The sequence below is a fragment of the Kitasatospora sp. cg17-2 genome (assembly GCF_054031055.1).
This window is the reverse complement of the sequence record NZ_JBSSXW010000002.1, coordinates 57,672-170,644: the sequence shown is the minus strand read 5'-3', so window position 1 is coordinate 170,644 and position 112,973 is coordinate 57,672. Positions and strand designations below refer to the sequence as shown.

Genomic DNA, 112,973 nt, shown 5'->3' with positions numbered 1-112,973 from the left:
CTCCGTCAACTCACGAAGTGCAGCATCGAGCAGAGTCGTGTCGGTCGGTTCAAGATGGCCCCCCGGCTGCAGCGTGATCCCATAAGCGAGGTGGTCGATCAGCAGCACCTCGCCATCGCGGACCAGGAGCGCGCCGACCGTCACGTGCATCGGGAAGCTGCGTCGGGAGGCGAACCCGGAGCCGGCACCGAGGAGCCGCAACGGCTCGGCCAGCACTTCGCCCTCGTTCGGGAACCGTGCGAGGTACGTCGACAGCGTCTGCGCGATGGTCGCGTCACTGATCGCCACGATTCACCCCCGATCCGACCCGGGAACTGAACTCCCATCGACCAACTGCTCGGACACGGGCAGCGAGCGTGCGCACAATCAGCTCCAGCAGGGCGTAGCGGACAGGGCTCGCACTCTACCGGGAGCGTGCGACCGACTCGTCCCGTGTTGCTCCACGCTCATCATTCCCATTGAGAAGCCGCGGTCACGCTTTACGACAGCGCCGAGGCCCGCCACCACCAGTGGGTCGCGTCCGTCGGGTTCCTGCGGCGAGTGCGGACCGCATCGGAGCCGTCCGGTTGCACTTTCGTGTCCCGGATGGGCTGTGGTGGCGGGTCTTGATGACGATAGTTGGCGGACCGGATCAGTTGTAGGTCCGGCCCCCCACTGAGTGTGACCAGGCGGGGGCGGGCGACCCGCTCTACGACCAGTGGCTGGACGGCGCGCTCGCGCCGCCGACGCTCTACCCCGACAAGGACGCCTTCTACCGGGAGCACCCCGCTCTGGCCGAGCCGTGGCGCGCCCGGCTGGAACGGGACGAGGGCGGCCCAGCGCCGTTCGGCAGCGACGAACGCCGTGCCCACGACGACCTGGGCCAGGACTGGATGATCACCATCGCCGCCCCCGCCACGGGAGATCCGCGGGCCTGGCCGAAGCCGGAGGCGGTGGTCGTCGCCACCCGTCTGCCGTCCGGCGAGCCCAGAACCCCGGTCTACGTCCTCGCCCGGGGCCTCCACGCGGATCACGCAGTTGCGGTCCTCGAAACAGTGCCAGCCCCGGCATCCCTGGCTGACCTGGCGGCCGCACTCATCTCTCGCCGCGCCCCCGCACAGGCCACCGACCGATGAGCTACCTTCGCCAGGGCCGCCATCAGCCTCCCAGGTAGTACAGGCGGTAGGGGTGTATCCGCCAGCAGACCGAGGCTGGCGGAGCGGCTCCGGGTATGTGGTGGACCGGGGCCGACCGGGGGAACACGCCTGTTCGACAGGCGGGGATCGGATCGTACGGCCGTCGTGCCTTCCTCAGCGGCCGGGTGGCAGCGGGTGCGGGTCCGGTCGGTGAGGATTCGATCAGAGGCGGGGTGCGGGGCCCGGTGGCGGTGCCTTCGGACCTGTTCACGGGGGATCCGTGGACGTGCCCCCGGCGCGGCGCGGGGCGAGCGTGTCCGGGTCTGGGTCTGGGGCACGGTCCGTCCCGGCGTGAGGAGGGGTGGCGGTGGGCGGGTCGATCAGGCCCAGGCGCACGAGGGTCTCGACCTGGTGGGATGGCAGCGTTCCGGCACGCAGGCGCTTCAGCTGCAGCTGCCGCCATTGCGCCAGGTGCGTGCCGTCGGGCGTGACATAGGCCTTGGCGACCAGGTTGGTACCGGACTCCTCGGCGTGGGCGGCCCAGGCTGCTGCGTGGCGCGACCACCTCGCGTCCAGCAGCGAGCGTGTGAACCCGAGGGTGCTCAGCTGCGCCTGTCGCTTCGCGGGCAGGATGTTCCACCTGTTCCCGCGGTGCCGGGAGGCCTTCCTGCCGAGAGGGCGTCCGGCGGCGTTGACGTAGTCGGTGGGGACGTCGAGGTGGCCGTACTCGTCGCGGTAGGCGGTGAGGTCGGCGACGAACGTGTCCCAGACCGCGTCGAACACGTTCGGAGTGAACCCGAGCGCGGTCAACTGAGCCTGCCGTTCGGGAGGCAGAGCGTCGAAGGTCTCCCGATGGGACCCGACCTGTATACCGAGCTTGCGTCCTTCCGCGGTGGTGTGGTCACGCTTGACGTCGACGTGGCCGTACTCTTCCCGGTAGGCGGTGAGGTCGGCGACGAACGTGTCCCAGACCGCGTCGAGCACGTTCGGAGTGAACCCGAGCGCGGTCAACTGCGAGCGCTGCGCGTCGGTGTAGCGGTCGAGCCGGTCCCGGGCCCTGCGGACCTGTGCGCCGAGCCGGCGCCCAGCCCCGTTCACATGGCTGACGGGGACGTCGACGTGGCCGTGCTCGTCGCGGTAGGCGGTGAGGTCGGCGACGAACGTGTCCCAGACCGCTGTGGCCAGGCGCTTGGTCATCCCGACCTCCTCCAGGGCCTCCCGGAGGTCCGCCGGTACCCGGTCCTCGGTGAACGCCCGGTGGGTGGCGTGCCACCACGCCCCGAAGGCAAGTCCTTCGGGGCTGCGCCAGCTCCGGGGGACGTCGGCCAGGGAGCCGCCCTCGACGAGGAAGCGGTCGGCTGCGCCCAGGTACTCGTGCCAGGAGGCCGAGGTCTCGCGGACGACCCGGACCAGGATCGCGCGGGCGAAGCCCTCCGGGACGGATGTGCCGGTGACAGTCAGCCAGTCGGGCTGCTCGGGGCGGGTCGGGATGCTTTCCGCCGCGCCGAGTGCGCGGCGGGAGGCCGCGGTGTGGGCGGCGAGGGTGTCGTCGGTGGCGGCCATCGCGCGGGCGGTGCTGAAGACGGTCGCGAACCCCGGACTGTCCGCTCCGTCGGCGAGATCCAGTCCCTCCTCGGGGTTCGCGGGGACAAAGACCGTCGCGACCTTGAACCGGCCCGGTTGCTGCCGGACGGCCCGTCCGATGATCTGCCCGGTGGCGATCGCGCTGCGCGGGGAGAGGATGGCGACGGCGTCGGTCTCCGGGACGTCGACCCCCTCGCTGAGGAGTCTGGCGTTGGCAACGACAACGAGTCCGTGGTGCGGCTCGGACAGCCGCCCGAGGACGGCGTCCCGGACGGCCGGGCTGTGGCCGCCGTGGACGTGCCCGGCCCAGAGGCTGGAGGGTCGCTCGTGCGGCTCGAAGTGCTGCAGGGCCAGTGACAGGGTCCGGGAGAAGAGCTCCGCGTCCGCCACTGTGGCGTGGTAGGTGATCATGCGCCGGACGCTGTACTGGTGTGCCGCCCTCAGCAGGGCGATCTGGGTGGCGAGCATCCGCGCCGTCACGGGCGTGCCGCCGGTCGCGTAGTAGGCGGGGTTCTCGACCGCGGTCACCACCGAGGCGACGTCCGCGTCGGTCACCAGCGGCACGACCATCCGGAAGTGCGCGACCAGGCCCCGATCTCGGGCCAGACCGTAGGGCAGGCTGTACACGGCACGTCCGACGCGCTTCTCGTCGTCCAGGCTGATGACGTCGTCGCCGCCCAGGAACACCTTGGGGGTCGCGGTCATGCTGAGCCGGTGCCGGGCGGGCAGGCGGATCTCGTCGTGAACCGCCGACCAGGGCCTGCCGACGGATCCGGCGGTGCGGTGGGCCTCGTCGATCAGGGCGAGCGCCACCGCCGGAAGGCTGTGGCGGCGGTAGGCGGAGAGCAGCACGTCCAGGCTCTGGTAGGTGGAGAGCACCGTGGTCCGCCCGCCGCGCAGGAGGTCGGCGAGGACGTCCGGTTCGCTGGTGACCGCGGCTTCCCAGCCCCGCAGCCGGTTGTGGTACCTCGCCACGATGCCGGGCTTCGAGCAGACCGCCACGATCCGTCCCAGGGCCGGGCGCCCGAGGGCGCGGGCCCAGGCCGCGACGGTCTGGTCGAGCAGGCGCAGTGTGGGGACCGTGATCAGGAAGGGGCCGGGAACGCGCTGCGCGAGCCGATGGGCGACCTCGGCGCCCACGCGGGTCTTGCCTGTTCCGCAGGCCATGGGCAGCAGGGCCCGGTCCGTGCTCTCGAACTCGGCGAGGACCGCGTCGACGGCCTCGCGCTGATGGGGCCACAGCTCCGGGGCCGTACCGTCGGCTGTGCCGGCGATCGGGTCGGTCTGTTCGCCGGGTTGTCCGGCCGGCCGGGTGTCGGTGCGGGCTGTCACGGGCGGGCCAGGGCGTCGCGGGCGGCCTGCCGGAGGAGATCGAGGCTGGCCCGGGGGTCGAGCGATATTTCCTCGAGGTCGTGCAGCCGCGGGTCCGGGGCGTCCTCGTAGACGGCGTCCCAGGACGAGAGGCAGACGGTGAGGACCTCCCCGCCGGTCTCGAGCAGGGCACGCTCGGTCGGGACCGTTCTGCCGCTGTCGAACGCGACGACGCGGACCTCCAGGGCGGTGGTCTCGACCAGATGCACGAGGTGACCCATCTGCCGGGCGTGTGCCTGCGTCCCGCCGGTGTGCCGGCGGAGCACGGCCTCGTCGAGCAGCACGATCGTGGGCGGCGCGCCGGGGTTCTCGATCCGCTGCGCGAAGGCCTCCCGCCGGGTGCGGTGGACCTCGCGCCGCCAGGCGGCGAGCGCCGCACTGTCCGTCAGCAGATCGGCCCGGTGGACCTGGCACGGCCCGCACCCGGTGCCCGGCAGTGCCCCCAGCGCGGACCCGGGGCGCCGTCGCGGGCGGGAGCCGGGCGTCGCCCGCCACACCGCCTCCTCGATCTCCTCGGTCTGCAGCGGGACCGGCAGCACCTGCCCTCCGGCGGTGAGCAGGACCCGCGAGGCCTCCCGTTCGGCGATCTGGTAGCGGTGCGGCCAGGCGGGGCCGTCGTCGAAGTAGGCCTCGGGCGCGAACCCGGCGGCGACGTGGCGCTCGTGCCCGTCGACGCTCTCGAACCACTCCTGCGCCGCAACGCGTCCGGCGCCGTAGGCCCGAGCCCACGACAGGGCCTCGCCCGTCCGTACGGCGCGCCGCAGCATCGGGCTGCGGCCGGCTTCGACGGCGGCCAGGCTCTCAGGAGATATCCCGAGCCGGTCGGCGACGGTGGCGGGTTGCTCCTGCTGGCATTCGCGCAGGTGGCGCAGGTGCGCGCCGAGGATCCGGTCGGCCGGGTGCCGCTGGGCGGCCGGGAGGTGGGTGGTCAACGGGTGACTCCGGGAGCGGTGTGGTGGCTGCGGCCGGCGGGTTCGGTCCGGGCGATCGCGCCGAGGACCGCCGTCCGGGCCGGGCCGGTGGGGCGGGGCGGGCAGTGGACGTGACGTGGTGAGGAGACGACACGGGGCGGTTCGACGAGCACGGTGTCGCGGAGCAGGGCCGTGAACTCGGCGGGGGTGCGCAGGCGCCCCCACCGGCCTTCCAGCACTCCGGTCATCAGCTCGTCCACCTGGCGGGCCAGATGCGCTGCTTCGGTGGTCGGCTGGCACACCGCCAGGTGGCCGCCGGCCGGCCAGAGGGCGGCGAGCGCGCCCGCCAGGCCGGTGGCCACCGAGTCCGGGACGGTCTCGAGCGCGGCGCACACCACGGCCAGCGGTTCGGCCGGGTCCAGGAGCGCAGTGGCGGCGGGGTGGCGCAGGAGGCGGCGCAGGCCCTCGGCGAGGCCCGTGTCGGCGACGGCCACGGTGTCGGTGTGCTCCAGCAGGCAACGGGCGTGGGCGACGGCCACCGGATCGGCGTCGGTGTAGAGGACGCGGCAGCCGGCGGCGATCGCGCGGGCGATGTCGTGGGTGTTGTGTCCGGGGACCCGCGGGAGACCGCAGTCGGCGTGGACGATCTGGCGCACGCCGTGGTCGCGGACCAGGACGGCGACGGCGTGCGCCGCGAACCAGTCACCGTCCTGGGCCGTGCGCGGGGCCGCAGGGAGCAGGGAGATCAGGTCCCACGCGACCCGGACGCTCGCGTCGTTGGCATCACTCCCACCGCGCAGGAAGTCCCGCACACGCGCGTACGACGCCTGTTCCAGGAGCCGGTCGAGGTGCTCGGGATCGGCTTTCCAGTGCTGCGGCCAGGGGCTGTGCTCCCGGTGGGCGGCCGACGCGGCGGTGGCGGTCACGGCCCGGCCACCGGAGCGTCGGTGCGGCGGCGCTGGCCGGGCAGGCGGACCGAGTCCGCGCCCGGGTCGGCGGCCGGGCCGTCCGGCTGGGCCGACAGGTAGGCGCCGCCGCAGGCGGTCAGCCGCAGCGCGGTGTCGATCAGCGGGACGTGGCTGAAGGCCTGCGGGAAGTTGCCGACCTGGCGCTTGAGCCGCGGGTCCCACTCCTCGGCGAGCAGCCCGAGGTCGTTGCGCAGCGACAGCAGCCGGTCGAACAGCTCCCGCGCCTCCTGCACCCGGCCGATCATGGCGAGGTCGTCGGCCAGCCAGAACGAGCAGGCCAGGAAGGCGCCCTCGTGGCCGGAGAGGCCGTCGACGTTGTTCCCCGACTCGTCGTGGGTCGGGTAGCGGAGCACGAAGCCGTCCTCGGTGGACAGCTCGCGCTGGATCGCCTCGATGGTGCCGATCACCCGCTTGTCGTCCGGCGGCAGGAAGCCGACCTGCGGGATGAGCAGCAGCGAGGCGTCCAGCTCCTTGCCGCCGTAGTACTGGGTGAAGGTGTTGCGGCCGGGGTCGTAGCCCCGCTCGCAGACGTCCCGGTGGATGGTGTCGCGCAGCTCCCGCCAGCGCTCCAGCTGGCCGCCGGCCGGGGCGTCCTCGGGGGTCTGCTCCAGCAGCTTGATGGTGCGGTCCACCGCCACCCAGGCCATCACCTTGGAGTGGACGAAGTGCCGGCGCGGTCCGCGGACCTCCCAGATGCCCTCGTCCGGCTCGGTCCAGTGGTCCTCCAGGTACTCGATCAGCCGCAGCTGGAGGTGGTGGGCGTGGTCGTTGCGGACCAGGCCGGTCATGTGGGCCAGGTGCAGCGCCTCGACCACCTCGCCGTAGACGTCCAGCTGGAGCTGGCCGGCCGCGCCGTTGCCGACCCGTACCGGCTGCGAGCCCTCGTAGCCGGGCAGCCAGTCCAGCGCGGACTCGGTGAGCTCGCGCTCGCCGGCGATGCCGTACATGATCTGGAGGTTCTCCGGGTCGCCCGCGACCGCGCGCAGCAGCCACTCGCGCCAGGCCTTGGCCTCGTCGCGGTAGCCGGTGCGGAGCAGCGAGGAGAGGGTGATCGCGGCGTCCCTGAGCCAGGTGTAGCGGTAGTCCCAGTTGCGCTCGCCGCCGATGTCCTCGGGCAGCGAGGTGGTGGGGGCGGCCACGATCCCGCCGGTGGGGGCGTAGGTGAGGCCCTTGAGGGTGATCAGCGAGCGGACCACGGCCTCCCGGTAGGGGCCCTGGTAGGTGCACTGGCCGACCCAGTCGAGCCAGAACCGGACGGTGCGTTGCAGTTCGCGGTCGGGGTCGACGCGGGGCGGGGCTCCGCGGTGGGACTCGCGGTGGGTGAGGACGAGGGCGAGGCGCCGACCGGCCGTGACGCTGGCCTCGGCGGTGAGGACGCCGTCGGGGCCGGTGTCGTGGTCGAGGCCCTCGAGCCAGACCGCGTCGGGTCCCGCCACGGCCACGGCGGTGCTGTCGGTGGCCGAAGGCCGGTGGACGGCCGGGACGGTGCGTCCGTAGCCGAAGCGCGGCCGCACGACGGAGCGCACGGTAACGGTGCCGGTCACGGCCTCGACGATGCGCACGATCCGGGGGGCGGCGGGTGCTCCGTCGCGGACGGCGACGGGCATGAAGTCGGTGACGCGAACGGTGCCGTCGGGGGTGTCCCATTCCTGTTCCAGGACCAGCGAGTCGCCCCGGTAGCGGCGGCGGTCGGCCGGACGCGGGGCGGCCCCGCCGGGGGCAAGGTGCCAGGAGCCGTTGGTGTCGGTGCCGAGGAGGGCGGCGAAGAGCGCCGGGGAGTCGAATCGGGGTGCGCACATCCAGGTCACGGCTCCGATCCGGTCGACGAGGGCGGCGGTCTGCATGTTGCCGATCAGCGCGAGGTCCTCGATCGGGAGCGAGTGGGTCACGGGAACGTCCCTTGCTGGGGTGGGTGGAAGATGCTGGGGCACCTGGTGGTTCAGGTGGCGGCGTTGGTGCGGGCCGGCGGTCCGGCGGTCCGGCGGCTGGGCGGGGGTCGGGGGGTGTCGGCGGCGAGCAGTACGTCGGCAACGATGCGGGCCAGTGCGGGTGACAGCCCTTCGGGCAGGTGGACCCGTTCCAGGGGGCCGCCCGGCGACCAGACTCCGGCAGGTCGTGGCGGGCCGGGGTGGGCGAGGGCTCGGCGCTGCCGCGGGTCGAGGGCGGCCAGGATGCCGAGGACGGCGGTGGCGTCGGCGAGGTCGGTGGCGGGGGTACGGCGATGGGTGGCGGCGAGTTCGAGGGGCCCGGTCCCAACGATCAGCTCGGGTCCGCCGTGGGCGAGGGCGCGCTCGAGTGCGGAGAGCGCGGTCCACGGGAAGCGGCCGGGTGCCAGCAGCACCACCGCGTCCACCGGCATCGGCAGGGGCTCGCAGGTGGTGACGACGACGCGTCGGCCGCGGGTCAGACGGTCGAGCACCTGGTGGCGTTCACGCTGGGGCTGGGCGGCGGTGAGGCTCGTCACCGGGCGCGGGCCGCGCCGCCTGAGGGGGTCGGGCAGGGCGTGCGCGCGGGTGGCCAGGCGTCGGGCGGTGGTCTCGTCCGGGCAGTACACGGCCACGCTGTCGATGCCGGGCCGGGCGGTGAGGCCGACGGCGAGGCGGGCCACGGCCTCCAGGCGTTCGGCGCCGCCGGTGGGCCGCGCCGGGGTGCTGAGTGCGACCTCCAGTCGCCAGGAGCGGGCGACCGCCGGGCCGAGTTCGCGTATCCGGCCGTACCGGGGGCCGGGCCGGACCTCCCGCAGCCGGCCGCCCGGGTCGACGAGGGCGGTCACGGTGCTCTGCAGCAGGCGCCGCACCGCAGGGACGACAGCGTCCGACAGCAGCTCCCCCGCCGACGCACCGCTCGCCTCGAGCGCGAGGACGTCCTCGACGACCAGCAGGTGCCAGGGGGCGAGGCGGCTCGCGCGGTGGGCGTCGGCGACGACTGCGGCGCCCGCGAGGGTGGCCACGACCAGGACGGGGCCCGGGTCCTGGAGGCGGCGGGCCAGGTCCACGTGGTCGGCGGTCCCTTCGCCGCCGGTGGGCGTGCGGGCGACGGCGACGCGCTCGTGCGGCCCGTGGACGCCGATCAGCCGGGCGCCGGGCACGCGGTGGTGCTGCCAGCGGGACAGGGCGTGGGCGAGGTCGCCGCCCTGCTGGACCACCAGGGCCCGGGCGGCGGTGCCCGCGGCGAGTTCGGCCTCGGCGGCCAGGACCGTGCGCGGCCCGGTCATCAGGACCCGCGCCGCCGTACGGTCCGGGTGCGGCGCCCGGGCGGCGGGACCCGGGCGGCGGGCGGGGACGGTGTGCAGGGTCATCGGCTGCCTCGCTGCGGTCGGCGCCGGGTCGGGCCGGCGGCGGTGCGCACGCGCATCCACCGGGCGGCCGCGCGCAGCCGCTCGGCGGTCGCGCGGGCGGGGGCGGCGCGGTGGGCGAGGGTGTCCAGCACGCGCCCGGCCTCGAGCGCGGCGGCACCGCAGTGGTAGCGCACTGCGTCGGGCCGGGCCTCGACGACCAGTGTGTCCCCGCCGGGCAGGACAACCTCGACGACCGCGCCGCCGGGATCGGGCGCCTCGACGATCCGCAGATCCACGCGCTCGGTGAGTGCGGCGAGGTGGTCGAGTTGTTCGGCTGCCGTGGGGGTGTCCCCCGCCGGCCGGTGCAGGAGCACCTCGTCCAGGTAGGCGGTGGGACGCGCCACCGGCGGCGGCGCGGCCCCGGCCAGTGCGGCGAGCACCTCGCTCTCCTCCCCGGGTACGGCGGCGGGTTCCGTCCGTGCCCATTGGTCGTGGTAGCGGGCGGTGCGCAGGCCCAGGGGGACCACCGCGCCGCCTCCGGCCCGCCAGGCCGTCGCGCGGGCCAGGACGCCGGAGAGCCGCTCGGCCCAGCCGGGCAGCCGGTCGGTGACCGAGTCCCCCGCCGTGCCGGCCAGCGCCCAGAGTGCGGGCAGGTGCGTCCCGGCGCCCAGCGCGTCCAGGTACGAGGCGAGCTGCGGGCGGGAGGGGGCGTCGGGGCCGCGCTGGAGGGCCGTCAGCCGGTCCGGCGGCATGCCGCTTCGCTCGACCAGGTCGGGCCAGGCGAGACCGGACTCGGTACGCAGGTGGGCCAGGCACGCGCGGACCACGGCCGGGCCCGCGGTGCGGGCGCTATCGGTGGCGGGCGGGCCGGCGGGGGCGTTCAGCGTACGGCTCACGTCCGGCTCCCGCGCATCAACGGGGCGACGTCCCGGAGCAGTCGGAGGTGGCCGGGGGTCGGGTGCCCGGCCGTGTCGATCCACGGGGACAGCCCGCCGGGCGCATCCTGCTCGGTGGCTGTCGTCGGGGACGGGTCGAGGAGGGCGCAGGCGCGCGCCACCACGGCGGCCCGCTCGGCCGCGCCCGGGCCGGCGCTGTCGGCGGGCAGCGGGAAGAGGACGGTGAGCGGGCGGGCGGCGTCACCGCGGCCGCGTGCCTCGAGCGCCCATTCGAGGGTCTCGGCCACCGCGTGCACGTCGTCGGGCTCCAGGACCAGCAGTGCGTCGGCGCCCGGCGCGCGCACCGGCTCGCACGTGGCGAGGACGAGCAGGGCCTCGTCGCCGTCGGCGAGGCGTGTCGTGGTCTGTCGCCGCTGCTCGGCGGTGAGGCCGGGCTTGAGGGTTCCCGTCCACAGCGACGCGGGGCGCTGCGGGGCGGGCAGGTCGGCGGCCGCCTGGTCGAGGGCACGTTCCAGGTGGCGGGCCTGCACCGCGGTCGCGCAGGACACCAGGACGCGCCGCAGGCCGTGACCGCGGGCGGTCGCCATGAGGAGGTCCGCCAGGCCCTGGAGACCTCCCCGGCCGGTGGCCGGAGGGACGAGGGCGAGCAGGCGGTGGGTCCGGCCCCGTCCGCCGGTGACGGCCCCGGCGGCGGTGCGCGCGACGGTCACGGACCCGGCGGCCGGGGGAAGGAGGGGCGGGGCGGTGGAGGTCAGCGCCAGGCGTGCCGTGGCGGGCAGCACGCGGTCGTCGTACAGCCCCTGTCCGGGCCCGCCGGGGCGGCCGATCCGGTGGGCGTCGCAGACCACCAGCAGGTCCCACGGCCGCAGGCCGCCGCGACGCCGGTGCAGCGCGGTGATCAGGGGAAGGGCCTCGGATGTGACGACGACGGTGGCGCCCTGGCGAGTGCCGGCGAGGTTGAGCAGGGCGCGTGCCGTCCAGACCACGGACCGGTGCGCGGCCTGCGTGCGCGTGAGGGTCAGCTGGCCTGGCAGCAGCAGTCCGGCGACCGTCCCGGTGTCGCGCAGGGCCGCGCCCCACGTCTCCAGTGCCAGTGTCCAGGCGGGGCCGTGCGGCGCGAGCACGAGGACCCGTTCCCGTGCGCCGGCACGGGCGACGGCCGCCGCCAGGGCGCTCTGCTCGGTGCGCGGGATCTGCGCGGACACCCGGTGGGGCGCACCGTCCAGCGCGGCGGCGATCATCCGGACGGCCGGGGCCAGTTCCTCGCACACGGCGGGCGCCGCCACCCGGAGGCCCGGTCGGAGGTCCCACGGGCGCACCACTCCCGTGAACCCTCCGACGGCGGTCGCGAGATGGTCGGTCGTCACACCGAGGAACCGGTGGACGCGGTCCAGCCGCCTACGGACCGTGGCCGGGGTCACCGCGAGTTCGGCGGCGATCTCGTCGTACGTGAGCCGGGCGCGCAGGCGCAGCAGCGTCCGGTCGGCGGGGTGGAGGTCGCGCGGATCGCTCCGGCACCCGTGCAGCGCGTCGCCGAGGAGGTCCCCGCAGGCCGCGTAGAGGGCAGTGAGGTGGGGGCGGCCGGTGGCCCGGGCGCGTTCCTGAAGTCCGGCCACGGCGGCGTTCAGGTCCTCGACCGCCATACCCTGGACGGCGGCGAGTTCGGCGATGCTGGCGGGCGCGCACAGCATCGCGGCGAGGGCGATGTCGTGGTCGTCGGCGGGGACGGTGGGAGCAGGCAAGGCCGCGCGCTGCTCGCGCGTCGGTCCGGCGGTGTCGGGGAGAGTGGTCATGGGCGGTGTCCTGGGGTCGGAAGGTGGCGGTCGGCCGGGCGCGGGGCGAGGGGTCGTGCGGCGGCGTGCGGGCCGGTCCGGGTGGCGGGCCATGTGCTCGGGCGCCGGTGGGAGGGCGGGACGACGTCGTGCGGTCTGCGGCCGGCGGCCCGGTCGTGGACCTGGTCGTCGGGATGCCCGGCGGCCAGGCGCGGGCCCGCGCCGACCGACCCGGTCGGCACGTGCACGGCGGACTCCGGCACGGGGCCGCCGCGGTCCTGGGCGACGGTCACGGCCGTCGTCCCGTGGTCAGGGCGCGCGCGGCCGCGTCGAGGTGCGCGCGCTGCGAGGCGTCCAGGTACGGGGTGCCCTCGATCCACGGCCACCGTGAATCGGCCGGATGCCGCTCGGCCCGGTCGGCGAGGCCGGGGTCCAGTACCGCGCACGCCCGCAGCAGCATCGCGGCGTCCCCGCCGCCGGGACCCGCCGCGTCCGCCGACGCCGTCGGCACCACGACGGTGAGCGTGCGCGCCCGGTCGTGCCGGCCGCGGGCCTCGAGGGCCCATTCGACGGCTTCGCCTGCCATGTGCTCGTCGTAGGGGGCGAGAACCAGCAGGGCGTCCGCGCCCGCGGCCCGAACCGGGCCGCTCGCGGTCAGGACCAGCAGCTCCTCCCGGCCCTCGGCGAACCGCCGCACCACTGCGGCCCGCGCCTCGACCCCCGTGTCCGCGGCGATCGCTTCGCTCCACAGGGACGCCGGTCGCCGCCACCCGGGCAGGGCCTCGGCGGCCCGGGCGAGCGCACCGGCCAGCAGGCAGGACGACCGCTCCGAGGCGCACACCACCTGCACGCGACCGAGCCCGTGACGGCGCGCCGCCCGAAGGACCAGGGCCGCCGCGTCGTCCGGCGTGCCGGCCCCGGCCGCGAGGGGGACGGCCAGCAGCCGGTGTCCGCGCACCCGGCCCTGCTCGGCGGCGAGCGCCGCGCTGCGCCGCACCACCACCGGTCCGGCATCGCGGGGAAGGCGCTCCGGGCGGGTGGAGGTGAGGGCCAGACGGGACGCGGCGGGCAGCGCCCGCTCGTCGGGAGTCCCGGGCACGGGGTGTCCGCGGAGCTGGGCGTCGGTGGTGACGACGAGGTCCCAGGGGGCGAGGGGCCTTGCCGCGGGGGTACGGTGCAGGTCGGCCAGCAGGCCCAGGACCGTCGGTGTGGCCACGACGGTGGCCGGCTGTCGGGTGCCGGCCAGGTCGAGCAGGCCACGCCGTGTCCAGGCCAGGGGCCACTGCTCGTCACCGGGCGCGGCGACGGTGCGCCCGCCGGGCCGGGGCCGCAGGCCCACCACCGTGCCGACGTGCTCCCGGGCACGGGTCCAGGTGTCCATCGCGCTGTCCCACGCCGGACCGTCCGCGGCGATCACCAGGACCCGGGCGCCGTGGCCGGCCCGGCCGAGGGCTACTGCGGCGGCCACCGCCTGCTGTTCGGCGCGCGGGACCTGCGCCGCCGCGCGCGATGTGCCAGCCAGGGCTGCGAGGATCGCCTCGACGACCGGGGCGAGGGATTCGGGAAACGTCGGGGCGGGCAGCGGCAGCCCGGGGTGGGCGTCGGCCGGCCGCACCACACCCATCGCCGCGCCGACCGCGGTCGCCTCGTGATCGGTGCCCACCTCGAGGAAGCGCCGGACCCGGGCGGCCCGGGTGCGCACGGTGCCCTGGGCGACGTCGAGTTCGACGGCGACGTCGGCACGGGAGTGGCGGGCAAGCAGCCGCAGCAGGGCCCGGTCGGCGTGGTCGAGGTCCCTCGGATCCTCCCCCGTGAGGCTCAGGCGGTGGGCGGGGACCAGGTCGGCCGCCGCGTACTGGGCGGCGACCTGGGGACGCAGGAGGGTGCTGCAGCGCTCCATCGCGGCCGTGATCTCGCGCTGGACGGTGGCGCGCGGGAGGTTCTCGGTCCTGGTGATGCTCTTCACGGTGCCGGGGCCGCACAGCAGGGCGGCCCAGGTGAGGGCGTGGCGGCTGCGCGGGAGGATTGCGGCGAGCAGCGCCGCCGGGGTGGTGGCGGTGGGCACGGTGTCTGCCGGAGCGTGGTTCATGTGCGGGGTCCTGTGGGTCGGGTGGTGTGCCGGTCGATCAGGGACGGCGGCGCGGCCGCGCGGGGTGTGTGCGGTGGTGGGGACCGTCGCCGTGTCCCCGGCGGGGCCGGGAGGTGCTCGGCACGGACGGCCGGGGTACTCACCGCGCACCGGCCCGGTCCCGCGAGACAGGGAGCGGGCGGACAGGTAGCGGTCGAGCCGGCTCCCCGAACGCGGACACCCCGGGCCGGACTACGACTGCGGACCGCGAGCCGGGCACCGGGCGGAACCGGTGGCCGGGTGCTGGCCGGACGGGTGGCGGGCATCGGGTCCTCGGTGAGGTGGTCGGGAGGGCGGTGGGGTGGTGCGGGTCAGGTGGCACCGGTGGTGCACAGGTGGCCCGGGCCCGGACGCTGACCGGCGCCCACCACGCGCACCGCGGCACCGTCGGCCACGGCCGTGCCGCGCACGCCGACGTTCCATCCGCCGACGTCGGCGAGGCGCCATTCGACCGGCTCGTCCGGTTCCTGGCGGCAGCCGGTGGCCTCCACCCGTGCGCCGTCGACGGTGAGGTGGCTGTGGGTGAACAGCCCGCAGTCCTCCACGGCCGAGGCGGTGCCGGCGGTCTGCGGGGGCGGGCCCAGCGGGCAGGGCAGGCGCAGCTCGGCGCTCCGGCCGTCCGCGTAGCGGGCCACGATCCCGGTGTAGCGCGGCAGGCCGTCGACGGAGCCGGTGAGGGCGCTGATCCGTTTCGGAGGCGTGTCGGTGTCCAGCAGGGCGACCGGCAGGCCGGTGGCGCGGCGCAGCGCGTCGACCCGGTCGTCGAGGGCGACCTCGGGGGCGTCCTGGCCGAAGCCGGGGTCCAGCACCCGGCGGACACCGTCGGGCCGGACGGGGTGCAGCCACTCGCTCGCCCGCCGGCACAGGTTCGCGTCGAGGGCCGCGAGGTAGTCGGGGTCGTGGGCCAGGCGGCCGTTGCCCGGGCCGGGGAGGGAGCGGGACACAGCTGATCCGTTCGGTGCAGGGGGACGGGGCGGGGAGTGCGGGTGCGGGCACGGGAGGAGCGTGGTGCCGGCAGGTGGAGGATGTTCGGGTGCCGGGTGCGGCGGTCCGTTGATCGAGCGCAGGGCGGCGCGTGCGGCCGTCAGGCGGCCCAGTACCCGGGCCGGGTCCTCTCCCTCGCGCGCCCACCGGTCCAGGACGGCCTGCGCCCGCCGGGTGGAACTGGCACGCGTCAGCAGGTAGACGACGCGGCCGGGCTGCTCGACGACTGTCAGTTCCGGGCCGCCGTCGGCGAAGGCGAGGTTCGCGATGCAGTGCGACGCGTCCGGGTTGGTGGTGGGCACGAGGACCACGCCGATGGCGCCCGCCCGGGCCCGGCGGGCCAGGCGGTCGAGCTGGTCGGCGACCACGTCCGGCCGCCCGTAGGACTGGTGGAGTGCCGATTCGTCGAGGGCGACCACCGAGCCCTGCCAGGAGGGGCGGTGCTCGGCGGCCGCGAACCGGCTGCCGGAGTCGCAGGCGCCGAGCAGACGGGCGTAGCCGTCGGTGCGCAGCCCGCACGGCACGATCGTTCCTGTCGAGCGGACCCGCACCGCCCAGTCGGCCAGTGCCTTCAGGCGGTCCTGCCGGCCCTCGGTCAGGTCGACGAAACGGTCGGCGGCGCCGGTCAGGGTGCTGTGGTGCCGATCGGCCAGTGCGAGCAGCGCCTGCCGGTCCGGGTGGCCGGGGTCCAGGCCGAGGCGTTCCGCCTCCTCCAGCACGCGCGGGCGTGTGAGGTTCTCGCCGGTCAGGCCGGGGATCCACAGGGCGGCGACCCGTGCCGCGGCGCTCGCGCCCGGCGTTGCCGTGCCCGGGCGGTTGCGGTGCCGCTCGAGGCGGTGGGGGGTCACCACGGCTGCCTGCCCGGGCGGCGCAGCGTGCCGTCCGCGGCCTTCTCCAGCAGGCGGAGGCTGGTGTCAGGGTCGTGGGCGCGATCGCGGGCGAGGTGGAGCGCGTGGTGCTCGCCGTCCAGGTAGCGGGTGTGGGCGCCCGCCGGGTTCGCGGTGACGGTGCGTCCGTCGAGGCCGAGTTCGGCGGTGTCGAAGCGCAGTGCGGCGCCGCTGTCCAACGGTACGACCCGGGCCTGCAATTGGGTGGTGCGGGCAAGGTCGGCGAGGTGGAGCATTTGTTCGGCGTGCGTGCGTGAGCTGCCCGCGCCGCGGTGCAGCAGCGCCTCGTCGATCAGCAGGGTCGTGACGGGTCCGGCACGTCGGATCCGCTGGTCGAGGGCTTCCTTGCGGGCGGCGGCGACGGCCCGCTGCCACGCGGCGGCCGTGGTGTCGTCCGCCAGCGGGTCCGTCCGGTAGATCCGGCACATCCGGCAGCCGTCGGAGGGCAGGATCCGCAGGGCCGGGTACGGGGGCGCCGTCGGCAGTGGTGCCTCGCTGCCCTCCATCCACATCCCCCGCGCCGTCGCGTCGGTGCGCAGCGGGCCGGGGATCGACGTGACCGCGGCCAGCAGCAGGTACTGGGCGGCCTGTTCGAGGAGCTGGTAGCGGTGGGCCGCGCCCGCGCCGTCGTCGGACCAGGCACGGCCGGCAGCGTCGCGTCCGGCTTCGGTCGCGGCCTGGTGGAAGTCGGCGAGGGCGACCGTGCCGGCGCCGTAGGCGTGCAGGAGGGGACGGAGGCGGTCGGCGGCGGCCGCCTCGTGCAGTACCGGGCCGTGTCCGGTCTCCAGGTCGGTGATGTCCCGGGAGGTGAGGGGCGGGAAGGCGGGGAGGCGGTCGGCGATGTCGCCGGGAGTGCGGTTCTGGCATACCCGCAGGTGGGCCAGGTGGCGGCCGAGGACGACGTAGCCCAGGCGGGGCCTGTCGAGGGTGTGGGTCACGGAAGAGGAACCGTCCGGTCGGGGCGGGAGGAATGAGGGTGGAGGGAGGCGGGTACCGGTCGGAGGACCGGCACCGGCCCGGTGGGCGCGACGACGGCGCGGACTTCGCCCGTGTGCCGCGACACCGGCGTGCGGGATCGGCAGGCGGGCGCCGCGGCGGCCGAGGGTCCACGGGGCCGCGACCTCGCAGACGGCGCTCACGCGGTCCTCCGGGCGTCGGGCCACGGACGGGCGGGCCGGCCGGGGGCCGGTGGTGTCCAGGCGGTGAGCGGGCGCCCTGACGGTGAGTAGGCGTGACAGCGGGCGCGGCCGTCGGCGGCCGCGCGGGCGGCGGTGACGCGCATCTCCTCGGCCCAGGTGGTGTCCGCCCACGCGCACACCGCCCGGGCGCGCTGTTCGTCGGCTCCGGGCGGGAGGGGCAGGAGGAACTCCAGACCGTTGTGGCCGGTGTGCTGCTCGCGTGCGCGGGCAAGGTCCCGGGCCAGGTGCGGGTCGAGGGCGGCGAGTGCGCCGGTGAGGTCGGCCAGCGCGGTCCAGCCCTCCTCCGTACGGTCCGCAGAGACCAGCAGCAGCGGGCCCCCGCCCGGGCCGGCGGGGGTGAGGGCGGCTTCGACGACGGCGGCGGTGTGCTCGGTCGCGGCGCCGGTGAGGGCGTGGACCAGGGCGTCGGCGCCCAGTCCCGGCGGCATCGGTCCGTCGACGACCAGCACCCGCGGGACCGTGGCGTCGGTGAACCGGTCGAGGGCCTGTGCGCGGGCGTGGACGGGCAGGACCTCGGCGGCCAGGCCCGTTCTGCCCAGGGCCTCGGCAAGGCGCCGGGAGTCGCGTCGGCTGCTGTGCACGACGATCCGCCGAAGGCCGTGGGCGCGGGTGAGGTCGGCGACGAGTGCGGCCGGGCCCATGTGCCGGGCGGAGCGGGCAGTGGCCGCCGCCGCGAGGCGGTAGCCGCGCATCAGGCCCAGGTCGGCGGCCGCCCGCAATGCCAGCGCCGCTGTCAGCGGGCCGGTGACGGCCGGGTCGCAGCCGTCGCGCCCCGACCGGTCGCAGGTGATGAATCGCGCCGTGGCGGTCAGACGCAGGACGCCGGCACCGGGCGGGATCCCGTCGTGACGCTCGAGCAGGTCACGCAGAGCGGGCTGGTGGGCGTCGAGGACGACCGTGAGGTCCAGGGGTGCGAGCAGGCCGTCCCGGTGGAGGCGGGTGAGGGACTCCAGGCCGTCGGGGGTGGCGACGAGGACGGCGGGCAACGTCGTTCCGACGGCCGCGCGGACCGCGCGCGCACTGGAAGCGGCCGCGACGCCGGGCGGCAGCGGCAGCCGGGCGGCCTCGGCACGGTCGACGACGGCCAGGAACTGGCCCGCGTCACGGTGTGCGGCCGCGAGGACCGCCAGGTCGTGCTCCCAGTACGCCCCGGGAGCGGTGATCACCAGCACGCGGTGCAGGCCGCCGGCGCGCGCGCCGACCGCCCCCGCCAGCGCCGCCTGCTCCCGGCGCGGGACCACCACCAGAGCCCGTCCCTCGGCGGCCAGTTGCCGGTGCGCGAGGGCCGTGGGGGCGTGAAGGTGCCCGGGCACCGGCGCCCGCACGGCTTCGAACCGGGCGGGCATGTCCGCGCGGCGCACCACCCCCGCCAGGCAGCCCAGCCCGACCGCCTGGTACCCGCTCGTCACGCCGAGGGTCTGGAACAGCGCCTCACGGCGCCGGTGCACCACCTCGGTACCCGATCCGATCTCGCGTCCGGCCGCCCGGTCGCTCACGCCGGCGGCGGTCAGACGCAGCAGGAGCCGCTCCTCCACGCCCAGGCCGTGCACGGAGCTGAGGTCCTGGGCGCCGAGGTGGCGGGCGGTCAGGTGCCCGGCCCACGCGTAGTCGGCGACCAGGTCTGTACGGGTCCGCGCGCCCGTGGCCTGCTGCAGGTGGAGCGTGCCGTCCTGCACCCGGGCGGGGGGCCACCCCAACGCCCGGGCGATCTCCTCGGTCCCGCCGGGTCCGGCGAGCAGCCGGGCCAGCGCCAGGGACCCCACGTCGGCGGGCACCGCCGTGCGCCCGCCGCGGGCGGCCGCGCTCACCGCAGCGCCCCGGTACCGCACGCCACCGGGTGGGCGCCCTCGCGCGACGCCAGCAGGATCCGCGGCGCCGGCCCCTGCGGCCGGCCGGGCGTGACCAGCACCAGCGTGCGCGACCGCGCACCCCACAGATCGACCACCCGCGCGCTCGCCCCGGCGGTGCGCCGCTGCTGCGCCGTCCGCGTGCAGCCGTCGACCCGCACGAACACCTCGGGGCCCGGCGTGGTCGGCTCCCCGGGGACAACGGTCCGGGCGGCCGCGTCCGGTCCCACCCGGCCCTCCAGCAGCCACAGCACGGTGCCGTCCGCGTAGGTACTGCGGACCGCGACCACCGTCCCGTCGGCGGTGACGGTCTCGACGCGGGGTTCGCTCCCGCCCTCGAGCAGCGGCACCCGCACGGCCGGCACCGGGGACGGCAGGTGGGCGCGGACGCAGACGGTGACCCCGTCGGCGTCGTGGGCGGTGGGGGCGGTGCACCGGGTCTCGCCGTCGACCGGGTCCGCCGTGGCGTCGATCCGCAGCGGCGCCCCGGCATCGGCGTCGTGGAGTACGGCGACCGCCGGCCCGGTGGCGCCGGCCGGAACACCGGCCCGCTCGCCGAGCGCACCGGACGGGCCGGGGCCGGGCGGCAGACCGTCGGGGCCGGTCGCCGCGGGGGCGAGGGCCTGTTCCGGGGCGGGGCCGGGACCGTGGGTCGGAGGCCTCTGGGGTGAGCGGGGGCGGGACACGAGCTGCTCCAGGATCAGGGGCGAGTGCGGGGCGGTCTGGTTCATACGGGGTCGGGGCCGTGGGGTGGTGGTGCATCCGGGGCGGCCAGGCGCTCCAGATGCCCGGTCAGGCGCCTTGTGTCGGAGCCTGAGGCGGCCGCCGTGTAGGCCTCGAGGGAGGCGGCGTACAGCGGGCGCGCGGCAGCCGGCCGGCCTGCGGCTTCGACGGCGAGGGCGCGCCACTCCCGCAGCCGCGCACTCCACAGCACGTGCCCCAGCGCCTCGGCGGCGTCCTGGGCGTGGCCCAGGACCCGGCCGGCCAGGACGGGATGTCCGGCGCCGGCGAGGACCCGGCCCGTCCACGCGAGCGCCCGCATCGCCTCCAGCGGCTCACCGGCCAGCGCCTTCCGGGCCCGGCGCAGCATCGCCAGGGCGGGCCGTGCCCGGCCGAGATCGGCGAGGGCGCCCGCCAGCGCGACCTCGGTGAGTGCGACCCCGCGTGCGTAGCCGAGGTCGTGGCGCAGCCGCAGCGCTTCCTCCAGCGGGGGGAGCGCGGCCGCGGGGCGCCCGGCGTCGAGGTGGGTGGCGCCGATGTCGTGCAGGTGCTGGGCGAGGGCCAGGGCCGCGTCGGGGTGCGGGTCGCCGGCCGCGTCGGCGAGTGCCTCGTGGAGCAGGTCGAGGGCCCGGTCGTGGTGGCCGGTGGCCCGCAGGCCGATCGCCAGCGAGTTGAGGACTTCACGATGTGCGGCAGGCGGTGCGCCCGGGTCCTGACGGACCGCGTCGAGCGCCAGCCGGTAGAGCCAGAGCCACAGGGGGTAGTCGCGGCGGACGAGGACCAGCGGCCACAGGGCGAGGGCGGCGCGCCACACCAGCGTGTGGTGCCCTGCGCGGGCGGCGGCGTCGACGAGCGGGCGCACCAGCGGTTCCTGGGCGTCGAGCCAGCTGCGGGCGTCGGCCGCGCCGGCGAACGGCGGGTGCCCGGTGGTGGTGGCGGGGTCGGGAACCAGGAGCGGGCGGCGGGCGCTGGCGAGGGTCCCGGCCCGTTCGGCGGCGTCCACCCACCACGAGATCGCCCGCAGCACGGTGGCGGCCGTGGACGCGGGTCCGTCGGTGGCGGTGGCGAGGGCGGCGGCGTGGTCGTGGCCGGGGCCGGGGAGCCGGTAGCGGGGCCCGGTGGGGCCCTCGCCCGCGGTGGTGGCGAGGTGGCGGCGTTCGAGCGCCGCGAGGTGCGTGGCGGCGGTGGCCGGGTCGGTGCCGGTGGCGGTGGCGGCGGCGAGCAGGAAGGCGTCCACCGGGACGGGGGGCAGTGCCCCGAGGGCGCGGTAGGCGGCGGCGCGGGTGTCGTCGAGGCGGGCGTGGGCCTGGTCGAGGGCGCGGTGCACGGCGTTCTCCACGGGATGGGGCCGGCGCGCGCCGGGGGGCCGGGTCAGGGCGAGGGCGAGGTGGGCGGGGGTGAGGTCGGGGTCGAGCTGGAGCTGGGCGGCCGCCAGGGCGATCGCGATCGGCAGGCCCGCGCACGCCTCGACCAGCCGCTCCATGCCCTCTCCCTCGCCGTGGTGCGGTTCGCGGCAGGAGAGCGCGGCGAGGAGGTGGCCCGCCTCGGCCGGCGGGAGCGGGCCGAGGTCGTGGTGAACGGCGCCGTGGGGCACCAGGTCGGCGAGGGGGGCCGGGGCGGTCACCACGGTGCGGCATTCGGCGGCGGGCAGGAGGTCGGCGACCAGGGTGTCGTCGAGGGCGCCGGCGAGCAGGACCGCCGGGCGGCGGGCGGCGCTCAGGGTGCGCCACAGGCCCTGGGCCTCGTCGAGCCGCTCGGGCACCTGGGGCGCGCCGAGCGCGCGCAGCCAGCCCGCGAGGACTTCCAGGGCCGCGGGCGTGCGGCCGGCGGCGGGCCGCAGGTCGGCGGCCAGGTAGCCGCCCGGCTCGTCCTGTGCGCGCAGTACCCGTGCAGCCAGGGCGGTGCGGCCGATGCCGTCCGGGCCGACCAGGACCGCGATGCGGCCGGCGGCCAGGGTCGCGGCCACCGTCGCCTGTTCGGTGGCCCGGTCGACGAACACGGGTGCGGGGCGGGGCAGTTGGGAGGGGCGTTGCCACTGCTGGGTGGGGCCGGGGTGGATGTGGACGCCGCCGTGGATGCTGCGGGCCTGCACCACCGGCCCGCCCACGCTTCCGCCGGTGATCGTGTTCGTGGTCGTGTTCACCGCGCCGCCTCCGTCGGGGCCGCGAGGCGGCGCGTGCCGGCGGCCTTGCGGGCTTCGGTGTCCAGGTCGACGTGCGTGCAGTCCCACAGCGTGCGCAGCCACCGGGTCGCCGTGATCCACCCCAGCCGCGGATCGTCGTAGCTCAGCACGTCCTGCCCGGTCTCCACCGGGCGGCCGTCGCGTTCGGCGAATACCGGGCCTGCGACGTGCGTCAGTTCGCTGTCGCCCGCGCGGACCGACACCCAGCCGCGCCGGCGCCCCTCCGGGCACGCGCCGCGCGAGTGCCGTGCGCACGGCAGGCAGATCGGCGGGTGCTCGACCCGCGCGCCCTCCGGCCACCCGGCGGGTGCCGCGTCGGGGCGGGGCATCAGCCACAGCGTTCCCGCCGCGGTGCGGTCCGGCTCGCCCGTGCAGCCCTGGCAGCGCTCGTCGGCCATGAACCGGTGCTGGCGGGCCGGGTGGACCAGCTTGAGGCGGGCGGTGCCCGAGCCGGGGTCCTGGAGGCGGCGCTGGATCAGCACGCCCATCGCGTCGCGGTCCGCCACTCTCTCGTCCGCGTAGCCGACACCGAGGACCCGGGCGGGCCGGAACGCGGTCGCTTGCGAGGACCGGAGCACGATCTCGCCGGTGCGGGACTCTCCGGACCACAGGGTCACCGCCGGTACCCCGCGCGGCATCGTGGTCACCGGCGGACCCCGCTCTCCAGGACCAGCACGGCGAAGCCCTCGGCCGCCGCCGCGCCGTCCGGCGGGCCCGTCGTACGCCAGGTGGAGGCCAGGGCGTCGACCTCGGCGCCGGTGCGCGGATGCCAGTCGAGCCCGGCCCCGGCATGGGCCGCGGCAACCGCCGCCCGCCGCTGCCCCTCGCGGGCGGGCATCCGGTGGGTGACGACCAGGACGCTGCCGGCGGGCAGTTCCTCGCCCAGCGCTCGGAGCAGCCCGTGGGCCTGCCGATCGGTCAGCTCGTGCAGGACGTCCGACAGGACGACGGCCACCGGCCGCCGCCAGTCCAGGCCCGCGAGCGGGGAGCGCAGGCCCGCCAGGAGCGGGCCCGGTGCGGTGAGGTCGGCCAGCAGGTGCCGGGCGCGGCCGGGCACCGGCGTGTGGAGCAGGGCGCGGGCGTGGACCATCACCATCGGGTCCCGGTCCGCGTAGAGGAACCGCGCGCCCGGGGCGGCCGGCAGGACGGCGGCGTGCAGCGGACGCAGCGCGGGCGGTGCTCCGCGGTGATCGCCGGTGGTCAGGCCGCATCCGAGGTCGGCGAACTGGGCCGTCCCGCCGGCGGCGAGGCGGGCAACGTGCTCCAAGGCAGTGCGGCGGGCCGTGACGGCACGCGTGCCCCACGCGGGGTCCGCCCGGCGCAGGGCGTGGGCGGCGAGCCGGTCGGGCGCGAAGTGGTCCTTGCCGCCGAGGAGTTCACCGGCCACGCGCGCGGACGTGGCGGTATCGGTCCGCACGTCGGGGCGGGCGTGGTCCTCGGACCACCGTGCGCGCCACCAGGGCGCGAGCACGTACGGTTCGGCCCGGTCGGTCTGCTGCGCGGGGCGGACGCCCGTGCGCGGGCGCGAGGCGGCCTGTCGGCCGGCCGGGCGGTCGGTGAGGCTCCCGCGCGGGGAGGCGGGCCGGGTCACGCGGCACACTCGCCGGTGTCCGTGCGGCGGCGCGGCGGTGCGACGACGTCCCCGTCGGGCAGCAGCAGTCCGGTGTCGTCGAACTGCACGGCGCCGTTGCACAGCAGAGCCCAGCCCTGTTCCGGGTGGCTGGCCACCGGGACGGCCGCCCGGGCGTCTTTCGCGTCGGCGTCCGGGCAGGGCGGACGGTGGCCGCAGCTCATGACCCCTCCCCCGTCGGCGCGGTCGAGGACTCGTGGGTGGGGTGGGTCAGGTGCACCTGCGGGATGCCGGGCGTTGCGGCGGGAGTGGGGGGGGGGGGGGGGGGGGGGGGGGGGGGGGGGGGGGGGGGGGGGGGGGGGGGGGGGGGGGGGGGGGGGGGGGGGGGGGGGGGGGGGGGGGGGGGGGGGGGGGGGGGGGGGGGGGGGGGGGGGGGGGGGGGGGGGGGGGGGGGGGGGGGGGGGGGGGGGGGGGGGGGGGGGGGGGGGGGGGGGGGGGGGGGGGGGGGGGGGGGGGGGGGGGGGGGGGGGGGGGGGGGGGGGGGGGGGGGGGGGGGGGGGGGGGGGGGGGGGGGGGGGGGGGGGGGGGGGGGGGGGGGGGGGGGGGGGGGGGGGGGGGGGGGGGGGGGGGGGGGGGGGGGGGGGGGGGGGGGGGGGGGGGGGGGGGGGGGGGGGGGGGGGGGGGGGGGGGGGGCGCGCAGGGCGGCGACCAGCAGGCTCTGCCGGCGCACGGCCCGCACCGTCCAGCCGTCGGTGCGGCGCTCCTGGGCGAACAGCAGGCACCCCTCGACGCGGAGATACCCGGACATCTCGGTGCCCCCGGGCAGCAGCTGCGCGGCCAGGTCCGCCGGGTCCCATCCGGCGGTGTCGGGCCGCACGCAGACGATGGATCCGTCCGGGTAGGTGGTGGTGCTCTGCGTGCCGTCCTCCTGCCGGACCTGTCCGGCGGTGTCGGGCCGGTCGGCCAGGACCGCGACCGGCAGCGCCGGACCGGGCTCGCCGGCGTGCCGCGCGGAGGCGTGCGGGGTGTCGGCGGGGCGGGCCGTGGTGTCGGTGGGGGGCACCGGACCTCCGTGAGGGGTGAGGTGGGACTGGAACGGGGCGGGTGGCGCGCCGGGCCCGGGGCGGGCGGCGGCCCCGGTGTGCGGGCGCCGGGAGCGGTGCCCACGGGGTGCGGGGAGCGGTGGTCGCACGTGGGCCGCCGCTCCCGCGCCGATGCCCGCGACGAGGACGAACGCGGTGAGGAGCAGGGCAGGCCAGACCTCGGTGCGGACCGCCGCCGTGAGGAGCGCCGCCACCCCGGCGGCCACGAGGGCCAGCAGGACCACGCCGAGCAGGGCGTACAGGGTCGTGGGAGGCCGCTGGGCGGGTGAGGTGCGCGGTGTCGTCATGCCGCCCCCCTCGACACCCCGGCCCCGGTGGCGGCGGGGCGTACGAGTTTCAGGTGCGGGGCGGTGCCCTCGCCGGGCCGGTCCGGGACCACGGCCAGCAGCAGCCAGCCCTGCGCCTGGAGGGCGAAGGCCCGCCACCCGCCGGCCGCGGCCACGAGTGCGGGGTGCAGCCTGCTCTCCAGGAAGACCCGCGCCTCGCCGGTCCGCGCCCCGGGAGCCACGCTCGTGAGCAGGTCCTGCTCCTGCCCGGCGCGCCCCGGCACGGCCGGGCAGGTGCGGGTGAAGCTGCCACCGGTGTAGGAGCAGGTGACGGCGAGGGCGCCGCTGTTGGCGGTGGCGCGGACGCCGGCCAGCGGGGCGGTGGCCGAGAGCAGGAGCGCCGCTGCGACGCCGGTACGGTCGGCCACTGCGCCCGGCTTCTGCGGCATCGCGGGTCGCGGTTCGCCGTACGCCCGGGCCGGGTCGAGACCGACCGGCGTCAGGGGCCAGCAGGCCGCCACGGCACGCGGGTCGTACGGGCCGTCGGTGCGCGGTCGGCCCCGCCGGGAAGGAGCGGTCGCGGTTCGGGGGAGGGACATCGCAGTCCTCGCGGGTCGCAGGGAAAGGTGATGGGTGGCGGCCGGTCAGCGGGAGGATCTGCGGCGGACCTCGGAGGCGAGGTCGGACAACGCGAGGTCCATGGCGGCGAGGTCGGCCGCGCCGTCGCCCGCGAGGGCGACCAGTGAGCCGTCGGCCAGCGGCTGTGCCAGCAGCGTCAGGGCGGCGAACTCGCCGCAGAAGCGGTTGAGGCCCGGGTCCCGGGAGTGCGAGGCGCCGATCGCGGCGCCGCAGCCCCTGATCGCCGCGGTGGCGGCGGTGAGCGCGGCGGCCGCCGCCTCCGCGGTGTCCCGGTGCAGGTCGCCGGCCGAGCTCAGTAGCAGGCCGTCCGCGCTCACGTGCAGGGCCGCGAACACGCCGGCGGCGGCGAGGGCGGCGGTCAGCGCCTCCGGGCCGACCGGTGCGAGAGGGCCGGCGCCGTGGGGGCGGGTGGACACGGGGGCGGGCGAGGCGGGTGTCGACAGGGGCATCGGGTCGGCCTTTCGGGTCGGTGGGGTCACTGGAAGGGGGGCGGGACGGGGGCGGCAGCCGGTGGCGGGACGAGGAGGGCCGGTGGCAGCAGGAGGGCGGCGGCGGTCCGTCCGGGCATGCTGGTGAGGGACACCCGCAGGTCCAGGTGCCGGACGGCCGCCGCCACCAGGCGCATACCGAGGCCGGGCCACGGCGCCCGGGCCGGTGCGCACCCGCCCTGTGCCAGCACCCGCCGTGCGGCCGCGAGGGTCTCCTGCGGCAGGCCGGGGCCGTGGTCGGTGACAGCCAGCCACACGGCGCCGCTCCCGGCATCGGTCGAGCACTCCAGGACGGCCCCCGCCTGCTGCCCGCCGTGCCGCACCGCGTTGTCCAGGAGTTCCGCCGCCGCAGCGGCCAGGGGCTCGACGGCTGCGGGCACCACGGTGAGGTCCGGGGTGTCCGCGACCCGCACGCGCTCGTAGTGCGCGACCCGGCTCTGCGCGGCCCGGGCCACGTCGTGCAGGGCGGCGGGCCGAGACCGTGCGGGCCAGGGCCCGCCGGACAGGACGGACAGTCGCACGCCCAGGTGGGCTGCCAGCACATTGGCGTGGTCGGCACGGTAGAGGTGGTCGAGCGGCACCTCGGCTCCGATCGACTGCTGGGCCGCGAGCAGGTCCTGGCCCTGGCGGGCGAGCAGGTCGAGGATGGGGTGCACGGCCGCCGCCGTCTCCTCGGCGGCCAGCCGCCGGATTCGGCCGGTGGAGCCGAGGACCAGATCGGCGGCCCGCACCACGGCCGGAGGTGCTCCGTCCAGGCGCGCCGGGAGACCCGTCTCGGCGCAGCGAAGCAGGTACGGGAGCCAGGCGTCGACGAAGTCGGCCACCGCGACGTCCTGAGTCCGGGTCCGGTCGGCGGCCTGAGCGGCCGCGGCCCGGCCCCGGTGACGGCCGGCCCGCGCGAAGACCGCCATCACGACCCCCCGCCCAGGCCCGCGCGGACGCCGGCACACCGTCGAACGCCGGGTGCACCGGCGCGGGGGCGCCGGCGCCCTCCATCGGTATCCGCGTGCCGACGTGACGATCGAACGCACGCCTCCGCGGCCAGGAGCGCCCCGGACGGGCTCGAACAGGTCACCGTCGGCACTCCGGGACAACCGTCCACAAGTCGGACCGGACCGGACCGGTCGTCAAGTCGGTTCCGCACGCTGCTCGGTGTGAGGACCGGACGGGGTGCGGACTTGCGGAACAGGGGCTCCGCAAGGCCAGGACAGGCCATATCGTCATGACAGTGAGCGAACCGCCTGTCACGCCCGGTGTGAATGCCGGGGGCGGGGTGGATGCCGTTAACGCCGTTAAAGATCGTTTCGAGCACAGGGAGCACACGGTGGCGCCGGTCCGCAATCAACACCTTGAGGCCGTGGTCCGGGAACTGGGCTGGTCCCAGGACCGACTCGCGGCCCAGGTGCGCCGGACGGCGGCCGAAGCCGGGGCCGACGAACTGCTGTCGGTGACGCGGTCCCACATCGCGCAGTGGCTCCGCGGATCGCGGCCGAGCGGCCGCACGCCCGCTATCTTGTGCGAGGCGCTGTCCCGCGGACTGGGACGTCCGGTCACCCCGGCCGAGATCGGCCTCGCCGCTCAGGGCCAGGAGGCGGCCGGCTGGGACAGCGACCCCGTGTCCGCACTCGCGAACCTCAGGGATGACATGCTCGGTCGCCGACCGCTCCTCTTCTCCGCCCTCGCCGCCACCGTTCCGGGCCCCGCCTGGTGGGGCGAGCACCGCGACCGCGCCCGCAACCGGGCTCCCGTCGCGCTGCTCACGGTCTCCGAGGCGCACGTGGAGGCCCTGCGGGATGCCGCGGGCTTCTACTCCCGCCAGGACCAGAGACTGGGCGGACGGGCCGGCCGCCCCTCCCTGCGGGCCTACCTGGGCACCGACGTGGCCGCCTACCTCGCCGCGCGCCCGACGAGCGAGCGGGTGCGCACCGACCTGCTCGCCGCCGCCGGCCAACTCGCCTATCTCGACGGCTGGATGGCCTTCGACGGCGGCGACCAGGGCGGCGCCCAGCAGGGCTTCGCGCTGGCGCTGGCGCTGGCCGCCGAAGCGGACGACCCCGCGCTCGCCGGGCACATCCTGCGCGCCCAGGCCCACCAGGCGCTCGACCTCGGCCACCGGTCGATCGCCCTGCGCTTCGCCGACGCCTCCGTCGACAGCCCCCGCTACACGGCCGCGAGCCCCCGTGAGCGGGCGCTGCTCGGAGTCGTCCACGCCCGCGCGCTGGCCGCAGCCGGGCGCAAGCCGGACGCGATGGCGGCACTGAACCGCGCCGAGCGCGACCTCGCCGCCGCCGACCGCGGCCAGGACCGGGAACCGGAGCGCGTCGCCTTCTTCGCCGAAGCCAGCCTCGCGCACGAGACCGCCCTGACCCTGCGGGCCCTGGGCGACCTGCAGGCAGCGGAGGAGGAGATGAGGCGCAGCGTGCGGACCCGCCAGCGGGCCTCGGCCCGTACGCACGCCGTGACCCTCGGGTACCTGGGGGCCGTCCAGGCCCAGCGCGGCCACATCGAGGAGGCGTGCGCGACCTGGCACACCGCGCTCGACGCGATGGCCGGCATCCAGTCCGGTCGGACCCGTGACGTCGTGCGGCAGATGCGCAGCGCGCTGTCCCCGGTCCGTGGCCGGGGCGGCAACACGGCCGCCGAGCTGGACAGCCGTGCCCGCGAGGCTCTTCGCGGCATAGGCTGAGCGCGCCGCGACGAGCGCCCGACCGGCCGGACGCCGGGCGGCTCCGGGGAGGAGAAGCGCATGATCGTGATCGAGCCTGTCGCCGTGGTGGTCGGAGGTCATTCCGAGCCGGCCGACGACTACCAGGGCGGCGTCCGGTCGGTGATCCGGCTCAACCCCGGCTTCCCGCTGGACGCCGTGCAGGGCCTCGAGGAGTTCAGCCACCTGACCGTCACCTGGCACTTCCACCTCGGGTCGCCCGACGACGTGGAACTCCACGCCCGAAGCCCACGCGGCAACCCCCGCTGGCCGGCGACCGGGACGTTCGTGCACCGGAACCACCGCAGGCCGAACCGGCTCGCCGTCTCCTACCCCCGCCTGCTGAAGGTCGACGGCCTCGACCTTCACGTCACCGACCTCGACGCCGTCGACGGCACACCGGTCATCGACATCGCGCCGTTCTTCCGGGAGATGGGCCCCCGCGGCGAGGTCACCGAACCCGCCTGGCCCGGCGAGATGCTGACCGACTACTGGACGGACGCCGCCAGCAGGCCCCGGTAGAGCGGGCGACCCCGGCCCGCAGGCGCCGCCGCCGTCCGGCCAGCCTCCGGTGCCGCAGCTGCCGGGAGAGCCGGGCGGCCGCGCCTGCGGTAGCTGGAACGCCGCAGCAGCGGCTCGCGCCCGTGGAACCCGCCTGATCACCGAACACCGGCCTTACAGGTCGAACGCGGTGTCGCGCTCCGGTCGTCGACCGGTACGCCGGACGCCGGCGGGAGTGAAGTGCGGTCGCCGGTGCCACAGGCCGGACGGCCCCGTCCGGGGACGCCCCCGATGGTGCGCCCGTGGTGCGGCACCACCCGCCAACTCGAATCGGTCATCGTCGTCGCTCCAGGACGGTCGTCTACGGGAAGGGACGGCCCGACGGATGGTCAGAGCCGGTCACAGGCGTAGGGGTGATGAATCAACCGTGGCCCGGACGCGGCGGCATCACCAGGCCGCGGGGTGGCCATCTGGTGGCCACCTTCCGACCGCACGGGCGCAAACGCTCGCGCCATGGGGGTGGTTTGTTCGCATTTGCGGTCCCTGCCAGGGTGTGCCTTGAGGTGGAGGTGGCCATCAGATGGCCACCCCGCGGCCTGGTGATGCCGGACCGGCAGCGGCACGGTAGAGATCCGGAGACGGCGCACCCGCGTCGGCCGTGCGAGGAGGCGAAGATGTCGCTCCCGGTCCCTTCCCCGATTGGACGATGTGGCCTCGGGCTGGCGTGTGCCGACATACTCCTGCGGCTGGTCGATGAGGAGAGACCTGCAGCGGTGGCAAGGCGCCTTGCCGTTGTTCTCCTCGCCCAACACATGCCGGATCTCGCAGACGACGTCGCGTTGGTGGTCTCCGAGCTGGTCACGAACGCGCAGGGGCACGGCGGCGGGCTGGCCGAGGTCGGCATCGCCCGCTACGAGCGCGGAGTCGCTGTCACGGTCACCGACCACAGCGGTGACTACAAGCAGATCACGGATTTCATGAGGGGAATGTCGGTGGACGGTGAGTGGCGGGCCGAGAGCGGCCGCGGCCTGATCCTCGTGGGGGCCTGCGCCACGGCTTGGAGCGTCGAACCGGCGTGTCCTGCGGGCGCCATCGTGACGGCGGTCTTCCGTACAGGGGCCCTGACCTGATGGGCCGTCTGGATCCGGTGCCGCGAAACCTGGCGCCCGGACTTGCCGTCCACCCGCTCGGAGTGGGGTGCCGTTCCATCAGTGCTCCGCCGTCGCCGCGTCCGGCGGCGGACAACGAGTGGCTGAACGGCATGCGCAAGGCTGTCGAACGCGGCGCCGATCTCTTCGACGTCGCCGACACCTACGGGGAGGGGCACGCGGAGCGGCTGCTCGGCCAGGTGGTCCGGGAGTGCCGCCGACAGGGTGTCACGCTCAAGATCAGCAGTAAGGTCGGGCACAGGGGCTCCGCGCCCCACCCCTATGCGGGACCTCACCTCAGGCATCAGCTCGAGCAGAGTCTCGACAACCTGAACGTCGAGCAGATCGACCTCTTCGGACTGCCGTCGCACGACTTCGGTCCGAACGACCGCTACCTGGGGCCGGCGGTCGAGGTCCTGCGGACGATGAAGGATCTGGGCATGATCGGGGCGATCGGTCTCGTCGGCCCGCCGTGGGACCCGGCTGCGGCACCGGACGGGGTCGCTCATACGCGGTTCCACGATCTGTTCGCCGTGATCCAGCCCGATGTCGTCCTGCTCCCCTTCAACGCCCTGACCCCACTCGCGGTCCTACCGGCCACCGGGCAGGGCGATCCGTTGTTGCGCGCGGCAGAGCAGGGTGCCGGGGTTCTCCTGACCTCGCCATTGGCCGGCGGGCTTCTCACCGGCACAGCACGTCCGGCAGACCAGGCTCCGACGCACGAGAAGGCGATGAGGTCCGTCATCGCTCGCGTCCTCGAACCGCTGCGCCAGCACCTCGGCGGCCACCCGGCAGTCCTCGGACAGGCGGCGCTGCGGTATTGCCTGTCCCGCGGACCGCACACAGCCGTCGTGGCCGGGTTCGGGCAGGCCGAACACGTCGCCCTGAACTACCGCAGCCTCGACCTGGATCTCACCCCGCAGGACGAGTCCGCCATCGAATCCGCCTACGCCGCGCTGCGCGAGGAACTCAGGTCGAAGACACACCAGGCCGTGCGTCAGGACAGGGCAACGCGCTGAAGCGTCCGCCACCGGTACTGCCGGGTACCGCGACGCAGCTCGACCAGGTCGAGCGACTCAACGACCAGGGACACCGGCGCGAGCAAACGCAGCGGCTCGACGGCCTTGATGAAAGGAGGTGCCGGCCGGTCGGAGGGGCTGTATCCGATACCGAGGTGCGGCCGCCACCGGCCGGTTCCCGTTCCTCCGGGGACGCCGAGGGCACGCCCAACGGCGGTGAGCTGCTGGTGCAGGTGCACAAGGCCGGTCCACGGAGTGACGGAGAAGCGGACCGCGCCGCGTGACCCGGCGAGGGGATGCGCCACCAGGACGAGCCGGGGCAGCCCCAGTCCGCGGACGCGGTCGGCCAGGGCGTCCACGGTCCGGGCCGGCACGTCGGTGGCGTCGCCGATACGCAGGACCGTGACGTGCAGGCCCTCGGGCGGTGTCAGGTCGAGACCCAGGTGCTGGAGAGCACGCTGGCACTGTGCTGCCCGCTCGGCGAGCTGGTGGTGCCCGTTGAACGTGAGCATCCAGTACAGGCGCCGGGTGCGGGTGTCCCAGCCGGGACGGTCCCAGTGGTTCACCAGGTGCTCGAGCCCGGCGTAGGCCTCCCAGTCGGCGCGCACGATGGTGTCCGCGTCGTCGAGGTCGGACGGCGGATCGGCCGGAAAGGCCGTGTGGTCGGATACCAGGGCCACGATCGGTTCCTCCGGCAGTTCAGGCGGCGCCGGGGATCCCGGTGCTCCCCGCGACGGTACCGGCGGTGGGGTGCGCGCGGAAGGCGCGCAACTGCTCGGCGAAGCCGCCGACAGCCGGTTCGTCCTTCCAGCGAGCGGCGCGCGCGTAGAGTTCGACGCCGCGCAGCCACACGGACCGGATCGGCGCGGTGGCGCCCGACCCCAGCGCCCGCTGCCCGAGGTCCATGGCCGTCTCGACGTCCGGCTGCGCTTGGTGGAGCAGGGCGGTGGCCACGTCGAGGCCCACCAAGGCACGACTCCAGACAGAATCGGAGCCGGCCAGCAGCGGCTCGAGGTCCCGGGCCCGGTCCAGGACCTGCCCGGTGTCCCCAAGGGACAGATGGGCGGTGACCACATTGGCCAGCGTACGGGCCTCGGAGTACGGCACGAACGCGATGCAGGGCGTCAGCCCGGGAGGGAGAACGTGACTCTCTGAGAGCTGCAGGGCCCGGTCGATGGCGTCCTTGGCCTGCCGGCGGTGGCCGGCCCGGGCAAGTGCCCGGGCGCGGCCGTTGGCCAGCAGCCGGATCGCCTGGGGGTGCTCGGGTGCGAGCGCGATCCCAGCGGCTGCCGCCTCGTCCGCCAGGTCATAGCGGCCCTGGTAGTAGTAGCCGAGAGATCGCGTGCCCAGTGCCCACATCTGCAGAGCGCGATCGTCGATCTCACCGGCGAGTTGCAGCGCCTCGGTGCTGTATGCCTGGGCCGCGGCCGGCCGGTCGACGTTGGTGGCCATGTAGCCGAGGAGACCCGAGACCTGGCCAGCGAGGCGGAACAGTTCGGCCCGGACCCGGGGTGGCTGGCGGCCGGCCAGCAGGGTGTGGAGCATGCCGCGCAGCAGCTTGGCCTCGCCGACCAGCTGGTGGGGCCCCAGTCGCTCGTAGCGGTCCACGATGCCCGTGATCGTGGCGCGGGCCATCGCGAGGACGGCAGGGTCCGTATTGGAAGCGGTGAGCTGCCGGGTCTGGTCCCCCACCTGCCAGGGGTCGTCGAACTCGAGAACATCGCCCCCGGGCGGCACGGTCCGTTCAGCAGGGGCGGCCTCCAGCGGGAGGCCGAGGGTGTCCGGGTCGACGAACTCGAAGATCCTTCCGACTGGCAGGGCGAAAAGATGCTTGAGAACCAGGCCGACCTCGATGGTCGGGGCGGTCCGCACACCCTCCAGCATCCAGCGTCGGAAGGTCCTCCGGCTGACGGTGGCCGTCCGCAGCGACGGCCGGCGCTCCTTCTCGGCGGCGATGTGCGCGGCCCGGGCGAAGCGGACGTCGAACACCTCGAACTTCTGCCACTTCTTGTCCTCGACGAGCAGCCGGAACCTGGGGACCAGCTCGCCCATCAGATGCTCCTGTCAGTCATCGGGCTCTCCTTCGGATTCGGTCGCGCTCCCGCCTGTCAGCACCCGCAGCGTCTCCGCGAAGCCCGTCGTCAGGGCGCGCAGGACAGCCTCGCCCTTCTGCGGGGTGCCCAGCGAGGGACGGCCGACGACGCCGCTGGCGGTGGACGCCTGTAGTCCGAGGACAAGCAGGTGCGGTCGTTCGGCCACGTGGTCGGCCGTGGCGTGGCCGGCGCCGACGAGCTCCGGCCACTGGTACATGAGCAGGGAGGTCTCGATCTCCCCGGCGTGCATGTCCTCGTGGGCGGTGCTCTCCAAACCGGCCGCGGAGCGGGCCGCGGCCCAGTCCTCGCGGCGCGGGAACAGCGCCATCCGCGGACCGGCCGTGTTGGACTCCTGCACGACGTTCGCCAGCACGTAGTTGCCGCCATGGCCGTTCACCACGACCAGGTGTTCGACACCCGAGGCCCGCAGCGACGCGGCGATGTCGCTGACCACCGCGATGAGGGTCTGCGCGCGGATACTGACGGTCCCCGGCCACGCGGCGTGCTCCTGGGAGCAGGCGATCGTGATCGGCGGCAGCAGGAACAGGCCGTAGGCGCGGGCGATCGCTTCGGCGATCGTGCACGCGACGAGCGTGTCGGTGGACAACGGCAGGTGGGTACCGTGCTGCTCGAAACTGCCGACGGGCAGAACCGCGACACGGCTCGCCCGCGCGGCTTCGTCGGCGCTGGTGGCGGTGGGTAGAGGAAAGGTCATGGTCACATTCTCCGGGGGATCAGGGCCACGGTGGCGCGGAAGGCCTCCATCTCCGGGGGAGAGCCGGCGAGCGGTTCGGCGAGCTTCGCCAGTCCCACCAGAGCGCCGTGAACGCGCCCGGACCCGACCGCAAGGTTCGCGGTGAGGATCTGCTGTCCCGCGGCGCCCGCCTCGTCACTCCGGCCGGTCCGCACAAGGCACTTGGCCAGCCACACCCGCGCGAGGAGACCGTCCTGCCGCAGACCTTCGGGCCAGACGGCCAGGACCTCCTCCAGCACCGTCAGAGCACCCTGGTGGTCGTCCAGCAGCATCAGGCAGTGGGCCTCGTGCGCCCGGACGTACGCGGGCACGCAGTGCAGACCGATCGCCCCCGGGTCACCGGCCGCGCCGATCCGCTCGGCCTCATCCACCAGCCGCAGGGCCTCCCCCGCGGCCCGTCGGGCACCCGTACCGTCGCCGGCGAGCGCATGTGCCTCGGCCTGGCGGACCGCGCACAGCGCCCGGTCGCGGGCCCCGTCCCCCGCCGACGACCACGCCCGGCCGGCCAGCGCCACGGCCAGCGCTGCGTGCCCACGCTCCACAGCCCCCTGCGCTTGCCGCATCATTACATAGGACACGAGAGCCGGATCGTCGGCATGCTGGGCCAGGACCAGGGCCCGGTCTAGCCAGAAGGTTGCCCGCTGCGGATCCCCCATCGTGTCGGCCGTCCAGCTCGCGAACTCCGCCCACCTCGCCTCGATCGACATGAGGCCCGCCGCCAGCCCGCCGCCCGCCCGCTCCCGGAACTGCCGGATCACCGCCATCTCCTGCACCGCAGAATGATGGATCTGTGAGGGACCGAACGCGTTGTGCGCAGCGGAGAGGATCTGCAGCATGCCCGTCCAGTGAGGCACCAGCGCCGGGTCCACCGACAACGCTCCGTCGGGGGGCGCATCCGGCACGGCCGGGCGCTCGAGGTCTCCGCTCATCGGATCGTCCGCAGGCGCCCGGAACAGTTCCTCGGCTGACGTCACCTTCTCGGTGAAGAGGTGCTCCAGAACCAGGCAGGCCTCGTGCGACGGCAGCCCCTTCAGATCGCCTGCCAGCCATCTGGTGTAGCTCCGCTGCGAGACCGACACCTGGGCGATCCGCGGATTGCCCTTCTCCACCGCCGTCTCCCGGGCGGCCCGGCTGAAGTGGAGGCAGAACGCCTCGTAGGACCACCTCTCCGACTCGACGAGCCAGCGCAGCAGAGTCATGCGAGCTCGCCGCCCTTCCGCAGTGCATGGTGAACAGGCAGGACACGGAACACCGAGCCGGAAGCGCTGGCCGCACTGTGGGGCGTGTGCTGCTGCCGCATCGCCGAGCAGCCACGGACCATGGAAGGCACCCCCTGAGAGCCGAACCCGGAGCACGCCGATCGAACCCACAGCAACCACACCGGTACGCTTCGTCGAGAACCAGGATGTCCGTCAAATCTCCAATGAGCAATGCGATTCACCAAAGTGATGGCGCAAATTGCTCCACGCCCCTTGTCCGTGTAGGGCGGATCCGGGAAGACTGCCGCCATGCCCACCAGACAGGCCACCACATCGGCCGCCCGCAAGGAGCTCGGTGACCTGCTGCGCCGTCTGCGCGTCCGGCAGGGGCTGACCGGTCCGCAGGTCGCCGAGGCCACAGGCATTGACCCGGGTACCCTCAGCCGGTACGAGACGGGCCGTCGCAGGCTCGAACCCCCGACCGTTCGGGCGCTGCTCGACCTCTTCGGTGCCGACTCTTCCGCGCGCGAGGCCGCGGCCTCGCTGTGGGAGGCGGACTCGGCCGTGAAGGCGCGTCCCGCCTGGTGGCGCCGTGGTTTCACCTTGCCCGAGGACTTCGGCCAGTACCTCGCCGACGAGCAGGAGGCCCTCCGGATCCGCTCCGTGGAACTCCACGTGCCGCCCGGCCGTCTGCAGACTGAGGACGTCGCCACCGCTGTGATCGCGGGCATGCGGCCGGACCTGACCCGCCGCGAGGTCACCGAGCTGGTGGACCTGCGCATGCGCCGACAGGTCGAGTCGCTCAGCGCGGAACAGGAGATTCTGCTCGGACCATCCGTGCTGACCCTCCCGGGCATCGCCCCAGCTGCCGCGCGCCGGCAGATCCAGCGGCTTCTCGACGCCGCGCAGCAGCCCGGGATTACGGTGCGAGTGCTGCCTCCCGATCTCCCCTACCATCCCGGTCTCGCCGCACCGTTCGTCCTGATGGACCCGCCGGTCGGTGGCACCTCCGTGTGGGTGGAGCTCATGGACCGGAGCATTAGGCTTCCCGACAGCGCGGCCGATCGCTACCAGGCTGCCTTCACCACGGTGGCCGCCGAGGCTCTCACGATCTCCCAGACGTCCGACCACCTCGCCCGACTGATAACGGAGTACGTATGATCCACGAACCGCCGACGCCTAGTCCTGCCGCAGGACTGACCTGGGTGAAGTCCAGTCACAGCGGCGGTGGAGGGAACTGTGTGGAGGTCGCCGCATCCGGCCGCCTGTACTACATCCGGGACTCGAAGGATCCGCACGGCCCGACACTGGCCGTCACACCTCAGGCATACGCAGATCTTCTGCGCGGCGTTGCAGCCGGTGAATTCGACAGCCCCGAGTAGGCCAGTCGGCCACGGCCTCGCCTTTCCTCGGTCCCGGGCCTTCTCGGCAGCGAAACCGGCGCCGTTGACCAGGCCCCGTGGAGACCCGCGCGAGGACGTCGCTCCGGACCGACCATTGCCCTCTACGGCGTGCTGACATCGCGCCGGACCGCCGAAGACCTCCTGGAGCTGGGGCGTTTCGCCATGAACCACCGCAGGCTCCCTGACGCGGTCGATCTCAACGACCGCGTCACCGCTACCGTGCAGGCATGACCGGTATCTCACCCACGCCCGGAGCGGCTCTCGTGCAGGCGTGCGCCGCGATCGACGCCAGCGTGCGTGGCGCGCTCCCACTTCGCCTCGCGGAGAACGAGCACTGGCGGCTGCCGGACGGTGTGATCGTCCGGATCAGCCAGCCGGGCCAGTGGGAAGCGGCCGTCCGGGAAGTGCATGTTGCCCGCTGGCTGGCGGCCAACGGTGTGAGAGCAGTCGAGCCGCTCGACCTGGAGCAGCCGGTCGAGGCCGGCGGCCGGCCGGCCACGTTCTGGAGCGAGGCGCCTCGCCACGAGCACGGGAGCATCGCCGACCTAGCCGCGGTCCTGCGCACACTTCACGCCCTGCCCGAACCCGACTTCGAGCTCGGCGCACTCGATCCCTTCGTCCGGATCACGGAGCGGCTCAGGGTCGCAACATCGCTCCCGGGGAACGACCGGCAATGGCTCCTTGACCTTCACCGAGACCTCACCGATGCGTGGGAGAACGGCGTCGCCGGCAGCTCACCGTGGACCCCGATCCACGGTGACGCCTGGCCCGGCAACATCGTCCGGACGGCTGCCGGTCCCATGGTCATGGACCTCGAACACTTCTCGAAGGGCCTACGCGAGTGGGACCTCGTCTCCACAGCGGTTCGGGCTCGGACCACCGGAGCCGTCAGTGAGGCCGAGTACACGGAATTCTGCGAGCTGTACGGCTACGACGTCACTGCCTGGCACGGCTTCAGCGTCCTGGCCGGTGCCCGAGAACTGCGCATGGTCAGCTACGCAGCACAGCACGCAGCCCGCAACCCCGAATGGCGCCGCGAGGCGCAGTACCGGGTCGACTGCCTTCGTGGTCGACACGGAAGTCGACCGTGGAGGTGGACCGGCATCATGTGAGTCTCGCCGAGAGGACCCACAGCACATCGTGGCCCTCGACAACGAGATTTTCGCCCTCCGGGGAGGCTCCGCCGGCCACCTCGGCCCCTGCTGTAGCTGCCCGCGACAACCCGGGCGCCGGTCGCGTCTCTCCCACCGCGCTCACCGGCAGGCACGGGGCGGACCTGCAGCCCGGGTTGGATCCACCGCCCCCTGATGTCGCCCTAACGCTTCCGCGGTGCAGCGCAGTTGGTGGCCAGTTGGGCGGCGTAGGCGTCCGGGACGGGCCGGCTGCCGAAAACCGGCGGCAGCCAGGACCCGAGCACGCCGACCGCATCGACGCACGGGCCGTACCGCACGCGCCATTGGGCCCGCGCGGCCTGGTCCGGGAAGCCCCGGACGACGGCGACCTCCGGGTCCCGTTCGCCCCAGCAGCCCCAACGGCCGGAGGGGCCGGTCAGGGCGACGACCTGTGCCGCGATGGTGATCGACTCCAGGTCCTCCGGGTCCGGCCCGAACCCGACCCGGGCCCAGTAGTCGTCCGGCGTGGCCCGGACGGGCAGCGACAGCGCCGCTCCGGTCGCGCCATAATGGGCAGTGCCCCCGCAGTTCGCGGGGATGCCCCTGGAGTCTGCGACTTCGGACATCGGCCCGCCTCCGCGGGAATCGGCGCCCGGCACCGGCCCGCCCGCCCGGCAACACCCCGCGGCGGACGCACGGTGACCCGGCGCCACCGCCCGGCCCCGCCCCGCACAGGGCGGGGCCGACGCCATCACCAAGACCCCTCAGGCCACCGCCGACCAGAACGTCCCCGACCCGGGAGGAACCCCTCATGACCGACTCGCCCACGACCCCCGCCGAGGCGATCACCGCCATCGACACCGCCTGCCGGCACTTCGCCCGCCTGCTGGAGCACCTGCGCACCGCCGAGGCGGTCGACGCCCGGGTACTGCCCGCCGATCGCTTCGCCCGCCTTCCCGGCGACTTTCCCGGCCAGGCTGGCGACTGGGCGTTCCCCTTCGGCGACACCGTCTGCTCCCTGACTCCCGTCGAGGTAGACCTCGCCGTCGACCTCGCCCAGCAGCAGCTGCTCACCGTCGCGACGCTGCTGGCATCCTGGCGGACCGACACCGGCGCTGACCCGCACACGGGCAGCGCCCGCGAGGGCGACACCCCCCTGGAGGCTCTCGCCCGCGCTGACGCCCGCATGGACCAGATCCGCGGCGGCGTCAGCGTCCTGCGCTCCCCGTACGTAGGGCTGTATCTGCCTGTCGGCGACGACTACTTGGACGCGGACTGGGCCGACGAGTGCGAGGACCTCGGCCGGGCCGCCCCGCACCTGGGCACCGCACTGCTGGACCTGGCCATGGGCAACCCGCGCCGGGCCGCCTTCCAGGCGGACAGGACCCGCAGCCTCCTGGACGCCTGCCCGGCCTGACCGGCCCCCGGCGCGCCGGCGAAGCGCCTACCGGGCAGCCGCGCACCCGAACCGCGTGCCCTGCACGACCGCGTACCCGGAACGCTGTACTGCTCGGCAGGGTGTCGTTGCAGGCAGTGGCTGGCGGGCCGGCGGCTTCGGAAAGCAGTTCGGGGGCGTACTCGGCGGGGCCGGCCGGGTCGAATGCGCGGACTGCGACGCGTGGCCGGTCGCCTGGGTGGATCGGCCTTCGAACGCGCGGTACTGCTGGCGGCGGTGTGCGATGAGGGCTTGGCGGGTCCGGAGGGAAGACGCTCAGCGCTCAGCCCCGGACGCGGCGTGTCCGCCCGCTCGTCCCGGGTGCGGCGTCCGGCTCAAGAGAACTGGACCGAGCGGAGCATTTGGCGGTCGCCGAGTTGCTTGCCGGCGTCCATCACGTAGTCGCCGTCGCAGTCTTCCTCGAGGAACACGGTGGCCCTGCATCTGGTGAAGTAGTTCTTCGGCGCGATGGCCGGGACGGCCTCGGAGGCGCCGCAGAGGCTGATGCACTCGTCGCTCACGGGGTTGAACATACCGGCCGGGATGCCGGGGCCGACTTGACCGGGCTCGGGTCCCCAGCAGAGAGCGGCGGGCCTGACACGTGCCCCCGGACACCTCGGCATCGTTGACGCAGCGGACCACTGCCCAGAAGGGGTCCCACAGCGGCGGGAGGCCATGACGGTGGAGATTCTGAACCGGGACACGATGCTGCGACTGGGGCTGGACGTCGGTGCTGTGATGCAGGCCAGTGCAGTACTTGCCCGCGGCAACGCCCGGCAGAAGTGGCACGTGCCGGGCAGCACATGTGACTGAGCACGGTACCTGGCGTGAATGGACAACTCCGATGCACAGACGTGGCCCACAGGTGACGCCGCAGGGAGCGCAGCAGAAAGGCGTCGGGCGCTTGCGCGTCGAAGACTGTCTGGACCCTTACGGGCACGCGCTGCGGCAACTCCTCTCCGGGGGCTCAGCTGCTGAGATCAACCACGTCCCACGCGGTGAACGGCTCGGCCTGGACGTAGATCCTGCTTCCTCGGCCGACGGCTCGGCGGCGGCCGGGCAGGCGGCCGTCGGGCAGGGTGAGCAGGCCGACGTCCGTCGGCTCGACGGATGCTTCGGTGAGCTCTCCGTGGATGAGCCGGTCCACCTCTTCGCCGTAGCCGCCGTAGAAGGCGACCCGCTCGCCGTGGACGGCCACTGCCCTGGCGCCTCGTACCCGGTTCGGCCACACCCTCACGGGCCGGTCGGGGCGTATCTCGACGAGCGGGAAGTCGGTGTACGTGCACGCCCAGGCGGTGGTGCCCGACACGTTCAGGGCGTAGCAGTCGAAGAGGCCAGGGATGCCTGCGCCGTCGGACGTCCAGTAGATGTGGCCTGTCGGGCTCCAGCGGCGGATTCCGGCCGGGTTCTCGTCGAAGTGCCCGACCCAGATGTGGCCGGCCTCGTCCACGAGCAGGTGCTCGACGGCGTCCCCGACGGAGAAGGAGGATGCCTCGCGGCCGAGCGCGTCGAAGACCTGGACCTGGTCCGCATCCTCGTACCGGCGGGCGCGGGATGCTGCGACGACGAACCCGCCGTCGGGCAGGCGGTCCAGGTGCGGCCGGCGGGCACGCACGGCGCTCAGCTCGGTGAGTTCGACGTCGCCGCCCGGACGTACCGAGACGACCAGCGCATCGAAGGGCAGGACATCGCCGCCGGGCTGCGGAGCGCGGTCGGCAAGCAGCCAGTGGGCGGTGCCGAAGACGTCGACAGTGCCGGTCAGGACGTGGTGGGCGTGGTACGCCCGGGGGAGATGGGCGTAGGGAACGAGGGCAGTCTTCTGCACGGGCGGGCTCTCCTGGGTGGGCGGTCACGGCGTTCGGGCGCTGCGATGAGCGACGGCGGTGCGCGAGCGGCGGAGAGCGAAGCGGGGGGCTAGAAGGCATGGCCCTTTCTGGTGGTCATGAGGTGATCATCGTCGATGTGCGGCCCCCGCGCCAAGCCCTTTCTGTCCGGCGCACATGCCGTCTGTGACCCCACCCGCTCGGCCTCGGCGAGGGCCGACCCGCCGGAAGAACAGCGTCCGTTCGGAGCGACGCTCGCCGCCGGTCGGAGCGGCGGATTGGACGGTCTCCGAGCGCCAGGCCTGCTGTCCATGTGAGGTCCCAGGTGATCTTGGACAGTTCGGCACTGGGACATCGTTGACGGTCGACGACGCCCGCCGAGGCGCTGGAATGCCTGTCCTGGCACTCGGCACCCACCGACTCATACCCGAAGGACAGCCGTGAACCAGCCGCTGCAGGTGGACCTGCCCCCGTGCCCCATCCCGCCCGCGATCGACCCGCTCGCCGACGCGATCCAGGACGCCTCCGAACAGTGGATGGCCCGCCACGGGTTCTGCCCCACCCCCGAAGCCCGCGCACAGGTCAGAGGCTGGGACTGCGGCCAGTTCGCCTGCCGTATGAGTCCCACCGGGCGCCCCGCCCCCCTGCGGTCCCGCGAGCAGTTGACCAGCCATGACAACCGCCATCGCCGGTCCGCCGCAGGTCAGGCGCGACCCGGATCTCGCCCGCGCCCAGGCGGCCACCGCCGAGGCAGCCACCTGGATCGAGGAACTCGCCGAGCGTCTGCCGCTGCGTCACGCCCAGCCCTACCGGACCATGACCGAGGCGATCCGGGGCGCCGGCGAGCGGCTCAACCCCTTCGATGACCTCATGGCCGGCATCGACGGCGACATCCGGTGCGCGCTCGGCGCCGACTCCGCCCTCGGCCTCATCTCCTGCGGTCCGCCGCCTGTCCCTACCGCCGGGGAGCTGACGGCGGTCGCTGCGGTCTCCGGTCTCGTCGTCACCATGGCGGAGCGCATCACCGCGCTGGATCTCCACGACTGGCGCAAGACGGTGCGGGCGCGTGCGGCCTCCTCGACCAGGCCGTCTCGGCTGGCCGGACAACCGCCCCTGCACCACCCGCGCGGTAGCCCGGACGCTGCGATCCGCCCTGCTGTCCCGCTGCGGGCTGGCAGGGCAAGCGTCACGGACAGGCGGGCACGCTTCGCGGAAGCGGAGCACCCGGCGGCCTGGCGGCCGACAGCCGCGGCACCGGTAGGCTCGGCGGGTCGCATCCTGGCGAAGGGCTGGAGTGAGCGTGGTGGAGACGCCGCATGAGATCACGGTCGACCGCATCGTTCGGCGGATGTGGGCGGTCAACCACGCCACCAGGACCGACCCGAACTGGTGGTGGAGGCGCAAGGAGCGGCGCGCGCGGCGTCGCCTGCGCCGCGCGTCGGTGCTGGCGATGAACTTCGACGGCGCGATGGACGAGGCCCTGATGCGGTACGCCAAGGAGCTGGCCGGCTTCGACCTCATGGTCGAATTCGCCTGCGGTCCGATGGAAGCAGGCGACATGCAGCGAACCCAGCAGAGGCTCGCGGACCTGGCAGCCGCCTCGACTCCCGCCGAACTGCGCGCGATCCTCGGGCCCCCGGAGCGGGAAGCAGCCTGACCCCGGCCGGGATACATGTCGCTGCCCAGTGGTCGTCTCTACACGAGGGCCTGGACCTTCGACTGCCGCCCTGGATCGCCGCCGTCGTCCACCAACGTCCCGTCGACTCCGACGACGAGGACCACAGCGAGATCCCCCAACCCTCGCCCACCCTCGTCGACGACCTCACCGACGCCGCCCGCTCCCCCTCCATCTGAACCGCAGGACCGGACGGCGGACAGGCACCGGCCCGCCGCAGCGGGCCGGTCCGGCGCTCCCACGAGTCGATCGGGGCCACGCGGCCACAGGCAGAGTCGTGATCGCCTCGTGCACCTGCTCGGCCTCCGGACCCGCCGCCGCCCCGCCGCTACGCGCCAGTCGGTACGCCACGATCGCGGCCGACGCAGGGGTACGGTACCGGCCGGCCGCCAGGCTCTCCTGCAAGCTGGGCGGACACCTACCGGGCAGCGCAGCGACAGGTGGACCGCGACCGGTGACGGCAGGCAGTTCGTCCGTATCGACATACTGACACGCCGGCCGAACCCGGGGGGCCGGGTTCGTGGCTGTGCGCGGGTGCCCGTGCCATCGGCAATGCGGTGAAGGACCACTGGCGGGGAATCGCCCAGACGGCGACCATCGCGGTCGGGGCCTGCACAGCGGCGACGGCCGACATCTGCGCGGGCGCGGGAGGGGTTCTGATCTCGGCCGCCATCGGCGCCGCAGCAAATGTCGGGGTCCACGAGGTCGGGAGCGGCGGCCATACAGCCGCCGGAGCCGCACAACAGGCTGCGATCGGTGCGGGTAGCTACGGCGGTGCCGCGATCGTAGGAAAGGCCGCAATGCTGGTGCCGCCCACGGCCAAGTACCTGACCGCCACCGACATGGTCTACAACGCTGCGACCAATTGGGGGAAGTTCTGGAAGCCGGGGAGCAATGTCCGAGAGGTTCTGAACCACTGCGGGCTCGGGACCAAGTGGCCGTAAGCCGGACCGTTCGTTGAGAAAGCTCATTCCATGGCCTGGTCGGTGGCACCGAAGCCCCCCGGCGCCACCGACCAGGCCATCGCCCCGAGATCGGCCCAATCAGGGCCAGCAGACATCCAGCGTGCGGGAGCTAGTCGCCGGGGAGGCACCATGGCGCCACGACGTTCAGGCGCCGGAGCTACCCGGCGACCAGCGATCGCGGCGGACCGCCTGGTCGACGCCGCCCCTTCGCGGGCCGACTCGGACACTGAACTCCCTTGTCACCAGCAAGAATTCGTGGCCGACCGGCCTCGGGCAAAACCCGATCAACGTTTGATCGTCGCAGCGACGGCACTGTTGCTAAGCTCGCCGTGCCGATGCGGTTCGCCAAAGTAGGGCAGGTCTGCGCAGTGGAGAAAAGAGGCGTGAGAAGCGCCCTTCGTGCCGGTCCCCTCCATCACTCTGATCGTGCTGACCGACATTGCCGTCGTCGTGTTCGCGATGGCCGTCGTCCCAGCCGTCTACGTTCTCCCCATCACGTCCCCACTGGTGGTGGCCAATGCCATTCTCTTTCGCCGGCTTGCCCTCCAGAAAAAGGGATGACCGGCCGGTCGCCGCAACGGCAGCGCGCACGCAGGGCTCAGCGTTCGCAGTCGACCGCCGGGTCGGACGCCTAAGGAGCAGGTGCCGCTCCCGGAGCCACCGCCCGGGGCCCGTCGTTGTCGTCCACCACACTCGGACTGTCGTTGCCGCCCCGGCCGCAGACGCCTCCCGCCCCCAAGGTTCAATCCGGGCCTCCCCTGTCGTCCCCGCACCCGACATCCCGGACCGCCCGAACCGCGGACCGGGCCCCCAACTCCCCTCCGCACCACGGAATCCGGCGCCGGGGACGAGACGGTCGAGGAACTCCCCCGTCCGGGTGACAAGCAGCCTGTCCGCTGGCGCGCCTGTGGTGGGTCGTGGGCTACTGCTCGGGTGCCCTCGATGACGACGATCCTGATCGGTGCCGCACTGCTGCTCCTCCTGCCGACGGCTCGTGCCGATGCCAGCGGCTCGGTGCGTGCAGTTCATGAAGCCGACGGTCCGGTGACGGGCGTCCTGGCGCGTCAGGAGGTCCTCGACCGTCTGGCCGACGAGATCACGCGGGTGCCGGAGCACGAGCGCGCCCTGGTGCCCGGCTACGCCGGCCACACCGTGGACCCGCGGCACGGTCACCTCGACCTGTACTGGCACGGCAGAGTTCCCGACCGCGTCACGAAGGTTCTCGCCGCCGCCCCCACGGGGATCACCGCGGCCGTGCACGAGGCCCCGTACACGTTGCGGGAGCTGCGGGCGGGGCGGGACCGGCTGGTGGCCGCGGCCGCACGCGGTGAGGAGGGGGCGGTATGGACGTCGGCCGGCCCGCTGTCGGACGGGTCCGCCCTGGCCGTCGGCTACACCCCCGACGGTGCCCGCCGCCACGGCGACGCGACGACCGGACAGGTGTCGGCCCGGGCCGCCGCGATCGCCGGCGTGCCGGTCACGGCGGTGGCCGGCGCCGCGTCGGTGGCCACCGCGACCCGCCACAGCGACTCCAGCCCCTGGAGCGCCGGCGCCGAACTGACCACGCCCGGCAACGGCTGGTGCACCTCCGGCTTCGGCGGCTGGCGGGGCACGACCGCCGTGCTGCTCACGGCCTCGCACTGCGGTACCTCCGGCACCTACAGGACCGGTGCCGGAGCGGTGGTCGGCACAGCCACCGACTCCGACACCGGCCTGGACACCACCGTCGTCGACATCAACGGGACGCCGTCCGGGAAGTACTTCGACGGCGGCTGGGACAACGGCACCGGCTACGCGAAGCGCGTCGTCGGCGCCGGACGCAACAACGTCGGCGACCTGGTCTGCGCGAGCGGGGCGATGAGCGGCATCCACTGCTCACTGAAGATCACCGCCACCGACGTCGCCGCCGAGGTCAACGGCCAGTGGCGCACCGACCTGGACACCGCGACCAGGACGGACGACTCCACCGTCGCCGTCGCCAAGGGCGACAGCGGCGGCCCGGTCGTCGCCAGTGTCAACGGCGGCGCCGACATGCAGGCCAGAGGCATCATCTCGGCCGGCACCGGCAACCCGGTCGTCTGCGGGTCCGTGGCAGCGCCGACGACCTGCTGGGACAGCCTGCGGTTCGTACCGATCGCACCGATCGTCTCCAAGTTCGGGCTCTCACTCGCCTAGCAGCAGAAAGGGGAGCACCCGTGAACGGGACCACCGGCCGCGTGCTGACCACCCTCGGCGTCCTGGCCCTCGCGTGCGGCGCGGCCGCGGCCGCCGGCACCCCGCCCCGGGGGCAGGACCTCGCCGACCTCCAGACGGCGATCCACCGGGCCGGCACCGGACCGGCCACCTGGCACGTCACCACCGTCTCCGCCCACCCGGGCGACAGGCTGCAGAAGGTCGAGGTCGTCGGCTCCCTCGACGATGCCCGCAGCGCCCTGGAACGGCAGTTCCCCGGCCGCACGACCGTGGTGCGGGGCCACGCCGGCCAGGACCTGCTGTGGGACCGCGGCCAGGACCACACCCTCGAGGCAGCCCTGCTGGCCATGGACCGCGACGACTGGCAGGTCTTCGAGACCGGCCTCGCACCGGACGGTCGCACCAGCGTCGGCGTCGTCGGCGACCTCACCGCCGCCCGCGCCTACCTCGACACCCACTACCCCGGCCGCACCACCGTCCACGGCAACACCAAGCCCTGACCCGGGCGGCCGGGACACCACGGCCCGCTCCGACACACCCGGCCCCGGGAGGCCAACAGCCCCTGCAACGAAGCCCGTACCTGCGGCGGACGCAACGCACCGCGCCCCGGCAGGCACCGGCGTCCGCCCGGGGCCGGATACGGCATCATGTCCCGGGTGCACTCCACCCAGCCCGACGACCTGACCGTTCGCCTGCTCGAGGCCGACAGGCCGGCCGACGTTGTCCATGCCGGTGCTGCCTACCTGGCGGGGGTGCTCGACGGGTTCGAGTGGGTCAGGTCCCGGCGCTCGCTCGAGCGAGGCAAGTCCGCTCGCCGCGAGGTGCTCCAACTGGAGAAGAACAGGTGGAACCGATCCGGACACTCGATCAGGTTCACCATGGCGAGCCTGACCGTCCTCGACGAGGACCTGGGTGCCTGGCGTCGCGCCAACCCGAACCTGACCGTTCGGCGCCCCGAATCCGCGGAGTCGATCGTCTGCGCCTCCAGCTTCCTCGACATCCCCGGTGAACACTTCGTGGTGCTGACCCGTCCCGAGGAGCGCCGGGCGGCACTGGAGAGGTTCGCAGCCCACCTCCACGCCACCGCCCTGCCGTGGTTCGCCGCCACCGCCGACCCCGAGCAGATCACGCGGGCGGCTCCCGACACGCTGCTCACCGCGTGGGGGTTCGCCCAGGACCTGATCGAGTTCCTCGTCAGCAGTGGCCACCGCCTGCAGGCGCGGGCGCTGTGGGCACGGGTTCAGGAACACCAACCGGCCCACCGCCATGCCTTCCTGGCAGGCCGGGCCATGGCCGCAACAGGAGAGCAACCTCAGTGGCACACGCCCGAGGCCCTCGGGTGGAGCGCGTGCGTCCTGGATCTGGGGTAGCCCGAGGGGCGGCCTCGAACCGCTCGACCGTACGCATGGGCCCGCCCCGACCCGTGAGGCCCAGGTGGCGCGGGCCGGGCCTCGGGGCCGCAAGGCCTGGCACATGTCGACGCTCTCGGAGAACCGACCACCGATCAGCTCCCCAGGGGCGTAGCGGGGGCTGTGCCGTCCCGGGACCGCGCGGCGGAGGTCGTAGAGTGCGCACATGGAGATCCCCGGCCTCGGGCCCGTGACCGTCGATGGTGACGACTACGCGAGTGCGCCGCTGCCTGTTCCCGTCCTCGGGGACGCCCTGTGCCGGTTCGTCGTAGTCGGCTATGACGACGACGAGGCGAAGGCCGACTTCGAGACGGCCGTCAGGGCGTTCCTGGGCCTTGGGGAGTCGGCTCTGAGGTCCGCGTCGGTGCCGGTCTTCCAGTACTACCTGGACGTGAGGGCCGAGGTGGCCGGCAAGGGCGATTTCGTGTCCATCGCCGGTCCGGAAGACGTCTGGTTGCACGTGCGACCCGGCGGCGAGGTGACGGTCCAACGGGAGGACGCTCACGGCGACCGGCAGGTGTACGTCTCGGTGGAGTGCGAGTGCGCCTGGGAGCCCGAGCACGGTCTGCAGATCGTGTTCCGCCGCGGTGGCACGGTCGCGAAGGTGGGCCCGTTCGACGGCCACCTCACCAATGCCGCTGCCTTCGACCGCGCGGACCTCGCCGGCGCCGTCTACCACCGGTTCGCGTGAGGTTCCCGCCAACGGCCGGCGTCACCGGTCCTCCTTCACCAGGAGCCCACGTCGTCGGCAGGACCGCCGGGGGCGCCGGTGGAAGGCGAGGGCCTCGGCGTGATGAACCGTGCGGTCGGTCGGCGCGGCCGCGCCGACCTCGACGGTGGCGTCGGCCCCGGCCCTGTGATGATGGACCGGCTCCACCGCGCGCGGGTGACGGCTGTCCCGCCCGCTCCCCCGACGGCGCGGCGGTCCGCCGGGCCGTCCCGTGTCGGAGGCGGCCCGTGCCCGGGCTCCGGTGTCGTGCCGACACGGGGGCGCCTCCATGGGGTTCGTCGTGGAAATCGGGCTGCGGGCGGGGCGGCTCGGCGTGCAGCATGGCGGGATGCCGGATCTGCTGTGGGACGACGTCAAGAACTTCTTCGACCCTGACCTGATGGGGGCTCTGCCCGATGTGTGCGTGGCAGGTACCTCGGTGAACGGCTGGCAGGCGGTGTTCGACCTGGTCCGCTAACCCTCGTCGCCGTCGACTACTTCGTGCTGACGGTCGGCAACGAAGGCACTGATCCTGAGGAGTGGGACTACGGCGCCTGGCACGAGCCCTCGATGGGCGTCGAGCTGACCATGGACAACGGCGACACCTACTCGGCGGTGTGGGGCAGCACCTTCGACCACTACGGACTCGAGCTCTACCCGGCACCCATGCGCGACTTCCTCTCCCGCCTCGGCGAGCCGGGCGGGTCGGCACGCGTCGCGGTCACGGAGCACCCCAACTGGACCGCGGTCCTCGCCGGCCCGATCGAGTCGTGCCGCATCCAATGGTGCGGCGAGGAGCACGGCGCTCCGACTCCGCTGCCGGAGGCCGTCCACCTGCGGACCGCCACCGGCCAGGTGTGGATCGCCGCCGGCCGCTCGGCCACCGGCGCGCCCGACGGGCCCGGACCGTTCCACCTGGGCACCGACGACGTACTCGTCGTCCTCGACACGGACATCGCCGAGCGCGCCGGACTCGGGCTCTGACCAACGGCTTCGCAACGGGCTCCCGGGGCAGTACAGGTCCGACCGCCCCAGCCCCACACCGGCGCTTCGGATCCGGCTACTCACCGTCGGGCGAGCCCTGTTCGTGGAACGGCCCCTCGTACCGGAGTCCGCCGGGCCCCAGACCCGGCGCCCCGCCGAGGAGCATCCCCGCTGCGAGGCCGCCGGCAGGGTCTCCGCAGTGACGTGTCGGACCATATGACGGGGAGTACGCCTCCACGCCGCAGATCCGGCGGTCGGGTCGCTCCGGGTGCAGCCGGACACGCCCGGCCACATGCCGCTGCGCGGTCGACGCTCACCGGAGTCGGGCCTGGAGGGCCTGGCATGGGGCGGACAGGTGCTCCGGGACGGCAGCAGTACTCGCCCGCGTTCGTTCGCCCCCGGTACGCGCTTCGCTCGCCGCGACGGTCCCTGCGGTCCCGGGGCAACTCATGCGCTGCGAATGACAGCAGTGACGGTACGTCAATCGCAGGAACGATCAATGGCGGGACCCGGGCGGCAGCTGATGCTTCGCCAGCCAGCGCCGGACCGTTGCCGCATCCTGCGGGCGTCCGAGCCTGTCCAGGACGTGTGCCTGGAGGTGGAGCGCCGTGTGGAGCTGCGGAAGGAGGAAGGGCACTTCGGCGATGTGATGCCGGTAGCACTCCACGGCTTCCCCTGCGGCGCCGAGCGCTGCTGACAGGTCACCTGTGTGTGCCAGGAGCATGGCCCAGCCGGTCAGTGAGTGGGCGAGTTCGGGTTCGAAGGCGGTGGGGTTGTCGGCCACCAGCCGCCGGTAGATGCCCACCGCCTCCTCGGTGGCGGCCAGGGCCTCGCCGCGGCGCCCCGCCTCCGACAGCCGGCTGCCGAGGCTGGACAGCGAGGCGGCGAGGTCGGGTTCGAAGGCGGTGGGGTCGCCTGCCACCAGACGCCGGTAGATGTCCACCGCCTCCTCGATGATGGCCAGCGCCTCGCCGCGATGCCCCGCCTCCGACAGCCGGCTGCCGAGGTTGGTCAGTGAGCGGGCGAGGTCGGGTTCGAAGGCGGCGGGGTTGTCGGCCACCAGCCTGCGCCGGATCTCCACCGCCTCCTCGGTGGCGGCCAGGGCCTCGCCGCGGCGCCCCGCCTCCGACAGCCGGCTGCCGAGGCTGGACAGCGAGGCGGCGAGGTCGGGTTCGAAGGCGGCGGGGTCGCCTGCCACCAGACGCCGGTAGATGTCCACCGCCTCCTCGGTGGCGGCCAGGGCCTCGCCGCGGCGCCCCGCCTCCGACAGCCGCATTGCCGAGGCTGGACAGCGAGGCGGCGAGGTCGGGTTCGAAGGCGGCGGGGTCGCCTGCCACCAGACGCCGGTAGATGTCCACCGCCTCCTCGGTGGCGGCCAGGGCCTCGCCGCGGCGCCCCGCCTCCGACAGCCGGCTGCCGAGGCTGGACAGCGAGGCGGCGAGGTCGGGTTCGAAGGCGGTGGGGTCGCCTGCCACCAGACGCCGGTAGATGTCCACCGCCTCCTCGATGATGGCCAGCGCCTCGCCGCGATGCCCCTCCTCCGCCAGCGAGATGCCGAGGTTGGACAGTGAGCGGGCGAGGTCGGGTTCGAAGGCGGCGGGGTTGTCGGCCACCAGCCTGCGCCGGATCTCCACCGCCTCCTCGGTGGCGGCCAGGGCCTCGCCGCGGCGCCCCGCCTCCGACAGCCGGCTGCCGAGGTTGGACAGCGAGAGGGCGAGTTCGGGTTCGAAGGCGGCGGGGTTGTCGGCCACCAGCCTGCGCCGGATCTCCACCGCCTCCTCGGTGGCGGCCAGGGCCTCGCCGCGGCGCCCCGCCTCCGACAGCGAGATGCCGAGGTTGGACAGCGAGCGGGCGAGGTCGGGTTCGAAGGCGGCGGGGTCGCCTGCCACCAGACGCCGGTAGATACCCACCGCCTCCTCGGTGGCGGCCAGGGCCTCGCCGCGGCGCCCCGCCTCCGACAGCCAACTGCCGAGGCTGGACAGCGAGAGGGCGAGTTCGGGTTCGAAGGCGGCGGGGTTGTCGGCCACCAGCCTGCGCCGGATCTCCACCGCCTCCTCGGTGGCGGCCAGGGCCTCGCCGCGGCGCCCCGCCTCCGACAGCCAACTGCCGAGGCTGGACAGCGAGAGGGCGAGTTCGGGTTCGAAGGCGGCGGGGTTGTCGGCCACCAGCCTGCGCCGGATCTCCACCGCCTCCTGTTCGGCGGTCAGGGCCTCGCCGCGGCGCCCCGCCTTCGACAGCGAGATGCCGAGGTTGGACAGTGAGCGGGCGAGGTCGGGTTCGAAGGCGGCGGGGTCGCCTGCCACCAGACGCCGGTAGATACCCACCGCCTCCTCGGTGGCGGCCAGGGCCTCGCCGCGGCGCCCCGCCTCCGACAGCCAACTGCCGAAGCTGGACAGCGAGAGGGCCAGGTCGGGTTCGAAGGCGGCGGGGCTGTCGGCCACCAGCCGCCGGTCGGCCTGAGCGAGGGCGTCGGTGAGCCGCACGGCGAGGGGGGCGACGATGCGAGAACCGAAGGGAAGCGCGGCGGCGGCGATCCAGGTGGCCTGGTGGGTGAGAGGGGTGGTGTCCAGAGCGATGTCGAGGGCGTGGAGGAGGCGGCCGGAGTCGGTGGTGCGGGTCGCGTTGTAGTGAGCGATGGCGGCGCGGGCCAGGACGGTGACGCTCTGAGCCTGCTGGCCGGGGTCGGCGGCAGTGAGGAGGGCCGGCAGGTCGATGTCGCCCTTCATCAGCACAGCGGCGGCGTGGTGTTCGGCGATGCGGTCGGGCTGGAGGGTGCCCCAGTAGCGGTCGGGGTCGGCCGGGTACAGGTGCGCGAGCCAGGCGGCGGTGCGCACGGTCCTGGTGGCGGGCACCGCGGGAAGGGTGGCCAGGACGCGGGTGGCGGCGTCGGTGCTGCCTGCGCCGCACAGGGCGGCGACCGCGACGGCGGCCTTCAGGGTGGCGGTGTCCAGGCCGAGCTCGAAGGCGTCGGAGTCGGCGCTGTCCTTCCAGAACCGTTCCTCGTGTTCCAGGAGGACCTTCTCCGCCGGGTCCCCGGGAGCGGTCGTGACGGGGCGCGGTCCGTGCTGCAGGAGGGCGACCAGGGCGGTCATCTGCAGGGTGAGGGCGTTGTCGTAGCGGGGGTGGGCCAGGTCGTCGGCGGGCCGCAGCGTGCCGGCGAGGGCCGTCCAGTCGTGGCCCGGGACGCTGGGGACGCGGGGCAGCAGGAGCGCCAGGTCGCGGGCGGCGTCGCGGAAGGCCTCGCCGCGCTCGCGTGTGGTCGGGGCGGCGGGCTGGAGCGGGCCGAGCGGGACGACGGGGGCCGCGGCCAGCAGGCGGCGCACGGACGCGCTGGCGCTGAGGGTGTCGGTGCGCCATTCGCCGTCGGAGCGGGCGAGCAGGAGCAGGCGCACGCGGTGGCGGGTGGTGTGCAGGTGGGTGACCAGGCGTCGGAGCAGGCGGGGGCGGGTCTCGGCGTAGTCGACGACCAGGAGCAGGGGCAGGGCGGTGCTCAGCGCGGTCAGGTCGGGCGGGGTGTCGTGGTCGGTGAGGTCGGAGCGCAGGTGTCCGGTGACCCAGCCCTGGTGGCTGAGGGTGTCGGTGAGGTGGCGGGCGAGGCGGGTCTTGCCCTGTCCGCCGGGGCCGGTGATCACGCGGATCGCGATCCCGGCGGGGTCGGTGGTGCACCAGGTGTGCAGGTCGGCGAGTTCGTGGTCGCGGCCGTGGAAGGCGACGGCCTCGGTGTCGGCGCGCAGCAGGGCGGCGGGTGAGTGCAGGTCGCGGTCGGCGGTGGCGGGTTTGAGGAGAGGGGCGGGTTCGACGGGTTCGAGGACCGGGTCCCATCCCGTGTGCTGGGCGACCAGGCGGCGGAATTCGGAGGGTTGGCCGCGGTGGTCGGTGAGGAGGTGGTGGACGGGGGTGGCGGTCAGGCGGGTGCCGCCGTCGGCCTGGCGATCGTGGCGGACGATGCCGCACAGCAGGTCGCCGCCGTGCCCGTCGTCGGCCAGGACGGCCGCGCCGGAGATGCCTGACCAGCGGGTGCCGCCACGGGCGGGCGGGCCGGCCGGCACCGGGGTGGTGCTGGTGACCTCGTAGCGGCCGGCCAGCGCCCCGGTGCCGGGGGTGATCCGGCCTTCCAGGTGCTCGTCCAGGCGCCCTCGCTCGGCGTCCTTCTGCAGGCGGGGGAAGCCGGTCAGGGAGACCGGGTGGGAGCGGTTGCCGATCAGGTGCCCGTAGCGCTGGGGCGGCCTGGCGACCAGGTCGGACAGGGACTCGGGGACCGGCCAGGGGCAGTCGGCGTCGATCCCGACCAGTGCGGCGTCGACCTCGTCGTCGCGCCGGCGCCAGAGCACGCGCGCCGGGTACTCCTGTTCACCGTCGTCGGGCCGGCACACCGTCACCGCGAACCGCCCGCCGTCCGGGTCCAGTTCGTCCAGGACGTGGTCGGCGGTCAGGACCAGCCTGGGTGCCACCAGGTACCCCGTCCCGAACCCATTCCCGTCCTCGCCCCTGAGGGCCACCCGGATCTGCACCCTGCGGTCGAACTCCACGAACGCTCCCCCCTACCGTCCCCACCCGGTCCTGCCGTCCCCTACCGTCCCCGCCCGACGAGTCGGTAGCGGCTACTCCCTGTCGCGGACCTCGACGTCGCCGCCGCCCGTCTGCTTCGGGGTCAGCTTCACGTGCACGGTGTGGGTGGCCTTGGTGGCGCTCTCCTTCTTCCCGCCGAGGCTGATCACGCTCCACCGCAGCCCGCCGTTGACACCCTTGGTGCCGGTCAGCTCCAGACCGAGGTCCAGCGTGATCTCCCCCATCGTGAACCGCACACCCTGGTCACCGCCGCCCGCCGGGTCGGCGATCCGGCGCTGGGCCTCGGCGATCTGGTCCCGCAGCAGCGTGATCGCGTCCGCCAGGTCCAGCCACTCCCCGTCCGTACCGTTCGTGCTGCTCATGCCGGTCCCCTCCCTGTGTCCCCGGCTCCTGCCGGGTTGCCTGACGGCCCGATTCCCGGTGGCGCCCCGCACCAACCCCCGAGTTCCCCCGCCCCGGACCCTGATCCGCCCCGGACCCGCGAGCCGGTCGGCGCACGCGCACTGCGCCAGGGTGTCGACCGGATCCGGCACCTTCACCGCCATCGACGACGAGGTACTGCTGCGGACCGTTCGGGCCGCAGTCGCACGGCCGACCCGGGGCGATGCCGCACGGCCGGGCGCCCGGGGCGGGCAGGCGGCGCTCCTCGGTCCCGCCGGACCCCGGGTGAACACGTCGTGATCCAGGCCGGTGACCGATTGTCAGACCCTGCTGATTCCATGACGTCCCATGCCGTTCCGGACAAACCAGGAGGATTCAGTGCGATTGCTTCGACCCGTTCTCGCGGCCGCCCTGCCGGCCATCGTCTGTGCGGTCCTCGCCGCGAACCCCGCCCACGCGGTGTCCCATCACCACCGGCGACTACGCCTGTGTCGCCTCCTCGCCCGCCCCGCGGCTCGTGAACAACCAGATCGAGTGGTACGCCGACGTCACCTGCGAGGGAGACGGCTGGGGCCCGAAGTGGCTGAACGCGACGCTGGAGAAGGCCACCTGCGACGGAGCGCTGTGCGCCCGGCAGTACACCCCCGTCGCCGGCCCCGTCCGCAGCCCCTTCGGCGAGGACTACACACGGGTGAGCCGGGTGGCCGCCTCCGCGCCGTGCACGGCCGCGGACCCGCCGAAGGTCTCCAAGGCCCTCTTCCGGGTCTTCGGCGAGGCATACAGCGAAGGCGGGGCCAAGCACGAGCAGGGCTACTCGGACGTCGCCGAGCTGGCCTGCGGCTGACCGGCCGACACGGTGGTGCGGCCGCTGGCGGCCGCACCACCCCAGGGCTACCGTCACGGCATGGGCGAGACCATCACCACCGGCAGCGGGCTGCGTGTCCTGCGGGGCCCCGGGACCCTGCTGGACGCCCCCGCCGCCCGCCTGTCCCACGGCGGCCTCCTGGACACACCGGCCGGCCTGGTCACCGTCCTCGTCCTGGAGCACCGGCCCGTAGCACCACCGGCCGGCGCGGCCCCGGCCTGGCTCGTCCACCTCGCACAACCCGGACACCGCGACGCGACCCTCGCCCTGCCGACCGTGCTCACCGACACCGAGCACGGCGTCCAGATCGCCGTCTGCGTCTTCGGCCGCGCAACCGGCCACGAATCGACGGTCATGGCCGTCCACCACCCCGACCTGCCACGTCCGGCAAGCCTCTTCCTCGACGCCCCCGCCCCGCCGCCCCCGTACACCGGCTGGGCCGTCGAACCCGCACTCCTCGCTCCCCCCACCACCCGGGCGCCCCGGGTCTGGCACACCGGCCTCCTGCGGGCCGGCCCCGTGCTCTTCACCCACCTCGAAGCAACCGCCGACGAAGCCGGCCTCCTCGACCAGCCGCAGTGGGACATCACCCCCCACCGGCCCGAAGGCACCCCCCTGCCGCTGCGAGCGGCCTTCGACCACGCAGCCCACCCCCGACAGAGCACCTACAACGCCGGCCCCGGCCACGTCTGCTGCGACACGATCCTCGACAACCCCCCGGTACCCGAACCGTTCACCTGGACCTGCCACCCCCGCGAACTGTCCGCCCGCCACCTCGTCCACCCCACCTGAACCACCCCGGACCGGCTCGGCAATCCCGCCCCCGGCAGGCGCGGACGGAGCCGAGTACCGAACTGGACCAGGCGACGTCCGGGCGAAGGCCTGGTCTCAGAACGGCGGTTCTTCCGACCGGTCGACGGGCCGGCCCGGGCCGGGGCCACGGCAGGGGAGGTCCGCGTCGATGAACGCCCACGGGTCGCGCCCGACAAGACCGGTGGTGTCCTCGCCCCATTCCTGCAGGGTGTCGATCGCGCGCTCCCGGTACTGCCACTGGGCGCTGGCCCCGAGAACCTGACGGACCGGGGGGAGCATCGCGGTGCGACGGTGTCGCAGCCGGGCGTCGTCGACCAGGGGGATGCAGGCGGCGACCGCGGCCTCCCGTACCGACAGGTCCGGGTCCCGGGTGTGCGCTTCGACCGGGCCGAGGAGCAGCGGAAGCAGCCGGTTCATCTGGACGAAGGGGAGGTGCTCCTCGGGCCTGAAGCCGTGTCGGCGGAAGGCGTCCGCTGCCGTGTCGTTCGCCTCGGAGGCCACCGCGCCGAGCCAGCCGAGGAGGGCGGCCCGCATCGGTCCCGGCAGATATTGGCGGGACCGGTCGATGGGACGCAGGGTGCGCGGGTCGGCCAGGATCCCCACCACGTAGAGGGCGGTCGGCGCCGTCGCCTCGTAGAGCGTGTTCTGGTGGTGCACCACGTGGTGCAGGAAGTCGAGCGCGCCGGTGCGCCGGCGCCGGTCGGAGTCCAGCAGCCGCTCCAGGTTCAGCGGCACGTCCGTTGCCGCGCCCATGCTGTGCGACAGGTTGCTCCACGGTGTTCCGGCCAGAACCTCGGCGGGACGGGGCAAGGACACGGGCGCGGGCGCGGCGTCGTCGGTCATGCCCGGATTCTCGTACCGCCCGCCGACAGCACCAGGGCCGGGTCCCTCCCTGGACCGGAGACGGGCCGGTCGCGGACTCGGGGATCGCCTCCGGCTTGCCAACCACGATTGCGGGTTGCTTCCGCACCGGCGGGCACCCGCCGGCGGTGGGGTTCGTGACACCGTGGAGGCGAGCGGCCGGTCGTGCCGGTCCTGGGTCGCCGACGTCCTGCCGGCTGCGGCCCGGGTGGCGGGTTGTCGGCGCGGAGTGATCACACGCGGGGGAGCGCGGCCCGGCAGGCTGTGAGGCGGTCTGCCGGGCGGGGATCCCCGGGAGATGGAGAGGGGAGACTGTGAACAGTCAGGTAGCGCACAGTGCGGTGTCCGGTCTGCTGGTGGGCGGTGGGCCACCGGCCCCGGGGGAGAACCCCGGTGGGGATGGACTGATCGTCACGGCCCTGGAGTGGGTGGGCCGGAGCGCCGGAATGGGCGTGCTGGGAGTGCTGGCCGTCCTCGCCGGGGGCGCGTGGATGTGGAGCCGGGCGCCGAAGGCCACCAGCAGGAAGAGGCGCCGGGTGCGCCAGGACGAAGCCGTCCTCGCCAGGCCGAGCGAATGCGCGCCGACCTCGGCGAACGCGAGCCGGGCCCCGCAGGACGGCGGGGAAACCGGGGCGCCGGACACCGGCCCGTCGTAGGTCCTGTGTCAGTGCGCAGGACGGTACGGCATCCGGGGAACGAACAGGGCGCCGCCCCTGTGGCGCGTGGCATGTTCGCGGCAGAAAAATCGCAGGTCGAACCCCTGGCCACCGCCCGACCGGTGGGTCTACTGTTCCCGGCACGGCGGCCCCACCACAGCACCACCGGGCCGCTGGCCAGAGCGGCCGCGCCATGTCCCCCGGCGCTGCTGGCCCCACGGCCGGGCCCCGCGGACCAGCCCCCCTACGTCCCCGGGCCCGGCCCCTGCACGCCCCTCGGGGGCGCCGGCGAATCGGCAGGCCAGCACAGAAGACTCCAGCCCCTGCTCGGGATCGGAGACCCTCTCGCGCGCCTCCGCAGCGGACACGCGACCGTGACCGTTCGCCAGGCGATATTGACCAGCGCGGTCGGGCGGTCCATCGGTACGGTCAGCCCATGGAGAACCTGCCGGAGAGCGTCGACCGCGAGACCCCGGGCAGCCGGATCGTTCATGCGGTCAAGGCGTACCGAGAAGCGTCCGGGTGCACGCTCCGCGACGCGATGGACGTCGTCCGAGAGCGGGACGCGGAACTCGGCCGCGACAGGCTGGACACCTGACCCGCCACCGGTCAAGATCACTAGTGATGTGCCGGGCATCGCTGCGGCGATCGCGCAGACCTCGATCCGCTCGCCCGCCGACAGCTCCGGCAGTGCGTCGGCAAGCACACTGCCGGTGACGGCGCCGGCGCCGAGGTCGTACGCCAGCTCCTCGTCCACCTGCCTGTCCCCACCGGGCAGGATCTCCCGCCCCGCAGCCTGCTCGATGGCGTCGGCGGCCCGCTCCGGAACCGCGCGGTGCCCGGCCTGCAACGGCCGGGCCGCGAGCTCGCACACCCCCCCCCGGCCGCCCGCCGGCCCACCTCGCCCGCCTCGGCGAGCACCTCGTTCACCACCTGCTGCTCCTGGTCCTCGTTCTCGGCGGCCGGCCCGGCCTGCTGCCGGACACTCACCTTCGTCATGACCGCTGAACCGGCCCCGGCCCGCCGGGGTCACGTGCTGTCGACCCGGACCCATCCCGTCGCCCTTGCGGCGCGCCGGGCCCGGGCGGGCAGGACGGGGCGGCCGCGCCGGCCGGCGCACGGCCCAAGGGCTGGCGGGGTCACCACATGCGGTCCCGCCACTCCTCGGTGGGCAGACAGGTCTCGGTGTAGTCGCCGATCCGCTGCGCCCAGACGGAGTCCACGAGCATCGCCCTGGTGAGGAGCACGTCGTGGGACCGCTGAGTGCTGCTGAACAGTCCGAGCTCCTCCGAGGCGATGTCCCCCAGGTGGTTCTGTTGCAGGTAGACGTCATGGGTGGCCTCGTACGCGGCAAGGTCGGCCTCCAGCTCGGACGGCACCCGGCCCACCAGCGGCAGGCCTTCCAGGAAGACCTGGGGGCCGCGCCGCGCGTCGAGGGCCGCACCCGTCAGGCGCCCGTCGCCGAAGTAGGCGGTGACGGCCGTCCAGGCCGGCCTGTCGTGGGGGAGGTTGAAGGTGCGGCTCACCACGAGCCCGCCGTGCGGCCGGACCCTGTCCCAGCGGTCCGGTACGAGCTCGCCGTCGAGCGCCTGCTGCACCTCCTCGGCCGTCATCCCGAAGCGCAGCGGGCCCACCCGGTGCAGCGGCTCCAGTGTCCACCGGATCCGCTCGTCCGCCGCGACTGCATCCCAGCTCACCTGTCTTGCACCCCTTCTTGCTGCCGACTCCGGACGCCTGCGGTCCGGACCTGCTGGTCTTGCCAGCCCGGAGGGACGGTACGGCAGGACAGTGACAGCGGGTACTGACGAGTGCTTCGCCGCGCTGGTCAAGATCGCCTGCTGGGGGACGGGCCAGGGTACGGGCATCGCGGGAAGTCGGGGGAGACCTCCCCGGGGCGCGCCCCGGCCCGGTGACTCCCACCGGGACCTGCACCGTCCGCGCGCTGGCGGGCGCGCGGTCGGTGATCCGCCGGAGCGCAACCGCCCGCCCGGTGGGCAACCTCCTGCCACCGCAGGCCGGCCGGCAGCGCGCGGACCCGGCGTTCGCCGGTCCCCGCTACGGTGGCCGAGCGGACGCAACCGCCGGACACTGGCTTCGTGCTCCACCACACCCCGACCCGCGCCGAGCGGAACCTGATCGCGGCCGTCCGTACCACCAGCGACCCGGACGAGCGGGCCGCCGCCCGGGTCGTCCTCGCCCAGGGCCGGCTGTTCACCCCCAGTCCCTGGCCCGCCGCCGGTGTGCCCAGGCGCGGAGCACCCACCCGCTGCTTCGCGAACGCCCTTCGCGTCGCCCAGCGGGCGGGCGGCGCGTACGTGGAGGGCTTTGTCCTCGCCTCCGGGAGCCTGCGCCGTCACGCCTGGTGCGCACGGGCGGACGGAGTGGTCCTCGACCCCGCATGGCCGCGGGGCGAAGCGGCACCGGCCTACCTCGGGGTGCCGATGGCCCCGTGGTTCGTGGACGCCTTCCAGCAGCGCACCCTCACCAAGACCAGATTCGTGGGTGTGCTGGACGCCCGGGTGCAGGCCGAGCGGGACGCCGGCCGCATCCACTGCGGCGGTGTCCCTGCTGCCGCCCTCCTCGACCTCGGCACTCCGTTGCCCCTGGCAACCGAATCCTGAGCGTCGGCCGTCGGTGGCCACGGGAGCGGGCCTCGACTCCCTGACCGGTCTGTCCGGCGGCGCGTGCCGCCTCCCGGGCGCGTTCACCCGCTCCCCGGCCCGGCCGGATCCCTCTCGCGCCCGGGCGCCACTGCGCTGGGAGAAGCAGCCCGGGGTCGGCCGGGCCGTCCCGACCCCGTGCGCGGGTGGCGTGTCAGTACCCCGTGCCATGGTGCAGGGCATGATCAACAATCTTGACGATGTCGACTGGTCGTCGATGAGTCACGCCTACGGTTCTGCCGGGGAAGTCCCGCTGTGGCTGGAACGGATGGCCTCCCCCGACCCCGAGGTCCGCGAGAAGGCCTTCTCCAGCTTCTACAGCGCGGCCCACCACCAGGGCGACGTCTACCGCTGCACCACGGCAAGCATTCCGTACTTGTTCGCACTGGCCGACGATCCCCGCACACCGGACCGCGCGGCCGTCCTCGCGCTGCTGCTGAGCATCGGCCGCGCGGCGCTGGACCGCGACCCCGAGGGCATCTACTGCAGCCCGGCCGGCGACATGACGAGGCCGTACGCGGAGACGGTGCCCCGGATGCGCGAGCGCGCCGCCGCCTTCGAGCGCTACGCCGCCGACCCGGACCCGCGGGTGCGCCGGGCCGCCGTCCCGGCGCTGGGCCTGTTCCTCGACGACACCGACCGGGCGTTCGCGCTGCTGCGCGAGCAGCTGGCCGCGGAGAGCGGCACCGCGGAGCGGCTGCTGGTCGTCGAGGCCGCCGCCGAACTGGCCCGGCGGCTGCCGACGGCGCTCGATCCGGTCACGACCTGGCTCACCGACCTGGCCACGGAGCCGTCCCTGGACGCCGACATCCGTCTCGCTGCCCTCGTCCACCGGGCCGCCTCCACACCGGAGACCATCGGCACCGACCTCGTCCCGACCGCCACCGCCCTGCTCCACCAGCTCGCACCCGAACCCGAGGAGGAGCCGGACGCGGAGCCGACCGCCTGCGGACAGTGCGCCGCCTGCACCGCAGCCGCCACCGAACCGGCACCGAACCCGACGGTCCCGCCCCAGCTCGCCGCCGTCTTCGCCGACCTCGACCGTCACGGCCGCACCCACGCCCCCACCACCGAACTCCTCACCACCCTCCACCACGTCCTCGACGACCGGGTCGCCGAACGCACCGCCCTGCTCACCGCCCAACTCACCCACCCCGACCGGGCCACCCGCCACGACGCCATCCCCATGGCCAAGAACCTGATCCACACCTGGCGCGGCGACCACACCCACCTCGTCCACCTGCTCGCCGACCAACTGCGACCCCACGACCCCTACACCACCGCCGAAGCCGCCGAAACCCTCGGCCAACTCCCGCCCACCCTCGCCGAACCCGCCCGCCAGACCCTCGCCACCCTCGTCGAAGCCCACCGAACCACCCACGGACCCACCGTGTGGGCCTCACCGCACCCACTGCTGCGCCGCGCCCACCAGAACGCGGTGACGGCACTGGCCCACCTCGGCGACCAGCGCGCCCTGCCCGACCTGTTGACCGCGCTCGACACCGGCGCCGACGCCTGGCGCGCCATAGCGGCCGCCGGCCACCTCCCCCGGGCCGCGGACGAACTCCTGCCCCGCCTGACCCGGCGCCTGGCCGACGCGGACCTCACCCAGGACTGGACCTGGTCGGAAGCCTGCACCCTGATCGCAGCCCTCCGCCGGCTCAATCACCCGGCAGCCGTGCCCGCACTCGCCGACACCCTCACCACCTGCGTCCGCCAGGACCAACGACGCGGCACCGTAGCGGTCCTCGACCTCCTGGCCGGCTTCGGCACCGACGCCGCCTCAGCTCTGGAGAGCGCCCGGCCCCTCGCCGACGCCGAGGACCCGGAGCTGCGCCTGGCCGCGACCCAACTCCTGTGGGCCGCCGAACACGATCCCGCGGACGCCGTACCGCGCCTGACGGGCCTTCTCGACACCCACAAGCAGAGCGGTGCGGTCGATGCCCTGGGTCGGATCGGGGCACCGGCCGCAGCAGCACTGCCCGCCCTGCGGGCGCTGCTCCAGGACGGGTACGAGTGGACCCGGCTCCACGCCGCCGCCGCGATCCACGAGATCGCCGGCCCCACCGAGTCGCAGACCGTCGTGCCGGTCCTTCTGGAGGTGTGGGAGAAGAACGACGCGACGAGCGGCTCCGTCCTGGAGTGCCTTCTGCGGATGGGCCCCGCCGCCGCACCCGTCCTGCCCCGGATCCGTGAGGAGCTCACCCGGGTGCGCCGCAGCGGCCGCAACATCGGCGGTATCGACGAGGACGAGGCACTCCAGCACACCGCCCGGGCGATCATCGAGCGGCTCGCCTGAGACAGTCCCCGGGGTGCGCCGTGCCCGGCCACCGGCCCGGCCACGACCGGCTGGCGGGCCTGCTGTCAGATCCGGCACCCGGCCTCCCGCTGCGGGCGAGCGGGCGCGAGTACCGGGGGAACGACGCTTGCAGGTGCCGCCTGCGGTTGGTGACGGCCGGCCCGGGGAGGTGGAGCTCCTGTTCCGGCACACCGACCAGGCGGTGATCAACGCGTGGAAGACCCGCTGGCCGGAGGAGTTCGTCCTGATCCGGCAGGCCGAGCCGCAGAAGCGACGGCCGGCCCTGCGCGGGGCTACAGCACGGTGAGAGTGATCACCCACAGGTGCGGTGCGGGCGGGTCGGGCAGGATCACGTAGTGGGCGATCAGGTCGGGCAGGACGATCTGCCGGATGCTGTCGTCGAGGTCGTCTCCGTCGCCGGCCGGCCAGGACCACGGATCGGCCATCGCCCGCTCCAGAGCGTCCTGGAGCTCCTTGACCTGGCCGTCGGTCAGGACGGTGCGCACCAGGGCGGCGGCCTCGGCGGACAGCCGGGCCCGGTAGGGGCGGGCGGTCACCGGAGGAAGAGGTCGTCGAAGTCGACGCCGTCGCCCTCGGGGCGCCCGGCGCGGTTCCAGTCGTGGACGGCGGCGGCGGCCAGCGCGGTGGCGCGGGCGATCCGCTCCTCGCGGGTGCCGCTGGCGGCCAGGTGATCCGCGGTCAGGACCCGGCCGATCAGCGTGTCGACGTCGATGCCCGCACTCGCGGCCCGCTCCCTCAGGTCGCGGACCAGCTCATCGTCCAGCTGGGTCGTCAGCTCTACGGTCATGAGCCGATGGCAGAGGCCACCCGCGTCCGGGCGAAGGGGGCAGGGGAAGCCGCGTTGCCCGCTCGCGCCTTCGAGGCACGCGACGGCCGAGGACCGCTCCACCCGTTGAACGACCGGCCCGGCCGAGTCGCTCCGCGGGCCGTGGGTACGGACGGCGTGTGGACGACAGCATGGAGAATTCCTCCGCCGTGGGGGCCGGGACGGGCGGCGCTGGCACGGTGCTGGTGGTGGTACGCGGAGCGGCGCCGGGAAGTCGAGCACAGCCGCCGGGATCCGCTCCGCCTACGGCCGCGGCCTGGCCGTCGTCGGACAGGACCAGCCGCGCCGTGAGGTGCTGCGCGAGCGGGACGTCGCCGACGGCGCGAATATCGGCCTGATCGGACTGGTCGCCCGGCACGCCCTCGACAGCGGCTTCCACACCGTCTTCGAGGGCATCCTCGACGTCGGCCGGTACGGTGCGATGGTCACCGACCTGGTGGCCCGCCACCGCTCGACGTCGGTTTCGCCGAGACGGTGCGCCGCCACGCGACCCGGCCGCTGTCTGCGGAGGTGAGTGCCGAGCAGATGGCCGGCTGGTACCGGGCCGCTGGTCCTCCTGCCGGGCGGCCTCGAACGCGTCGTCGGTGAGGACAGCACCCTCGACGAAACGGTCATGCGGATCCTGACCGACACCGCGCTCACCCCGCCGAGCTGGACACCGAGCCCCTGAACCCGGTGGTCGGACGAGCCGGCCGGTCGCCTGGTGAGCGGCGTCCAGTCGTTGGGGCTGTGGGCATCGGTGTCGTGGGGGTCGGGGGGAACCGTCCGGTCAGTAGGACGACCAGCGGCGGTGGGCGGCAGGGCGGTCGGTGGTTGTGCCGCGTTCCGATCCGGGGCGGCCTGGCCGAGTCGATGTCGCCGGCCCCGGCTATCCTCCCGGCAGGCCACCGGGTTCGTGGTGGCGACGACGCGGCGTCCCGACGCCCGAACCCGACAAGGAGAACCGGTGCGCGACTGGCTTGCCGAGGTCCTCTCCATGCTCGGCCCGGGCGAACGGCGCTTCGCCGCGGCCGATGCGTGGGCCGCGTTGGAGGCCGAGATCGGTATCGAGTTCCCCAGGGACTACAAGGCGGTCGTCGACGCCTACGCCCCGGTGCAGATCAACGGGCACCTGTCTCTCGCGCATCCGGCCACCGAACGCTGGAACCTCGGGAAGAGGATCCGCGAGACCTCCCGTGCCTGGGCCGAGCTCGACTGGGACCGGGAGCACTGGGTGGATCCGGAGGACAGCATCCGCGTCGTGCTCGGCCTGCAGGAGGTCCGGTTCGGGACGAAGGACGGCCTGATCCCGATCACCGGCACCGACCGCGGCGAGTACATCTTTCTGGCCCCGCTGCCCGACCGTACGGGACACCGGATCTGTGCCGTGGACCACGAAGGATGTTGGAACGAGTACCGGATGAGCTTCTCCGAGTGGCTCTACCGCTATCTGGTCGGCGAGGACATGGTCGGCCCGAACAGCTCCGCCTTCTACCCCGGCCCGGTGCTGCTCCAACCGCTGCCGATGTCACCCGACGACCGCCCCGCGCCGATCCACGGCCCGGAGCGCGGCATGTGACCGACGCGAGCGCTCCGGCCTGACGGGTCCGTGCCTCGGGGAACGCGTCCTTCACCCGCCTGGGAGAAGGACGTGCTGCACTGCCGCAATTCAGTATGGCCCATACAGTATGGTTCGTACTGATGGTGGTGCGCGGGCGCCGCCACAAAGGGAGGCATCGATGTCCCAGTACGGCGCCACCGTGACCAATGTCGTGCAGCAGGTCCTGACGACCATGAACCAACAGCGCCCCGCCGATCCGGTGGAGCGGGTGAAGAGCATCGCCGCGGACATCGCCGCGCTCCGCGCCGCAGAGTTGGGACTTCAGAGCAAGGTGGCCGAGGCCCTCGTCGCTGCAGACCGTGCCGGGCGGGCCGAGGACGGCACAGTCCCCCGCGGGCACCGCGAGAACCTCGTTCGCGCGGCGGAGGGCGGCGTGGCCCGGGCGAAGGTCTTCCAGCTCCTGGGGGAGGCCGACCTGCAGTCCGCAGCCCGGGCCGCACTCAGGCCGGTGTGGCAGAACTCCCAGGGGGACTGGTCCCTCGCGAACATCGGACAGGGTCGCGTTGCCCTGCGCGCGCACGGGGACTACATCGCCGTCTTCAACGAGACACCCGCCCTGATCGCCGCGCTGCGGGAGGCCGGACTGCATGTCAAATGCGACGGCCCCGGAAGGACGATGGCCGAAGACCTGGCGAACCACCTCGACGCAGAAGTCACCTTCGCCTGAAACACCGTTCGCCGAACGGGCACCACAACCGTCGCACACCTCCGCGGCTCTGGCCTCGGGGTGGTCGTAGAGGAAGGCGCGGGAGACGTCTGCGCGGCGGGAGACGGCGGCGACGCCGACCTGTGTCTTCTCACGGCGGCGCCGGGTGGCGGCGGCGCGGACCCGACCGAGTGCCGCCTCGGTGCTGCGGTCGCGGGCGGCCCGGGGCGGCGGCCGTGCGCGGGTCGGGGACGGCCGTGGTCACCCGCATTGCCCCCTGTCGGTGGTGCAGTCGGCTCGGCCCTGCTCGTCACCGCCAGGTCGAGGACGGCTTCGCGCACTGCGGCGGGGATTCCGCCTCGCCGCTGAACGGCGGCCGCCAGGACCGGCGGGTGGGCCTGGCGGCACCGCACCGCAGTTGAGAGCAGACCGCCCTGCCCGCACCGGAAACCGGGGTTTCGCCTCGCAATCGGGGCTGGGGCGAAACCCAGGACGGTCCGTCAGCCCCGGCGGCTACGATCCCGGCATGGACAGCGCCCTGCCGACCACCACCACCGACCAGCCGGCCACCACCGGCAAGGAACCGGCCCCGCAGTGCGCCCGACCCGGCTGCGAAAACCCGGTACTCAAGGCCCCTACCGGCCGGCCACGTACCTACTGCTCCCGCTCCTGCCGCAGCAAGGTCGACCGTGCCAAGGCCAAGGCCCGCCAGCAAGCAGTACAAGCAGCAGCGAGTGCCGCCGCACCCAGCGCACCGGCGGCCGCCGCCGGGGCTGACGACGTCTCGGCCCGCTGGGGAGAGGACGGCCGGCGCCTCCTCGGCGTCGCGGACGCGCTGCACCGCAGGCTGACCCGATTCCTGGAGGAGACCGCCGCCGGCGACCCGGCCGCCGCGTTCGCGGACCTGGCCAAGGTGCTGCCCGTCTACGGCACCCGCGCCTACATGGCCGCGCAGGACATCCGCGACAAGGCCCGCTGGCCGGACCTGGACGAGCACGAGCGCCTCGTCGCCCGCTCGCGCGAGCGGATCGACCACTGGGACAACGACGACCCGGACTTGGACAACGGCACGGACGCGGGGGAGACAAACGCCTCGCGAGGCGAAACCCTGGCCACCTCTTCCCCGGCCGAGCAGCCGCCCCTTCCCGCCCCCGCCCCCGAGTCGGACGCCGGGCTGGTGCCGGCCAGGCGCTTGGCAGCCGAGGCGGCCGAGCAGGCCCGGCTGGCGGCCTGCACCGACCCCGAGGTCCGCTTCGACTTCCCCGACCTCCTGGACGACCTGGAGCCCACCTTCGGCCCCGGCTGGGAACTCGGCTCCTGGCACGCCCCCGGCGCCCAGGACGTCCTCCAGCTGCGCCACGGCAGCACGCCGGTCGGATGGACGGCGCCCCTGCCCGACGGGCCGTGGGGACAGGCCGGCTGGATCGCCCTCCTCCACCAGCCGGGCGGCGCCAGGCTCCTCGTCGACAACCTCTCCCGCCCCAGGATCCACCCCACCCCGGACCTCGCACTCGATGCCATCCTGCGCAACCACCGGACCACCCGGCCGGCTCCCTCCCGCTGACCAGACCTCATCAGGGCGCAGAGCCACCACGGTGGTGCCGGGCAAGAACCTCCGGAGACGTCTGCCGCGCCTCCCATCGCCGGCGGTGTCTACGGGCAGAGCCGATCGGGTCGTGGGAAGAGGTGGGGACTCCTGTCGTCCGGCGTCCCGGGAGGGGTGCTGCCGCCCTGGTGACGGCCCGGCCCTCGCCCGGCACCCAGGGCCGGCCGCCCCGCGCGTAGAGCCCGACGAACTCCGACGAGCAATGGCTCGGCGCGATCGAGGGAATCGACCTCACCCTGACCTTCGTCCGCACCAAGCAAGCTGACGCAGCCCGACTCACCCGCCGAACCCCGGTCAACCTCGGCATCCCAACCACCATGCCCTCAGGCAGGTGAATTTGCCTTCCCCGCCTGCTCCTTGGAGCTCAAGGAGCGGTCGGGGCTGCCTGTCGCGGTGACCGCAATCGCCCCGGAAAGCCTGGCCTAGCTCTCCTCAGCTCGCTCAGGAGCTGGCTGCCCGGCCCGCAGCCGCATCTGCTCGCGCTTCGTTTCCTCAGTCGTCTCCAGCCGACGAGTCTCGGCCTCGATCTCGGCCTTGCGCACCTCAGCACGGGCCGCGATCTTCGCCTTCGCGACCATGCCGGCGGTGGTCGCCGCAGCGGCGAACCCAGCCGCCAAGTCCGTGACCAACCCGCTGTTGTTAGTACCACCAGTGATGATGACGTCGTCATCACCGACGCCTCCAATGGCGCCAGAGGCAGCAATCTCTCCGTCGTCGTGTTCGGGTTCGGCTGACATGACGTCAGCCTATGACTGCGACAAACTGCTGGGGAAGGTAGCTGTCAGAACCCCGGTCATCTCATTTGACTTGGTGCAGAGAAGGCGGTGCAGGTCCAGGTAGCGCTCGGCGGCGGCCGCCAGGGCGGCCCGGCCGCGCTTCGCGGCGGCGGGCAGCGTCATGCCCGGCTTGCCGGCCCGGTAGACGAGGACGGTCGCCCGGTCGTCGGCGGGCAGGGCGGCGGGCAGCGGGTCGAGTCCGTAGGCGGGCAGCCAGTCCTCCGGCTCCTCGCCGGGAAGCAGGGCCCGCAGCTCGCCGGCCGTCCGCACCTGCGGCCCGGCCCGGTCGACGCGGCGCAGCAGGTCGATCGCCGCGTCCCCGGTGTCGCAGGGCAGTGCGCCCGGAAGCCACCCTGCCGTCGCCGCGAGCCGCCGCAGCAGCTCGGCGGCGTCGAACGCCTGGTCAGGGCTCGCGGTGCCCGTCGCGAGGACGAGCAGCCACGGCTGCACGCGGGCGAGCGCCTCCTCGGTGGACAGCTCGGCCGCCGCGACGGGAGTCCGGGTGCCGGTGGCCCAGCGCTCGTGCTCGGTGGGGTCGGTGCCCGACAGCACGAGGAGCTTGGTGGAGACGGTGGAGCGCGCCATGCCCACGGCTTCGGCCAGGTCGCCGTAGGAGCCGAGGCCCTGTTCCTGGTGGACGCGCAGCAGGGCGTCGCGCAGGCCCACGATGCGGGGGATCAGCCGGTTCTGGACGACGGCGAGCAGGGCGCGCAGCTCGGCGCCGTCGTCGCCCGCCGGGTGGACCCCGCGGTCCTGCGGATGCAGGTGCCGCAGCAGTCGCAGGCCGTGCAGGACGGCGTGGGTGAACTCGGCGGCGTCGGCGAGCGCGGCGTCGCCGAGCAGTTCGCCGTCCTCGTGGTCGACGGCGGTCGGGACCCCGGACTCGTGGCGGCCGTCGGGCCGGGGGTCGTCGTGCTCGGTGGTCTGCGGCATCGCGTCACCTCTTCTGTACGGGGCTCCGTACGGACTGTACGGAGTCCCGTGCAGGACGGGGGCGGCTTCGCGGCGCCCCCGTCGTTCACGGGGTGCCCCGGTCCGGGGCGGGCGGGCCGGCCTTGAACCTGGCCCGGCAGTCCGGCGCTCCAGCCGGAAACCGACCCGCTCGTCCGGGGCGGCGGCGACCGACGTCGCTACACCGGCGAGGTGATCGCATCGGGGCCGTGCTCGGCGAGCGCGATCCGCAGGCTGCGCACGTAGGCCAGCCGCTGCTGGAGCAGCGCCTCGGCCGCACCCCGGCGGGCCCGCTGCTCGGCCACGAGCGCGGCCACCAGGCGGCGCCCGCTGATCCGGAACGCCCGGTCGGGGTCGACCGGACTGTGCGGGGCGACTCCGGTGTGCTCGGCGAAGTGCCTGCGGGCCTGGATCTCGGCGAGGTCGCGCAGTGCCCTGGCCGCCGACTCCTCGCGCGGGAGCACCGGGGCGTACCGTCGCGGGCGGTCCCGGCCCGCGGCCAGCATCCGGCTGAACTGGTCGTGCACGTAGCCGACGACGGCCAGGACGTCCTGCCAGCCGACCAGGACGGCGACCGCCAGGTGGTACTCGACGGCCTCGGACAGCGCCGCCCGTGCCGCCTGGTGGCCGGAGCACGGCGGGCAGAGGCCGTCCTGGCCGCCTTCACCCACCCACTCCGCCGCCGCCTGCTCGACGTGCTCAAGGTGGACGGCGCCGCCACCGTCGGCCTGCTCGCCGAGCGCACCGGCCAGGCGGTCGGCAACGTCAGCCACCACCTCAAGGTGCTGGCCGGCGCGGGCCTCGTCGAGGAGGCACCCGATCTGGCCCGGGACCGGCGCGAGCGCTGGTGGCGTCCCACCTCCGCGAGCCTGCGCTGGGCCCGGGCCGACTTCGAGGACGACCCGGTCGCCGAAGCGGTCGCCGACGCCGCCGGTTCACTGCAACTGGAGCGTCAGGCCGCCCTGGTACGCGCCTGGTTCTCCAACCGGCAGGAATACAGCCCCGAATGGCGCGAGAACTGCGCCGTCGCCACCGAGACCTGGCTGCGGCTGACTCCCGAGGAGGCCCAGGAGCTGGCGGCGGACCTGGTGGGGGTCCTGGAGAAGTGGGCCGCACGGCCGGTGCCCGAGGACGGACGGGAACGCGAGTCCGTCTTCGCCTTCGCCCACAGCGTCCCGGCCCGGCCATGACGACCGACCTCACCCGGACCGGCGCCCCCGCGGGCAACTCGCACGAACCGCCCGCCCGCTCGCGGTGGGGTCTGCTCGCGCAACGGGAGTTCCGGCTGCTGTGGGCCGGCGAGAGCATCAGCCGCCTGGGAAGCAGCGTCACCTCCGTCGCGCTCCCGCTCGTCGCCGTGGTCTCGCTCGATGCCGGACCGCTCGCGGTGGGCCTGCTGAACGGCGCCGTCTGGATACCATGGCTGCTGCTCGGCCTCCCCGTCGGCGTCTGGGTCGGCCTCTTACCCCGGCGGCCGGTGATGATCTGCTGCAACCTCGTCTCGGCGACGCTCTTCGCCAGCGTCCCGGTGACCGGGTGGCTGGGCGTGCTGACGACGGCCCAGTTGCTGCTGGTCGCCCTGCTCACCGGCACCGCGGCCGTCTTCTTCAACGCCGCCTACCAGGCGTACCTGCCGGAACTCGTCGACCGGGACGACCTGGTCGAGGGCAACGCCAAACTCCAGGGCAGCGCCTCGGCCGCCCAGGTGGCCGGCCCCGGCGTCGCCGGCCTGACCGTGCAGTGGTGCGGCGCGGCCGCCGGACTGCTCGTCGACGCGGTGACGTTCCTGGTCGCCTCCGCCGCCCTGCTGCTGATCCGCAGCGACAAGGAGCCGGTGCGCACGCCGGTGGCACCCGCCCCGCTGCGCGCACAGGTCCGCGAAGGCCACGCCTTCATCCTGCGCGACCGCTTCCTCCGCTCCTTCCTGCTGTACGCGGCCTCGGCCAACGCCGCACTCACCGGCTACCAGTCGATCGCCGTCCTCTTCCTCCTCCGCGAGGTGGGCGTCACCCCCGACGCGGTCGGGCTCCTCGCCGCTGCCGGAGCGCTCGGCGGAGTCATGGGCGCCGCCGCGGCCCGACCGCTCTGCCGACACCTCGGCACGGCACGCGCCGTTCGGATCGTCCTGCTGGCCGCCACACCCTTCGGCCTGCTGCTCCCGGCAGCCGGCCCCGGACCCCGGGTCGCCCTGTACGCGTCCGGCTCGGTCGTCCTGGTCGGCGGCGTGACGCTCTGCAACATCGTCCTCGGAAGCTTCCGCCAGACCTACACCCCACCCGCTCTGCTCAGCCGGATCGTGGCCACCTCGATGTTCGCCAACCAGGCCACCATCCCACTCGGCGCCGTCGCGGGCGGAGCACTCGGCGCGACGCTCGGGCTCCGAACCACCATGTGGGTCATGACCGGACTACTGGTGCTCTGCAGCGCCCTGCTACTGGCCTCGCCACTGCGCAAGGACCGGGACCTGCCCGCGGAACCGGCGACGGACGACTGGAGCGGGCGATGACAACACCCCCTTCCGAGAATCCGTTGTCGGACGCACGCCCGAGCGATTGCCACCTGGCACGACAGGCGCGAGTGTGTCTTCACGGGCACCGTCACTGCGGACCGATCCTGCTCGATGGCAGAGTGATCGCCTGGCCCGCTGACTGCTACGAGGCCCTGCCCGGGATGCGCGATGCCCACGTCGAGCGCGCCCGCCCCGGCGGGGCCGCCACGGACGTGTGATCCGCCCGCGCGGCGGCGCGCAGATCCCTGGCCCGGACGGGTGCGGACACCACACTGGCTGCGACATCGTCCCGACCCCCGTGGAGAGCACCGAGATGACCGGCGACACCGCCACCGTGCCCGACCTGGCCCGAACCCTGCTGGAGGGCGTCGGCAACGAGGCCACCAACGCCGCCGTCGGCCTGCTGGCCGCTCATCAGGACGGCTTCTGGCTGCGCGAGCTGCTGGAGCCGGACGGCGCCCTGGCAAGTGCCGTGAACCGGGAGGAGGGGCGGCCGTGGGTGGAGTGGGACGCGGTCGGCGCGCTGATCGACCGGGGCCTGCCGCAGTCCTCCAGCGACGTCGCGGTGCTGGCCGTCGCGGCATCGATCGCCGGCCAGCACCGCGTGAACCTCCGCCACGTCTTCCGCTCCGTCGACAACGGCGACGTCAAGGCGGTCGTCACCGCGCTCACCACCGGCTGCATCTTCTGACGGACCGGACCAAGCAGAAGCGCCTCGAACGGGCGAAGCACTCCGCGCCCGAGTGAGCCGACCGGCACCCTCGGCGCTGTACGTCCAACGACTCCGTGGGGGCGGAATCGGTCGGTTCTGCCCCCGGTCGCAGATCCAATCGGCTCGGCCCCGCGACCTTGCCGAACCTGGCCGCCGATCCGATCGAATCCGCTCCACCGTTCCGCCTCCCCAATCCCCCCGCGATCTGATCATCAGGGGCTTACCGCTAGCCACGTCCCAATTGATCCCCGAAACCCATGCACGACCCCGAACCGCTTGGCCAAACACATGAGGGCACCCCCGCTGGGCGACGCCGAAGCAGAAAGGGTTCAGCCGACGAAGTCGGCCGGACCGCACCACCGGACCACCGTCCCGTTGGTGGTCCATCCGGCACCGAACGCGGCCAGGAACACGAGCGCGCCCGGGGCGAGGAGGCCGGCGTCGATCGCCCGGACCGCGGTGATCCCTACCGACGCCGAGATGGTGTTGCCGTAGTCCTGGACGGTGGTGCAGGTCCGTGACACGGGCACGTCCAGGATGTCGAGGACTCCTTCGATCAGCCGAAGATTGGCCTGGTGCAGCAGGACCAGGTCGGCGGCCGCGACGGGCGTCCCGCTGCCTTCCTCCAAACGCCGCAGGAGAGCGGGTACTTCGCGCAGTGCGAAGCGCTTCACCGCCCGCGGGTCCATGGCGAAGCTGTGGATGTCGCTTCCATGGAGGGCCAGGCCCTCGTTGCCGACGGGATCCGTCCGGGACGCACTGAACAGGATGCCAGCACCGTCCCTGCACGGGCGAAGGATCCAGCAGCACGCCCCGTCGCCGAAGATCGCCGTCGGCAGGGCCTCACCCTTGCGGATGTCGTGCGGCCGCATGAGGCTGCTGCTCGCCTCCGACTGCACGACCGCGACAGTTCCCACGCCGGCTTCGACGAGGCGTGCACCCACGTGCAGCAGCCCCACCGCTCCGGCGCAGCCCGCACCGACCACGTCGAGGGGAGCCATGGCCAGTTTCAGGCCGGCGTCGGCGATCAGGCGCACGCCGAGCCCGGGCATGACGGCCTGCGGTGTGCTGGTGGAGGTCACCAGGGCGTCGATCTCCCTGGGGTCGATGCCGGATCGCCGGCAGGCGTCCAGGAGGGCCTGGAGCGCCATGTCCGTGACCGGCTCGCCGGTCACGGAGTGACGGCGCTGCTCGATGCCCGTTTTTTCCCGGATCCAGGTGTCGCTCAGTCCGGTCGGCTTTTCCAGATCGCTGTTCGGCACAACCTTGTCGGGCACGTGGGCACCGACGCCGAGGATCCCGACGTTCATCGCGTTTGCACTCCAGTCGTTGGTGGTTCGGGTGACCCGCGGTGCCCAGCGGGCGGGGCCGCGACGGGGCCGGACCGAGAGCCCGGGCGCCGTCGGGCCGCGGACGGGGCCGATGGCGCGGGCTGGGGTCCTCGCGTGCTGTGCGCGGCTCCGGCAGTCCGGCCGGACGTCCGCTCCGTCCGGTTACGACCGGGGGTGTCCGTCGGAGGTGAGGAGGACGACGCTCTCCTGCTCGCTGGCGTCGGTGCGTGCGAGGACGGCGCGCACCGGTTCGGTGGAACTGAGGTTGACGGCCTGGTGGGCCATGCCCGCGGGTATGTACACGAAGTCGCCTGCCTCCGCCACGGCCTGGTGGGCGAGGTCCGGGCCGTATCGGGTGACAACGGTACCCGCAAGGACGAACAGGGCGCTCTCGTGGTCCTGGTGGAGGTGGACCTCACCGCGTGCGCCCGGTGGGATCGTGACGAGGTGCATGCACAGGCGACGGGCACCGACGGACTCCGCGGAGATTCCGGCGACGATGTCGGCGCGCTGCCTGCCCTCGTAGCGTTCGCCTGCGGTCACCACCCGCACGTGGTGCGGGGTTTGCATACTGGTGGGCTTAGCGGCCATGGCATGTCCCTCGCTGGCGTCGGACGGTGGGGCGATCTGTTCCGGCTGTCGGTCGGAGGCTAGGGGTCGCGGGTGGGCCGCTCCACGGGGCCTGCGGTGGCGGCCCGCGAAGAGACCGTCAGGCGGGAAACCCCGTCCCGAGATCCCGAACCACGGGATCACCCCGGCCCTGCGGCAGTGGGCAGCAGTCGACACGGCCGTCGTGGACGGCAAGCCCGATCGCGGGCTCATGCCCGCTCACGCCGGTGTCCGGTCGGCGGGGCCAGCACCCGGTGCTGCGGATGAACATCCGCACCGGTGCGACGGGCTCACCGATGTCGGTCTGACCCTGGCCCCGTCGGCCGGCCGGACGGGTGCGGCGGTGGCGCCCCTGCCGGGCGGGCCGGTCTGGGGCTGGGACGGTCGCACCGGCCTGGCGGTGGGCATCTACCTCGACGGCGGGTGGGACCTGATGGTCAACCAGCCGCAGAGCAGGCTGCCCTCCGTGCATCCCCAGCTACCGAGGCTGGCGCGCGGGAGGTCGCGGAGATCGTCCGCGGCATCCTCGGTGGAGATCGCCCGGATCCGTTCCGAAGCCGCTGAGTAGCGACTTCCGTACTCTCCGCCCCTGGTTGCAGTAAGTAGTGCACGATAGTGGCCATGGCGCGTACGAAAATCCGACCCCTGGGACACTGCTCACGCTGCACCCGGGCCTGCTGGAAGGACTCCGACGACTACCTGCGCTGGAACGCCACGATGAGCCGGGGCGTGCTGGTCGGCCTGATCTGCCCGGGGTGCCAGACGGCAGAGGAACACGTCGAGGCGGAGGTGAAGGAGGCCACGCTCGACTACGAGGGCGCGGTGGAGGACGCGACCGGCCGGCTGGTCGTTGCCCCGCTTCCTGAGAGCGACCAGGGCTGAACCCGGGGCGCCAGCGGTTCTCGCCGGCGCCCCCGGTCGGCGAACGGTAGCCCTCCAGGGGCAGCTTCTTCAGCCGCGCCGCACTGGCCACTCGCATTCGCGCGATGGCGTTCTACAGGTGCCTGGGATGTTGTGTCCTGCCTTGCGGTTCGCTCGTTCGAGCGAACCTTCGCCCGCTGGTTCAGGTTCACGGTAGGATTCCGCACTGTGGAGCGGGTGCGGCGCCCAGGTCTGCATGTCAAGTCCACTTGAGGGCGGCCCCGTTCGACGTCGATGGTCCGTACGCTCGTCGCCATGACTGCTGGCACATCATCGACAAATCTCTCTGCACGCCCTTCGGCGCGTGGAGGCCGAGAAGGAGCACTGAAGCCGTGCGGCCTTGAGGCCCTGGTGGCCAGAGGCCAGCGACGGCGAACAGCCACAGATGCGGGGTAGTGGGCACGATGGCGTAGTGGGCGATCGCCGTGGTGGTGGTCACGATCCGTACGGTGTCGTCCATGTCGTAGCGGTCGGCCTGCGGCCAGGCGAACGGGTCGGTCTGGGCGCGGAGCAGGGCGATTCGCAGTTCGTTGCGGGCGTCGGCGGGCAAGTCGCGGATCGCGTCGGCGACCGGCTTGGCGACACGCAGGACGTACGGGTGGGTCACGGGCCGAAGACCTCGTCCAGGGTGAGCCCGTCGTCCACCGGCCGGCCTGCGGCCACCCACTGCTGGTGTGTCGCGGCGGCGAGCCGGTGTGCCCGCTCGACGACATCACCGTGCCGGTCCGCCTTGATCAGGTCGGCGAGGTAGGCGGCGGGGGTGAGCCCGGCCTTCGCGGCGGTGGCCTCCACCCAGTCGGCGAGGTCGGCGTCCAGGACTACGGGGTCGAGCGGACGCAACGTCATGACGACCGTCTACCGACGCGGCGGGCGGCTGGACAGGGGCCGCGTCGGGCCCGAGCCCCATCCTGCTTGCCGCTGCCACCAGGTGGCATTTTATGAAGTCGCAGGTCAGGCGATTGTGCGCCTACAAAGTCTATAGGGTTTCCTATAGGCTTTCGACCACACCAGCCCAACAGGTCGCCTGACATTTCCGTACGCCTTTTGACGGGCCATCAGGGGTCCTTTAGAATCGGCACTGCTGCGATCCCGGATCTCCGGACCTTCCCCCAGGATCTCGGGCCATGATGGCCCGAGGGGCGGACACTCATCGTGCCCGTCTGCCGTACCCATCTATGGGAGGTGGCAGTGTCCCTGCCGATCGATCCGAACGTCCCGCCGGCCGACACCAAGGCGGCGGAGCCGGATGAGCAGCAAGGACGCCGCTTGGAGCAGTTGCGGGACATGGTCATTGAAGGGCTGCGGGTAGTGGTGGAGATTCTTCGCCTGATCCCGTAGGCCGTGCGACCCGAGGTGCAAACTCGGGCCGCACGTTGGTGATGACCGGTTCCCGCGTTCCGCGGTGCACCTCGGCCGTCCGGGAATCAATCCTTGTCACGGGACCCGGACGGTCGCACCATTTCTTCCGGAAGAACCGGAAGCTTTTTCAGCGCAACAGTCTCACCGAATTATCCACCTTCCGCCCAATTAATTGGAGGAAGAGAATTTTGCCGACATTCGGGAACTTTGTTCCTGATTGTCTTTCTAGTCCGAAAGTTCTCGATTGTCTTCTTGAGCTTTCGTTGATATGAGTCTAGCGGGCAATTCGTCGATGGCCAACTGAGCATCTACTGATCTTCGGAGATCGGCAGATGCTTAACAGTTCGATGTTGTAGTCACTTCCGATCGTGTCGACGGACTTCGTGGGGAGTTGCCGCACCCCACAGCGTGCGGGCGACCCGGTCGGTACCGTGGTCGCGGCGAGGTCTGCTGGTGCAGTCCCAGCCCGGCCGGGGCGGGCGGTGGGCAAGGACGGTCCAGCCCGCCGCGCGCAGGCTCGCACCGGTCTCCTCGGCTTGGGTGTAGGTGACGAGCCGGGTGCAGCCGAGGACTTTGGCTCCACGCCAACTTGCGCCGCACAGAGCGCTGTTGGCGTTTCGAGTGCCGTCGGTGGCGGTGCGGGTGACCTCCAGGATCTGGCCGTTGTCGAGGTGCCGGGCGACAGGCCGACCGACGATGGCGACCGCGCGCAGGACACCGTGCTGGTCGGCGGCGCCAACGGCGAAGACCATGCCGGGCGGCGGCCGGTGGTGACGGTGCCAGGTGGCGACGAAGGCGCGGGCGTCCTTGAAGCGGATCGGCACGAGGTGCAGGCGAGGGTCGGAGTCGGTCACCGCGGCACGATGCCCGGCGGCCGCCGCCAGTGTCGCGGCGGTGAAGGTGGCCTTCAGCAGGGCGACTTGAGCCGGGACCTTCCTCCTCCCTTCGAGTGCATCCGGATCGTCCGGGCCCGGGCCGGGTGGGGCCGGCCCTACGGTCGGAGGCATGACGATGAACACGACCTCCGGTACGGGGGAAGACGGTCCGTGGCTGCCGGGCGCGGAACAGGTGGTTGCCTGGCTGGTTGCCTCGGTCGCGATGCCGGTGATCAAGTGGATGATGGCCGGGGCAGGGAAGCCGGCGCCGGGTCCGGGGGCGGCGGCGCGGTTCGTACACCGGGTAGGGGATGCGCTCGACCAACTGGAGGAGAACGAGCAGAGCAAGAAGCCCGAGTAGCGCAGGTTCTGATCACGACGGCGCGCGGCCCGGCCGCGCGCCGTCCCCAACATGGTCCCGTCAGCCGAGCTGGTTGACGGGACCAATTGGTCCCACTCCCAGGACCGTCAGCCCGGCCCTACACCCCTCCGCACCCTTCCGTCGCGCGTTAACGATCGTTAACCTCGTATAGGTGGCAATATACGAGGCAACTGCTGTGAGAGGCTTCCTCCCGTCAGACCCCTTCGCGCGCAGGAGAGAACCGTGACCACGTCGACCGGCTCGCGGCCGTCGCTCGGGCGCCTACTGGACGAGCTCGCCTCCTTCGTCCGGGCGCCCGCGACCTCCGCCGAGCAGACCCTGCTTGACTGGATGAATATGCACATCACCATGGAGCGCATTGCGGATCGGTCGGCCACCGCGTCCTGGACGCACCGGTCGGTACACGACCTCGTCCTCGCACACGGACGCTGGTTCAGCCCGGCTGCCCTCCCTCCAACGGTCCTGCTGGGCCCGGAGAGGGAGTGCTTTCAGAACGCAGCCTCCACCGAGCGGGCGTACCCGCACCTGCGCTACGTGGAGGGCTTCGCCATTGTGTCCGGCAGTCCCGTGGCCACTGCCCACGCCTGGTGCACCGACGTCGCGGACAACGCGATCGATCCCACGTGGACTGACCTCGGCGGCGGTGCGGCGTACTTCGGTATACCGCTGGCCCAACCGCTACGTCCGAACCCCCGGTACAGCAGCGGCGTCCTCGAACGCCCCGAGACCCTGTACCCGCTGCTGCAACACGGGCTGACGGCCGGCATCTGACAACACCGATCAAAGAAGGGTACTTTTGCATGGAGCAGCACCCGCACGATCCCGTCGAAGACCTGGAGCAGTTCGGGCCGTCGGCCGTACTCGTCCGCGACAAGGTCAACGAGTTGGCCGGCTTCATCAACCACTGCGCCCAGGAGCAGGTCCACCTCACGGCTGAAGGCCTGTATTCGGGCCCCGGTCAGATCCTGCGCGCCGCCTCCTACTCCCACGGCGCCGTGGACACAGCACTTGCCGCCGGCCGCCTGGACTTGGCCGGAAGGCATCTGCGCCATCTGGTCCGGCAAGCCGGGAAGTGGGCCGATCATCCGAAGTATCCGTCCGCCCTGGTGAGTGAGCTGACGCAGACTGCGGAAGTGGCCGATCCACGCGAGGAACTGGCGGCTGGACTCGTTGTTCCGGAAGCCGGGATCGCCGGGCGAGCGACGACGGGCGGTCCCGCGAAGAAGATCACGCTCGTTCAGGCCGAGCGTCTCTTCCGTGGGATGGGGCTTCCCATCGGTGAGGGTGACGACCGGGAGGGCTTCGTCTTCCGGGCCCGCGGAGGCCGCGACGGTTCGCGATCGGTCAAGTCCTCCCACCTGGTCGAGGTGCGGTACCGTCTCGCCGGGGGCTACTCCCTCATGGGCAATGACCTGGCCGGGCTGCCCGAGGTGCAGGAGCACTACCGGTGGGCTGTCGAGAAGGCGCCTCTTCACGGTTTCACCGTGACCTGGAGGCCGGCCAACGTCTGGATGGAGATCACCCGCACCACGAGTGCCCCCGAATCGACCGCCGACCGGCCGCAGGAGGCCCTCTCGTGACGCGTACCATCGGCGAAGCCGAACAGCAGCCGGTCCGACCGGGCACGGCTCAGTCCGCTGCCTCCCCCAGGACGATCACGGCCCAGGTGGCAGCGCTCCGCTTCGACGCCGACAACCTCGTCGGCGGCGCGCGCCAGTTCGCCAGGCAGGTCGCCGCCGCGCGGCCTATGAAGGACGACCAGGTCGACAAGCTCTCCTGGCTGCTCGTGTACGCGGGTTACGGCTCGAACCGGCTGGGCGCGTGTCTGAAGGCCGGCGACATCCAAGGGGCCGAGCACTTCCGCGGCATCCTTCGGCAGGCCGTGGAGACTGGTGGTGTCGACCTCACTGAGCTGCGCGGCGAGGCCAGCTCGGAGGCCCGGTGCGCCAGCTTGGACGCGTTGGTCAACCGCGTGCGGGCGCTCCTCGAAGGTGCCCTTGTTGTCGGTGGCGAGCGGGCGGAGGACGTCACCGGCCTGCTGGTTCATGCAGGGGATCTGCTCGGGAGGGTCGCGACGGCAGAGCACCTTGTCGGGGAAGCCCTCGAACGGGAGGTTCACTCGCTACGTCGCGCCGTGGAGCGCGTTGAGCAGGGAGCCGGTCACAAGGAAGGTGGCTGGTCATCGAGGTGAGTACCGATGTCGAGGTTCTGCACGGGGAGCTTGTCGGTGTGGACGAAGGACCGCTACCCGCCGTTCGCGGGATCGACGTAGCAGGGTTCGATCGGGACACGGTGCTCGTCGCCGGACGGCCGTTGCCGACACCGTTCGCCCCACCGCAGTACACCTCGGCTGACTACGTGATCTCCGAGGCGACCGCCAGACTCATGGAAGCCGCCCGACCCGAGAACACCGCCCGCAACCGGGACAGCCAGGTCGAGCTGTTCAAGGAGTGGTGCGTCAAACACGGCCGGGTCGCGCTGCCGTGCACCACGACCACCTTGATCGAGTACGTCGGGAGCCTCATCGAACGCAGGCTCGACCCGAACACCATCTCGGTCTACAAGAGCGCAGTCGTCATCTGGCAGGAAACGGCGACGCCGGGCAACACCCGGCCCGGCACCCGGGAGGTCACCGCGATGATCTCCCAGTACCGGGGCGGGTGGAGCAAGACCGGCGTGGAGAAGCAGAGCCCGGCGATCCGTGAGGTCGACCTGGAGGAGATCGTCGCGGAGTGCGACAAGAGCGGCCGGCCCACCGACCTGCGCGACGCCGCTGTCGCCTGCCTGGGCTTCCACCTTCTCAGCCGTCGGATCGAGCTCGCCAAACTGATCGTCACCCAGGCCTCTGTGAAACCCGACGGTATCGCGGTGCGCCTGGTGGACCGCAAGACCCGCGAGGACGGCAGCGTGCTCGAGGCGTGGATCCCGGCCCGGGACGACGCCCCGAGCATCTGCCCGGTCCGCCGGCTGCGCGCCTGGTTGGAGTACGGCCGCCGGATCCACCAGCCTCAGGACCAAGCGCTGTTCCGCGCGCTCGACAAAGCTGGTCGGCTCGCCGTGCGCCTCACCTCTCAGACCAGGCCCAAGCACCCTGACGGGACACTGAAGCACGACCAGGAACTGACCGCTGACGACTGGGTGACGCTGTCGATGCTCTCCGGCGAGGCCTTGAACATCTACGTCAAGGCCATGACGCGACGGGCCTTCGCCAGGGTGGCCCACCTCACCGTGGAGGAGCGCCGGGCACTCGGCTACAACGCGCTGCTCGACGCCGGGACCGCACAGCGAGTCACCGCCCACGGACTTCGGGTCGGCGGCGCGGCCGAGCTGTACGAGAGTGGGGTGCCCGAGGACGCCATCGCGGAGATGAGCGACTGGTCGAAGGACTCGGCCGCGATGAAGCGCTACTTCCACGGGATCAAGGCTGGCGAGAGTAACGTCTGGGCGGACGCCCGACAGGCACGTGAGTCCAAGGGCCAGAGTCCGGCGAGGGGCTAGCGATCGTCTTCAATGATCAGATCCAAAGCAGGATCGAGGCGATGGTGACGTCGGCCTGGTAAGACTCGCGGGTCTTGTCCTAGCAAGTCGCCAGGCCGCACCACGCGGGAGGCGGTCGCGGGCGTGATCGCCAGCGCCGGGCATCTGCTGCCCCCACCCCGACGGCAGTGTGTGGGCCTTCTCCGCCGCTGGTCCCGCGGGCCTGTCTGCCGGGGCTCTCGTCCGTAGTTCGGCAGCAGCCGGCGCGATGCCCCCGCTGCGCCGCGCTGCTTGCCCTGGGCGCGGACCGTGCTCGGCGCCGGACCCGAGCGGGGCCGCCGTCATCCTCTGCCGGACCGACCTGGCCACCGGCCGGCAGACGTTGGTGTGCCGTCTGCCCTGCCGCGGCTGGGCAGACGGCACTCGCGACCGGCGGTTGCGGCCGTGTCCTGCTGCTGGCCCACAACCGCGGCAACGAAGCGGGACCGGTCCTTACGGCAGTGGGACTGGCGTAGCCCGCTGCGGACCTGCTGAGTCCGGGACCACGCTCCAGCCGCAGCCCCGGCGGGCAGGCTCCGGTTCGGGCCCGAGTGGCCGGCCGCGAATGAGCCGGCGTGCTGCTGTTCCTCCGAACCGGAACGCACGAAAGTCGGTATGCACGGACGCCGACTGCTCCGATACTGCTGGTGACGAAAGCGAGGCCCCGTGGCACAGATCGAGCCGAGCGTGCTGGCCGCGCTCACGACGGCGGCGGCGAACGCCGTGTCCACCACGGCAGCCGCGTTCTCCCTCGCGGCCATGGACGTCGGCCACGACTCGGCCGGGGAGCAGCGGGACGCGTTGGTTGTGGCCCTGCAGCGCCGCCCGTCCCAGGGGGCGAAGGCCCGCCCGGATTCGCGGGCGACAGTGCCGGGTCCGCCCGCACCGGCCGATGTGGAGATCTGGAGCCTGTACGCGGACGGCGTGGACGATCCGCTCCTTCGCGGTCACCTTCATCATCTGCTGCTCGATGTCGGCCACGGCCGTACGCCCGAGCGCGTCCGCGGTGCGGTCTCCGGCTATCTCGACGCGGCGCAGCTGCTGGCCGCTTCCCAGGGTGGCCACGGGCTGCCTCGAGCCGCCAGGTGCCTGCGGAGGGCCGGGGAGTTGGCCCTCCGGTTCAGGCAGTCCGACCTTCAGGAACGGGCGGCCGAGGCCGCGGTCGACGTCGCCGAGCGTCTCCTGGCCTGCGCCGAGGACGAGGGGCGGGTCCTGCTGGGAGTCCTGGAGGGGTTGCAGGCCCTGAAGTACGACGTCGCGGGCCTCGCCGAGCGGGCCGCCGGCCGCTTCGCCCATGACGTGGATGTCCGGATCGGACTCCTCGATGTGCTGCGCAAGGATGCGCCCCGAAGCCGCCATCCGGAGATCGACGCCGCAGTGGTCCACTCCCTCCTCGACGCCGCCGAGTCCACTGATTCCGGGCACCGCCGCCTGTACTTCCTGGCGGAGGCGTCGACCGAGGCACAGAAGCGGGGCCTGCCCGACCTGCGGGTGCAGGCCGAGATGGCGCTGCAGCAGACCACGCCGGAGTGGACCTCCGTCCGCAGGGAGGGCACCATCCCACGTGGGCTGGTCGCCGGGCAGCGGGCGCTGGTCGATGCCGCCCCGGACCTGCAGGCCGCGCTGTGGCTCACCGTGCCGGACGTCCACCCGGCGATGCGCGCGCAGGCCGCGGCCGAGGCCGATGGCGCGCTCGAGGGCCTGCTGAGGATCCCGAGCTCGCGCATCAACCCGGCCAGCCCGGTCTTCGTCCGTCCGCCTGTCGATGCCGACGACGACCTCGCGGTGGCGATGCAGGTCCACGGCTTGGGACTGTACGGGAGGCTGACCGCGATTCAGCTCGACCGCATCCATGAGCGTTTCCGGCCCGACGAGTTCGAGATGACCGCCGCTCTGGCGCACGAGACGGTGCTGCCCGGACCCCGCGCGCGGACCCTCGCCCGGGCCTTCCTCTACTACTGGCTGGAGGAATTCGACGCCGCAGCGTGCGTCGCGCTGCCCCAGGTCGAACAGATCCTCCGCCAGCTCCTGCGCCCGCGGGTCTCCATCCTCGCCATGTCCAATGGGCAAGCCCCCAGTGGAGTTGTCCAGCTGGGCCGGCTTCTGCAGGACATGCCGAAGGCCGGGTACCCGGAGGACTGGCGCAGGGCGCTGGAACTTCTCCTGGTCGACCCCGACCGCGGGATGAACCTTCGCAACGACATCCTCCACGGTCTGACCGGCACCCCACCCAGGCACCACGTCGCGCTCATCCTGCAGGCGGCGCTGTACCTGCTCAGTCATGCGCACGGGCTTCGCACGCTCCCCGGCGCGACGACCTGATCCCGGGACGCGGGCTCCACCTCGGGGGCAGCCTGGCACCGCGGTGGCCGCTCGGTCGCGCACAGCCCGGAGGTAGGCAGTCGCCTTCTTCCAGGTCAAGCACGGCCAGGCCCCGAAGGCCACCTACGCGCAGTTGGCCGGCGCGATCGAGCTGGTGCCGGACCTCACCTTCGTCCTGGACGCCCCGGTGAGCACCTCGATCCAGCGGGTGGCCGCCCGCACGTCCGGGGACTCGGTGCGCGAGGACTGGGACGTGGTCGACGTGGAGAACCGGCTGCGCGACACCTACCTGGCGATCACCGAAGCCCCAAGCGCCTTCCCGGAGATCGGCCCCGTCGTACGGCTGGATGCCTCGCGGCCGCAGGACGGCGTGCTCGCCGACGCCTGGAGCGCACTGCTGGAGCGCGGCCTGACGCCCACGCTGGAAGGGACCACACGATGACCGCCGCCGAAACCCCGTCCGGGCGCCTGCGGGCGGCCTTCGCCGAGGCCTGCGCCCGCCGAACCCCTGTACAGGCCGTCGGGGCGGAACGCCATGGCCTTCATGGTCGCCACCGATCTGGGGCTCGGCGTGTGCCGATCATCGGCGCGGGCTCCAGCGTTCCAGGGCAGTGTTTCCGCCGACCGCTGGTGCGGTCGCACTACGGCCTGGGTCCGGTTTCGAGGCTTGGTCAGAGGCGGCGCAGGACCGCGACGACTTTGCCCAGAATGGTGGCGTTGTCGGCGTTGATCGGCTCGTACGCGGGGTTGTGCGGCATCAACCAGATCCGGCCGTTCTCGCGCTTGAGGCGCTTGACGGTGGCCTCGCCGTCGATCATCGCGGCCACGATGTCGCCGTTCTCGGCGACCGGCTGGCGGCGGACGGTGACCCAGTCGCCGTCGCAGATGGCCGCGCCGGGGCCGTTCATGGAGTCGCCGGACACGGTGAGCGCGAACAGCTCGCCCTCGCCGACCAGCTGGCGCGGCAGCGGGAAGACGTCCTCCACGGTCTGCTCGGCGAGAATCGGACCGCCGGCGGCGATCCGCCCGACCAGCGGCACGTACGAGGTGGACGGGTGGCCGCCGGCCGGGGCTGTGCTGTCCGTGTGAGTTGCGAGGCGGTAGGCGGAGAGGGTGTAGGCGCGGGGCCGGTGGGGGTCACGGCGCACGATGCCCAGCTTCTCCAGGCGGCTGATGACGTGGGCCACGGAGGAGGTGCTGGAGAGCCCGACGGCCTGGCCGATCTCGCGCATGGACGGCGGGTATCCGCGCTGCTGTACCGAGTCGCGGATTGCATTGACCACCGCATGCTGGCGTGACGTGAGCCCGTCCTCGCCGGCGTGGACGCCGGGTGGGCGGCCGGGAAGGCCGGGGTTGTCCTTGGTGCGGGTGCTGGTGTCGGTCAACGTGACCTCCCGGGGGTTGTGCGGATGGTGACTGTATCCCGCGCGTCGCCGGCGCGTCACCGTCTTTGCGTCGCTGACCTGCGCCGATGGGCTTTGCTGGTGGCGGTTCATCGGAAGTCCCGGCTTCGGCTGCCGGCGGCGAGGGTGAGCGGGGACAGGCGGGTGGCGACGAGGTTTATTGCGCCGTCGCGTCGCTCCGCGGTGCCGGCCACGAGGAGGCCGGCGTTGTCGAGGGCGGTGCGGCGCTGGCGCTCCCAGACGTGGGGCTGGCAGACGATGTTGACGAGGCCGGTCTCGTCCTCGAGGGAGATGAACAGGACGCCGCCTGCGGTCGGTGGGCGCTGGCGGTGGGTGACCAGACCGCCGACCGCAACGAGCGCGCCGTGGGCCGCGCCGGTCTTGAAGTCGGCGGCGGTCATGGCGCCGCAGCGCTCCAGGTGGGGGCGCGCGTGCTGGACGGGGTGGGTGGTGGCGGAGGTGCCGGTGGCCCACAGGTCGGCGATGGTCTCCTCGATCGCGGTCATCTCGGGCAGGCCGTCGGGGGCGGTGAGTGGGGGGGCGGTGCCGGGGAGCATGGCGTCGGTGGTGCGGGCGAGCAGACCGGCGGACCACAGGGCCCGGCGGCGGGTGACGCCCAGGCTCGTGAACGCGCCGGCGGTGGCCAGGGCTTCGAGGGCAGGGGTGTCGAGCGCGGTGCGGCGGGCGAAGTCCTCCAGGCCGGTGTAGGGCCGGCCGGCGGCGACGGCCTCGGCCTGCTCGGTCCCGAGCCCGCGCACGGCGGCCAGGCCCAGCCGGATGGCGGGCCCTCCCCCGCGGCGCCGCGCACCGGCGGGTGCGGCCGTGCCGCCGCCGGGGGCGTCGGTGGGGGTGTCTTCGAGGGTCGGCTGCGTCGCGCTGTGGTTGACGTCGGCGGGCAGGACGGTGACGCCGTGGCGGCGGGCGTCGGTGATGAGGGTGAGCGAGGAGTAGAAGCCCATCGGCTGGTTGGCCAGCAGCGCGCAGGTGAACGCCGCCGGGTAGTGGTGCTTCAGCCAGGCGGAGGCGTAGACGAGCAGCGCGAAACTCGCGGCGTGGCTCTCGGGGAAGCCGTAGCCGGAGAACGCGTCGATCTTCGTGTAGACGTCCTCGGCGACCTCGGGCGGGATGCCCCGTTCGGCCATGCCGGTCATCAGCCGTTCGCGCAGTTCGGCGACCCGCTCGTGCGAGCGCTTGGAGCCCATCGCCTGGCGCAGCTTGTCGGCCTCGGTCGGGGTGAAGCCGGCGCAGTCGATGGCGAGTTGCATCATCTGCTCCTGGAACAGCGGGACGCCGAGGGTCTTGGCGAGGGCGCGTTCCATCAGCGGGTGCGCGATCGTGGGTTTCTCGTGGCCGTTGCGGCGGCGGATGTAGGGGTGGACGGATCCGCCCTGGATGGGGCCGGGGCGTATGAGGGCGACCTGGACGACGAGGTCGTAGAAGCGGCTCGGCTTCATCCGGGGCAGGGCGGAGGCCTGCGCACGGGACTCGACCTGGAAGACCCCGACCGTGTCGGCCCGTTGCAGCATGGCGTAGACGTCGGGGTCGTCGGGCGGGATGGTCGCGAGGTCGAGGGTGCGGCCGTGGTGGCGGGCGATCAGGTCGCAGGCGTCGTGGAGGGCGGAGAGCATGCCCAGGCCGAGGAGGTCGATCTTGACGAGGCCGGCTTCCGCCACCGAGTCCTTGTCCCACTGCAGCACACTGCGCCCGGGCATGGTGGCCCATTCGGTGGGGCAGGTCTCGGCGACGGGGCGGCGGGTGAGGACCATGCCGCCGGAGTGGATGCCCAGGTGGCGGGGCAGGCCGCGCAGGCCGGCGGCCAGGGCGCGCACGTCCTCGGGCACCGGCGCATCCGGTGGGGGCATGTCGTGCCAGCCGGTCTCCTTCGCGAAGCGCTCCAGGTCGCCGGTGGCGTAGCCGAGCACGCGGGCGGCGTCGCGGATCGCGAGGCGGGGCTGGTAGGTGATGACGTTGGCGACCTGGGCGGCGTGGTCGCGGCCGTAGGTGTCGTAGACGTACTGGATCACCTCCTCGCGGCGGCGGTGCTCGATGTCCAGGTCGATGTCGGGCGGCCCGTCGCGCTCGGGCGACAGGAAGCGTTCGAACAGCAGCCCGTAGTGGATCGGGTCCACCGCGGTGATGCCGAGGGCGTAGCAGACGGCGGAGTTGGCGGCCGAGCCGCGGCCCTGGCACCAGATGTCGGCGCGGCGGGCGAAGTCGACGATGTCGTGGACGATCAGGAAGTAGCCGGCCATGTCGAGCTGTTCGATGACGTCGAGCTCGTAGGCGATCTGCCGGTGCGCCTTGGCGTTTCCCGCGTCGAAGCGGGTGCGGGCGCCCTGCTCGGTGAGGTGGCGCAGCCAGGTGGCTTCGGTGTGGCCGTCGGGGACGGGGTGGCCGGGCATCTCGGGGGTGAGGGTGCGGAAGTCGAACGCGCAGGCGCGGGCGAGGTCGACGGTGGCCTGTTGGACGCCGGGCCAGGGGGCGAGGCGTCGGGCCATCTCGGCGGGTGAGCGCAGGTGTGCGGTGCCGGCCGCGGCGAGGTGGGCCTCGGCGTCGGCCAGGGGGCGGTTCTGGCGCAGTGCGGCGAGGGCCTGGGCGAGGCGGGCCTGGGCGGGGGCGGCGTGGTGGGCGGCGGTGCTGGCCACCAGGGTGAGGCCGTTGCGGGCGGCGAGGTGGGTGAGGGTGTCGTTGCGGTCGTCGTCGCCGGGCTGGTGGTGGTCGGTCAGCTCCACGTGCACGTTGCTGGCGCCGTAGCGTTCGGCGAGGGTGTGCAGGGCGCGTTCGGCCGCGGCCGGGCCTTCGGTGTCCAGGGCGCGGCGCAGCGGGTCCTTGCGGCAGCCGCCGGCCAGGATCGCCCAGTGGCCGCCGTGGGCGTCGGCGAGGTGGTCGCGGTCGTAGCGGGGGCGGCGTTTGCCGGCGCCGGCGAGGTGGGCGTCGCCGATCGTCCTGGACAGGCGGCGGTAGCCCTCGGGTCCGCGGGCGAGGACGAGCAGGTGCTCGCCGTCCTGGTCGGGGCTGCCGGTCGGGGCGAGGTCGGCGTCCAGGGTCAGCTCGGCGCCGAAGACCGTGCCGATGCCGGCGCGGCGCGCCTCGACCGCGAACGCGGGGGCCGCGTAGAGGCCGTCGTGGTCGGTGACGGCCATCGTTTCGATGCCCAGGCGTGCGGCTTCGGCGACGAGTGCGGCGGGGTCGCTGGCGCCGTCGAGGAAGCTGTAGGTGGAGTGGACGTGCAGCTCCGCCCACCCCACCGGGCCCGCTCCCCCGCCGCGGGCCGGGGTCGGTCCGGCGGCGGGTGGCGGGGCGGGGAATGGCAGCACGGTGCGCTCGCCGGGCGGCTGGGGCCGGCCGTTCATGCGCCGGTGGAGCTCGGCCCAGGTGAGGTCGTGGTGGCTGTGGAAAGGCATCGCTCTCGTGTCGTGTTCGTGGGGTGTCGGTCCGACCGCCCGGCAGGCCGGGCCGGGGGCCGGTGGATCGGGGGCCGGTGGGTCGGGCCGGCGGTGGTGCGGGGTCTAGGTGTCGTAGTCGCCTTCGAGGCGCCAGCGGCCGGCAGTGACGGCGAGCAGTAAGGCGCGGCCGTCGGCGACGGTGACCTGCAGGCGGGCGGTGCGGCGTGCCTCCTGCGGGTCCCACCAGCGTTCCTGCTCCGGCCACGGCCCCGCCCAGCCGGTCACCGCGAGCGTGCCGTCGGGCAGGACCAGGCGTGCGGGGCGGGTGCGGACCTCGGCGCGGGCGGTGACCTCCACCTCGGCGCCCGTGTCGTCGAGCAGCCGCACCACCGGCGGGTCGGCGGGCACGCGGGTCGGGGACGGGGCGGGAAGGCGGCCCGGCCACGGCCCGTCGGCGCGCCGCTCCTGGTGGGCGTCGCCCCACGGGGTGCGCACCACCCGGTCGCCCGGCGCCCGCCCGCCAGCCAGCTCGACGGTCGCGGGCGCGCCGTGCCCCAGGAGCGCCTGGACCCGCGCCACCGCGCGCTCCACCCGGGCGTACGCCTCCTGGTCGCCGTCGGCCAGCGACAGCTGGCGCCCCGGATCGCGGTACAGGCCGTCCGGCACGAGGCGCAGCGCGGTGATGCCGCGCTGGTCGGGGCCGAAGCGGCGCTGGGTCTGCCAGGCCTGCAGTTGCCAGCGGACCCGTTCGGCGACCGCGCCGGTGGACAGGGCGCCCTCGTGGCGCCAGGCGCGGGTGGCGCCGGTGCCGTCGGCGCAGTCGACCTCGACGTCGAAGCGCTCGCACCCCAGGCCGTGGGCGGCGAGGGCGGTGTGGAGGTGCTCGGCGAGGGCGCGGGCGGCGAAGACCAGCGGCTCCACGGTGTCGTGGGGCTCCTCGAAGCGCTGTTCGGCCGTCAGGTCCGCGCCGGGCGGTCGGGCGACAACTGGCCGCGCCTGCAGGCCGCGGGCCAGGCGGTGCGCGGCGGCGCCTGTACGGCCGAAGCGGTCGGCGATGCTGGCGGCGGGCAGCGCCGCGAACGCGCCGATCGACGTGATGCCGAGCCGGCCCAGAAGATCGGCCAGCTTCGCGTCGCCGAGTTCCGCCACCGGCAGCGGCGCGAGGAACGAGGCGCTGGCGCCCGGGGCGACGATCCGGCCCGCCCGGGCGGCGAGCTGCGCGGCCAGTACGCCGTCGGCGATCCCGACCCGGCACTCGTGTCCGACCGCCTCGACCGCGTCGACGACCTTCTCCGCCAGTGCGTGTTCCCCGCCGTGGAAGCGCGCCGCACCCGCCGCCGGCAACGCCACCATCCCGGGGCGCAGTACCTCCAGGTGTGCGGCGAGCGCGGCGACCGCGTCCGCGACCGGCTCGAACAGCTGCGCCTCCGCGTCCGGGGCGCGCTCGTGGACCTCCAGGCCGGCGGCCAGGGCCTGCGCCGAGCGCAGCTTCTGCCCGCGCCGCACACCGGCCTCCCGGGCCGCCCGGGAAGCCGCCAGGATGCGGCCGCGTTCGTGGACGACGACCAGTCGCTCCGGCCCGGCCTCCTCTTCGAGGGCAGCGGTCACCGGCCAGTCCGGGACCCAGCAGGCCAGCACCCGCGGCGCCGTCCGCTCCTCGTCCGCAGGGCGGGCCACGTCAGACCACCGCCAGCGGAGTCCGGCCCGCCGACGTGGCGGGTGCGTGCTCGCGGTCGGCCGGGCCGACGACGCGGACGGCGCCGTGCGTGTCCGGCAGCCACAGGGCGAGGCGGTGCTCGCGCGCCGCGGCTCCACGCCCGCCCGCCTGCACCTCGACCCGCCGGGCCCGCAACCGCCCGCGTCCCTGGCCCACACCTTCCCAGGAACGGGACACCACCCGCAGCCGCACCCGCGCGCCCGGCCACGGCCCGTCCACCACCAGCGCGCAGCCGGCGCGCCGTGCCACCGTCACCAGCCGCTCCGCCACCCGGGCGTCCACCGCACCGGCCGGGCGCAGCAGCAGCACCCCGACACCGTCCGCCAGTGCCAGGGCCGCTGGCGCCCAGCGCTCCCCCGGCGCCTCGACCACCACCAGGCGTGCCAGGTCCACCCCCAGCTCGGCCGCGGCCAACAGGCCCAGCCCCTCGAACCCGAGCGCCGCGCACCAGGTGCCGGACATCGTCGCGGCGGCGGCCAGCGCCAGCAGCAGCGCGGTTCCACCGCCGCTCACCGACACCACCGCGCCCGGGCGCAGCCCGCCCTCCGGAAGAAGTCCTCCGAGCGCGGGCAGCACCGGCACCAGCGGCCCCGGACGGGACAGCTGCAACTGGGGCGCCAGTGCGGCGAGGGATGTCTCCACAGCTCCAGAATCGAACATCTGAACGAAAAAGGGAAGCTGGAATTCCGATTGCCAGAAATCGGTCACGCGTTCGAACTGGAGGGATTACCACAGGTCACAGCTGTGACGAGAAGGCTGGTTGTCCCGGCACGTGGCCTGTCGCAAGTGATCTTGATGTCCTGTGACAGCGGACCCTGGCCGATTGCCACTGAAGGTTGACCGACACGGTTTCGTGCCAGTGAAGGTTGACCGCTCCGTGGTTGTGTCAGCGATGGTTGACCAGCCGAGGGGCCTCGGTCCCAGGGGTGCAGGGTTCTATGTGCCAGCGGCGCCTGTGGCCGCAGGCTCGGAGACCCGTCTAGGCGAAGGTCGGTGCTGGTCCGGTCCCTAGGAGCCCGATCACTCGGCTCGGACCCGATGCAAGGTGCCGCCGCCGGTCAGCCCATGATTGGCGCCATGGAGAGCGCCGTCGAAAAGATCAAGGTCTGGTTCCGGTTCGTCCCCCGCGAGGGCTGGTTCCCTCAGGACATCGAGGGCCTGTGGGCGACAAGGCTCAGCGCTGACACGGCCGCGATTGAGAACGTGCCGTTCCTCCTGGACGGTGTGGCCGAGGGGACGTTGTTAGGTTCCGGACCGACTCGGACGGGCTGCACTGGGCTGTCGGGCGGGTCAGTTCGGCTGGCAACTGCACGGTTCGCGTCGTGCCTGTCCCCTCCGGGCCGCTGGGACGCAGCCCTCAGGCGGTGCATCAACGCCTGGCTGTCTTCGACCTCGGCGGTGAAGTCATGAGCGAGGACTTCCCCATGGTCGCCTTCAACGTGCCGGCCGGGGCGGACTTCGCCGGGATCAAGGCACTGCTGGATCAAGGACAGGACGAGGGCTGGTGGCACTACGAGGTTGGCTGCGGGACCGACGAGTGGCGGAGCGCCTGACTCCACGTCCTCACGGTCACGGGACACCGGGACCGGAACCGCGCCCTGATATGCCGCCCTGCCCCAGGTGGTGGCCGCTGCCGGGGCCCGGCTACGGTCTCGGGATGAACAGCTCGACTGCGACACCCGGTGCCCCGGCTTGTCCCGAAGCGCTGCTGCCCCGACTGGCCGACGACGAGGAGGTCGTCGCGTTCTTCGCCGGGGTGGCGGACCTCGATGCGACAAGCCCGTCCGACCACGGATTGGAGGACGGGGTCCGTCTGGCCTCCGGGGGCCGGCTGGAGCAGTTCGCGCGGGCGGGCTCGGGGGACGCCTTCTGCTTCGTCGGCGAGGGCGGGGAGGAACGCCCCGTGGTGTACGTGAGCCTCGACGGCGAGGCCGGACCGATCGCACTCGGACTGCCCGACCTGGTGCAGCTGTGCCTTGTCGCACCGTGGTGGCGGAACGCTCGCCGACGGACGGACGAGCAGCTCCGCGCCATCGCCGACGAGTACCGGGAGGACCTGCCCGAGTTCGACGAGCGGCGCGACCGCGCGGCCCGGGCCCTGGGCCTCGATCCGGCCGCGCTGCCGTCCGAGGCAGCGGTCCTCGCCCGGCTCTGGGAGCTCTCCCGGGGGCCGGTCGCGACGACCTGCCTGGTCCTCGGACAGGAGGGCGACCCGCTGGACCCCCTGTTCCGTGCCGACCGGACCTGACCGCCCACCCAGTCACCCCAACCCGGCTCGCAGCCGGCCAGCGGCCGAACCTCGCCGAGCCACCGTCACGTCCGGCGAGCGGTACACCGGTGACCGGCCGGCGGCCCCGGTGGGGTCGGCTCCCGCTGCGCACGCACCCGGTCCCGTCGGCGACGGTCGGCCGCTGGCCCGCAGGACCCCCGTTCTGCGAGCCCGGTGCCCGCCACCACCTACGGGCCGTGTCGTTGGACCGGAGGTGAGCGTGGACGATCTGCTGAGTCGAACATTCCCGGTGCGGGCCGCCGCCGACCGAGGGGGTCTGCGGGTGACCGGGTTGGACCCGGACTCGCACTGGGCGAAGTTCCTCGGCCCGGGAACTGAACACGAGCAACTGGTGAACGACGCATGGATCTCGCTGGTCGGCGAGTGCGGCGCGGCCGCCGCGCTCACCGCCAGCCACGGCATCACCTGGGACACCCCCGTCGTACGGGAGCAGCGGGTGCTGGCGCTGGCCGGCGCGGACGACCGGGTCGTGGACATGGTCGCCCTGGCCTGCCGTCAGGACCGGGTCCGGCGACCGTGGGAGTTCGAGGCCGCGTTCGCCCGTCGCACCGCCCGCGTACTGCCGGCGGATCTGACCGGCCTGCAGGGCCAGGACATCGCGCCGCTGCGCAGCGCCCTGCTGGCCACGGACCTGCTGGAGGACGTCGACTACCGCGCGCTGGACGCTTCGCAGGCGATGATCCGCTTCAACCGGGCGGTTGTCGCGCTGGCCGCCTACCGGGCCGTGGTGCACCACATCCCGGGCCCGGCCGCGCTGGACGTGGTCACCTGCGCCGAGCCGGAACCCGCGATGAAGGCCAGCCTGCGGCTGCCGGCCGCATGGGCGCTGGTGATGCACGACGCGGTCCCGCTGCACGCCGCGGCCGCCGACGACCGGGCCCTGGCCGAGCTGCTGGAGCACGGCCGGATCGACGCGGGCCGCCGCCCGGCGGTGATCGGGGCGCTGCTGCGCGCGCAGCCAGGGCCCGGGCTGCACCTGGACACACGGATGGGCTGGCTGTGGCTGACGAGCGTGGACGGGGCCGGGGTCCGGCACCGGTTCCTGCAGCCGGCGGCGTTCGGCACCCACCCGGCCGGTCGGGTCCTGTACTCCTACGCCGCGCAGCTCGCGTTCGGGTGCTGGACGCCGCCGACCGGCCCGACCGGGCCGCCGCCCGCGGGGCGGTTCTCCCAGCGGGCGGTTCGCCGCGCGGTGCGCACCCCGGAGGCAGCCACGGGCGCCTACCAGGGCGTGCACGTGCTGCGGCTGACCCCGCCTCCGGACCAGTCGGCCGACGGCAGGTCCGCGGCCTGCGGGCCCGGGAGGCGCCTGGCCCACGGCACCTGGCGTCGCGCGCACTGGCGCTACCGCGTCCGCGTCGGCGTACGCACGGAGGAGGGGAAGCTGGTCGGCCCGGTCTACAAGGCCGGTGTGGAGGGCGAGACGTTCACCTACGAGAGCCGGTTTGTCCCGCGCACCCGGATTCGCCCGGACCTGCCGTTGCGGAAGGAGACCACCGTCTACACCGTAGACGGATACTGACAAGCCGCCACCCTGCTTGCGAGCCGCTACGCCGCTCCCGCCCCGGTGCCGCCGAACTGGCCGCGGTGGCCGAGATGTTCGGAACCCACCGTCACTGGCTGGACGCCGCCCGGGCCCAGGAGCCCGATGTCGCCGGGACCACTTGACGACGACGGCCCCGCGGTGTGCTGCGCGGTCCTTCGTTCCGGGGTGAGGCCAGGGGCAGTCGGGACCGGGAGGGCTCCAAGTCGCTAGCCTGGTCAGGAGCACCCCGTGTCATTGAGAGGCTTGTCCGTGCGAGAAGACCGTCCGACCATCTCCGCCGACGAGGATGCGCTCATCAAGGAGTTGCTGGGCCGCAGTGACCATGAGGACCATCCGGGGCTGATGGCCCTCGGTGGGCTCGGTGCCCGCGAGGGTGCCCTTGCGGTCGACCTGGGCTCCGGGTTTCTCGGTCGGCCGCTGCGTACATCCCGTGACCTGCTGCGGCGTGCCGATCCCTGGGGGATCCAGCCGGACGATGCCGTACGGGTCCTCGACGCGGACGAGCCGGCCGCGCTGGACTTCCTCGCGGCGCTGGTCCGACTCGGGCTGCTGAGCGGACCGGGCTCCGGTGACGGGCGCGACTCCCGGGCCTGGAAGCTGACACCGACCGGTCGGGTGCTCGCCTTCGCCTCCGGGCGCAGGCCCTCCAGCCGGGCCGCCGCCGACGCGCTGGTCGCCAAGGTGCTCAAGGCCGCCGCCGCGATCAACGAGAACCCGGACGAACACCTCTGGTGGGTGAAGTCGATTCGCGCGGTCGGGCACTACGCGGACCCCTCCCGGGAGAAGTTTCTTCACATCGACCTGGCCGTCCTCCTCGTGCCCAGGCTCGACGACCCGCGCGAGCAGGCCAAGGCGCAGCAGCGGATGCACGACGACGCGCTCGACAGTGGCTCGACCGACCGGGTCCTGGACATGTTCGGCTACGGGCACTGGCGAACCCGCCTCGCCCTGGCCGGCCGCAGCAAGTCCGTGCGCCTCTTCGCGCACCCCGACGGGGTCGAGGGCCCGGTGCTGTTCGAGGAGCTCCGGGACCTGACCGTCGAAGCCGCACCCAGCGCGGCCTACGAGCCTCCCACCGACCCCGTACCGGCCACGGGTTGCTCCTGGTGCCGCCAGCAGCTCCCCAGTACCCGGGTGGCTGCCCCGGGCGAGTCCATCGGCCGCTCCCCGATCGCGCTGTGCGACTCCTGTCTGCCACTGGGCCGCAACGGGACATCCGGGTTCCTCGACTATCTGTCCCTGTTCAGAGCGGTCCGCCAGACCCTCGACGCCCTGGCCGCCGAGCCCTACCACCTGGCCGGTTGTGCACTGTGCGGCAACAACCGGGCCACGCGGGGCCAGTGGTGGCCGGACCGTGGGCGGCAGCAGGCGGTGCCGGTGACACTTCGGCTCTGTACGATCTGCCCGGGCCTGCTGGGGCTGGCGGACCGACCGGACCGGGAGGACTGGTGGCTCGGGCGCCACGAGGAAGCGTGCCTCGCCGGGTTCCACGCCCGTTTGCGGGCCGCCGCTCGCGTCCCCCTCCCCCGCGGCGAGCGCAAGTCCAAGCACCGGCAGCTACCCCGACTGACCGAGGTCCACCGCCGGCTCCTGGACGACGTCCGCAGCGCCGGAGTGCTCTCGGCGGTCGACCTCGCCCGCCGCAGGGATCGTCCGCATCACCAGAACAGCAAGTGGTGGGCGATCCGCATCGACCACCTGCAGCAGCACGACCTGGTCACCGCCGTCGGCGCGGACGGCAACCCGTGGACCGGCGGGGTCAGGATCCTCCAGGACGACGAACGCGCGCTGCGCAGCGAACTGCTCGCGCTCCACGTCCCCGGGCCGGTCTGGGACGGGACCGAGGTGACCGAGCCGCAGCCGCCGGCGGGCTGGAGTTCGCGGTGGACGGCGCTCGCGACCCTGCGGGCCGAGCACGACCACCTGGCCATGACCGCCGCTGCCGCGACGGCGGCCCGGCCGTGAACGCGCGGTACGGCGCCAAGGCGCCCGACCGGCAGAGGCTGGAGCAGGCGGGGGTGGCCCTGCCTGACGTCCACCGCCAGCACGATCCGGCCGTCGTCCGTCCGAGGCAGGGGTAGCCCGGCCAGTTCGGCACGCAGCCGGTCCGCCCCGATCCGGCCGCAATTGAGCCCGTCGTAGAGCGCGCCGTGGCCGCGCCGATGCTCGGCGGTCAGCGTGAGGTCGACCAGCGACTTCACCGGTCCGTCGGCGCACAGCAGCGCGTCGGTGAGCTCGAACAGGACATCCGCCCGGGCGGTCAGGCAGTCGTAGAAGCCCGTCCGGAAGCGGGACAACACGGACAGGGACTCGACCCGGTCGGCATCGTCCAGCAGAGTCATCCACACGGCCTTGGTCAGTGATCATAGGTGCTTCGCAACGCACATGATCACGCCAGGGCCGTTCCGTTGTCCGGCGAACGTCGGAACTTCATCACCAGCAGGCCACGCCCCCGTCGTAGAGCGACCCGGCTCAGAGGGCTCAGAGGGGTGCCATCTGCAACTCGCCGATGACCTTCAGGCCGACTTGCGCTGCCAGCCAGGTGGCACGTCGGGCTTCGACCTGCTTGACGTGGACGTACACCGTGTGGTCCGCCGAGGGCTCCTCAAGGTAGAGGTCGCGGGCGTTCACACACAGTGTCACGTACGCACCTCTGGTGCCCCCGTAGCCGAGGCCGACCTCGGGAGCCTCCGGCCAGCCGCTGAAGTCCCAGCGCACCATGGCCGGGACGTTCCGTGCTGCGGCCAAGAACGCCTCCACGGCTTCCGAGGCCATGCACCATCGGCTCATAAAGATCGGAAGGCACTCTGACGGAGAGTCGCCCTCACGTGAGGAGCCGTGTCGGTCGGTTCCATAGGACCACCAGTCAGCATCCGGCATCTCTCCGGTCAACCGCTTCAGCTCGTCGGCCGTGGAGGCCCGTGCTTCGAAGTCGACTTCGAGTTCCCCGGTGTCAGCGAGATCAAGCAGTTGCCCAACAACTCGCAGTGCCTCGGCGACATCGGTCGTCCTCAGCACTGCCTGCGCGTACGAGTTGCTCATGACGAGCAGTCTGCCAACCCGCCCCTTCGGTCGACGATCGAATATCTGAACAGCGTCCGGCTCAACCTAAGCCGCACCCTGGCGGCCCGCCAAGGTTAAAGAACAAGCTTAGCCCTTCGGCACCGGACTGCGGAGGCCTCGCCGCGGCCTTCGCGCCGACGAGGGCCGTGCCCCCTGCGGCGCCGATCTGAGTACGGATGCTCAGGAGACCTACTGGGTCAGACGCGTACGGTGGCGGCACGAGGCGCAGTTTGGGGGTCGGGTTGTCCGGCAAGGTGTGGGTGCAAGCGGCTCTGGTCGCGGTGGCGGGTGTCGCTCTCGCGGTCGGGGTGATGGTCGTGCTGCTGATCGGTGCGTGGTGGTCCCTCGGGTCCGAGGACTACTACTCCAAGCCCGCGCCGGAGGTGGTCCGCCACACGCCGCAGCAGTTCCATGAGCTCAGCGAGCGGACCGTCCAGGACACGCTGGGGAGCCTCGGCCTGGTACTGAGCGACCGGGGCTGCACCGTCGACCGGTACGAGAAGCGCTCGGACGGCACGCCGAGCAGGCTGGCCGTCTTCGACCGGCGGTTCACCGTCCGTACCCGGATCGGTGCGTCCCACCGGCAGGAGCTCAAGGACCGCATCCAGGCCGCGTGGCAGCAGCGCGGCTACCGGCAGGAGCCACCGGTCTGGACCCCGAGCAACCCGGCCGAGGAACCGGAGTACCTCAGCGCCGAGATGTCGGAGGGGATCGGCGTGTGGGTCGCGCTCTCGCCACAACCGGACGGGACGGTCACCCTCACCATGTCCGTCAACGGCACCGACGTCGCGTACGCAGCGGAGCACGCCCGGCCGCTCTCGCCCCTGCGACCGGACACCGAGGACCCCTACTGGTCCCACTGACTTGAGCACACCCCGGTCAACAACGTCGTCGTGCCGGACCGGTCCGCGGGGAGGGCGGGAGGGCGGGCGGGCGACAGTTCACCGCGGCCGACGGCCGGGGCAGACGAGAGCCATGTACGCGCAGCACGGCAGCAAGTCCTCAGCAAAGCGGCGCACTACCATCAGTCGTGGCCGTTGAGCGGAGGCGGAGGACATGGAACAACTCCGGGTGGGCGACCTGACCGCGATCTGCGACCGCTGCCTGACACCTATCCCCGATGGCGGGGGCGTCCTGGAGGTCGACACCGCGGCCGCCGACCGTGCACTGCGGCGCTGGCGCGCCAAGATCGGTACGGACCCGCTCGCCGTCTTCGCCAGCACACCCGGTACCCGGGCAGTGCCGTGGAACACCCGCCACCACAGCTGCGGCCGGCCGCCACGTTTTCCCTGCACGATCGCGGTCGAGCGCATCCGTACCTGGCCCGGTCTGCTGCACTGGGGCAGCCACCTCGCCGGCAAGTACTGGCTCCCCGCCACCGACTGGCACGACCTCACCGTCCGGGCCGTCGAGCCGCTGCGCGCGGCGGTCAGCGGAATCCTGCCCGCGCAGCCCCGTGACCCGCACGACGGCCCGATCGGCGACCGGCCGCAGTGACCGCTGGGGCGAGAGCAGGCCCCAAGGTGTCCCTCCGTCTCCACCACGCTCGGCAAGCACCGTCCGTGGCATGGCCGCGACGGGCGTAGAGCGGGTCACGGCCCTTCCGGGCTGTGCCCGTCCAGGTCTACGATTTCGGTCACGGCGGCCCCACCACCGCAGCAGCGGGCCGCGAGCAGGGACGGGCTTCTCCTCCAGGCTGCCCGCCTCCGGCCGGGACACCGGACATCCCCCCGCCTCCGGCGTCCCGGCCGGACCGCACCAGGACCGACACCCCGGCCGCTTGAGGAGCTGGCCGCTCCACGCCGCGGTGCGCGGCCAGCACCGGCCCGCGGACTTCACGGGCGCCGCGCCGTCGCAGCAGCCGGGCCACCGTCGTCGTCCGGGCACCCGTGGCGAACATGTCGACCAGCATCACAGTGGGACCGGTGACGGGGGAGCGGACCTCAAGCTCCTTGGCGTGGGCCTGGGCGGCGTCCCGCTCGGTCTGCCACAACGCGCAGGTGGCCGCCGATGCCGCAGTCGGGGCGGTCTTGACCGGCTCCGGCTCGTCCGGGTCCGCGATCGGCCACCGGCCGGTGCGGTCGGCGTCGCCGGCCGTCCGCACGATCGCCCCGCCGTGGTGCGGGCGGCGGTCGGGCGGGGTCGGGTTGCCGATGATCACATCGATGTCCTCGGCCTCGGCGGCACGGGTGCCCAGCCACCCGACGGTCAGCCGACCGTAGCTCATCGCCCGGCCCAGTCCGGAGTCGTACCTCGGCCGAGTCAGGGCCTGCCTCGTCGCGCCGTCGTACATCGCCACCGCCTCCACCCGGTTGAAGTGACGCTCCTCCAGCGGCCAGCCGCAGATCCGGTTGCCGCAGGGAGCACCGGAAGCGGACAGGGTCCGGCTGCAGACTGGGCAGTGCACCTCGGCAGCCGGCGGCAGCGTGGCGCCGGCACACGAAGCACGGTGCGCGCCGGGGCGCCGGGGCGCCGGGGCGCCGGGGCGCCGGGCGAGGACGTCGCTCCAGCTGCGGCCGCTCGGGCCGGGCCTCGACCGGGGAAGTCCCGCCGTGGACCCCGTCGACCTCCCGGGCCGGCCCCGGGTGGGCGCCGCGCCCCGACCAGCCGATCAGGGCGCGACCGTGGCAGACCGCGAACGGGTGACCGGGACCGTCATCGTCAGCTCCACCACGCCAGGGCGGCGGTGTTGATCGCCAGGTGCACGGTGTTGTCGGCCACGATGACCAGCGCGTTCGCCAGTCCGGCCGGGACGGTCACCGGCGAACCCTGGTTCTTCTGGACATCGGCCCACGCGACCCGGTGGGCGGCCGGTGCCAGCCGGTTCCGGGCCCAGACCAGGTACTTCGCGGCCCGGTACCGGTCCAGGACGATGTGCGTCACCACGATCACCGCCAGCGCGGCCGGTGACCGGGTGATCAGCACGAACGGCAGCCCGTAGGTCACGCCGTGCACGGCCGCCGGCCACCACCGCCTGACCTTCTCCGTCGCCATCCAGTGCGACTGGATGAGGAAATCGCCGGCCAGGTGCGCGAGGAGGCCCTCGAAGAACGGCATCAGGCGGCCTTCCCGGTCCCCGACGAGCGGCGCGCAGCACCTGCGGGCCGGGCCCTGCCGGCCCCCCCAGGACGCGGACACACCCCCGGGCCCGGGTCGGGGTGCGCGGGCAACGCGGCCGGCGTACGAGGTCAAGGACACGGGTGCCCATCTCTGGTTCAACTGCGGCTCCATGAAGAATCGTTGACGGACAACCAGGCTGGCAAGGAACCGGACCGCCTCGTGCAGCCAATGCGCCTGTGGTGAAGATGCCCCGTGTGGTATTCGTGCGCCTGACAAGGGGCGCCCGAGGGCGACCCGGGCGAAGGAGATCCGCTGCCGACCTCGCGGCCTGGCCGGGAATCTCCGATCGGCGGAGCTTTGGCCGAGAGCCGGGCGAGCGCGGGCCCGGCCGCACCGCCCGTGCCGGCCGCCCGGGTCGTCCTTGGCCGACACCACTCCGAATCGCGTCCACCGACCCGGCCTCCTGCCTCGGGGCCGGGACCTGGGGGTCGTCGCCGTCGACTTCTCCCCCGTCCGGGCACCCGGCCCCGCGACCACCGCCAGGGGGGGGACCGGGCAGTCCTGCACCGCCGACGCCAGTGGTACCGGCCACGACCATGCGCCATCGCCGCCAACGCCTCGCCGGCCACCGTGGCCCGGTTCGGCGCAGCCCGCCGCCTGTACAGGCGGGTCCGGGTGCGGGTGCGGCTTCTGCGTCGGGATCTGAAGATCGCCGAGGCGGCCCGATGCCGGGGGCGTCAACTCCTGAACCGCTCCGGGAACGGATGGTTCTCCGGTCGGTCCGGTGCCGGTGGTCAAGGGGCGACCGGCTGTTCCCCGAATCGGAACACGGTGATCCGTAATTCTTTACCCGGCCGTCGTGAACGTTTCAAACCGTCGACCGAAATGCTGGTCCCAGACGCGCTCCGGGTTCGCCAGACCACACACCGTCACGGAGCGGGCAGCCATCGAGAAGTGAAGGACCAGCACGTGACGACCCCCGATCCTGTCGGGCCGCTGACCGGCGTTCCCGTCGGACAGCCCGACCGTCACCGAACCACGGGTTCGGGTACCGCCTCCGGAGCGGGACCCGCCCCCGCTCCGGCGCGACCCCGCCGCCGTCGCAGCGCACCGCGCGGCGCGGCCCCCGACCCGACGCGGGGGGCGTGATGAGCGACACCCAGCCGGCCGACGCGGCCGACGCCGCCGGAACCCGCGCCCCGAACCCGGCCGAGCTGCCCATAACCTTCGCCGCGTTCCACGACCTCCACGCCCAGCGCTACACCGACTACGCCTTCGCCCACCTCCCGGACGAGAGCATCGTGCGGGAACTGGTCGACGACGTCTTCGTCGCCCTCGCCGAACGCTGGAACCGCGTCCTGGCCCAACCCAGCCCCGCCGCCTACGCCTGGGCCCTGCTGCGCCGGGTCGTGGAGGCGGAGTGCGCCCGCCGCGACGAGCACCTCGCGCTCATCGAGGAGGCCGCCTTCGCCTACGCGCTGATCGAGCGGGGAAAGCGGGTCCTCGAACTCGTCGACGGCTCCATGGTGGACGACCTCGGTGTCGGCATCAGCGTGGCCCGCGCGATCCAGGACCTGCCCGGACGTCAGCACGACGTCGTCGTCCTGAGGTTCCTGGCCTGCTACGAACCCGCCCAGATCGCCGACGTGATGGGCATCGAGGACGTCACCGTCCGCTCCCTGGTCTCCCAGGCCCGAACCCGACTGCAAGCCCGCCTCGCGCCGCGCCGGACCGTCGAGCCCGGCCGTTCGCCCGACGACGAGGAGTGATCCACGTGAACCCGCTCGACCACCTGCTGGCCGGGGGCGGCATGCGCGCCGTAGCCCCTGCCCCCGCCTACGACCTGGCCGACGGCCGCCGACGCATCGCGGAGAAGCTCGCCGCCCGCCGGGCCGGCGCCGCCTGCGAGGAGCAGGACGGCGGCCGGGGCGGGTGCACCGCCCCCGCACCGAAGCCGACCGCCTGCCCGCCCGCACGAACCGACACACCCGGGTCCGGCCCGGGCCGCGACAGGACCGTCCTGCCGACGGACCTGGAGGGCCTGACCTTCCACGACCATGCCGAGCGGGATCTGCGCACCATCGCCACCATGATCATCGCCGAGGGGGACGCGGCGGCCTCGCTGCACCGGCTGGTCAACGACCACACCGTCGAACCGCGCGGGGCCCTCGTCTTCGCCTGCCTGCTCCACCTCGCCGGCCGCTACCAGGAGGCCCAGTTCTGGTGGCAGTTCGCCGGCGGCGCCGAGGACGCCACCGCCTGCTTCTGCCTCTACCTCCACCACGCCCGCCTGGGCGAGCTGAAGGCGGCCGAGCACTGGTTCCACCAGTCCGCCCGCCTGGAGGCGCTCCCGGCGGACCGGCGGGCCGTGCCCCCGGCCCTTCCCCCCGTGCCGGACTACTACCTGGCCTGCCTGCCCTGGGTCGGTGAGTACCTGCTGGCCGCCGGAGGCGTCCAGGGGCAGCCCGAGGTCGTGCTGCGCGAGGCGCTCGAGGACCTCGCCATCGTCCGCGACGCCGAGTACGGGCCGATCAGCCTGCCCACCGACGACCTCGCCGAGCAACTCCACGACCTGGTGTGCCCGTAGCGGGCCCGGCGGCGCCCGGTCACCGGGCGCCGCACCACCCCGATCGGTACAGGTACCTGTACCTGTACCTGTACCGATCGGGGACGGTCCGGGCCGTCCGGACGCGCCGGAGAGCAGAGGCACACATGGATACGAACGACCACTCCCCGGCGGCAGCAGACGGTGGTGGCACCGAACGGAGGCGGAAGTCCATCGACGCGGTGGTGACGATCGCCAGTCTGGTCGTCGGCCTGGGGAACCTCGGGTTCACGCTCTGGGAGAAGCTCAGCGGCTTCTTCCGGGCGTGAGGCGTGGCACCGCGCGCCGGCCGCGCGCCACCGAGCTCGGCTTCCCGCCCACAACGGCGGCGTCTCCCCCGCCGCGCCCGGCGCCGCCGCAGACGGTGAGCGGCCGGACCCGCCCGCATCCACTGGCGCAGCCGCGGATGCGGGCGGGCCCGTTCACCCGCACGCTGAAGGCGGTCGGCCCCGCTGTCCGAACCCCCGAGCGGGCGGCAGGGCCGGCCTACCGAACCGTCGGCACCGATGTTCGGCGCACGCGATCACGTGCGCGTACTCGGTGACCGCCGCCAGCACCTTGAGCACGGCGTGCGTGCCGATCCTCGTGGTGACGCCGCACAGCATCCGGCCGCACCTCCTCCACCATGTCGGGCACGGACAGGGTCGGCCCCGCCACGGTCGTGTCCGGGGCGGCGGCGATGCTCATCCGGCAGCCCCCCCGACTCCGGGTGGCAGCGATCGCCGGGCGACACCGGTCCGCCGGGCGTGTCCGGGTCGTCGACCGGGGCAGGATCCGTACTGCGGCCGGGTCGTGGAGCAGCCAGGATCTCTGCTTGTCCTCCGCCTCGGCGCGCGAGCCCGGACAGCACCGTGAGCGCGTCAGCCCCAGGGCGGCCCTCCGGCGTGGTCGCGTCGTCGTCCCACCGCACGTGCGATCACCCGCGCGGTGCTGTCGGGCGTACCGGGCGGAGGACGGGCAGAATCGGCCGTAGCACAATTGTTCGATACGCTGACGGGGTGATCACACGCCAGCTGCCCGGCCGCTTCGGGAGCGCCCGGCGCCGCGGCCGGTAGCGTGACGCCGACCCCACCGAAGGACGGACCACATGCGCCCTGCCCGCGTCCAGCTCCTGCTCCTCGACGCCGCGGCCGCACTTCCCGGTGCCTCGGCGAGGACGTTCGCGGAGGCCGGCCACACCAGGCACCCCTTCGGGATCACCGTCGAGGCCGCCGGCCGTACATCAGGCTGGCAGATCGCCGTCACGAGCGCCCCGGGCGAGAACCTGACCGGCGGGGACGATCCGGCTCCCGTCCTGGGCGAGAAGCCGCCCGCGATGGAGGTCCCGGCCCTCACCGACGACCCCGCGACCGTTGAACGCGCCCTCGTCGCCCGGCTGCTCGCGGCGGACCCGGGCGAGATCGTCTCCGTCGACCTCTACTCCACCCGACCCGTCCCGCCGGCCGTCGGTTACGGCGCGACCATCGACTACCACGACGGATCCCGCCTCTTCATCAGCCACGTCCGCTAGAACCGGGCCCCCGACCACCGAGGCGATGCCCCCACCGACTCGAGCGGATCGCCGACCGGCTGAAGAAGAGCGGCCCGCACCTCGCCGGACGGATCCGCTGTTCCGTCTCAGTGGAGCTGAACCAGTCTCAGTCGATCTGCACCAAGTGGCCACGCGTCTCAGTCAACCTCGGCCAAGTTCTGATCTGTCTCAGTCTTCCTGACCTGGATCTCTAGCCTGTCCTCGACGGTCGTTCTGCCAGGTCAGCGCCGAGCAGGGGGTGGCTGGTGGAGGCGGAGGACTTCTGCCTGGAGTACGTCGATGCGCGCGGGAAGGTGTGCCGCGGGCCGCTTGAGGTGATGTGGCCGGTCCGGTTCGAGGATGGGTCGCCGGTACGCGGTTTCTCGTCATTCAAGGGGCAGCGCAACTTCACCGGCTGGTACTGGGCTGCGACCGGATGGACGCCCACACTCACCTCCTGCGAGTCGCGGAGGCAGTCGACGTCCACCCGTCTCGCCCCGTCTGAAGACGGGACACACCGCCCTGAACATGCGGCGTGCGAGGCGCGGCCGGGGGCTCGTGGTGCTGCTGACCGACTTCGACCTCGCCGACTGCCCGCTGCGCGGGGCTGTCCTCACCTCCGGGCTGGACCCCGATGGCGCACTGCCCGCAGGCGGTCGGCTCGGTGGCGGCCTGGTTCCGGCGCTCGGTTCGGGTGCGAGGTGCCGGAGCCGTTCCTTGTACGCGAGGGACCATTTCGGTTCGATTACGGCGCGTCCCTTTGATCGACCTTTGAGAGGAAGTAGGGTTTTCGATCTTTTGGCACCGGCGCCCGGTCGCATTCATAATTCCCGCCAGACGCACGAGGGGGCGGGTGGCTCGCGAGCCACCGACGGTGCCCTCGAGCTTCCCGTGCGCACACTGCCCGACCCACCCTGGGAGACCTCCCTTGTCTGCGCACGATCACGGGCAGCCCCTCGCCGATCCGGCGCAGGATCCACCGGCTTCCCTGTCCGCCACGCTCGAGGGCGCCGCCGTTCCCGATCACCTACCGACAACGGCACCGGCCGTCGCACGGAGCCTGCCGCGTGCTGCGGGGGTGGGCCTGGCCGCTCTGGGACTTCTCGCCGTCGCGGCGACCAGCGCCTTTGTCACGGTGGCCGTCGGCAGGCCGGACCCGCGGCCCGCCCCGGCCGCCGCGCCGGCAGTCCCGACCACCACCACGGCCACCGTGCCCCCTGCTGAACCTGCCCCCACCGCGAGCGTCCCCGCGCCGGCCAGCACTGTCCGGGGTACGGTCAGCAACGGCCGCCACGACGGCGACCTGCGCTTCTTCCTCCTCCCGATCCCAGAGGGCGGCGAATCCTACGGCCCGGCCGACGGCATACCGGTGACCGACGAGGACATGGCCGAACAGATCAGCGGCGGGGCGGAGATCATGACCGCCCTGCGCGCCTTCGGCTACAAGGACGCCGCCACCCGGACCTACCGCACCAAGGACGGCAAGGCCGAGGTCACCGTCACCCTGCTGCGCTTCACCACCGCCGCGCGGGCCGGCGAGTTCGCCAGGAGCTACACCATGGACCTCCCCTCGGTGGAGATCGTCGGCGACCCGGCCGCCCACGGCTACGTCCGCAAGCCGAAGCAGCAGGCCTACACCGGCTCCACGAGCGGCATCTCCAGCCAGGGCGACGTGCAGTACATCATCGACGTGGACATGAAGGGCGACCCGGACAAGGCGCTGCTGAACGACGTGATGAAGCGTCAGCGCGACTGGCTGATCTCCGGTCGTTGAGCCCCGCCCCTGTCATCCCTCCCCCTTCTGGAGCCCTCGCGTGACTACCGAACCCGTGGCGCCGTCGCCCGCCCGGCCGCCGGCCGTACCGCCTGCCGCCGGCCCCGCGGTCGCACCTGCCGCCCCTCGCGGGCCACGCCGTCCGCGACCGGTACTGCTGCTGGTGTGCGGCCTGGTGCTCGGCACCGTGGCCGGCAGCGGCGTCGGCTACGCGATTCAGTCCGGGCGCCCCCCGACGCCGCTTCCACGGCTCCAGGTCGCGCTGCCGACGTACCCGTCCGAGGTGGTGGATCCGACCGCCGCCGCGGCGGCCGCGCCGTCGCCCCTCGCCATCGAGGGCGACCTGCGCAAGCTGCTGGTCACCGCACCCAGCGGCAGCAAGCCGTGGGACGACCAGCCCGAGACGCCCAGCTGGATCACGGTGGGCGAACTCGCCGACCGCAGCAAGGGGGCCGCCGACATCTTCAGAGCGCTCAACCAGCAGGGCTTCCGCCGCGCCGCAGCGGTCGCCTGGCGCCAGGGCGGCCTGGACATCCAGGTCACCCTGACCCAGTTCAAGGCCGACTTCGCCAGCAAGGCCGACAACGCCAGATGGAACAAGGGCGAGTACGAACCCTTCGCCCCCGAGGCCAACGGCGGGTTCCGGATCGAGAACACCCCCGCCTACTGGGCCGAGACCACCGACCAGTACTACCTGGGCCTGGCCGTCGCACAGCGCGGCACGGTGCTGATGGAGGTCAGGGTCTTCGGGACGAAGCCGGTGGACGCCGAGGTCGTCAAGAACCTCGCCAGGCAGCAGTGGGAGCGTCTGACATGACCGACAGCACCGTCACCGGAACCCCGGAGCCGGAATCCCGAACCCGGGCCACCGCGCCGGTACCCGCCCCCGCGGACGCACCGCCCGGTACTGCCACGGCTTCCCGCCGGATGCTGCGTGCCGGCGGCGCGACGCTCGCGGCAGCCCTGGTCGGTGTCGCCGTCGGCGCGGCCATCATCGAGGTCCGCTACGACGATCCCCCACCTGTCGCGGCCGCCCCGCCGCCGACCGTGCCGACATCCCGCTCCGTACCGTTCGGCGCGAAATCCAACGGCAATCACTTCGGCTCCCTGCGCGACCTGTTGCTGCCGGTACCGGACGACCACGAGCCCGGGCCGGACGACGGCGCGTTCGGCAACGACACCGAACTGACCGGCGACCAGATGGCCGCCGCGTTCGAGGACGACCTCGGGCCGCTCCCCGAGGAGCAGCGGAAGAAGCTGCGGCAGTCCTGGAAGGATCTGCACGTCAAGGCCACTGGGGTGCGCACCTACACGAACAAGCAGGGCGGCCTTGTGATCGGCATGAAGCTGCACCAGTTCAACCAGCAGGAAGTGCAGAAGGCCAACGAGTTCACGGCGCTGTTCACCGGCGACTCCGGGATCTTCCGCCTCGGCCCGGCCGTGCCGGGCCATCCCGAGGCGCACTGCTACCTGCCGCCCGCGAAACCGTCCGCGCCGATCGACCGGATGACCTGTTCCGCCGCCGAGGGGGACCTCCTGGTGGTGATGGACGCCGAAGGCGTGGCGCCACTGGCCAAGGACCGGATCGTCGGCCTCCTCGCCCAGCAGCTAGACCGCCTCGCCCGCCCGGGAGCCTCCGCATGACCGACCGCGACAGTCCCGCCGTGCCGGACGCCGCGCCGCCCGCAGCAGCGGCGAAGGGTGCTCCGCTGCCCGACGGCCCGGCGCCGGCCGTCGCGGACCCCTCGGACACCCCGCCGCCGTCGGGCTTCGCCCCGGGCCCACCGCCGACGGACGACGAACGCGCCGCCCGCCGCACCCGGCGGCGAAAGGCCGCGGTCCGCTGGTGCGCGGCCGCCGTGATCTGCGTGCTGGCCGGCACGGGCAGCACGCTCGCCGTGACCGCGTCCGAGCGCACCGACCTGCCCGGGCTGGCCACCGAGAGCGACGGGCGCTACACCTTCCCGCCACTCGCTCTTCCGCCGTTGCCCTCGGGCAAAGCAGCCCCGAAGGAGAACAAGAGCCGCCACGCCGCGGACCTTAGGCACCTGCTCCTCCCTGTCCCGGCGGAGGCGGGAGGTCCGCTCACCCCTGCGGCGTTCCCACCGCCCACCGCGCCCGGGAGCGGCCCCGCCGCAGCGAGCACCGGCCCCACGGCCTCCACCACCATCCCTGGTTCACCCGCACCCGCTGCCGCTGCGACCGGCGCCGTCTGGGTCGACTGCAACGACCTGGCCGCCGAACAGAAGGACCCGGCCAAACTGCGTGCCGCGCTGACCCAGTACGCCTGCCAGGCCGCCACGGTCCGCGAATGGACGGCCTCCGACGGCACCCGGACCCAGATCCGGCTGCTCTCCTTCGGCTCCTCCCACGAAGCCTGGTCCGTGTTCACTGCCTTGCGCGACGGCGACGACCCGAAGGGCATCGCGGGCCTCGGAAAACTCGCGCCACAGGGCTGGGACGAGGTCTACGGCATCACCCTCGCCACCCGCGCGACCCGCACCGCCGACACCAGCACCCCGCCGCCCGCCCGACTCGCCCACCTCGCCGCCGGCGACATCGTGGGCGTCATCACCATGACCAACCCGACAGGCGTACCGGCCGCCGCGTTCCAACAGGTGGTGACCCTCCAATCCGACCTGCTGGCCTGAACCGGAATCAACGTCGCCGGGATCGTCCACCGGTCACTCCACGGCCGGTCGCCGACCGGGCGGTGCAGTGGGGACCGGCACACTTCGAGCGCCACCACCGTCGGGACGGCAGCCGACCTCACCGGCCGGCCCGTCGTGCTCCAGCCAGGCCGCGCGGCGGGTCAGCCTCGGCTGGAGCCGGTCCCGGGCCCGAGCGACGGCGGTGCCGTAGCGGCGGGTCGCGGTGGTGGTGACCGCCTGCTCCTTGCCCCAGGTGGCGGGGTCGCCGAAGACGAACTCGCCACCGTGCTTGGGCGGCCGGCCACGGGCCGGGTTCGCCGCCGCGAACTCCGCGCGGCTGGGCGCCAGCGGCGCATCACCCGGTCCGAGCGGAGTCGGCCGAGGACCTGCACCGGCAGACCCGCGAGGAGGTGGGCGATACGCGGGGCGTCGTAGCCGGCGTCCGTCACCACCAGGACCTCCGGATCACCGGCCTTCCACTGCCCAGCTGTGATCAACCGGACCGCCACGTCGCGGAGCTGGGCGGTGGTGACGGCGGCCAGATCGGCCCCGGGCGCCAGGCGAACCGCGTCCAGGACGGCGGTCCACGAGGTCCGGCCGGCCTCCAGCGCGACCACGAACGAGTACGGCCAGCCGGGGATCATCTGGTGCTTGGCGTCGCCGCGACCGTAGGTGTGGCAGAACGAGCGGTCCGGGCAGGTTCCGGCGTCCGGCCGCAGCCACGGGGAGACGTCGACGGCGAGCACCAGGCGGCCGTCCGCGGCGCGGGGCAGCGGCAGGCCGGCCAGCTCGGCCCGCAGCCGGTCGACGTCGAGACGGCCCCGGTTCAGTGCGCCGTACAGGGCGCCGTGCCCGCGCCGGTGCTCGGGAGCCAGCGCCAGGTCCACCAGGGTCTTCACCGGGCCATCGGCGCACAGCACCGCGTCGGTCAGCCCGAACAGCGCATCACGCCGCCCGGTCAGGCAGTCGTAGAGGACCCCCGGACGCGTGACAGTTCCGCCAGCGGATCGCCCAGCACACCCTGTTCCACCACGCTCACCAGCACGGCCTTCGCGTCGAGTCCTGTACCTCCTGGAGGTCCAGAATCATGCGGGGGCGGGTCCGCTGTCCTGGAAATCCCCATGTGGGTGACCTGTGCTCGCCGTCGGACCGCTACTGCGGCAGGCAGGGATCCCCGACCGTCGGCCTCCTCCGCTCGCCCTCGGGGGTGAAGGTCAACGATCCGCGGAACGAGCCGCCGTCGAAACGCACTGCGAGGAGCAATGGTTGCGCATGTTCGGGCGGCCACGGTTCGGCCCCCGGTTCGCTGCCGTTCCACAGGTGGAAGACCACCGCCGGCTGCTGCTGATCCTCCGAGAGGTAGCCGAGCGTCTTCCCGTACAGAGGATTGTTCCCTCCGAACAGCACAGAGGGAGGGCCGAACTCCGCCGTCACGTCGGCCCAGGTGCGGTCAACTGCGGCCCACCCCCGGACTCGGCTCGTGAGGGCCTCGTACTCCTCAGCCGTGAGAACCCGATCGGGCTTGAGCCAGCCGCGCCGGTGTGCGAACTCCGCGTACAGCGAAGCGACTTCGCAGCAGTCAGCCTGCGCGGGGAAGACATCCTGGAAGGCCCCGCTGGGGCCGATGGGGGTCCAGAGCCCCTGCTCCTCCCAACCCTGCTTCAACTGGTTCCACGCCTCAGGCTGGCGCTCGATGAACAGCAGGTGGTCAATCAGGATCCGGAAAGCCACCTCGCCCCCGTACATCCCGGGCCGGCGCAGGGCGAGGTTGAGCTGATCAATGAGGTGACCGTAGATCTCTTCGGCAGCGGCAAGCGGAGTAGGAAGCGTCACGCACACAGTCTTCCGCATGGAAGATCACCACGATCACCTGTTCCACTGACGAAGACGCGTGGATAAATCACAAGCTCAGCGCGGGCCGGACCGCGTCCAGCCGCCTCCAGAGAGGGCCACAGCAAGGTCCGCTCGTCCGCGCGCCCGGCACCCAGCGGTGGCAGCAGGGCCGGGACGGACCAGGCCATCAGCGGGTCGGAATCGTCGCCGATCAGCCAGCGGGGGCCGTCGTCATGACGGGTGTAGGCCACCGAAAGTGCCGCGCAGAGCCGGTCGTTGGTCGTGGATGATCGCCTCGGGCCCGACGATGAGCCGGGGACGGCTCCTTCGGATGCTGACCCGCCACCTCAACAGGCTGGTGGGAGCGCGCACCACGGGCGAGCTGCTCCTGACCAGGGAGGACGTCGAGGACCCCGCCGACGGCCTGCCGCCGGACCTGCGGGCCCGCCTGCGGGAGATCGAGCAGTCCCTGTTCAAACCGTGCGCGCGGTGCGGGCGGACTACCGGGCCAAGTGCAAGGCCGGCCCGCCCGCCCCGGACCGCGGTGCCCCGTGAACGACGGGGTTCCGCGTAGCCGCCCCCGTCCTGTACGGGACTCCGTACAGTCTGTACGGAGTCCCGTACAGGAGAGGTGACGCGGTGCCGCAGACCACCGAGCACGACGACCCGCGGCCCGACGGCCGCCACGGTTCCGAGGTGCCGACCGCCGTCGGCCACGAGGACCGCGAGCTGGTCGGCGACGCCGCGCTCACCGACGCCGCCGAGTTCACCCACACCGTCCTGCACGGCCTGCGCCTGCTGCGGCACCTGCATCCGCAGACCCCCGGGGACCACCCGGCCGGCGACGGCGCCGAGCTTCGCGCCCTGCTCGCCGTCGTCCAGACCCGACTGATCCCCCGCATCGTGGGCCTGCGCGACGCCCTGCTGCGCGTCCACCAAGAACACGGGCTCGGCTCCTACGGCGACCTGGCCGAGGCCGTCGGCATGCCGCGCTCCACCGTCTCCACCAAGCTCCTCGTGCTGTCGGGCACCGACCCCACCGAGCACGAGCGCTGGGCCACGGGCACCCCGGCCCCCGTCGCGGCGGCCGAGCTGTCCACCGAGGAGATGCTCGCTCTGGTGCAGCCGTGGTTGCTCGTTCTCACGACAGGCGCCGCCAGCCCTGACCAGGCGTTCGACGCCGCCGAGCTGCTGCGGCGGCTCGCGGCGAAGGCGGGGTGGCGTCCGGGCGCACTGCCCTGCGACACGGGGGACGCGGCGATCGACCTGATGCGCCGCGTCGACCAGGACGGGCCGCAGGTGTGGACGGCCGGCGACCTGCGGGCCCTGCTTCCCGGCGAGGAGCCGGAGGACTGGCTGCCCGGCTACGGACTCGACCCGCTGCCCGCCGCCCTGCCCGCCGACGACCGGGCGCCCGTCCTCGTCTACCGGGCCGGCAAGCCGGGCATGACGCTGCCCGCCGCCGCGAAGCGCGGCCGGGCCGCCCTGGCGGCCGCCGCCGAGCGCTACCTGGAACTTCACCACCTGGGCCCGGCCGGCGACCACCGGTAGACCGACCGTCCGGCCCGTCGGATCGGTCCCGACCACTGCCGACAGCACGTCCACCGGCCCAGCCGCTCGAGACCGCACGAACAACTCCAGGTGGAGAGCAGCCTGGACAGCTGCGAGACCCTCCTCGCCTTTCTCGGAGTCCGCCGAGGGCCTTCCTGCAGGGGACGCGGGGGCGGACCGTCGGCTCGCGCCGGTGGACCGCTCTCCGTGTAGCGGACGTGTGCGCGGCCGCGCCGTGCGGTCGCGCCGGCTTCGCCACCGGACTGATCCCCAACCTCGACGCCGTCGTTCACGGCATGAGCATCGAGTGGTCGTCGGGCCCGCTCGAGGGCCGCGTCAACGACCGCTTATTCGTCGGCGGGCCGGGCCTGCTTGCGGGAGGCGGTGGTGGCGGCCTCCTCCGGGTCCATGCCCCCGTCGATGCGCCGCCGCAGCGTCGCGAGGTTGACGACGCACCGCGGGTGCGCGGCGAGGGCGGCGAGCGTCAGCGTCTCGCCGAAGGCGGCGTGGCTGGCGGCGGGACGGCCGGACCGTTTGGGGGCCGGCGGCGGATCGGCCGGCGCGGACGGCGTGAGGTCCTCGGGTTCGAGGGGGGCGACCGCCTCGCGCAGGACCCGGTCCACCGCATCCTCCAGTACGGCACGCTGCGGCAGCCGCAGCGAGCGGGACCAGCCCCGGACCACCTGGGCGACGCCGTCCGCCAACACCGTCAGGTACTCCTCGCCGGCGGTCTCCTGGTCGGGACCGTCCGCGAGCACCAGGGCGCTCCACTCCTCGGTGGGCTGGGGGACGACCACCATCCCGGCGGCCACGTCCGTGCCGACGCGCGCAGCCCCCGCGATGTGCTCGTACACCTGCGCGTGGAGGCGGGCGGAGCGCCGGGCGTACGCGGCGACGCCCCGGCACCACTCGGCGTCGACCAGGTTCCTCGCGCGGCCGAACGGGAGCTGGTCGAGGAAGATTCCGCCCAGCACCGAGCCGTACTTGTCGGACGCGACGGCCTGCACGGTGGTCGCGCGCAGGACGGCCTCCGGGTCGATCGCCCCGCGCCGGACAGCGGCCATCGCATGCTCCACCGCCCCGCTCGCCCCGGGAGCGGTGTACAGGCCCCTCAGGCGGGAGTGGACCAGGGCGCACGTGCTCGTGAGCGTGTTCAGCGGGAGCTTTCTGGGGCCCCGGTGCCGCCAGGCCGCCATGGGGTCGAGGCCGAAGGTCGAGGCGACGGGCTCGGTGAGGCGGTCGCCCTCGTGCAGCGCCAGGGCCACGACGTCCCCGGCGTCGTCGGGCGCGAGGCGGATACGGCGGGTGGGCCAGGTCAGCCAGTCCAATCGGCCCTCGGGCAGGCGCCGGAGGTGACCGGGACCCGGGCTCGGGCGCTCCCAGGCCGGGGTGTCCGCGTCCGGACGCCGGTAGGGCGTCCAGCCGAGCAACAGTTGGTCCTTGAGCCGGCCGTCCGTCTCCAGGCCCAGGTGGGTGGTCTGCCAC

The 112,973-nt window shown here is 73.5% G+C and carries 108 protein-coding genes and 4 pseudogenes (2 of these 112 cut by a window edge); 59 read left to right on the top strand and 53 right to left on the bottom strand.

The window, feature by feature from the left end:
• From ACW14Y_RS41535 to ACW14Y_RS41455, 17 genes are all read right to left on the bottom strand, one after another.
• Positions 1-288, bottom strand: the 5' portion of a protein-coding gene (locus ACW14Y_RS41535) for an NUDIX hydrolase (RefSeq protein ID WP_456988676.1). The gene continues 261 nt to the left of window position 1, outside the view; only the first 288 of its 549 coding nucleotides appear in the window; it begins with the start codon at positions 286-288; its stop codon lies off the left edge, out of view.
• Between the two features lie 1,094 nt (positions 289-1,382).
• On the bottom strand, positions 1,383-4,031 hold the full coding sequence (locus ACW14Y_RS41530; RefSeq protein WP_456988674.1) for a Helicase associated domain protein: 2,649 nt from the start codon (positions 4,029-4,031) through the stop codon (positions 1,383-1,385).
• Positions 4,028-5,002: a Scr1 family TA system antitoxin-like transcriptional regulator gene (locus ACW14Y_RS41525; protein ID WP_456988672.1), complete on the bottom strand. Its 975-nt coding sequence runs from the start codon at positions 5,000-5,002 to the stop codon at positions 4,028-4,030. Before ACW14Y_RS41525 ends, ACW14Y_RS41530 begins: the two co-directional genes overlap by 4 nt.
• On the bottom strand, positions 4,999-5,907 hold the full coding sequence (locus ACW14Y_RS41520; protein ID WP_380305489.1) for an SAM-dependent methyltransferase: 909 nt from the start codon (positions 5,905-5,907) through the stop codon (positions 4,999-5,001). Before ACW14Y_RS41520 ends, ACW14Y_RS41525 begins: the two co-directional genes overlap by 4 nt.
• Positions 5,904-7,793 carry a glycoside hydrolase family 15 protein gene (locus ACW14Y_RS41515; protein ID WP_456988776.1) on the bottom strand — a complete coding sequence of 630 codons (1,890 nt, stop codon included), beginning with the start codon at positions 7,791-7,793 and terminating at the stop codon, positions 5,904-5,906. Before ACW14Y_RS41515 ends, ACW14Y_RS41520 begins: the two co-directional genes overlap by 4 nt.
• Before the next feature lie 95 nt (positions 7,794-7,888).
• Positions 7,889-9,247: a hypothetical protein gene (locus ACW14Y_RS41510; protein ID WP_456988670.1), complete on the bottom strand. Its 1,359-nt coding sequence runs from the start codon at positions 9,245-9,247 to the stop codon at positions 7,889-7,891.
• Positions 9,244-10,122, bottom strand: a complete 879-nt coding sequence (locus ACW14Y_RS41505) for a Scr1 family TA system antitoxin-like transcriptional regulator (protein WP_456988668.1) — start codon at positions 10,120-10,122, stop codon at positions 9,244-9,246. Before ACW14Y_RS41505 ends, ACW14Y_RS41510 begins: the two co-directional genes overlap by 4 nt.
• Complete coding sequence (locus ACW14Y_RS41500) at positions 10,119-11,915, bottom strand: hypothetical protein (RefSeq protein WP_456988666.1); 1,797 nt, start codon at positions 11,913-11,915, stop codon at positions 10,119-10,121. Before ACW14Y_RS41500 ends, ACW14Y_RS41505 begins: the two co-directional genes overlap by 4 nt.
• A gap of 268 nt (positions 11,916-12,183) precedes the next feature.
• On the bottom strand, positions 12,184-13,983 hold the full coding sequence (locus ACW14Y_RS41495) for a hypothetical protein (RefSeq protein WP_456988664.1): 1,800 nt from the start codon (positions 13,981-13,983) through the stop codon (positions 12,184-12,186).
• A gap of 350 nt (positions 13,984-14,333) precedes the next feature.
• Complete coding sequence (locus tag ACW14Y_RS41490; RefSeq protein ID WP_456988662.1) at positions 14,334-15,854, bottom strand: Scr1 family TA system antitoxin-like transcriptional regulator; 1,521 nt, start codon at positions 15,852-15,854, stop codon at positions 14,334-14,336.
• Positions 15,851-16,831 carry a Scr1 family TA system antitoxin-like transcriptional regulator gene (locus tag ACW14Y_RS41485; protein ID WP_456988660.1) on the bottom strand — a complete coding sequence of 327 codons (981 nt, stop codon included), beginning with the start codon at positions 16,829-16,831 and terminating at the stop codon, positions 15,851-15,853. Before ACW14Y_RS41485 ends, ACW14Y_RS41490 begins: the two co-directional genes overlap by 4 nt.
• A gap of 197 nt (positions 16,832-17,028) precedes the next feature.
• Positions 17,029-18,900, bottom strand: a complete 1,872-nt coding sequence (locus ACW14Y_RS41480) for a hypothetical protein (protein WP_456988658.1) — start codon at positions 18,898-18,900, stop codon at positions 17,029-17,031.
• Positions 18,897-19,670, bottom strand: coding sequence for a hypothetical protein (locus tag ACW14Y_RS41475; RefSeq protein WP_456988656.1), 774 nt, complete (start codon positions 19,668-19,670; stop codon positions 18,897-18,899). Before ACW14Y_RS41475 ends, ACW14Y_RS41480 begins: the two co-directional genes overlap by 4 nt.
• Positions 19,667-21,802: a tetratricopeptide repeat protein gene (locus ACW14Y_RS41470; RefSeq protein WP_456988654.1), complete on the bottom strand. Its 2,136-nt coding sequence runs from the start codon at positions 21,800-21,802 to the stop codon at positions 19,667-19,669. The genes ACW14Y_RS41475 and ACW14Y_RS41470 overlap by 4 nt, the downstream gene beginning before the upstream one ends.
• Positions 21,799-22,488, bottom strand: a complete 690-nt coding sequence (locus tag ACW14Y_RS41465) for a hypothetical protein (protein WP_456988652.1) — start codon at positions 22,486-22,488, stop codon at positions 21,799-21,801. Before ACW14Y_RS41465 ends, ACW14Y_RS41470 begins: the two co-directional genes overlap by 4 nt.
• Positions 22,485-23,432 carry an SAM-dependent methyltransferase gene (locus tag ACW14Y_RS41460; RefSeq protein ID WP_456988650.1) on the bottom strand — a complete coding sequence of 316 codons (948 nt, stop codon included), beginning with the start codon at positions 23,430-23,432 and terminating at the stop codon, positions 22,485-22,487. Before ACW14Y_RS41460 ends, ACW14Y_RS41465 begins: the two co-directional genes overlap by 4 nt.
• Positions 23,429-23,635 (bottom strand): DUF5999 family protein, encoded by a 207-nt coding sequence (locus ACW14Y_RS41455; RefSeq protein WP_456988648.1) that lies wholly within the window; start codon positions 23,633-23,635, stop codon positions 23,429-23,431. The genes ACW14Y_RS41460 and ACW14Y_RS41455 overlap by 4 nt, the downstream gene beginning before the upstream one ends.
• A 968-nt stretch (positions 23,636-24,603) precedes the next feature.
• Here ACW14Y_RS41455 and ACW14Y_RS41450 point away from each other — a divergent pair.
• Entirely contained in the window at positions 24,604-24,783 is a 180-nt protein-coding gene (locus tag ACW14Y_RS41450) for a hypothetical protein (RefSeq protein ID WP_456988646.1), read from the top strand.
• A 14-nt stretch (positions 24,784-24,797) separates the two neighbouring features.
• Here the strand turns inward: ACW14Y_RS41450 and ACW14Y_RS41445 are convergent, their stop codons facing one another.
• The 3 genes from ACW14Y_RS41445 to ACW14Y_RS41435 are packed head-to-tail and all read right to left on the bottom strand — an operon-like array spanning position 24,798 to position 26,818.
• Positions 24,798-25,379 (bottom strand): hypothetical protein, encoded by a 582-nt coding sequence (locus tag ACW14Y_RS41445; RefSeq protein ID WP_380302278.1) that lies wholly within the window; start codon positions 25,377-25,379, stop codon positions 24,798-24,800.
• Between the two features lie 45 nt (positions 25,380-25,424).
• Positions 25,425-25,868, bottom strand: a complete 444-nt coding sequence (locus tag ACW14Y_RS41440) for a hypothetical protein (protein WP_456988644.1) — start codon at positions 25,866-25,868, stop codon at positions 25,425-25,427.
• A gap of 26 nt (positions 25,869-25,894) precedes the next feature.
• Positions 25,895-26,818 (bottom strand): ATP-binding protein, encoded by a 924-nt coding sequence (locus ACW14Y_RS41435; protein ID WP_456988642.1) that lies wholly within the window; start codon positions 26,816-26,818, stop codon positions 25,895-25,897.
• Positions 26,819-27,264: 446 nt separating this feature from the next.
• Here ACW14Y_RS41435 and ACW14Y_RS41430 point away from each other — a divergent pair, with 446 nt between their 5' ends.
• The 4 genes from ACW14Y_RS41430 to ACW14Y_RS41415 all read left to right on the top strand — a co-directional run bounded on the left by ACW14Y_RS41430 (position 27,265) and on the right by ACW14Y_RS41415 (position 31,279).
• A complete protein-coding gene (locus ACW14Y_RS41430; RefSeq protein ID WP_456988640.1) occupies positions 27,265-28,593 on the top strand; it encodes a Tat pathway signal protein in 1,329 nt (442 codons plus the stop codon).
• Between the two features lie 60 nt (positions 28,594-28,653).
• The gene (locus ACW14Y_RS41425; protein WP_456988638.1) at positions 28,654-29,133 is read left to right on the top strand and encodes an SAM-dependent methyltransferase; all 480 of its coding nucleotides are present in this window, start codon (positions 28,654-28,656) and stop codon (positions 29,131-29,133) included.
• Between the two features lie 395 nt (positions 29,134-29,528).
• Positions 29,529-30,242 (top strand): ATP-binding protein, encoded by a 714-nt coding sequence (locus tag ACW14Y_RS41420; protein WP_456988774.1) that lies wholly within the window; start codon positions 29,529-29,531, stop codon positions 30,240-30,242.
• Positions 30,242-31,279 carry an aldo/keto reductase gene (locus tag ACW14Y_RS41415; protein WP_380302290.1) on the top strand — a complete coding sequence of 346 codons (1,038 nt, stop codon included), beginning with the start codon at positions 30,242-30,244 and terminating at the stop codon, positions 31,277-31,279. The genes ACW14Y_RS41420 and ACW14Y_RS41415 overlap by 1 nt, the downstream gene beginning before the upstream one ends.
• On the opposite strand, the gene ACW14Y_RS41410 is transcribed toward ACW14Y_RS41415, so the two are convergent.
• Genes ACW14Y_RS41410 through ACW14Y_RS41395 form a run of 4 tightly spaced genes read right to left on the bottom strand, consistent with a single transcriptional unit; the run spans position 31,258 to position 35,325 of the window.
• Positions 31,258-31,959, bottom strand: coding sequence for a 2'-5' RNA ligase family protein (locus tag ACW14Y_RS41410; protein ID WP_456988636.1), 702 nt, complete (start codon positions 31,957-31,959; stop codon positions 31,258-31,260). The genes ACW14Y_RS41415 and ACW14Y_RS41410 overlap by 22 nt on opposite strands.
• Positions 31,960-31,978: 19 nt before the next feature.
• The gene (locus ACW14Y_RS41405) at positions 31,979-33,331 is read right to left on the bottom strand and encodes a hypothetical protein (protein ID WP_456988634.1); all 1,353 of its coding nucleotides are present in this window, start codon (positions 33,329-33,331) and stop codon (positions 31,979-31,981) included.
• 12 nt (positions 33,332-33,343) lie between these two features.
• Complete coding sequence (locus ACW14Y_RS41400; RefSeq protein WP_380302296.1) at positions 33,344-34,087, bottom strand: creatininase family protein; 744 nt, start codon at positions 34,085-34,087, stop codon at positions 33,344-33,346.
• A gap of 2 nt (positions 34,088-34,089) precedes the next feature.
• Positions 34,090-35,325, bottom strand: a complete 1,236-nt coding sequence (locus tag ACW14Y_RS41395; RefSeq protein WP_456988632.1) for a hypothetical protein — start codon at positions 35,323-35,325, stop codon at positions 34,090-34,092.
• Between the two features lie 309 nt (positions 35,326-35,634).
• Between ACW14Y_RS41395 and ACW14Y_RS41390 the strand changes: the two genes are divergently transcribed.
• The 3 genes from ACW14Y_RS41390 to ACW14Y_RS41380 all read left to right on the top strand — a co-directional run bounded on the left by ACW14Y_RS41390 (position 35,635) and on the right by ACW14Y_RS41380 (position 37,840).
• Entirely contained in the window at positions 35,635-36,486 is an 852-nt protein-coding gene (locus tag ACW14Y_RS41390) for a helix-turn-helix domain-containing protein (protein WP_380302300.1), read from the top strand.
• On the top strand, positions 36,483-36,707 hold the full coding sequence (locus ACW14Y_RS41385; RefSeq protein WP_456988629.1) for a DUF397 domain-containing protein: 225 nt from the start codon (positions 36,483-36,485) through the stop codon (positions 36,705-36,707). Before ACW14Y_RS41390 ends, ACW14Y_RS41385 begins: the two co-directional genes overlap by 4 nt.
• A 248-nt stretch (positions 36,708-36,955) precedes the next feature.
• A complete protein-coding gene (locus ACW14Y_RS41380) occupies positions 36,956-37,840 on the top strand; it encodes an aminoglycoside phosphotransferase family protein (protein WP_456988627.1) in 885 nt (294 codons plus the stop codon).
• Between the two features lie 203 nt (positions 37,841-38,043).
• On the opposite strand, the gene ACW14Y_RS41375 is transcribed toward ACW14Y_RS41380, so the two are convergent.
• Positions 38,044-38,466: a hypothetical protein gene (locus ACW14Y_RS41375; protein WP_456988625.1), complete on the bottom strand. Its 423-nt coding sequence runs from the start codon at positions 38,464-38,466 to the stop codon at positions 38,044-38,046.
• 185 nt (positions 38,467-38,651) lie between these two features.
• Here ACW14Y_RS41375 and ACW14Y_RS41370 point away from each other — a divergent pair, with 185 nt between their 5' ends.
• The gene (locus tag ACW14Y_RS41370) at positions 38,652-39,257 is read left to right on the top strand and encodes a hypothetical protein (protein WP_380302308.1); all 606 of its coding nucleotides are present in this window, start codon (positions 38,652-38,654) and stop codon (positions 39,255-39,257) included.
• Between the two features lie 353 nt (positions 39,258-39,610).
• Here the strand turns inward: ACW14Y_RS41370 and ACW14Y_RS41365 are convergent, their stop codons facing one another.
• A complete protein-coding gene (locus tag ACW14Y_RS41365; protein WP_456988623.1) occupies positions 39,611-39,796 on the bottom strand; it encodes a hypothetical protein in 186 nt (61 codons plus the stop codon).
• 160 nt (positions 39,797-39,956) lie between these two features.
• On the opposite strand from ACW14Y_RS41365, the gene ACW14Y_RS41360 reads away from it, so the two are divergent.
• Entirely contained in the window at positions 39,957-40,088 is a 132-nt protein-coding gene (locus ACW14Y_RS41360; protein WP_456988621.1) for a hypothetical protein, read from the top strand.
• Positions 40,089-40,242: 154 nt separating this feature from the next.
• Here the strand turns inward: ACW14Y_RS41360 and ACW14Y_RS41355 are convergent, their stop codons facing one another.
• Positions 40,243-41,100, bottom strand: a complete 858-nt coding sequence (locus ACW14Y_RS41355; protein ID WP_456988619.1) for a hypothetical protein — start codon at positions 41,098-41,100, stop codon at positions 40,243-40,245.
• Between the two features lie 670 nt (positions 41,101-41,770).
• Between ACW14Y_RS41355 and ACW14Y_RS41350 the strand changes: the two genes are divergently transcribed.
• The 10 genes from ACW14Y_RS41350 to ACW14Y_RS41305 all read left to right on the top strand — a co-directional run bounded on the left by ACW14Y_RS41350 (position 41,771) and on the right by ACW14Y_RS41305 (position 49,033).
• On the top strand, positions 41,771-42,418 hold the full coding sequence (locus tag ACW14Y_RS41350) for a hypothetical protein (protein ID WP_456988617.1): 648 nt from the start codon (positions 41,771-41,773) through the stop codon (positions 42,416-42,418).
• Positions 42,399-42,755, top strand: coding sequence for a hypothetical protein (locus tag ACW14Y_RS41345; RefSeq protein WP_456988615.1), 357 nt, complete (start codon positions 42,399-42,401; stop codon positions 42,753-42,755). The genes ACW14Y_RS41350 and ACW14Y_RS41345 overlap by 20 nt, the downstream gene beginning before the upstream one ends.
• A gap of 575 nt (positions 42,756-43,330) precedes the next feature.
• The gene (locus ACW14Y_RS41340) at positions 43,331-43,717 is read left to right on the top strand and encodes a hypothetical protein (protein WP_380302348.1); all 387 of its coding nucleotides are present in this window, start codon (positions 43,331-43,333) and stop codon (positions 43,715-43,717) included.
• A 447-nt stretch (positions 43,718-44,164) separates the two neighbouring features.
• The gene (locus tag ACW14Y_RS41335; RefSeq protein WP_380300929.1) at positions 44,165-44,299 is read left to right on the top strand and encodes a hypothetical protein; all 135 of its coding nucleotides are present in this window, start codon (positions 44,165-44,167) and stop codon (positions 44,297-44,299) included.
• Between the two features lie 381 nt (positions 44,300-44,680).
• Positions 44,681-45,913, top strand: coding sequence for a S1 family peptidase (locus ACW14Y_RS41330; RefSeq protein ID WP_380300927.1), 1,233 nt, complete (start codon positions 44,681-44,683; stop codon positions 45,911-45,913).
• Between the two features lie 20 nt (positions 45,914-45,933).
• Entirely contained in the window at positions 45,934-46,431 is a 498-nt protein-coding gene (locus ACW14Y_RS41325; RefSeq protein WP_456988612.1) for a hypothetical protein, read from the top strand.
• A gap of 156 nt (positions 46,432-46,587) precedes the next feature.
• Positions 46,588-47,301, top strand: coding sequence for a hypothetical protein (locus ACW14Y_RS41320; RefSeq protein WP_456988610.1), 714 nt, complete (start codon positions 46,588-46,590; stop codon positions 47,299-47,301).
• A gap of 205 nt (positions 47,302-47,506) precedes the next feature.
• On the top strand, positions 47,507-48,031 hold the full coding sequence (locus tag ACW14Y_RS41315; RefSeq protein WP_456988608.1) for a DUF6985 domain-containing protein: 525 nt from the start codon (positions 47,507-47,509) through the stop codon (positions 48,029-48,031).
• Between the two features lie 307 nt (positions 48,032-48,338).
• The gene (locus ACW14Y_RS41310; protein ID WP_456988788.1) at positions 48,339-48,527 is read left to right on the top strand and encodes a hypothetical protein; all 189 of its coding nucleotides are present in this window, start codon (positions 48,339-48,341) and stop codon (positions 48,525-48,527) included.
• Between the two features lie 23 nt (positions 48,528-48,550).
• Positions 48,551-49,033 (top strand): hypothetical protein, encoded by a 483-nt coding sequence (locus tag ACW14Y_RS41305; protein WP_380300915.1) that lies wholly within the window; start codon positions 48,551-48,553, stop codon positions 49,031-49,033.
• A gap of 496 nt (positions 49,034-49,529) precedes the next feature.
• Here ACW14Y_RS41305 and ACW14Y_RS41300 read toward each other — a convergent pair whose 3' ends face one another.
• From ACW14Y_RS41300 to ACW14Y_RS41290, 3 genes and pseudogenes are all read right to left on the bottom strand, one after another.
• Complete coding sequence (locus ACW14Y_RS41300; protein WP_456988771.1) at positions 49,530-50,309, bottom strand: tetratricopeptide repeat protein; 780 nt, start codon at positions 50,307-50,309, stop codon at positions 49,530-49,532.
• A 70-nt stretch (positions 50,310-50,379) separates the two neighbouring features.
• Positions 50,380-51,759: pseudogene (locus ACW14Y_RS41295) on the bottom strand (tetratricopeptide repeat protein); the annotation flags it as partial.
• A 1,875-nt stretch (positions 51,760-53,634) separates the two neighbouring features.
• Complete coding sequence (locus ACW14Y_RS41290) at positions 53,635-53,964, bottom strand: trypco2 family protein (RefSeq protein ID WP_402723381.1); 330 nt, start codon at positions 53,962-53,964, stop codon at positions 53,635-53,637.
• A 536-nt stretch (positions 53,965-54,500) separates the two neighbouring features.
• On the opposite strand from ACW14Y_RS41290, the gene ACW14Y_RS41285 reads away from it, so the two are divergent.
• Together ACW14Y_RS41285 and ACW14Y_RS41280 are read left to right on the top strand one after the other, a co-directional pair.
• The gene (locus tag ACW14Y_RS41285; protein ID WP_456988605.1) at positions 54,501-54,827 is read left to right on the top strand and encodes a hypothetical protein; all 327 of its coding nucleotides are present in this window, start codon (positions 54,501-54,503) and stop codon (positions 54,825-54,827) included.
• 60 nt (positions 54,828-54,887) lie between these two features.
• Entirely contained in the window at positions 54,888-55,640 is a 753-nt protein-coding gene (locus tag ACW14Y_RS41280) for a hypothetical protein (protein ID WP_456988603.1), read from the top strand.
• 96 nt (positions 55,641-55,736) lie between these two features.
• On the opposite strand, the gene ACW14Y_RS41275 is transcribed toward ACW14Y_RS41280, so the two are convergent.
• Positions 55,737-56,504, bottom strand: a complete 768-nt coding sequence (locus ACW14Y_RS41275; protein ID WP_456988601.1) for a hypothetical protein — start codon at positions 56,502-56,504, stop codon at positions 55,737-55,739.
• 332 nt (positions 56,505-56,836) lie between these two features.
• Between ACW14Y_RS41275 and ACW14Y_RS41270 the strand changes: the two genes are divergently transcribed.
• Both ACW14Y_RS41270 and ACW14Y_RS41265 read left to right on the top strand, forming a co-directional pair.
• A complete protein-coding gene (locus tag ACW14Y_RS41270; protein WP_456988599.1) occupies positions 56,837-57,178 on the top strand; it encodes a hypothetical protein in 342 nt (113 codons plus the stop codon).
• A 436-nt stretch (positions 57,179-57,614) separates the two neighbouring features.
• Positions 57,615-57,776, top strand: coding sequence for a hypothetical protein (locus ACW14Y_RS41265; protein WP_456988597.1), 162 nt, complete (start codon positions 57,615-57,617; stop codon positions 57,774-57,776).
• A 541-nt stretch (positions 57,777-58,317) separates the two neighbouring features.
• Here ACW14Y_RS41265 and ACW14Y_RS41260 read toward each other — a convergent pair.
• Positions 58,318-58,875: a hypothetical protein gene (locus ACW14Y_RS41260; protein ID WP_456988595.1), complete on the bottom strand. Its 558-nt coding sequence runs from the start codon at positions 58,873-58,875 to the stop codon at positions 58,318-58,320.
• A 399-nt stretch (positions 58,876-59,274) separates the two neighbouring features.
• Here ACW14Y_RS41260 and ACW14Y_RS41255 point away from each other — a divergent pair, with 399 nt between their 5' ends.
• From ACW14Y_RS41255 to ACW14Y_RS41245, 3 genes are all read left to right on the top strand, one after another.
• Positions 59,275-59,799, top strand: a complete 525-nt coding sequence (locus ACW14Y_RS41255; protein WP_456988593.1) for a hypothetical protein — start codon at positions 59,275-59,277, stop codon at positions 59,797-59,799.
• Positions 59,800-60,019: 220 nt separating this feature from the next.
• Entirely contained in the window at positions 60,020-62,137 is a 2,118-nt protein-coding gene (locus ACW14Y_RS41250) for a HEAT repeat domain-containing protein (protein ID WP_456988591.1), read from the top strand.
• Positions 62,138-62,306: 169 nt separating this feature from the next.
• Positions 62,307-62,444 (top strand): hypothetical protein, encoded by a 138-nt coding sequence (locus tag ACW14Y_RS41245; protein ID WP_456988589.1) that lies wholly within the window; start codon positions 62,307-62,309, stop codon positions 62,442-62,444.
• Here ACW14Y_RS41245 and ACW14Y_RS41240 read toward each other — a convergent pair.
• Positions 62,431-62,694 carry a hypothetical protein gene (locus tag ACW14Y_RS41240; RefSeq protein ID WP_340633552.1) on the bottom strand — a complete coding sequence of 88 codons (264 nt, stop codon included), beginning with the start codon at positions 62,692-62,694 and terminating at the stop codon, positions 62,431-62,433. The genes ACW14Y_RS41245 and ACW14Y_RS41240 overlap by 14 nt on opposite strands.
• On the bottom strand, positions 62,691-62,945 hold the full coding sequence (locus ACW14Y_RS41235) for a hypothetical protein (RefSeq protein ID WP_456988587.1): 255 nt from the start codon (positions 62,943-62,945) through the stop codon (positions 62,691-62,693). The genes ACW14Y_RS41240 and ACW14Y_RS41235 overlap by 4 nt, the downstream gene beginning before the upstream one ends.
• A 331-nt stretch (positions 62,946-63,276) precedes the next feature.
• Here ACW14Y_RS41235 and ACW14Y_RS41230 point away from each other — a divergent pair, with 331 nt between their 5' ends.
• From ACW14Y_RS41230 to ACW14Y_RS41210, 5 genes are all read left to right on the top strand, one after another.
• The gene (locus ACW14Y_RS41230) at positions 63,277-63,498 is read left to right on the top strand and encodes a hypothetical protein (RefSeq protein ID WP_456988585.1); all 222 of its coding nucleotides are present in this window, start codon (positions 63,277-63,279) and stop codon (positions 63,496-63,498) included.
• Positions 63,499-63,654, top strand: a complete 156-nt coding sequence (locus ACW14Y_RS41225; RefSeq protein WP_456988583.1) for a hypothetical protein — start codon at positions 63,499-63,501, stop codon at positions 63,652-63,654.
• Between the two features lie 276 nt (positions 63,655-63,930).
• Positions 63,931-64,542, top strand: a complete 612-nt coding sequence (locus ACW14Y_RS41220; RefSeq protein ID WP_456988581.1) for an SMI1/KNR4 family protein — start codon at positions 63,931-63,933, stop codon at positions 64,540-64,542.
• A 160-nt stretch (positions 64,543-64,702) separates the two neighbouring features.
• A complete protein-coding gene (locus ACW14Y_RS41215) occupies positions 64,703-65,251 on the top strand; it encodes a hypothetical protein (RefSeq protein WP_456988579.1) in 549 nt (182 codons plus the stop codon).
• Positions 65,252-65,756: 505 nt separating this feature from the next.
• On the top strand, positions 65,757-66,794 hold the full coding sequence (locus ACW14Y_RS41210; protein WP_456988577.1) for a hypothetical protein: 1,038 nt from the start codon (positions 65,757-65,759) through the stop codon (positions 66,792-66,794).
• A gap of 464 nt (positions 66,795-67,258) precedes the next feature.
• Here the strand turns inward: ACW14Y_RS41210 and ACW14Y_RS41205 are convergent, their stop codons facing one another.
• The 3 genes from ACW14Y_RS41205 to ACW14Y_RS41195 all read right to left on the bottom strand — a co-directional run bounded on the left by ACW14Y_RS41205 (position 67,259) and on the right by ACW14Y_RS41195 (position 69,234).
• The gene (locus ACW14Y_RS41205; RefSeq protein ID WP_456988575.1) at positions 67,259-67,573 is read right to left on the bottom strand and encodes a hypothetical protein; all 315 of its coding nucleotides are present in this window, start codon (positions 67,571-67,573) and stop codon (positions 67,259-67,261) included.
• Between the two features lie 9 nt (positions 67,574-67,582).
• Positions 67,583-68,545: a hypothetical protein gene (locus tag ACW14Y_RS41200; protein ID WP_456988573.1), complete on the bottom strand. Its 963-nt coding sequence runs from the start codon at positions 68,543-68,545 to the stop codon at positions 67,583-67,585.
• Positions 68,546-68,742: 197 nt separating this feature from the next.
• Entirely contained in the window at positions 68,743-69,234 is a 492-nt protein-coding gene (locus tag ACW14Y_RS41195; protein WP_456988786.1) for a hypothetical protein, read from the bottom strand.
• Here ACW14Y_RS41195 and ACW14Y_RS41190 point away from each other — a divergent pair.
• The 3 genes from ACW14Y_RS41190 to ACW14Y_RS41180 all read left to right on the top strand — a co-directional run bounded on the left by ACW14Y_RS41190 (position 69,145) and on the right by ACW14Y_RS41180 (position 71,763).
• On the top strand, positions 69,145-69,753 hold the full coding sequence (locus ACW14Y_RS41190; RefSeq protein ID WP_456988769.1) for an ArsR/SmtB family transcription factor: 609 nt from the start codon (positions 69,145-69,147) through the stop codon (positions 69,751-69,753). The two genes, ACW14Y_RS41195 and ACW14Y_RS41190, sit on opposite strands and share 90 nt — an antisense overlap.
• Positions 69,750-71,069, top strand: coding sequence for an MFS transporter (locus tag ACW14Y_RS41185; protein ID WP_456988571.1), 1,320 nt, complete (start codon positions 69,750-69,752; stop codon positions 71,067-71,069). Before ACW14Y_RS41190 ends, ACW14Y_RS41185 begins: the two co-directional genes overlap by 4 nt.
• 301 nt (positions 71,070-71,370) lie before the next feature.
• Entirely contained in the window at positions 71,371-71,763 is a 393-nt protein-coding gene (locus tag ACW14Y_RS41180; protein ID WP_380300860.1) for a hypothetical protein, read from the top strand.
• A 350-nt stretch (positions 71,764-72,113) separates the two neighbouring features.
• On the opposite strand, the gene ACW14Y_RS41175 is transcribed toward ACW14Y_RS41180, so the two are convergent.
• Complete coding sequence (locus ACW14Y_RS41175) at positions 72,114-73,094, bottom strand: 3-oxoacyl-ACP synthase III family protein (RefSeq protein WP_380300858.1); 981 nt, start codon at positions 73,092-73,094, stop codon at positions 72,114-72,116.
• Between the two features lie 183 nt (positions 73,095-73,277).
• A complete protein-coding gene (locus ACW14Y_RS41170; RefSeq protein ID WP_456988568.1) occupies positions 73,278-73,685 on the bottom strand; it encodes a cupin domain-containing protein in 408 nt (135 codons plus the stop codon).
• Between the two features lie 660 nt (positions 73,686-74,345).
• On the opposite strand from ACW14Y_RS41170, the gene ACW14Y_RS41165 reads away from it, so the two are divergent.
• Positions 74,346-74,606: a hypothetical protein gene (locus ACW14Y_RS41165; RefSeq protein WP_380300854.1), complete on the top strand. Its 261-nt coding sequence runs from the start codon at positions 74,346-74,348 to the stop codon at positions 74,604-74,606.
• A gap of 238 nt (positions 74,607-74,844) precedes the next feature.
• Here the strand turns inward: ACW14Y_RS41165 and ACW14Y_RS41160 are convergent, their stop codons facing one another.
• Positions 74,845-75,252 carry a hypothetical protein gene (locus ACW14Y_RS41160; protein ID WP_380300852.1) on the bottom strand — a complete coding sequence of 136 codons (408 nt, stop codon included), beginning with the start codon at positions 75,250-75,252 and terminating at the stop codon, positions 74,845-74,847.
• On the bottom strand, positions 75,249-75,491 hold the full coding sequence (locus tag ACW14Y_RS41155; protein WP_380300850.1) for a hypothetical protein: 243 nt from the start codon (positions 75,489-75,491) through the stop codon (positions 75,249-75,251). The genes ACW14Y_RS41160 and ACW14Y_RS41155 overlap by 4 nt, the downstream gene beginning before the upstream one ends.
• Positions 75,492-75,833: 342 nt before the next feature.
• Between ACW14Y_RS41155 and ACW14Y_RS41150 the strand changes: the two genes are divergently transcribed.
• Positions 75,834-75,983 (top strand): hypothetical protein, encoded by a 150-nt coding sequence (locus ACW14Y_RS41150; RefSeq protein ID WP_380300848.1) that lies wholly within the window; start codon positions 75,834-75,836, stop codon positions 75,981-75,983.
• Positions 75,984-76,360: 377 nt separating this feature from the next.
• On the opposite strand, the gene ACW14Y_RS41145 is transcribed toward ACW14Y_RS41150, so the two are convergent.
• The gene (locus tag ACW14Y_RS41145; RefSeq protein ID WP_380300846.1) at positions 76,361-76,858 is read right to left on the bottom strand and encodes an XF1762 family protein; all 498 of its coding nucleotides are present in this window, start codon (positions 76,856-76,858) and stop codon (positions 76,361-76,363) included.
• A gap of 151 nt (positions 76,859-77,009) precedes the next feature.
• Here ACW14Y_RS41145 and ACW14Y_RS41140 point away from each other — a divergent pair, with 151 nt between their 5' ends.
• The 7 genes from ACW14Y_RS41140 to ACW14Y_RS41110 all read left to right on the top strand — a co-directional run bounded on the left by ACW14Y_RS41140 (position 77,010) and on the right by ACW14Y_RS41110 (position 83,541).
• Positions 77,010-77,240, top strand: coding sequence for a hypothetical protein (locus ACW14Y_RS41140; protein ID WP_456988565.1), 231 nt, complete (start codon positions 77,010-77,012; stop codon positions 77,238-77,240).
• 243 nt (positions 77,241-77,483) lie between these two features.
• A complete protein-coding gene (locus ACW14Y_RS41135; RefSeq protein ID WP_380300842.1) occupies positions 77,484-78,032 on the top strand; it encodes a hypothetical protein in 549 nt (182 codons plus the stop codon).
• Between the two features lie 29 nt (positions 78,033-78,061).
• On the top strand, positions 78,062-78,841 hold the full coding sequence (locus ACW14Y_RS41130; protein WP_456988563.1) for a hypothetical protein: 780 nt from the start codon (positions 78,062-78,064) through the stop codon (positions 78,839-78,841).
• A complete protein-coding gene (locus ACW14Y_RS41125; protein ID WP_456988561.1) occupies positions 78,838-79,452 on the top strand; it encodes a hypothetical protein in 615 nt (204 codons plus the stop codon). The genes ACW14Y_RS41130 and ACW14Y_RS41125 overlap by 4 nt, the downstream gene beginning before the upstream one ends.
• The gene (locus tag ACW14Y_RS41120; RefSeq protein WP_456988558.1) at positions 79,449-80,759 is read left to right on the top strand and encodes a tyrosine-type recombinase/integrase; all 1,311 of its coding nucleotides are present in this window, start codon (positions 79,449-79,451) and stop codon (positions 80,757-80,759) included. The genes ACW14Y_RS41125 and ACW14Y_RS41120 overlap by 4 nt, the downstream gene beginning before the upstream one ends.
• Before the next feature lie 684 nt (positions 80,760-81,443).
• A complete protein-coding gene (locus ACW14Y_RS41115; protein ID WP_456988556.1) occupies positions 81,444-83,099 on the top strand; it encodes a hypothetical protein in 1,656 nt (551 codons plus the stop codon).
• 133 nt (positions 83,100-83,232) lie between these two features.
• Entirely contained in the window at positions 83,233-83,541 is a 309-nt protein-coding gene (locus tag ACW14Y_RS41110; protein ID WP_456988554.1) for a hypothetical protein, read from the top strand.
• 229 nt (positions 83,542-83,770) lie between these two features.
• Here ACW14Y_RS41110 and lexA read toward each other — a convergent pair whose 3' ends face one another.
• The 4 genes from lexA to ACW14Y_RS41090 all read right to left on the bottom strand — a co-directional run bounded on the left by lexA (position 83,771) and on the right by ACW14Y_RS41090 (position 90,247).
• Positions 83,771-84,595 (bottom strand): transcriptional repressor LexA, encoded by an 825-nt coding sequence (lexA, locus tag ACW14Y_RS41105; RefSeq protein WP_380300831.1) that lies wholly within the window; start codon positions 84,593-84,595, stop codon positions 83,771-83,773.
• Complete coding sequence (locus ACW14Y_RS41100; RefSeq protein ID WP_456988552.1) at positions 84,592-87,906, bottom strand: error-prone DNA polymerase; 3,315 nt, start codon at positions 87,904-87,906, stop codon at positions 84,592-84,594. The genes lexA and ACW14Y_RS41100 overlap by 4 nt, the downstream gene beginning before the upstream one ends.
• Positions 87,907-88,011: 105 nt before the next feature.
• Positions 88,012-89,565, bottom strand: a complete 1,554-nt coding sequence (locus tag ACW14Y_RS41095) for a DNA polymerase Y family protein (protein WP_456988550.1) — start codon at positions 89,563-89,565, stop codon at positions 88,012-88,014.
• Between the two features lies 1 nt (position 89,566).
• Positions 89,567-90,247, bottom strand: a complete 681-nt coding sequence (locus ACW14Y_RS41090; RefSeq protein WP_380300825.1) for a hypothetical protein — start codon at positions 90,245-90,247, stop codon at positions 89,567-89,569.
• Between the two features lie 423 nt (positions 90,248-90,670).
• Between ACW14Y_RS41090 and ACW14Y_RS41085 the strand changes: the two are divergent.
• From ACW14Y_RS41085 to ACW14Y_RS41070, 4 genes and pseudogenes are all read left to right on the top strand, one after another.
• A pseudogene (locus tag ACW14Y_RS41085) lies at positions 90,671-91,158 on the top strand (DUF4265 domain-containing protein).
• Positions 91,159-91,400: 242 nt separating this feature from the next.
• Positions 91,401-91,853, top strand: a complete 453-nt coding sequence (locus ACW14Y_RS41080) for a hypothetical protein (RefSeq protein WP_456988548.1) — start codon at positions 91,401-91,403, stop codon at positions 91,851-91,853.
• Between the two features lie 304 nt (positions 91,854-92,157).
• Positions 92,158-93,417, top strand: a complete 1,260-nt coding sequence (locus ACW14Y_RS41075; protein WP_456988546.1) for a hypothetical protein — start codon at positions 92,158-92,160, stop codon at positions 93,415-93,417.
• Between the two features lie 273 nt (positions 93,418-93,690).
• Positions 93,691-95,406 carry a hypothetical protein gene (locus ACW14Y_RS41070; protein WP_456988544.1) on the top strand — a complete coding sequence of 572 codons (1,716 nt, stop codon included), beginning with the start codon at positions 93,691-93,693 and terminating at the stop codon, positions 95,404-95,406.
• A 65-nt stretch (positions 95,407-95,471) separates the two neighbouring features.
• Here ACW14Y_RS41070 and ACW14Y_RS41065 read toward each other — a convergent pair.
• Both ACW14Y_RS41065 and ACW14Y_RS41060 read right to left on the bottom strand, forming a co-directional pair.
• Positions 95,472-95,783: pseudogene (locus tag ACW14Y_RS41065) on the bottom strand (transposase); the annotation flags it as partial.
• 139 nt (positions 95,784-95,922) lie between these two features.
• Positions 95,923-96,483: a hypothetical protein gene (locus tag ACW14Y_RS41060; RefSeq protein ID WP_380300815.1), complete on the bottom strand. Its 561-nt coding sequence runs from the start codon at positions 96,481-96,483 to the stop codon at positions 95,923-95,925.
• A 281-nt stretch (positions 96,484-96,764) separates the two neighbouring features.
• Here ACW14Y_RS41060 and ACW14Y_RS41055 point away from each other — a divergent pair, with 281 nt between their 5' ends.
• Both ACW14Y_RS41055 and ACW14Y_RS41050 read left to right on the top strand, forming a co-directional pair.
• The gene (locus tag ACW14Y_RS41055; protein ID WP_380300813.1) at positions 96,765-97,367 is read left to right on the top strand and encodes a hypothetical protein; all 603 of its coding nucleotides are present in this window, start codon (positions 96,765-96,767) and stop codon (positions 97,365-97,367) included.
• 208 nt (positions 97,368-97,575) lie between these two features.
• The gene (locus ACW14Y_RS41050; protein ID WP_456988541.1) at positions 97,576-98,001 is read left to right on the top strand and encodes a hypothetical protein; all 426 of its coding nucleotides are present in this window, start codon (positions 97,576-97,578) and stop codon (positions 97,999-98,001) included.
• 139 nt (positions 98,002-98,140) lie between these two features.
• On the opposite strand, the gene ACW14Y_RS41045 is transcribed toward ACW14Y_RS41050, so the two are convergent.
• On the bottom strand, positions 98,141-98,911 hold the full coding sequence (locus tag ACW14Y_RS41045) for a ComF family protein (protein ID WP_456988539.1): 771 nt from the start codon (positions 98,909-98,911) through the stop codon (positions 98,141-98,143).
• A 254-nt stretch (positions 98,912-99,165) separates the two neighbouring features.
• The gene (locus ACW14Y_RS41040; protein WP_380300807.1) at positions 99,166-99,561 is read right to left on the bottom strand and encodes a DUF3307 domain-containing protein; all 396 of its coding nucleotides are present in this window, start codon (positions 99,559-99,561) and stop codon (positions 99,166-99,168) included.
• Positions 99,562-100,865: 1,304 nt separating this feature from the next.
• Here ACW14Y_RS41040 and ACW14Y_RS41035 point away from each other — a divergent pair.
• The 8 genes from ACW14Y_RS41035 (at position 100,866) to ACW14Y_RS41000 (ending at position 108,104) form a co-directional block, all read left to right on the top strand.
• Positions 100,866-101,333 (top strand): sigma-70 family RNA polymerase sigma factor, encoded by a 468-nt coding sequence (locus tag ACW14Y_RS41035; RefSeq protein ID WP_456988537.1) that lies wholly within the window; start codon positions 100,866-100,868, stop codon positions 101,331-101,333.
• Positions 101,334-101,338: 5 nt separating this feature from the next.
• On the top strand, positions 101,339-102,151 hold the full coding sequence (locus ACW14Y_RS41030; RefSeq protein WP_380300803.1) for a hypothetical protein: 813 nt from the start codon (positions 101,339-101,341) through the stop codon (positions 102,149-102,151).
• 125 nt (positions 102,152-102,276) lie between these two features.
• Entirely contained in the window at positions 102,277-102,438 is a 162-nt protein-coding gene (locus ACW14Y_RS41025) for a hypothetical protein (protein ID WP_380308487.1), read from the top strand.
• Positions 102,439-103,256: 818 nt separating this feature from the next.
• Positions 103,257-103,679 carry a hypothetical protein gene (locus ACW14Y_RS41020; RefSeq protein ID WP_380308485.1) on the top strand — a complete coding sequence of 141 codons (423 nt, stop codon included), beginning with the start codon at positions 103,257-103,259 and terminating at the stop codon, positions 103,677-103,679.
• A gap of 1,369 nt (positions 103,680-105,048) precedes the next feature.
• Complete coding sequence (locus ACW14Y_RS41015; protein WP_456988534.1) at positions 105,049-105,453, top strand: hypothetical protein; 405 nt, start codon at positions 105,049-105,051, stop codon at positions 105,451-105,453.
• Between the two features lie 40 nt (positions 105,454-105,493).
• Complete coding sequence (locus tag ACW14Y_RS41010) at positions 105,494-106,270, top strand: hypothetical protein (RefSeq protein WP_456988532.1); 777 nt, start codon at positions 105,494-105,496, stop codon at positions 106,268-106,270.
• Complete coding sequence (locus tag ACW14Y_RS41005; protein WP_456988530.1) at positions 106,267-107,097, top strand: hypothetical protein; 831 nt, start codon at positions 106,267-106,269, stop codon at positions 107,095-107,097. The genes ACW14Y_RS41010 and ACW14Y_RS41005 overlap by 4 nt, the downstream gene beginning before the upstream one ends.
• Positions 107,094-108,104, top strand: coding sequence for a hypothetical protein (locus ACW14Y_RS41000; RefSeq protein WP_456988528.1), 1,011 nt, complete (start codon positions 107,094-107,096; stop codon positions 108,102-108,104). The genes ACW14Y_RS41005 and ACW14Y_RS41000 overlap by 4 nt, the downstream gene beginning before the upstream one ends.
• Positions 108,105-108,233: 129 nt before the next feature.
• Here the strand turns inward: ACW14Y_RS41000 and ACW14Y_RS40995 are convergent.
• Both ACW14Y_RS40995 and ACW14Y_RS40990 read right to left on the bottom strand, forming a co-directional pair.
• A pseudogene (locus ACW14Y_RS40995) lies at positions 108,234-109,143 on the bottom strand (transposase); the annotation flags it as partial.
• Between the two features lie 113 nt (positions 109,144-109,256).
• The gene (locus tag ACW14Y_RS40990; protein WP_456988526.1) at positions 109,257-109,937 is read right to left on the bottom strand and encodes a hypothetical protein; all 681 of its coding nucleotides are present in this window, start codon (positions 109,935-109,937) and stop codon (positions 109,257-109,259) included.
• 639 nt (positions 109,938-110,576) lie between these two features.
• Here ACW14Y_RS40990 and ACW14Y_RS40985 point away from each other — a divergent pair.
• On the top strand, positions 110,577-111,488 hold the full coding sequence (locus tag ACW14Y_RS40985; RefSeq protein WP_456988524.1) for a hypothetical protein: 912 nt from the start codon (positions 110,577-110,579) through the stop codon (positions 111,486-111,488).
• Positions 111,489-111,835: 347 nt separating this feature from the next.
• Here the strand turns inward: ACW14Y_RS40985 and casA are convergent, their stop codons facing one another.
• Positions 111,836-112,973 carry the 3' portion of a type I-E CRISPR-associated protein Cse1/CasA gene (gene casA, locus ACW14Y_RS40980; RefSeq protein WP_456988522.1) on the bottom strand. The gene runs 566 nt beyond the window's last position, so the window shows 1,138 of its 1,704 coding nt (coding positions 567-1,704); its start codon lies off the right edge, out of view; it ends in the stop codon at positions 111,836-111,838.

What these genes read in the sequence shown, in the direction of transcription:
- ACW14Y_RS41515 (WP_456988776.1), bottom strand. Translation starts at nt 7,793, where the DNA reads ATGCAGACCGCCGCCCTCGTCGACCGGATCGGAGCCGTGACCTGGATG.
- ACW14Y_RS41510 (WP_456988670.1), bottom strand. Translation starts at nt 9,247, where the DNA reads ATGACCCTGCACACCGTCCCCGCCCGCCGCCCGGGTCCCGCCGCCCGG.
- ACW14Y_RS41500 (WP_456988666.1), bottom strand. Translation starts at nt 11,915, where the DNA reads ATGACCACTCTCCCCGACACCGCCGGACCGACGCGCGAGCAGCGCGCG.
- ACW14Y_RS41495 (WP_456988664.1), bottom strand. Translation starts at nt 13,983, where the DNA reads ATGAACCACGCTCCGGCAGACACCGTGCCCACCGCCACCACCCCGGCG.
- ACW14Y_RS41475 (WP_456988656.1), bottom strand. Translation starts at nt 19,670, where the DNA reads ATGAACCAGACCGCCCCGCACTCGCCCCTGATCCTGGAGCAGCTCGTG.
- ACW14Y_RS41455 (WP_456988648.1), bottom strand. Translation starts at nt 23,635, where the DNA reads ATGAGCTGCGGCCACCGTCCGCCCTGCCCGGACGCCGACGCGAAAGAC.
- ACW14Y_RS41445 (WP_380302278.1), bottom strand. Translation starts at nt 25,379, where the DNA reads ATGTCCCTCCCCCGAACCGCGACCGCTCCTTCCCGGCGGGGCCGACCG.
- ACW14Y_RS41440 (WP_456988644.1), bottom strand. Translation starts at nt 25,868, where the DNA reads ATGCCCCTGTCGACACCCGCCTCGCCCGCCCCCGTGTCCACCCGCCCC.
- ACW14Y_RS41435 (WP_456988642.1), bottom strand. Translation starts at nt 26,818, where the DNA reads ATGGCGGTCTTCGCGCGGGCCGGCCGTCACCGGGGCCGGGCCGCGGCC.
- ACW14Y_RS41425 (WP_456988638.1), top strand. Translation starts at nt 28,654, where the DNA reads ATGATCGTGATCGAGCCTGTCGCCGTGGTGGTCGGAGGTCATTCCGAG.
- ACW14Y_RS41420 (WP_456988774.1), top strand. Translation starts at nt 29,529, where the DNA reads ATGAATCAACCGTGGCCCGGACGCGGCGGCATCACCAGGCCGCGGGGT.
- ACW14Y_RS41415 (WP_380302290.1), top strand. Translation starts at nt 30,242, where the DNA reads ATGGGCCGTCTGGATCCGGTGCCGCGAAACCTGGCGCCCGGACTTGCC.
- ACW14Y_RS41405 (WP_456988634.1), bottom strand. Translation starts at nt 33,331, where the DNA reads ATGGGCGAGCTGGTCCCCAGGTTCCGGCTGCTCGTCGAGGACAAGAAG.
- ACW14Y_RS41400 (WP_380302296.1), bottom strand. Translation starts at nt 34,087, where the DNA reads ATGACCTTTCCTCTACCCACCGCCACCAGCGCCGACGAAGCCGCGCGG.
- ACW14Y_RS41395 (WP_456988632.1), bottom strand. Translation starts at nt 35,325, where the DNA reads ATGACTCTGCTGCGCTGGCTCGTCGAGTCGGAGAGGTGGTCCTACGAG.
- ACW14Y_RS41390 (WP_380302300.1), top strand. Translation starts at nt 35,635, where the DNA reads ATGCCCACCAGACAGGCCACCACATCGGCCGCCCGCAAGGAGCTCGGT.
- ACW14Y_RS41385 (WP_456988629.1), top strand. Translation starts at nt 36,483, where the DNA reads ATGATCCACGAACCGCCGACGCCTAGTCCTGCCGCAGGACTGACCTGG.
- ACW14Y_RS41380 (WP_456988627.1), top strand. Translation starts at nt 36,956, where the DNA reads ATGACCGGTATCTCACCCACGCCCGGAGCGGCTCTCGTGCAGGCGTGC.
- ACW14Y_RS41375 (WP_456988625.1), bottom strand. Translation starts at nt 38,466, where the DNA reads ATGTCCGAAGTCGCAGACTCCAGGGGCATCCCCGCGAACTGCGGGGGC.
- ACW14Y_RS41370 (WP_380302308.1), top strand. Translation starts at nt 38,652, where the DNA reads ATGACCGACTCGCCCACGACCCCCGCCGAGGCGATCACCGCCATCGAC.
- ACW14Y_RS41350 (WP_456988617.1), top strand. Translation starts at nt 41,771, where the DNA reads ATGACAACCGCCATCGCCGGTCCGCCGCAGGTCAGGCGCGACCCGGAT.
- ACW14Y_RS41330 (WP_380300927.1), top strand. Translation starts at nt 44,681, where the DNA reads ATGACGACGATCCTGATCGGTGCCGCACTGCTGCTCCTCCTGCCGACG.
- ACW14Y_RS41315 (WP_456988608.1), top strand. Translation starts at nt 47,507, where the DNA reads ATGGAGATCCCCGGCCTCGGGCCCGTGACCGTCGATGGTGACGACTAC.
- ACW14Y_RS41310 (WP_456988788.1), top strand. Translation starts at nt 48,339, where the DNA reads ATGGGGTTCGTCGTGGAAATCGGGCTGCGGGCGGGGCGGCTCGGCGTG.
- ACW14Y_RS41300 (WP_456988771.1), bottom strand. Translation starts at nt 50,309, where the DNA reads ATGCGGCTGTCGGAGGCGGGGCGCCGCGGCGAGGCCCTGGCCGCCACC.
- ACW14Y_RS41290 (WP_402723381.1), bottom strand. Translation starts at nt 53,964, where the DNA reads ATGAGCAGCACGAACGGTACGGACGGGGAGTGGCTGGACCTGGCGGAC.
- ACW14Y_RS41280 (WP_456988603.1), top strand. Translation starts at nt 54,888, where the DNA reads ATGGGCGAGACCATCACCACCGGCAGCGGGCTGCGTGTCCTGCGGGGC.
- ACW14Y_RS41275 (WP_456988601.1), bottom strand. Translation starts at nt 56,504, where the DNA reads ATGACCGACGACGCCGCGCCCGCGCCCGTGTCCTTGCCCCGTCCCGCC.
- ACW14Y_RS41265 (WP_456988597.1), top strand. Translation starts at nt 57,615, where the DNA reads ATGGAGAACCTGCCGGAGAGCGTCGACCGCGAGACCCCGGGCAGCCGG.
- ACW14Y_RS41250 (WP_456988591.1), top strand. Translation starts at nt 60,020, where the DNA reads ATGATCAACAATCTTGACGATGTCGACTGGTCGTCGATGAGTCACGCC.
- ACW14Y_RS41235 (WP_456988587.1), bottom strand. Translation starts at nt 62,945, where the DNA reads ATGACCGTAGAGCTGACGACCCAGCTGGACGATGAGCTGGTCCGCGAC.
- ACW14Y_RS41215 (WP_456988579.1), top strand. Translation starts at nt 64,703, where the DNA reads ATGTCCCAGTACGGCGCCACCGTGACCAATGTCGTGCAGCAGGTCCTG.
- ACW14Y_RS41210 (WP_456988577.1), top strand. Translation starts at nt 65,757, where the DNA reads ATGGACAGCGCCCTGCCGACCACCACCACCGACCAGCCGGCCACCACC.
- ACW14Y_RS41205 (WP_456988575.1), bottom strand. Translation starts at nt 67,573, where the DNA reads ATGTCAGCCGAACCCGAACACGACGACGGAGAGATTGCTGCCTCTGGC.
- ACW14Y_RS41200 (WP_456988573.1), bottom strand. Translation starts at nt 68,545, where the DNA reads ATGCCGCAGACCACCGAGCACGACGACCCCCGGCCCGACGGCCGCCAC.
- ACW14Y_RS41185 (WP_456988571.1), top strand. Translation starts at nt 69,750, where the DNA reads ATGACGACCGACCTCACCCGGACCGGCGCCCCCGCGGGCAACTCGCAC.
- ACW14Y_RS41175 (WP_380300858.1), bottom strand. Translation starts at nt 73,094, where the DNA reads ATGAACGTCGGGATCCTCGGCGTCGGTGCCCACGTGCCCGACAAGGTT.
- ACW14Y_RS41170 (WP_456988568.1), bottom strand. Translation starts at nt 73,685, where the DNA reads ATGCAAACCCCGCACCACGTGCGGGTGGTGACCGCAGGCGAACGCTAC.
- ACW14Y_RS41165 (WP_380300854.1), top strand. Translation starts at nt 74,346, where the DNA reads ATGGCGCGTACGAAAATCCGACCCCTGGGACACTGCTCACGCTGCACC.
- ACW14Y_RS41155 (WP_380300850.1), bottom strand. Translation starts at nt 75,491, where the DNA reads ATGACGTTGCGTCCGCTCGACCCCGTAGTCCTGGACGCCGACCTCGCC.
- ACW14Y_RS41140 (WP_456988565.1), top strand. Translation starts at nt 77,010, where the DNA reads ATGACGATGAACACGACCTCCGGTACGGGGGAAGACGGTCCGTGGCTG.
- ACW14Y_RS41130 (WP_456988563.1), top strand. Translation starts at nt 78,062, where the DNA reads ATGGAGCAGCACCCGCACGATCCCGTCGAAGACCTGGAGCAGTTCGGG.
- lexA (WP_380300831.1), bottom strand. Translation starts at nt 84,595, where the DNA reads ATGAACCGCCACCAGCAAAGCCCATCGGCGCAGGTCAGCGACGCAAAG.
- ACW14Y_RS41100 (WP_456988552.1), bottom strand. Translation starts at nt 87,906, where the DNA reads ATGCCTTTCCACAGCCACCACGACCTCACCTGGGCCGAGCTCCACCGG.
- ACW14Y_RS41060 (WP_380300815.1), bottom strand. Translation starts at nt 96,483, where the DNA reads ATGAGCAACTCGTACGCGCAGGCAGTGCTGAGGACGACCGATGTCGCC.
- ACW14Y_RS41040 (WP_380300807.1), bottom strand. Translation starts at nt 99,561, where the DNA reads ATGCCGTTCTTCGAGGGCCTCCTCGCGCACCTGGCCGGCGATTTCCTC.
- ACW14Y_RS41025 (WP_380308487.1), top strand. Translation starts at nt 102,277, where the DNA reads ATGGATACGAACGACCACTCCCCGGCGGCAGCAGACGGTGGTGGCACC.
- ACW14Y_RS41020 (WP_380308485.1), top strand. Translation starts at nt 103,257, where the DNA reads ATGCGCCCTGCCCGCGTCCAGCTCCTGCTCCTCGACGCCGCGGCCGCA.
- ACW14Y_RS41005 (WP_456988530.1), top strand. Translation starts at nt 106,267, where the DNA reads ATGACCGACAGCACCGTCACCGGAACCCCGGAGCCGGAATCCCGAACC.
- ACW14Y_RS41000 (WP_456988528.1), top strand. Translation starts at nt 107,094, where the DNA reads ATGACCGACCGCGACAGTCCCGCCGTGCCGGACGCCGCGCCGCCCGCA.